This window comes from Virgifigura deserti (assembly GCA_003576685.1).
GTDB classification, from domain to species: domain Bacteria; phylum Pseudomonadota; class Alphaproteobacteria; order Dongiales; family Dongiaceae; genus Virgifigura; species Virgifigura deserti.
In genome coordinates this window covers 54605-168756 of the sequence record QOZR01000002.1, presented here as the reverse complement: position 1 = coordinate 168756, position 114152 = coordinate 54605, and the positions used below count along the sequence as shown (strand labels likewise).

Annotated in this window: 101 protein-coding genes, 1 pseudogene and 1 riboswitch (2 of these 103 running past the window's edge); of the genes and pseudogenes, 63 read left to right on the top strand and 39 right to left on the bottom strand. The window is 65.4% G+C overall.

The features are described from left to right. The 16 genes from tssE to DT069_RS04140 form a co-directional block, all read left to right on the top strand. A protein-coding gene (gene tssE, locus DT069_RS04215) for a type VI secretion system baseplate subunit TssE (protein ID WP_119459034.1) crosses the window boundary here: on the top strand, nt 1-359 show its 3' portion. Its footprint begins 139 nt before the window's first position; only the last 359 of its 498 coding nucleotides appear in the window; the start codon falls outside the window, past its left edge; the stop codon is at nt 357-359. After that, a complete protein-coding gene (gene tssF, locus DT069_RS04210) occupies nt 352-2184 on the top strand; it encodes a type VI secretion system baseplate subunit TssF (protein WP_119459033.1) in 1833 nt (610 codons plus the stop codon). Before tssE ends, tssF begins: the two co-directional genes overlap by 8 nt. Then, nucleotides 2148-3245, top strand: coding sequence for a type VI secretion system baseplate subunit TssG (gene tssG, locus DT069_RS04205; RefSeq protein ID WP_119459032.1), 1098 nt, complete (start codon nt 2148-2150; stop codon nt 3243-3245). The genes tssF and tssG overlap by 37 nt, the downstream gene beginning before the upstream one ends. Before the next feature lie 30 nt (nt 3246-3275). After that, the gene (locus tag DT069_RS04200) at nt 3276-4826 is read left to right on the top strand and encodes a class I SAM-dependent methyltransferase (protein ID WP_119459031.1); all 1551 of its coding nucleotides are present in this window, start codon (nt 3276-3278) and stop codon (nt 4824-4826) included. 131 nt (nt 4827-4957) lie between these two features. After that, nucleotides 4958-7678, top strand: a complete 2721-nt coding sequence (gene tssH, locus DT069_RS04195) for a type VI secretion system ATPase TssH (protein WP_119459030.1) — start codon at nt 4958-4960, stop codon at nt 7676-7678. Nucleotides 7679-7861: 183 nt separating this feature from the next. Next, nucleotides 7862-8335, top strand: coding sequence for an Hcp family type VI secretion system effector (locus tag DT069_RS04190; protein WP_119459029.1), 474 nt, complete (start codon nt 7862-7864; stop codon nt 8333-8335). 236 nt (nt 8336-8571) lie between these two features. Then, nucleotides 8572-10617 (top strand): type VI secretion system Vgr family protein, encoded by a 2046-nt coding sequence (locus DT069_RS04185; protein WP_119459028.1) that lies wholly within the window; start codon nt 8572-8574, stop codon nt 10615-10617. 19 nt (nt 10618-10636) lie between these two features. Continuing rightward, a complete protein-coding gene (locus DT069_RS04180) occupies nt 10637-11221 on the top strand; it encodes a DUF6931 family protein (RefSeq protein WP_119459027.1) in 585 nt (194 codons plus the stop codon). Between the two features lie 31 nt (nt 11222-11252). Further along, nucleotides 11253-11540, top strand: a complete 288-nt coding sequence (locus tag DT069_RS04175) for a PAAR domain-containing protein (RefSeq protein WP_119459026.1) — start codon at nt 11253-11255, stop codon at nt 11538-11540. Nucleotides 11541-11653: 113 nt separating this feature from the next. Next, nucleotides 11654-13165 (top strand): type VI secretion system-associated FHA domain protein TagH, encoded by a 1512-nt coding sequence (gene tagH / locus DT069_RS04170; RefSeq protein WP_119459025.1) that lies wholly within the window; start codon nt 11654-11656, stop codon nt 13163-13165. 94 nt (nt 13166-13259) lie between these two features. Continuing rightward, entirely contained in the window at nt 13260-13802 is a 543-nt protein-coding gene (gene tssJ / locus DT069_RS04165) for a type VI secretion system lipoprotein TssJ (RefSeq protein ID WP_162912975.1), read from the top strand. Nucleotides 13803-13868: 66 nt separating this feature from the next. After that, nucleotides 13869-15203 (top strand): type VI secretion system baseplate subunit TssK, encoded by a 1335-nt coding sequence (gene tssK, locus DT069_RS04160; protein ID WP_119459023.1) that lies wholly within the window; start codon nt 13869-13871, stop codon nt 15201-15203. A 20-nt stretch (nt 15204-15223) separates the two neighbouring features. After that, nucleotides 15224-16591 (top strand): type IVB secretion system protein IcmH/DotU, encoded by a 1368-nt coding sequence (gene icmH / locus DT069_RS04155; protein WP_119459022.1) that lies wholly within the window; start codon nt 15224-15226, stop codon nt 16589-16591. Between the two features lie 64 nt (nt 16592-16655). Continuing rightward, nucleotides 16656-20237, top strand: a complete 3582-nt coding sequence (gene tssM, locus DT069_RS04150) for a type VI secretion system membrane subunit TssM (protein WP_119459021.1) — start codon at nt 16656-16658, stop codon at nt 20235-20237. Next, on the top strand, nt 20219-20941 hold the full coding sequence (gene tagF / locus DT069_RS04145) for a type VI secretion system-associated protein TagF (RefSeq protein ID WP_119459020.1): 723 nt from the start codon (nt 20219-20221) through the stop codon (nt 20939-20941). The genes tssM and tagF overlap by 19 nt, the downstream gene beginning before the upstream one ends. Continuing rightward, nucleotides 20938-21687, top strand: a complete 750-nt coding sequence (locus tag DT069_RS04140) for a PP2C family protein-serine/threonine phosphatase (protein ID WP_119459019.1) — start codon at nt 20938-20940, stop codon at nt 21685-21687. The genes tagF and DT069_RS04140 overlap by 4 nt, the downstream gene beginning before the upstream one ends. A 9-nt stretch (nt 21688-21696) precedes the next feature. On the opposite strand, the gene DT069_RS04135 is transcribed toward DT069_RS04140, so the two are convergent. After that, the gene (locus DT069_RS04135; protein ID WP_119459018.1) at nt 21697-22476 is read right to left on the bottom strand and encodes an SDR family oxidoreductase; all 780 of its coding nucleotides are present in this window, start codon (nt 22474-22476) and stop codon (nt 21697-21699) included. A gap of 169 nt (nt 22477-22645) precedes the next feature. Here DT069_RS04135 and DT069_RS04130 point away from each other — a divergent pair, with 169 nt between their 5' ends. Both DT069_RS04130 and DT069_RS04125 read left to right on the top strand, forming a co-directional pair. Then, nucleotides 22646-22942 (top strand): DUF3572 domain-containing protein, encoded by a 297-nt coding sequence (locus DT069_RS04130; protein WP_162912974.1) that lies wholly within the window; start codon nt 22646-22648, stop codon nt 22940-22942. Nucleotides 22943-23023: 81 nt separating this feature from the next. Next, on the top strand, nt 23024-23635 hold the full coding sequence (locus tag DT069_RS04125) for an RT0821/Lpp0805 family surface protein (protein ID WP_425449994.1): 612 nt from the start codon (nt 23024-23026) through the stop codon (nt 23633-23635). A gap of 18 nt (nt 23636-23653) precedes the next feature. Here the strand turns inward: DT069_RS04125 and DT069_RS04120 are convergent, their stop codons facing one another. Together DT069_RS04120 and DT069_RS04115 are read right to left on the bottom strand one after the other, a co-directional pair. Continuing rightward, on the bottom strand, nt 23654-24709 hold the full coding sequence (locus DT069_RS04120) for a dienelactone hydrolase family protein (RefSeq protein ID WP_425449993.1): 1056 nt from the start codon (nt 24707-24709) through the stop codon (nt 23654-23656). A gap of 132 nt (nt 24710-24841) precedes the next feature. Beyond that, complete coding sequence (locus DT069_RS04115) at nt 24842-25387, bottom strand: DUF4142 domain-containing protein (protein ID WP_119459016.1); 546 nt, start codon at nt 25385-25387, stop codon at nt 24842-24844. A 163-nt stretch (nt 25388-25550) separates the two neighbouring features. Here DT069_RS04115 and DT069_RS04110 point away from each other — a divergent pair, with 163 nt between their 5' ends. After that, entirely contained in the window at nt 25551-26258 is a 708-nt protein-coding gene (locus tag DT069_RS04110; protein ID WP_425449992.1) for a GntR family transcriptional regulator, read from the top strand. Continuing rightward, complete coding sequence (locus DT069_RS04105) at nt 26255-27358, top strand: cis-3-hydroxy-L-proline dehydratase (protein ID WP_119459014.1); 1104 nt, start codon at nt 26255-26257, stop codon at nt 27356-27358. The genes DT069_RS04110 and DT069_RS04105 overlap by 4 nt, the downstream gene beginning before the upstream one ends. Nucleotides 27359-27443: 85 nt before the next feature. Here DT069_RS04105 and DT069_RS04100 read toward each other — a convergent pair whose 3' ends face one another. The 4 genes from DT069_RS04100 to DT069_RS04085 form a co-directional block, all read right to left on the bottom strand. Beyond that, entirely contained in the window at nt 27444-28388 is a 945-nt protein-coding gene (locus DT069_RS04100; protein ID WP_119459013.1) for a cyclase family protein, read from the bottom strand. A 71-nt stretch (nt 28389-28459) separates the two neighbouring features. Continuing rightward, entirely contained in the window at nt 28460-29557 is a 1098-nt protein-coding gene (locus tag DT069_RS04095; protein ID WP_119459012.1) for an NAD(P)H-dependent flavin oxidoreductase, read from the bottom strand. A 117-nt stretch (nt 29558-29674) separates the two neighbouring features. Continuing rightward, entirely contained in the window at nt 29675-30565 is an 891-nt protein-coding gene (locus DT069_RS04090) for a LysR family transcriptional regulator (protein WP_119459011.1), read from the bottom strand. 40 nt (nt 30566-30605) lie between these two features. Continuing rightward, nucleotides 30606-32867 carry a PAS domain-containing protein gene (locus DT069_RS04085; RefSeq protein ID WP_162912972.1) on the bottom strand — a complete coding sequence of 754 codons (2262 nt, stop codon included), beginning with the start codon at nt 32865-32867 and terminating at the stop codon, nt 30606-30608. Between the two features lie 330 nt (nt 32868-33197). Here DT069_RS04085 and DT069_RS04080 point away from each other — a divergent pair, with 330 nt between their 5' ends. From DT069_RS04080 to DT069_RS04070, 3 genes are all read left to right on the top strand, one after another. Then, nucleotides 33198-34103 (top strand): dihydrodipicolinate synthase family protein, encoded by a 906-nt coding sequence (locus DT069_RS04080; RefSeq protein ID WP_119459009.1) that lies wholly within the window; start codon nt 33198-33200, stop codon nt 34101-34103. A gap of 7 nt (nt 34104-34110) precedes the next feature. Further along, a complete protein-coding gene (locus DT069_RS04075) occupies nt 34111-34875 on the top strand; it encodes an SDR family NAD(P)-dependent oxidoreductase (RefSeq protein ID WP_119459008.1) in 765 nt (254 codons plus the stop codon). A gap of 93 nt (nt 34876-34968) precedes the next feature. After that, a complete protein-coding gene (locus tag DT069_RS04070; RefSeq protein ID WP_119459007.1) occupies nt 34969-36978 on the top strand; it encodes a CocE/NonD family hydrolase in 2010 nt (669 codons plus the stop codon). Nucleotides 36979-37064: 86 nt separating this feature from the next. On the opposite strand, the gene DT069_RS04065 is transcribed toward DT069_RS04070, so the two are convergent. Continuing rightward, complete coding sequence (locus tag DT069_RS04065; RefSeq protein ID WP_119459006.1) at nt 37065-38240, bottom strand: alpha-D-ribose 1-methylphosphonate 5-triphosphate diphosphatase; 1176 nt, start codon at nt 38238-38240, stop codon at nt 37065-37067. A 330-nt stretch (nt 38241-38570) separates the two neighbouring features. Here DT069_RS04065 and DT069_RS04060 point away from each other — a divergent pair, with 330 nt between their 5' ends. From DT069_RS04060 to DT069_RS04045, 4 genes are read left to right on the top strand one after another with little or no spacing between them, the layout of a single operon-like run. Beyond that, nucleotides 38571-39452, top strand: a complete 882-nt coding sequence (locus DT069_RS04060) for a PhnD/SsuA/transferrin family substrate-binding protein (RefSeq protein WP_119459005.1) — start codon at nt 38571-38573, stop codon at nt 39450-39452. Next, nucleotides 39452-40285, top strand: coding sequence for a phosphonate ABC transporter ATP-binding protein (locus DT069_RS04055; RefSeq protein ID WP_119459004.1), 834 nt, complete (start codon nt 39452-39454; stop codon nt 40283-40285). The genes DT069_RS04060 and DT069_RS04055 overlap by 1 nt, the downstream gene beginning before the upstream one ends. Next, complete coding sequence (phnE, locus tag DT069_RS04050) at nt 40278-41102, top strand: phosphonate ABC transporter, permease protein PhnE (RefSeq protein WP_119459003.1); 825 nt, start codon at nt 40278-40280, stop codon at nt 41100-41102. The genes DT069_RS04055 and phnE (DT069_RS04050) overlap by 8 nt, the downstream gene beginning before the upstream one ends. Nucleotides 41103-41111: 9 nt before the next feature. Continuing rightward, the gene (locus DT069_RS04045; RefSeq protein ID WP_119459002.1) at nt 41112-41792 is read left to right on the top strand and encodes a class I SAM-dependent methyltransferase; all 681 of its coding nucleotides are present in this window, start codon (nt 41112-41114) and stop codon (nt 41790-41792) included. On the opposite strand, the gene phnF is transcribed toward DT069_RS04045, so the two are convergent. Next, nucleotides 41789-42505 carry a phosphonate metabolism transcriptional regulator PhnF gene (gene phnF, locus DT069_RS04040; RefSeq protein ID WP_425449991.1) on the bottom strand — a complete coding sequence of 239 codons (717 nt, stop codon included), beginning with the start codon at nt 42503-42505 and terminating at the stop codon, nt 41789-41791. The two genes, DT069_RS04045 and phnF, sit on opposite strands and share 4 nt — an antisense overlap. Before the next feature lie 111 nt (nt 42506-42616). Here phnF and phnG point away from each other — a divergent pair, with 111 nt between their 5' ends. Genes phnG through phnN form a run of 9 tightly spaced genes read left to right on the top strand, consistent with a single transcriptional unit; the run spans nt 42617 to nt 49573 of the window. After that, nucleotides 42617-43102, top strand: coding sequence for a phosphonate C-P lyase system protein PhnG (gene phnG / locus DT069_RS04035; RefSeq protein ID WP_425449990.1), 486 nt, complete (start codon nt 42617-42619; stop codon nt 43100-43102). Nucleotides 43103-43106: 4 nt separating this feature from the next. After that, nucleotides 43107-43703: a phosphonate C-P lyase system protein PhnH gene (gene phnH / locus DT069_RS04030; RefSeq protein WP_119459000.1), complete on the top strand. Its 597-nt coding sequence runs from the start codon at nt 43107-43109 to the stop codon at nt 43701-43703. Between the two features lie 3 nt (nt 43704-43706). Further along, nucleotides 43707-44801 carry a carbon-phosphorus lyase complex subunit gene (locus DT069_RS04025; protein WP_119458999.1) on the top strand — a complete coding sequence of 365 codons (1095 nt, stop codon included), beginning with the start codon at nt 43707-43709 and terminating at the stop codon, nt 44799-44801. Next, nucleotides 44798-45688, top strand: coding sequence for an alpha-D-ribose 1-methylphosphonate 5-phosphate C-P-lyase PhnJ (locus DT069_RS04020; RefSeq protein WP_119458998.1), 891 nt, complete (start codon nt 44798-44800; stop codon nt 45686-45688). Before DT069_RS04025 ends, DT069_RS04020 begins: the two co-directional genes overlap by 4 nt. After that, on the top strand, nt 45685-46461 hold the full coding sequence (phnK, locus tag DT069_RS04015; RefSeq protein WP_119458997.1) for a phosphonate C-P lyase system protein PhnK: 777 nt from the start codon (nt 45685-45687) through the stop codon (nt 46459-46461). The genes DT069_RS04020 and phnK overlap by 4 nt, the downstream gene beginning before the upstream one ends. 2 nt (nt 46462-46463) lie before the next feature. Beyond that, a complete protein-coding gene (gene phnL, locus DT069_RS04010; RefSeq protein WP_119458996.1) occupies nt 46464-47165 on the top strand; it encodes a phosphonate C-P lyase system protein PhnL in 702 nt (233 codons plus the stop codon). Beyond that, entirely contained in the window at nt 47162-48304 is a 1143-nt protein-coding gene (locus DT069_RS04005; RefSeq protein WP_119458995.1) for an alpha-D-ribose 1-methylphosphonate 5-triphosphate diphosphatase, read from the top strand. The genes phnL and DT069_RS04005 overlap by 4 nt, the downstream gene beginning before the upstream one ends. Beyond that, nucleotides 48304-48969 carry a DUF1045 domain-containing protein gene (locus tag DT069_RS04000; protein ID WP_119458994.1) on the top strand — a complete coding sequence of 222 codons (666 nt, stop codon included), beginning with the start codon at nt 48304-48306 and terminating at the stop codon, nt 48967-48969. Before DT069_RS04005 ends, DT069_RS04000 begins: the two co-directional genes overlap by 1 nt. A 4-nt stretch (nt 48970-48973) precedes the next feature. Beyond that, complete coding sequence (gene phnN, locus DT069_RS03995) at nt 48974-49573, top strand: phosphonate metabolism protein/1,5-bisphosphokinase (PRPP-forming) PhnN (protein ID WP_425449989.1); 600 nt, start codon at nt 48974-48976, stop codon at nt 49571-49573. Nucleotides 49574-49577: 4 nt separating this feature from the next. On the opposite strand, the gene phnE (DT069_RS03990) is transcribed toward phnN, so the two are convergent. From phnE (DT069_RS03990) to phnC, 3 genes are all read right to left on the bottom strand, one after another. Beyond that, nucleotides 49578-50396, bottom strand: coding sequence for a phosphonate ABC transporter, permease protein PhnE (phnE, locus tag DT069_RS03990; protein WP_119458993.1), 819 nt, complete (start codon nt 50394-50396; stop codon nt 49578-49580). 78 nt (nt 50397-50474) lie between these two features. Continuing rightward, nucleotides 50475-51482 carry a phosphonate ABC transporter substrate-binding protein gene (gene phnD, locus DT069_RS03985; RefSeq protein WP_119458992.1) on the bottom strand — a complete coding sequence of 336 codons (1008 nt, stop codon included), beginning with the start codon at nt 51480-51482 and terminating at the stop codon, nt 50475-50477. 64 nt (nt 51483-51546) lie between these two features. After that, nucleotides 51547-52425 carry a phosphonate ABC transporter ATP-binding protein gene (gene phnC, locus DT069_RS03980; RefSeq protein ID WP_119458991.1) on the bottom strand — a complete coding sequence of 293 codons (879 nt, stop codon included), beginning with the start codon at nt 52423-52425 and terminating at the stop codon, nt 51547-51549. A gap of 497 nt (nt 52426-52922) precedes the next feature. On the opposite strand from phnC, the gene DT069_RS03975 reads away from it, so the two are divergent. Beyond that, a complete protein-coding gene (locus DT069_RS03975; RefSeq protein WP_119458990.1) occupies nt 52923-55343 on the top strand; it encodes an AsmA family protein in 2421 nt (806 codons plus the stop codon). A 154-nt stretch (nt 55344-55497) separates the two neighbouring features. Here DT069_RS03975 and DT069_RS03970 read toward each other — a convergent pair whose 3' ends face one another. Next, nucleotides 55498-55917, bottom strand: a complete 420-nt coding sequence (locus tag DT069_RS03970) for a CBS domain-containing protein (RefSeq protein WP_119458989.1) — start codon at nt 55915-55917, stop codon at nt 55498-55500. A 336-nt stretch (nt 55918-56253) separates the two neighbouring features. Between DT069_RS03970 and DT069_RS03965 the strand changes: the two genes are divergently transcribed. The 3 genes from DT069_RS03965 (at nt 56254) to DT069_RS03955 (ending at nt 59521) form a co-directional block, all read left to right on the top strand. After that, nucleotides 56254-57351 carry an OmpA family protein gene (locus DT069_RS03965; RefSeq protein ID WP_119458988.1) on the top strand — a complete coding sequence of 366 codons (1098 nt, stop codon included), beginning with the start codon at nt 56254-56256 and terminating at the stop codon, nt 57349-57351. A gap of 184 nt (nt 57352-57535) precedes the next feature. Further along, the gene (locus tag DT069_RS03960; RefSeq protein WP_119458987.1) at nt 57536-58132 is read left to right on the top strand and encodes a DUF2062 domain-containing protein; all 597 of its coding nucleotides are present in this window, start codon (nt 57536-57538) and stop codon (nt 58130-58132) included. Nucleotides 58133-58237: 105 nt separating this feature from the next. Continuing rightward, on the top strand, nt 58238-59521 hold the full coding sequence (locus tag DT069_RS03955; protein WP_162912970.1) for a DUF445 domain-containing protein: 1284 nt from the start codon (nt 58238-58240) through the stop codon (nt 59519-59521). 53 nt (nt 59522-59574) lie between these two features. On the opposite strand, the gene DT069_RS03950 is transcribed toward DT069_RS03955, so the two are convergent. From DT069_RS03950 to DT069_RS03910, 9 genes are all read right to left on the bottom strand, one after another. Then, nucleotides 59575-60552 (bottom strand): 2-dehydropantoate 2-reductase, encoded by a 978-nt coding sequence (locus tag DT069_RS03950; protein WP_119458985.1) that lies wholly within the window; start codon nt 60550-60552, stop codon nt 59575-59577. Nucleotides 60553-60710: 158 nt separating this feature from the next. Beyond that, a complete protein-coding gene (locus DT069_RS03945; protein ID WP_119458984.1) occupies nt 60711-61577 on the bottom strand; it encodes a universal stress protein in 867 nt (288 codons plus the stop codon). Nucleotides 61578-61647: 70 nt separating this feature from the next. Then, nucleotides 61648-63777, bottom strand: a complete 2130-nt coding sequence (locus DT069_RS03940) for an acetate--CoA ligase family protein (RefSeq protein ID WP_119458983.1) — start codon at nt 63775-63777, stop codon at nt 61648-61650. Between the two features lie 175 nt (nt 63778-63952). Continuing rightward, on the bottom strand, nt 63953-65182 hold the full coding sequence (frc, locus tag DT069_RS03935; protein WP_119458982.1) for a formyl-CoA transferase: 1230 nt from the start codon (nt 65180-65182) through the stop codon (nt 63953-63955). Between the two features lie 78 nt (nt 65183-65260). Further along, nucleotides 65261-66979 carry a thiamine pyrophosphate-binding protein gene (locus DT069_RS03930; RefSeq protein WP_119458981.1) on the bottom strand — a complete coding sequence of 573 codons (1719 nt, stop codon included), beginning with the start codon at nt 66977-66979 and terminating at the stop codon, nt 65261-65263. Nucleotides 66980-67014: 35 nt separating this feature from the next. Beyond that, nucleotides 67015-67707, bottom strand: coding sequence for a GntR family transcriptional regulator (locus tag DT069_RS03925; protein ID WP_119458980.1), 693 nt, complete (start codon nt 67705-67707; stop codon nt 67015-67017). Nucleotides 67708-67915: 208 nt separating this feature from the next. Further along, nucleotides 67916-69436, bottom strand: a complete 1521-nt coding sequence (locus DT069_RS03920) for a tripartite tricarboxylate transporter permease (protein ID WP_119458979.1) — start codon at nt 69434-69436, stop codon at nt 67916-67918. 186 nt (nt 69437-69622) lie between these two features. Further along, complete coding sequence (locus DT069_RS03915) at nt 69623-70123, bottom strand: tripartite tricarboxylate transporter TctB family protein (protein ID WP_119458978.1); 501 nt, start codon at nt 70121-70123, stop codon at nt 69623-69625. Nucleotides 70124-70177: 54 nt separating this feature from the next. Next, nucleotides 70178-71176 (bottom strand): Bug family tripartite tricarboxylate transporter substrate binding protein, encoded by a 999-nt coding sequence (locus tag DT069_RS03910; protein WP_119458977.1) that lies wholly within the window; start codon nt 71174-71176, stop codon nt 70178-70180. Nucleotides 71177-71761: 585 nt separating this feature from the next. Here DT069_RS03910 and sucC point away from each other — a divergent pair. From sucC to DT069_RS03880, 8 genes and pseudogenes are all read left to right on the top strand, one after another. Next, a complete protein-coding gene (gene sucC, locus DT069_RS03905) occupies nt 71762-72937 on the top strand; it encodes an ADP-forming succinate--CoA ligase subunit beta (RefSeq protein WP_119458976.1) in 1176 nt (391 codons plus the stop codon). Further along, the gene (gene sucD, locus DT069_RS03900) at nt 72937-73812 is read left to right on the top strand and encodes a succinate--CoA ligase subunit alpha (protein WP_119458975.1); all 876 of its coding nucleotides are present in this window, start codon (nt 72937-72939) and stop codon (nt 73810-73812) included. The genes sucC and sucD overlap by 1 nt, the downstream gene beginning before the upstream one ends. A 65-nt stretch (nt 73813-73877) precedes the next feature. Further along, complete coding sequence (locus DT069_RS03895; protein ID WP_119458974.1) at nt 73878-75605, top strand: NADH-ubiquinone oxidoreductase-F iron-sulfur binding region domain-containing protein; 1728 nt, start codon at nt 73878-73880, stop codon at nt 75603-75605. Further along, the gene (gene fdhF, locus DT069_RS03890; RefSeq protein WP_119458973.1) at nt 75602-78385 is read left to right on the top strand and encodes a formate dehydrogenase subunit alpha; all 2784 of its coding nucleotides are present in this window, start codon (nt 75602-75604) and stop codon (nt 78383-78385) included. The genes DT069_RS03895 and fdhF overlap by 4 nt, the downstream gene beginning before the upstream one ends. 251 nt (nt 78386-78636) lie before the next feature. Next, entirely contained in the window at nt 78637-78795 is a 159-nt protein-coding gene (locus DT069_RS24535) for a hypothetical protein (RefSeq protein WP_162912969.1), read from the top strand. A gap of 171 nt (nt 78796-78966) precedes the next feature. Continuing rightward, nucleotides 78967-79041: pseudogene (locus DT069_RS24880) on the top strand (hypothetical protein); the annotation flags it as partial. A gap of 162 nt (nt 79042-79203) precedes the next feature. Continuing rightward, the gene (locus DT069_RS24875; protein WP_425449988.1) at nt 79204-79446 is read left to right on the top strand and encodes a hypothetical protein; all 243 of its coding nucleotides are present in this window, start codon (nt 79204-79206) and stop codon (nt 79444-79446) included. Nucleotides 79447-79650: 204 nt separating this feature from the next. Continuing rightward, nucleotides 79651-80379: a hypothetical protein gene (locus tag DT069_RS03880; RefSeq protein WP_162912968.1), complete on the top strand. Its 729-nt coding sequence runs from the start codon at nt 79651-79653 to the stop codon at nt 80377-80379. Between the two features lie 102 nt (nt 80380-80481). On the opposite strand, the gene DT069_RS25150 is transcribed toward DT069_RS03880, so the two are convergent. After that, entirely contained in the window at nt 80482-80595 is a 114-nt protein-coding gene (locus DT069_RS25150) for a small membrane protein YohP (RefSeq protein ID WP_483887789.1), read from the bottom strand. A gap of 176 nt (nt 80596-80771) precedes the next feature. Between DT069_RS25150 and DT069_RS03875 the strand changes: the two genes are divergently transcribed. Further along, complete coding sequence (locus DT069_RS03875) at nt 80772-81755, top strand: ion channel (RefSeq protein ID WP_162912967.1); 984 nt, start codon at nt 80772-80774, stop codon at nt 81753-81755. Between the two features lie 9 nt (nt 81756-81764). Here DT069_RS03875 and DT069_RS03870 read toward each other — a convergent pair whose 3' ends face one another. The 5 genes from DT069_RS03870 to DT069_RS03850 all read right to left on the bottom strand — a co-directional run bounded on the left by DT069_RS03870 (nt 81765) and on the right by DT069_RS03850 (nt 84393). Next, nucleotides 81765-82067, bottom strand: coding sequence for a hypothetical protein (locus DT069_RS03870; protein ID WP_119458970.1), 303 nt, complete (start codon nt 82065-82067; stop codon nt 81765-81767). Nucleotides 82068-82099: 32 nt separating this feature from the next. Further along, entirely contained in the window at nt 82100-82534 is a 435-nt protein-coding gene (locus tag DT069_RS03865) for a CBS domain-containing protein (protein ID WP_119458969.1), read from the bottom strand. Between the two features lie 256 nt (nt 82535-82790). Next, the gene (locus DT069_RS03860; RefSeq protein WP_425449987.1) at nt 82791-83222 is read right to left on the bottom strand and encodes a cupin domain-containing protein; all 432 of its coding nucleotides are present in this window, start codon (nt 83220-83222) and stop codon (nt 82791-82793) included. Nucleotides 83223-83242: 20 nt separating this feature from the next. Next, nucleotides 83243-83701: a carboxymuconolactone decarboxylase family protein gene (locus tag DT069_RS03855; RefSeq protein WP_119458967.1), complete on the bottom strand. Its 459-nt coding sequence runs from the start codon at nt 83699-83701 to the stop codon at nt 83243-83245. A gap of 128 nt (nt 83702-83829) precedes the next feature. Beyond that, entirely contained in the window at nt 83830-84393 is a 564-nt protein-coding gene (locus DT069_RS03850; protein WP_425449986.1) for a TetR/AcrR family transcriptional regulator, read from the bottom strand. 136 nt (nt 84394-84529) lie between these two features. Between DT069_RS03850 and DT069_RS03845 the strand changes: the two genes are divergently transcribed. Next, nucleotides 84530-85330: a class I SAM-dependent methyltransferase gene (locus DT069_RS03845; RefSeq protein ID WP_119458965.1), complete on the top strand. Its 801-nt coding sequence runs from the start codon at nt 84530-84532 to the stop codon at nt 85328-85330. Nucleotides 85331-85336: 6 nt separating this feature from the next. Here the strand turns inward: DT069_RS03845 and DT069_RS03840 are convergent, their stop codons facing one another. Then, on the bottom strand, nt 85337-86248 hold the full coding sequence (locus DT069_RS03840) for an RNA polymerase sigma-70 factor (RefSeq protein WP_119458964.1): 912 nt from the start codon (nt 86246-86248) through the stop codon (nt 85337-85339). 79 nt (nt 86249-86327) lie between these two features. Next, nucleotides 86328-86612 carry a UBP-type zinc finger domain-containing protein gene (locus DT069_RS03835; protein ID WP_119458963.1) on the bottom strand — a complete coding sequence of 95 codons (285 nt, stop codon included), beginning with the start codon at nt 86610-86612 and terminating at the stop codon, nt 86328-86330. 49 nt (nt 86613-86661) lie between these two features. Between DT069_RS03835 and DT069_RS03830 the strand changes: the two genes are divergently transcribed. Then, the gene (locus DT069_RS03830) at nt 86662-87231 is read left to right on the top strand and encodes an NADPH-dependent FMN reductase (protein ID WP_119458962.1); all 570 of its coding nucleotides are present in this window, start codon (nt 86662-86664) and stop codon (nt 87229-87231) included. On the opposite strand, the gene DT069_RS03825 is transcribed toward DT069_RS03830, so the two are convergent. Then, nucleotides 87223-88665 (bottom strand): MFS transporter, encoded by a 1443-nt coding sequence (locus DT069_RS03825; RefSeq protein ID WP_119458961.1) that lies wholly within the window; start codon nt 88663-88665, stop codon nt 87223-87225. The two genes, DT069_RS03830 and DT069_RS03825, sit on opposite strands and share 9 nt — an antisense overlap. Further along, on the bottom strand, nt 88658-89938 hold the full coding sequence (locus tag DT069_RS03820; RefSeq protein WP_119458960.1) for a cation:proton antiporter: 1281 nt from the start codon (nt 89936-89938) through the stop codon (nt 88658-88660). The genes DT069_RS03825 and DT069_RS03820 overlap by 8 nt, the downstream gene beginning before the upstream one ends. Before the next feature lie 238 nt (nt 89939-90176). Here DT069_RS03820 and DT069_RS03815 point away from each other — a divergent pair, with 238 nt between their 5' ends. Together DT069_RS03815 and DT069_RS03810 are read left to right on the top strand one after the other, a co-directional pair. Then, entirely contained in the window at nt 90177-91634 is a 1458-nt protein-coding gene (locus DT069_RS03815) for a DegQ family serine endoprotease (RefSeq protein ID WP_425449985.1), read from the top strand. 385 nt (nt 91635-92019) lie between these two features. Then, nucleotides 92020-93363 carry an arylsulfotransferase family protein gene (locus DT069_RS03810; RefSeq protein WP_162912966.1) on the top strand — a complete coding sequence of 448 codons (1344 nt, stop codon included), beginning with the start codon at nt 92020-92022 and terminating at the stop codon, nt 93361-93363. A gap of 77 nt (nt 93364-93440) precedes the next feature. On the opposite strand, the gene DT069_RS03805 is transcribed toward DT069_RS03810, so the two are convergent. The 4 genes from DT069_RS03805 to DT069_RS03790 form a co-directional block, all read right to left on the bottom strand. Further along, nucleotides 93441-95237: an ABC transporter ATP-binding protein gene (locus DT069_RS03805; RefSeq protein ID WP_119458957.1), complete on the bottom strand. Its 1797-nt coding sequence runs from the start codon at nt 95235-95237 to the stop codon at nt 93441-93443. A 38-nt stretch (nt 95238-95275) separates the two neighbouring features. Beyond that, nucleotides 95276-96460 (bottom strand): beta-glucosidase, encoded by a 1185-nt coding sequence (locus tag DT069_RS03800; RefSeq protein WP_425449984.1) that lies wholly within the window; start codon nt 96458-96460, stop codon nt 95276-95278. 84 nt (nt 96461-96544) lie between these two features. Continuing rightward, a complete protein-coding gene (gene glf, locus DT069_RS03795; protein ID WP_425449983.1) occupies nt 96545-97819 on the bottom strand; it encodes a UDP-galactopyranose mutase in 1275 nt (424 codons plus the stop codon). Beyond that, on the bottom strand, nt 97816-99006 hold the full coding sequence (locus DT069_RS03790; protein WP_119458956.1) for a glycosyltransferase family 1 protein: 1191 nt from the start codon (nt 99004-99006) through the stop codon (nt 97816-97818). Before DT069_RS03790 ends, glf begins: the two co-directional genes overlap by 4 nt. Before the next feature lie 194 nt (nt 99007-99200). Here DT069_RS03790 and DT069_RS03785 point away from each other — a divergent pair, with 194 nt between their 5' ends. Both DT069_RS03785 and DT069_RS03780 read left to right on the top strand, forming a co-directional pair. Continuing rightward, complete coding sequence (locus DT069_RS03785; protein ID WP_119458955.1) at nt 99201-99878, top strand: winged helix-turn-helix domain-containing protein; 678 nt, start codon at nt 99201-99203, stop codon at nt 99876-99878. Next, a complete protein-coding gene (locus DT069_RS03780) occupies nt 99865-101253 on the top strand; it encodes a sensor histidine kinase (RefSeq protein ID WP_119458954.1) in 1389 nt (462 codons plus the stop codon). The genes DT069_RS03785 and DT069_RS03780 overlap by 14 nt, the downstream gene beginning before the upstream one ends. A gap of 24 nt (nt 101254-101277) precedes the next feature. Here DT069_RS03780 and DT069_RS03775 read toward each other — a convergent pair whose 3' ends face one another. Then, nucleotides 101278-101835, bottom strand: a complete 558-nt coding sequence (locus DT069_RS03775; protein ID WP_119458953.1) for a phosphatase PAP2 family protein — start codon at nt 101833-101835, stop codon at nt 101278-101280. 389 nt (nt 101836-102224) lie between these two features. Further along, nucleotides 102225-103280, bottom strand: a complete 1056-nt coding sequence (cobD, locus tag DT069_RS03770) for a threonine-phosphate decarboxylase CobD (RefSeq protein WP_119458952.1) — start codon at nt 103278-103280, stop codon at nt 102225-102227. A 113-nt stretch (nt 103281-103393) separates the two neighbouring features. Then, nucleotides 103394-103562: riboswitch (cobalamin riboswitch) on the top strand. Nucleotides 103563-103608: 46 nt separating this feature from the next. Between cobD and cobU the strand changes: the two genes are divergently transcribed. The 5 genes from cobU to DT069_RS03745 all read left to right on the top strand — a co-directional run bounded on the left by cobU (nt 103609) and on the right by DT069_RS03745 (nt 111162). Then, on the top strand, nt 103609-104205 hold the full coding sequence (cobU, locus tag DT069_RS03765) for a bifunctional adenosylcobinamide kinase/adenosylcobinamide-phosphate guanylyltransferase (protein WP_119458951.1): 597 nt from the start codon (nt 103609-103611) through the stop codon (nt 104203-104205). Further along, nucleotides 104202-105239, top strand: coding sequence for a cobalamin biosynthesis protein CobW (cobW, locus tag DT069_RS03760; RefSeq protein WP_119458950.1), 1038 nt, complete (start codon nt 104202-104204; stop codon nt 105237-105239). The genes cobU and cobW overlap by 4 nt, the downstream gene beginning before the upstream one ends. Nucleotides 105240-105315: 76 nt before the next feature. Continuing rightward, nucleotides 105316-109065: a cobaltochelatase subunit CobN gene (gene cobN, locus DT069_RS03755; RefSeq protein WP_119458949.1), complete on the top strand. Its 3750-nt coding sequence runs from the start codon at nt 105316-105318 to the stop codon at nt 109063-109065. Beyond that, nucleotides 109062-109685, top strand: a complete 624-nt coding sequence (cobO, locus tag DT069_RS03750; protein ID WP_119458948.1) for a cob(I)yrinic acid a,c-diamide adenosyltransferase — start codon at nt 109062-109064, stop codon at nt 109683-109685. Before cobN ends, cobO begins: the two co-directional genes overlap by 4 nt. A 7-nt stretch (nt 109686-109692) precedes the next feature. Next, complete coding sequence (locus DT069_RS03745) at nt 109693-111162, top strand: cobyric acid synthase (protein WP_119458947.1); 1470 nt, start codon at nt 109693-109695, stop codon at nt 111160-111162. Nucleotides 111163-111172: 10 nt separating this feature from the next. On the opposite strand, the gene cbiB is transcribed toward DT069_RS03745, so the two are convergent. Then, entirely contained in the window at nt 111173-112150 is a 978-nt protein-coding gene (gene cbiB, locus DT069_RS03740; RefSeq protein ID WP_119458946.1) for an adenosylcobinamide-phosphate synthase CbiB, read from the bottom strand. An 80-nt stretch (nt 112151-112230) separates the two neighbouring features. Here cbiB and DT069_RS03735 point away from each other — a divergent pair, with 80 nt between their 5' ends. The 3 genes in view from DT069_RS03735 to cbiE are tightly spaced (each overlapping or abutting the next) and all read left to right on the top strand, a layout consistent with a single transcriptional unit that may run on beyond the window. Then, entirely contained in the window at nt 112231-113256 is a 1026-nt protein-coding gene (locus DT069_RS03735; protein WP_119458945.1) for a sirohydrochlorin chelatase, read from the top strand. Further along, a complete protein-coding gene (locus DT069_RS03730) occupies nt 113159-113968 on the top strand; it encodes a precorrin-8X methylmutase (protein ID WP_425449982.1) in 810 nt (269 codons plus the stop codon). Before DT069_RS03735 ends, DT069_RS03730 begins: the two co-directional genes overlap by 98 nt. After that, nucleotides 113965-114152 carry the 5' portion of a precorrin-6y C5,15-methyltransferase (decarboxylating) subunit CbiE gene (gene cbiE, locus DT069_RS03725; RefSeq protein WP_119458944.1) on the top strand. It continues 1018 nt past the right edge of the window, so only the first 188 of its 1206 coding nucleotides appear in the window; it begins with the start codon at nt 113965-113967; its stop codon lies off the right edge, out of view. The genes DT069_RS03730 and cbiE overlap by 4 nt, the downstream gene beginning before the upstream one ends.

Below are 114152 nucleotides of genomic sequence, written 5' to 3'. Positions count from 1 at the left end.
ATCTGGAAGCGTTGCTGAACACGCGCGAACGGTGCCGGTCCTGGCCGGCCGAGCAGACCGAGCTTGACGACTCGTTGCTTGCCTACGGCATTTCCGACTTCACGGCGGCGAGCCTCGGCTCGGACGACCAACGTGAAGCGTTCCGGCGCGAAGTTGAAGAGGTGATCCGGCGCAGCGAGCCGCGCTTCGTCTCGGTCGAGGTTAGCATCCTCGACAATGCTGAGCCGCTCGACCGCACGCTCCGATTCCGGATCGAGGCCCTGATGCATGCCGACCCGGCGCCGGAGCCGGTGGTCTTCGATTCGTTTCTCGACCCGGCTTCGCGCAGTGTTTCGGTGGTCAGCAAGAGCGATGGTTGACGAGCTTCTTCCCTACTACAATCGCGAGCTCGCCTATATCCGCCGGCTCGCGGCGGAGTTCGCCGAAGCGCATCCGAAGATCGCCGGACGGCTGCGGCTGAGCGCCGATGCGATCGAGGACCCGCATGTCGGCCGCCTCGTCGAATCCTTCGCCTTTCTGAACGCCCGGATACGTCACAAGCTGGACGACGACTTTCCGGAGCTGACGGATGCCCTGCTGAACGTCCTCTATCCGCATTATCTGGCGCCGGTTCCCTCCATGGCGATCGTCCAGTTCGCCTGCCAGCCCGATCTGGCCGGCGCCTATACCGTCCCGGCCGGAGTGGAGATCGAGACGGAGCCCGTCGGCGGCGAGACCTGCCGATTCCGCACTTGCTATCCGACAACCCTGTGGCCGATCGCGCTGCAGGGGGCGAGCCTCACCGGGCGGCCGCTGGTGGCGCCGGCGGCGTCGCGCGCCGGCGGGGCCGTCGCGACGCTGAGGCTGAGGCTGCGCTGTCTCGCCGAGGATATGACCTTCACGCAGCTCGCACCGGACTCGCTTCGCTTCTTTCTCCGCGGACAGCCGCAGCAGGTGTTCCCACTCTATGAGCTGATCCTGAACAACACGCTGCTCGTCGCGCTTGCCGATTCGGCCAACGATCCCAACCCGGTCTTCCTCGACCCCGACTGTATCCGGGCCGTGGGCTTCGAGCGCGACGAGGGCATGCTGCCCTATCCGGCGCGGTCCTTCATCGGCTATCGCCTGCTGACGGAGTTCTTCGCTTTTCCCGAGAAGTTTCTGTTCTTCGATCTGACGCGCCTCTCAGGCAAGGTGCTTCTCGAGGCCGGCAATAAGCTCGAGATCTTTTTCTATCTAAATTCCACCTCGGCCGAGCTGGAGCGGAGTGTCTCCGCGGAGAGCTTCGCGCTGGGCTGCGCACCGATCGTCAATCTTTTCCGTCAGCGGGCGGAGCCCATCCAGCTGACCCAGGCAGACTCGTCCTACCGCGTCGTACCCGACGCCCGGCGGCCGGCGGCGACCGAGATCTATTCGATCGACCGCGTCAGTGCGAGTTCGCCGAGCGGCGAGGAGGTCACGTTCAGGCCCTTCTATTCGGTGAAGCATGCGGGCGATCCGGATGGCCCGAGCAGTTTCTGGCACCCGATGCGTTGCGCCGCGGGCGCGCGGGACCCGGGGACGGATATGTTTCTCTCCCTGGTCGATCTCGATTTCAACCCTGCGGCGCCGGCGGATTGGATCGTTTCAGTCGATACCACCTGCCTCAATCGGGACCTGCCGGCGAAGCTGCCTTATGGCGGCGGCCATCCCCATCTGCAGCTCGCCGAAGGCGCTTCCGCCGTCACGAGCGTCACCTGCATCACGCCGCCGACACCGACGCTCCGCCCGCCCATGCGGGAAGGCGGCCGCTGGCGGCTGATCTCGCATCTGACGCTCGGCCACCTCTCCCTCATCGATCACGAGGAGGGGGCGGACGCGCTGCGCGAGATTCTGAAGCTCTACGACTTCCGGGATTCACAGGATACCCGTGCCATCATCGACAGCGTTCTCGGCATCCGCAGCCGACGCGGGACGGCGCGGGCGCCGTCTCAGGCATTGTCCCAGGACGCGGGTGCGTTCTGCCGAGGCGTCGAGATCGATATCGAGTTCGACGATCGGCGCTTCTCGGAAAGCGGCCTGTTCCTGCTGGCGTCAGTGCTGGAACGCTTCCTCGCGCTCTATGCCTCCATCAACTCCTTCACGCGGCTGACGGCCAAGGTCCGTGGCCGGCCGGGGATTCTCCGCAAATGGCGACCAAGAGCAGGCGACCGAATCCTCCTCTGATCCAAGCCCTGTTCAAGGATGCCGACCGCTTCGAGTTCTTTCAGGCGGTGCGGGTCCTGGAGCAGGCGGCGCGCAAGGATTCCGAGGACCCGCGATTCGAAGGGCGGGCCGCCGTCGGCGAGGATGCGGATCCGCGGCGCGAGGCAGTCCGGTTTCGCGCGCTGCAGGCGCTCTCCTTTCCGGACGCGCCGATTGATCGCCTGACGCCGGGAAAGACCGATCCGGAGGGCCGGCGTCCGGCGGGGCCGCCGGAGATGATCGTGAGCTTCATGGGCCTGACCGGGCCGATGGGCGTCTTGCCGCAGCACTATACCGAGATGCTGATCCGCAGCATCCGCGACAAGAGTGTGGCGATCCGCGATTTCTTCGACCTCTTCAACCACCGTATCATTTCGCTGTTCGTCCGCGCCTGGGAGAAGTACCGGCTGCCCGCCGTCTATGAGCGCAGCGGCAGGGAGGGCGACGACCCGATCAGCGCCAGCCTCTATGCCCTGGTCGGATTCGGCACGGATCATCTGCGCGGCCGGCTCGCGGTCGATGACGAGATCTTGCTGCACTATGCCGGCCATCTGACGCAGTCGACGCGGTCCGCCGTCGCCCTGGAGGCGATGCTGTCGGATCACTTCGGCCGGCCGGTCTGGATCGAGCAGTTTCAGGGGCGGTGGGGCAATCTCGCGGCTGACGAGCGCACGACCTTGCCGAGTTGGGCGCATCCCGAAGGATCCTTCTGCCAGCTCGGCAGCAACGCGGTGATCGGTGACAGGGTATGGGACGTGCAAGGCAGCTTCCGCATTCGCGTCGGACCGCTTGGCTATAGGGAGTTCGTGCGCTTCATGCCGGACGGAAAGGATCTCGGGGCTCTCGCGCATCTCGTGCGCAGCTATGTCGGGCCCGATCTGAGCTTCGACCTGCAACTGACGCTGAGCAAGGCTGAGGTCCCGTTCTGCCGCCTGGCGACCGACGGTGACGACGCGCCGCGGCTCGGCTGGAACACGTGGCTAAAACAATGGGACCATCCGCGGGATGTGTCGGACACCGTCTTCGGTCTCGATGAAATCTGACCGGAACGCGCGGCGGGGAGAGGGGCGCAAGTGAGCGATTGGACGGCCGGGTATGTCGGCGACGTGGAGTACATGGCGGGCTTCTATCCGGAGCAGTCGCCGATCCACCTGAACCTCGCCTGCCTTCTCAACGGCATCGAGGGAGTGCCCCTCGAAAACGGCTTTTCCTATTGCGAGCTTGGCTGCGGCCAGGGCTTCACCTCGATGCTGCTCGCCGCCGCAAACCCCAAGGGCCGGTTCCACGCGATCGATTTCAACCCCGCCCATATCGCCCGCGCGCGCGCCCTCGCGGATGAGGCCGGTCTGTCAAACATCCAGTTTCTGGAACGCAGCTTCGCCGAGCTCGTCGAGGAAACGCCGTCGATACTGCCTGAGTTCGACTTCGTCACGCTGCACGGTGTCTATAGCTGGATCTCCGCCGAGAATCGCCAAGCGATCATCGCGTTCCTGAGGCGCCATCTGAAGCCCGGCGGAATCGTTTATGTCAGCTACAACTGCATGCCCGGCTGGACGGCGGCCCTGCCGATTCAGCGGCTGCTCTATGAGCATGCCGCGCTGACTTCGGATGGCAGTCACTCGCGGATTACCCGCGCCATCGCCTTCGCCGAGGCGTTGCAGGCACGCGAAGCGAATCATCTGCGGGACAATCCGTATCTGACCAGAATCGGCCAGATGCTGAAGACCGGGCAGATCGCCTATCTCGCGCATGAATATCTGAACGAGCACTGGTGCCCGCTGTACCATGTCGACGTCGCCCGCGACCTTGCCGCGGCGAAGCTCGGTTTCGTCGGATCGGCAAGCCTGCTGGAGAACTTCCCGGACCTTATGCTGACGCCGGATCAGCGGGATCTGCTGTCGCAGATCGGCGATCCCGACCTTTACGAGACGATGAAGGATTACTGCGTCAACCGCGCTTTTCGGTCGGATGTCTTCCTGCGCGGTGCGCGCCGCCTGCCGCCCGCCCGACGGGACGAGCGGCTGCGACGGACGCGGCTTGCCTTGACGATACCGAGGCGGGACGCCCGGCTGACGCTGGGAATGCCGCGCGGCGAAGCGACGCTGGAATCGCGGGTCTACGGACCCATTCTGGACGCGCTGGCGGAGCAGCCAATGACGGTCGGGGAGCTGCTCGATCTGCCCGAGCTCAAGGGAAGGACCAAGATCACGCCGCGCGAAGTCGTCGGCATCCTGGTGGGCTCGGCACAGGCCGCGCCGGTGGTCGAGACCGTCTCCGCCGATGCGGAGGATGCCGTGCGGCGCTTCAATCGCGTGGTGTCGCGCGATGCCCAGCATGCGGAGAGCAACAACAAGGTTGCGTTCGCGGTGGCGTCGCTGGGTTCCGGCCTCCTGGCGAGCGTCGCGGAGCTGGTGGCCTATTTCGGCCTCACCTCCGGCGTCGACACGACTGCCGAAGACCTCGCGCCGCTGTTGTGGGCACCGATCGCCGCGCGGGGCGAGACGCTCCTCAAGGACGGAGCCTCGGTCGAGAGCGAAGCGGAGAACCTCGCGCTGATCCGGGAGGCGATCCAATCAATCCTCGAACATAAGGTTCCGCTATGGCAGCAATTCCGCCTGATATAGCCAGCCGATACATGGGCCCCATGGGCTTGATCCCGGCATCCGCTAGGGGCGCCGCTACACCACATCCATTCGCAATCCGCGCTAACAACATCGCGACTCCACGTCCGGTACATATCGCTTAAGGAACCGTCATGGCCGCTGTCGATCTCAAATCTCTGGTTGGAAAGCTCAACGATCAATGTCGCCGCTCGCTCGAGGCGGCGGCCGGGCTGACGCTCTCGCGCAGCCATTACAATGTCGAGATCGAGCACTGGTTGCTCAAGCTGCTCGAAGCGCCCGACGGTGATCTGGCGGCGATCCTGCGCCATTACGAGATCGATTCGTCGCGGCTCAACACCGACCTGACGCGAATGCTCGATCGCTTAAAGACGGGCAACACGCGGGCGCCGGCGCTGTCGCCGCATCTCGTATCACTGGCGCGCGAGGCCTGGGTGCTCGCGTCGCTGGAGTTCGCGGCGCCGCGGATCCGGTCGGGTCATCTGCTTTGTGCCCTGCTTGCCGACGATTCTCTGGCGCCGCTCGGTCGCGATGCCTCGGCCCAGCTTGCTCGCATCACCCCGGATGCGCTGCGCCGGGACCTGGCGACGATCACATCGGCGACAGCAGAGGCTGTGGCGACGTCGGCGGCTGCGGCGCAGGGCGGCGACGCTGCCTCCGGTACAGCCCCCGGTGCGGCCATGGCCGGAAAGACCGGCACCCCGTCGCTGGATCAGTTCACGATCGATCTGACGCAGCAGGCGCGCGACGGCAAGATCGACCCCGTCCTCGGGCGCGACACGGAGATTCGCCAAGTCGTCGACATCCTGACCCGGCGGCGGCAGAACAACCCGATCCTGACGGGCGAGCCCGGCGTCGGCAAGACGGCGGTAGTCGAGGGGTTCGCGCTGCGCATTGCTGCGGGCGACGTGCCGCCCGCGCTGCAGCAGGTCTCGCTCCGCTCGCTCGACCTCGGCCTCCTGCAGGCCGGCGCAGGCGTCAAGGGCGAGTTCGAGAATCGTTTGAAGGCGGTGATCGAGGAAGTGAAGGCCTCGCCGCGGCCGATTATCATGTTCATCGACGAGGCCCACACGATGATCGGCGCCGGCGGTCAGGCGGGGCAGGGCGACGCGGCGAACCTGCTGAAGCCGGCGCTGGCGCGCGGCGAGCTGCGCACGATCGCCGCCACCACCTGGGCGGAATACAAGAAGTATTTCGAGCGTGACGCCGCCCTTGCCCGCCGCTTTCAGGTCGTCAAGGTCGAGGAGCCTGGAGAGGCCGCCGCCGTCGACATGATGCGCGGCCTGGTCGCTACCCTGGAAAAGCATCATAAGGTCCGGATCCTGGATGAAGCGGTCGTCGAAGCGGTCCGCCTGTCGCATCGCTACATCGCCGGCCGCCAGCTCCCCGACAAGGGCGTGAGCCTGATCGACACCGCCTGCGCTCGTGTCGCGATGAGCCAGACGGCGGTTCCCGCCGCCATCGAGGATCGCCGGCGCCGCGTCGAGCTGCTGGGAACCGAGATCGGCATCCTGGAGCGCGAAGCGTCGGCCGGGGCGAACCACGCCGCCCAGCTCGAGGCGCTTGCTCAGCAGCGTACGGAGGTCGAGGCCGAGCTTGCGGCGCTGGAGGAACGCTGGAAGACGGAGCGCGACCTCGTCGGCCGGATCCGCGCGCTGCGCGACAAGCTGGAGCAAGCGCACGGACAAGCCAAGAGTGAGACGGAATCCGGCAAAGCCGAGGACACCGGAGACTCCGCCGTGGCGATGCTCAGCCCGGAGGAAGTCGAGGCTTGGCGAGCGGAGCTGGCGGCGCTCGATGCGGAGCTGCAGGAGATCCAGGGCGAGGCGCCCCTGCTGCAAGCCTGCGTCGACGGCCAAGCGATCGCCGAGGTCGTCGCGAACTGGACCGGCATTCCGGTCGGGCGGATGGTGACGAACGAGATTCGGGCCGTTCTCACCCTGAAGGAGCGGATGGAGGAGCGGATCATCGGCCAGGGCCATGCGCTCGAGGCGATCGCCCAGTCGATCCGGACCGCCCGGGCCAAGCTGACCGACCCGCGGAAGCCGATCGGGGTGTTCCTGATGGTCGGCACGAGCGGCGTCGGCAAGACGGAAACCGCGCTGACGCTGGCCGAGCTGCTCTATGGCGGCGAGCAGAACCTGACAGTCATCAACATGTCGGAATTCAAGGAGGAGCATAAGGTCTCGATGCTGCTCGGCTCGCCGCCCGGCTATGTCGGCTATGGCGAGGGCGGCGTGCTGACGGAAGCCGTACGCCGCCGGCCCTATGGCGTGGTGCTTCTCGACGAGATGGAGAAGGCCCATCCGGGCGTGCAGGATGTGTTCTATCAGGTCTTCGATAAAGGCATGCTGCGCGACGGCGAGGGGCGCGACATCGACTTCAAGAACTCGGTCATCATCATGACCTCCAATGCCGGGACCGACGCTATCGCCAAGCTCTGCGCCGATCCGGAGACGATGCCGGACGCGGTCGGCCTGGCGGAGGCGTTGCGGCCGGAGCTGCTGAAGATCTTCAAGCCCGCCTTTCTGGGGCGGGTCACGCTGGTTCCCTATTTCCCGCTCGGCGATTCCGTCATCCGGCAGATCATTGAGCTGCAGCTCGGGCGAATTCGCCGCCGGGTCGCCGAAACCTACAAGGCGGAGTTCACCCACGACCCGAACCTGATCGAGGCGATCGCCGAACGCTGCCGCGAGGTCGAAAGCGGTGGGCGCAATGTCGAGCATATTCTGAGCCGCGGGCTGCTGCCGGAGATGTCGGCGAGGTTCCTTGCCCGGATGGCTGATGGCGAGGCCATCACCTCGGTCCATGTTTCGGTAGACGGTGAAGGAACCTTTAAGTATCTTATTACCTGATCCAAGTATCGCCGGAGATGATCCGGGCAGGGGGATTGAAAACCCTTAATAAATTCTTAACGAGTTGCGACCTGGACAGGCGAAAGCTTGCTGGGATCGGGTCGTTGAGGTCGAGACTTTTTGGCGGCGGATCCCGCAAGCTACGGGTTTCACACTTAGAATGAATAAGCAAAGGGGGTAAGGATGGCGATCTACGCGAAGATCGGGAAGATCGACGGCGATGCGACGCACGATAAGCACCAGAAATGGCTTACAATCGACAGTCTCCAGTGGGGGGTCGGGCGCGCAATCCACACGCCGGTCGGTTCAGCGAGCAATCGGGAGGCGTCGGAGCCCTCGGTCAGCGAGGTGACGATCAGCAAGCAGATGGACGAGGCGTCGCCCACGCTGTTCGCCGAGGCCTGCACCGGCAAGGCTACCGAGGTGAAGATCCATCTCGTCACCACCGGCAATCCGGGCGACACCTACATGGAGTATACGCTGACCGATGCGATGATCAGCGCATACAGCATGTCCTCGGGCGGCGACCGGCCGTCGGAGTCGCTCAGCCTCAATTTCACCAAGATCGAGACGAAATACACGCCCTATGACGCCAATCACAAGCCGGGCAATCCGATCACGACCAGCTACGATCTGAAGACCGCGAAGAAGGCGTAGGCGCGGATCAAGGGCCTCACGGCCGGTCGGCGGTGGGGCTCTTGGCCAAATTCGTGGCGGTAGACGTCTTGCGGAGCACGATCATCACCGCGACGCGTCGTTCGCGCGATTGGTCCTGGGTTTGAGCTCGCCGCCGAGGGTCGTTGCTACGTTGGCGCGTGGAACGATGCTCGGCGGTCGCTATCGCATTTGGTACAGAAGGCGATCGCGGCAGCCTTGCCAATGAAGGGGGTTCCATGGCCGGTTCGGCTCAGACGGTCACGCTGACGCAGGCGGGGCGGTGGCTCTCGGTGGAGACCGCCCTCGGCGAGGATGCCTTCGTGCTGACCGGCTTCGAGGGCGACGAGCAGATATCGGGACTTTTCAGCTACCGTCTGGAAATGGCCTCGTCCCGGGAGGCGATCGCCGCCGACGATCTGCTCGGCAAGCCGGTCACCTTCCATGTCGCTCTGCCGGGCGGTGAGACACGGTGCTTCAACGGCATCATCAACCGGTTCGCGGCCGGGCCGATGTGGGCGCGTGGCTATCGCCGCTATTACGCCGAGGTCGTGCCGTGGCTCTGGTTCCTGACGCGGACGACCGATTGTCGGATTTTCCAGGAGAAGACGGTTCCCGACATCGTCAAGCAGATCTTCGGCGATCTGGGGTTCACCGACTTCGAGGCTTCGGGAATCAAAGGCAAGCATCCGCCGCGGGACTATTGCGTCCAGTATCGCGAGAGCGATTTTGACTTCGTCTCGCGGCTGCTCGAGGAAGAAGGCATCTTCTACTTCTTCAAGCATGAAGTCGGGAAGCACACCCTTGTCCTCGCCGATCAGCGGTCGGCCTATGTCGATTGTGAGGACGGCGAGGTCGAGTTCCGCACGGGTACCGGCATGCTGGGCCGGATTTCGAGCTGGCGCCCGAGCTTCGAATTCCGGTCGGGCAAGGTCAGCCAGCAGGACTACAATTTCGAGACGCCGGGAACCAGCCTCGCCACGACCACCAACACGCTGCTCAAGACGCCGAAGCTCGACAAGTTCGAGATCTACGACTATCCCGGCCGCTATGCCGTGAAGGCGGACGGTCAGGCCTTGACCGAAGTTCGGATGGAGGAGCAGGAGGCGCCCTATGCCGTTACCAGTGGCGAGAGCGACTGCCGGTCGTTCTCCCCGGGCGCCAAGTTCACGCTGGTGAAGCATGAATGCCGCAGCGAAGAGGGCAAGACCTACGTCATTACCGGCGTGCGGCACGCCGCTTCGGATGAGACTCATTTCGCGGGGCAGGGCGGCACCCCGACATATGCGAACAGCTTCACCTGTATCCCGGAAGGCGTCACCTACCGCGCGCCTGGCACGACGCCCAGGCCCGTCGTTCGCGGGCCGCAGACGGCCGTCGTCGTCGGCCCGTCCGGCGAGGAGATCTATTGCGACAAGTACGGCCGCGTGAAGGTGCAGTTTCATTGGGACCGCGAGGGTAAGAAGAACGAGAAGAGCTCCTGCTGGATGCGGGTGGCGCAGTCCTGGGCGGGGCGCAAATGGGGCGTGCTGTTCACGCCGCGGATCGGCATGGAGGTGCTGGTCGATTTCCTCGAGGGCGATCCCGACCGCCCCATCATCGTCGGCTGCGTCTACAACGCGGACCAGATGCCACCCTATGTGCTGCCGGACAACAAGACCCAATCCGGCATCAAGACCAGAAGCTCCAAGCAGGGCGCCGACGCCAACTTCAACGAGTTGCGGTTCGAGGACAAGAAGGGGTCGGAGGAGGTCTATTTCCACGCGGAGAAGGACTTCAAGCGCATCGTCGAGAACGACGATTCCCTTGAGGTCGGCAACGATCAGACGATCACGGTCAAGAACAACCGGACCGAGATAATCGAAGAGGGCAACGAGAAGATCACGATCAAGAAGGGCAACCGCACCGAGACGATCGAGAAGGGGAACGAAGAACTTACGATCAAGACGGGAAACCGCACCGAAACGATCGATGGCAATGAAGAGCTCACGATCAAGAAGGGCAACCGCAAGGAAACGATCGAGATGGGCAACGACACGCTCACGATCAAGATGGGCAATCGTGCGGTCAAGCTGAATCTCGGTAAGGACAGTCTGGAGGCGATGCAGTCGATCGAGCTCAAGGTCGGCCAGAACAGCATCAAGATCGACCAAACCGGCATCACGCTGAAGGGGATGATGATCAAGATCGAGGGCCAGGCGATGGTCGAGGCGAAGGCTCCGATGACGCAGGTGAAGGGCGACGGCATGCTGACGCTGAAGGGCGGCGTCACGATGATCAACTAGCTGAATCCTGGGACGTCCCATGCAGGCATTGAGCAAGATCGCGGCGGGCAAGGCGGAAGAGATCTGCCGCCAGGTTCATCTCGGCGAAGAAGCGCAGGCGCTTCTGAGCGACGGCATGACGCCGGCGGATTTTCTCACTTTGTTAACCAAACAGGAACACTATGCCGACGCGGCGCGATTCCTGGCCCATGCCTTGCCGAAACGCGAGGCGGTGTGGTGGGCTTGCCTCTGCGCGCGCGCCAGCCTCACGGCGGACGCCAAGCCGGCCCTGCTGGAGGCGCTGAAGGCGGCCGAGGCCTGGGTCTACAAGCCGGTCGAGGAGAATCGGCGGGCGGCGATGGCTCGCGCCGAGGCGGTCGGGTTCGAGTCGCCGTCGAGCTGGGCCGCGGTGGCGGCGTTCTGGAGCGGCGGCAGCATGGCGCCGCCCGATGTCCCGCCGGTGCCTCCGGGCGAGGCTCTGACCGGGGTCGCCGTTGCCGGTGCCGTGATCCTGGCGGCGGTGCAGACGGAGCCGGAGCGAGCGGCGGAGCGGTACCGCCTGTTCCTGGAGCAGGGCATCGACATCGCGAATGGGGGCAATGGCCGAAAGAATGCGAGCGCCTGAAACCGGCAACATGGCCGCGTGAGGAGGAACGATGGGACAGCCTGCGGCACGACTCAGCGATATGCATACCTGCCCGATGGTGACCGGCGTGGTGCCGCATGTGGGCGGCCCGATCCTGGCCGGGTTGCCGACCGTTCTGATCGGATCGCTGCCCGCGGCGCGGGTCAGCGACGTGGTGACCTGCGTCGGCCCGCCGGATACCATCGTGAAGGGCAGCGCCACGGTTCTGATCGGTTCCTTGCCGGCGGCGCGAATGGGCGACAGCACGGCGCATGGCGGCGTCATCGTCCTGGGACTCCCGACCGTGCTGATCGGCTGAATGCCGGATCGAAGGAAACGGCCGGTCAGGCTAAGGACCCAGGCTGAGGACAAAGGGGCGATTCCCATCGCCAGGCGCGACGCTGTCTTAGCCTCCTGCCATTGAGTACAGCGATGACTTTAAGACTCACGATCGTCAATCAGCAGGTCTCCTCCCCGGGGTTGGAGATTGCCAAGACGCTCGACGGCCATGGCGCCACGATCGGGCGTGGGCCGGAGAATGATTGGGTGCTGCCCGATCCGAACCGGCACCTGTCGAAGCGGCATTGCGAGATCGCGTTCCAGGACGGCCAGTACGTCGTCACCGACACCAGCACGAACGGCCTGTATCTCAATCAATCCACCGAACCGCTGGGGCGCGGCCAGCAATGGCCGCTGCAGGACGGCGACAGCCTGACGCTCGGCGATTACCGGATCGAGGTTCGAATCGCGCCAAGATCGCAGCCGCTGGACGCGACCGCTGTGCCGGGCCGAGATCCGTTCTCCGAGACGTTAGCTGGCCTGGGAGCTGGCCCGGGAGCTGGCCCGGGAGCTGGCCCGGGAGCTGGCCCAGAGGCCGGGCCAGGGGCCGCACCGGGAGCGGGACCGTTCGACGATCTCGATCCATTCGGAATCGACCGCGATGACGGCCTGGGTCCGGTCGTGGACCCGGCCGCGCCAAGTGAGCCGCCGCGGCCTTCGGTCTCCGACGTGACGGACGACTCGTTGTTCGGATCCTGGCCGGGATCCGGCGCCGCGGAGTCACCGCCGCCGCCTATTCCCGATGATGACGCGCTGTTCAGCGATGGAGGGCGCGCGCTGGACACGCCGTTCTCGGAACCCGATCATGTGCCGTCGGAGCAGGCCTATTTCCGGCCGCCGGACGTCGTGGCCGGCCAGATCCCCGAGGACTGGGACGCGGAGGACGACCTCGCCGGGCCGATGCCGCCGGCGGCGGCCGGCGCATCGCCGTCCTCTCCCCCGGTGAGGGATGCGGCTGCTGTTCCGCCTGATCCGAAACCCCAGTCGGCGCCCCAGGCGGCGCCCGGAGCACCGCGCGCGGCAGATGCCGACGCGCTCCGCTCGTTCCTGACCGGCGCCGGTCTCGAGCATCTCGACCTGTCTGGGGAGAACGCGGCGGAGCTGATGCATGCCGCCGGCGAGGCGTTTCGCGAGATGGTGCAGGGGCTCCGGGAAGTCCTGATGGCGCGGTCGACGATCAAGAACGAGTTCCGCCTCGAGTCGACGATGATCCGGCCGGCAAACAACAATCCGCTGAAGTTCTCGGTCAGCGTCGAGGAAGCCCTGGTCGCCATGGTCCGGCGCGCGAAACCCGGATATCTGCCGCCGGTGGGCGCCGTCCAGGAAGGCTTCAAGGATATCCAGGCCCACCAGCTCGCTATGATGGCCGGCATGCAGGTCGCGCTGACCGCACTGCTCAAGAGCTTCGATCCGGAGGGGCTGAAGCAGCGGCTCGAGAAGGGCTCGGTTCTGGACAGCATTCTGCCCGGCGCGAGAAAGGCGAAATATTGGGAGCTTTACGAGACCTTCTATCAGCAGATCGCCAGCGAAGCCGAGCAGGACTTTCACGGCTTGTTCGGGCGGGCGTTCGCTCGGGCCTATGAGGAGCAGGTGAAAAAGCTTTGACGCGATCGGGGGAGCGGGAGGCCGCCTGCTGCGGCGAAGTCCGAACCTTTATGCAATCGCGGGCAGTTGGTCTAGAATGCCTTGGGGGATAGGGGTGAACCAGGAAATTACAGGAGCCGCGATCCGAGCGCCGGTTGTATCGGCCCGGGCCTTCGGCCGCCGACTCGCAGTGACGGGACGGCGGTTGGCGGGCCTGTTGGCCTGTCTCGCCCTGGTTGTCGTGGCGGGCTGCGCTTTGCCGGGGCAGCCGGCAGTGGTCGAGCTCTCGATGATGCCGTCCGCCGATCTGAATCCGGATGGGAACGGACGGCCGTCCCCCGTCGTCCTGCGTGTCTACCGGCTGGCCTCGGACTCCGCGTTCCGGGCGGCGGACTTCTTTCAGCTTTATGAGAAGGAGGCCTCGACGCTCGGCCCCGATCTGCTGGGCCGTGACGAGCTCATGCTTTTGCCCGGCGAAGGGCAGACCCTCCGGCGCGAGCTGGAGCCCGACACCCGATTCGTCGGCGTTGCGGTGTTTTATCGCGACTTCGAAACGGCCGGCTGGCGCGCCGTCGCGCCGGTGGCGCCAAATGGGACGACGGAAATCACCGCGTCGGTTGGGGCGCTGTCGGTTTCGCTGGATCCGAGCGAACCATGATGACGAGGCTCCTTCCAATGACGCTTGCGGCTCGTCTTGATGCCGCCAACAAGGATGGCCGGACCGATGTCTTGGGATAACAAAGTGGTCTGGTCGGAGGGCATGTTCCTCCGGGCACAGCACTTCCAGCAATATGATCGATATGTCGAGAAGCTCGTCCGCGGACGTGCAGCGGGGCTGCGGTCGCATAGCTGGGGACTCACCGAGCTGCAGATCAACCGCGAGCTGCTCGCTACGGGCAAGTTCGCCATCACCTCCTGCCGCGGCATTCTGGAGGACGGAACGCCGTTCAGCGTTCCCGAGGATTGCGACCATCCGCCGCCCCTGGAGCTTCCGGAGAACACGCGCAACTGCGTCGTCCATCTGGCGCTCCCGGTGCGCCAGCCCGGCGGCGTCGAGGTCGAGCGCGCCGGCAATGAGGAGACCGTCGCCCGCTACAGCACGCAGGAGTTCGAGGCGGTCGACGGCAATGCCGGGGCGGAAGGCGTCGCGCGCCTTCAGGTCGGCAAGCTGCGGCTGCGCTTCGTGCTGGAGAGCGAAGAGCGCGCGGGCTATGTCTGCCTGGGACTTGCCCGAGTCACTGAGGTCCGCGCCGACAAGAACGTGGTGCTCGACGACCGCTACATCCCGCCCAGCCTGGTCTGCGGCGCCTCTCCGACCCTGACCGGTTTCCTGGCGGAGCTCCAAGGTCTGTTCCATCACCGCGGCGAGGCGCTCGCCGGCCGCGTGTCGGAGTCGGGCGCCAAGGGCGTCGCCGAGATCGCCGACTTCCTGCTGCTTCAGGCCGTCAACCGTTATGAGCCGCTGCTGTCCCATTTCGCGACGGCGGGGGATATCCATCCGGAAGCCCTGTATCAGATCATGCTGCAGATGGCCGGAGAACTGGCGACCTTCACCTCCAAGAACAAGCGCCCGCCCGCCTTTCCGCCCTATCGGCACGAGGACCTGCAGAAGACCTTCGCGCCGGTGATGGCCGAGCTGCGGCAGTCCCTGAGCGCCGTTCTGGAGCAGACCGCGATTCCGATTCCGTTGCAGGAACGCCGTTACGGCATCCGCGTCGCGCCGATCGTGGATCGGACGCTGCTGAACTCGGCCGGCTTCGTTCTCGCCGTCAAGGCGGACATGCCGGCGGAGGTGCTGCGGCGGAATTTTCCGAACCAGGTGAAGATCGGTCCGGTGGAGCAGATCCGCGAGCTCGTCAATGTCGCGCTGCCGGGCATCACCGTGCGCCCGCTGCCGGTGGCGCCGCGGCAAATTCCCTATCACGCGGGCGTCACCTATTTCGAGCTGGAACGAAGCGGTCAGCACTGGAAGCAGCTCGCGACGTCGGGCGGATTCGCGATCCATGTGGCGGGCGAGTTCCCTCAGCTCGAAATGGAATTCTGGGCCATTAAAGGTTAGGCGGGCAAAGGACAGGTGCGATGAGCCAGGACGATCCCTTCGCCGAGCCGGACGACGCCGACCGGACGATCATTCGGCCTAATCCGGGCGGACGCGGTCCGGCGCGGCCGCCACAAGGGGGGGCTGCCGCACCTACCGCGTCACCTGGCCGGGCCGCCGATCCCGAGATCATGGCGGCGATCGCGCAGGCCGGGCTGAACCCGCTCGTCGCGGCCGCATCGTCGCTCCTGACGCTGGCGATCCGCCTGCGGAGCAGCCCGACGCAGAACGATGTCGACGGCCTGCGCGAGCGGGTCATTCGCGAGTTGAAGGCGTTCGAGAGCAGCGCGGTTGCGTCGGGCCTGCCGCCCGGAACCGTCCGCGCCGGGCATTACGTGCTGTGCGCCACCCTCGATGACATCGTGCTGAACACGCCCTGGGGCAGCCATAGCGTCTGGCCCAAGAGGGGCATGGTCAGCACCTTCCATAACGAAGTGACCGGCGGCGAGCGTTTCTTCGACATCCTGCAGCGGCTGCAGCAGGACCCGGGCCGCAATGCCGAAGTCCTCGAACTGATGTATCTGTGCCTGTCGCTCGGCTTCGAGGGACGGCTGCGCGTGCAGTCACGCGGATCGTCCGAGCTCAGCCGGGTCCGCGACGGGCTGTTCCGCACCCTGCGCCAGCGTCGCGGCGAGTTCGAGCGCGAGCTGTCGCCCCGCTGGCGCGGCATCGAGGCGGCGCATCGCCCGATGAGTTCGTATGTTCCCTTATGGGTTGTCAGCGTCGCGACGGCCGGGTTGCTGACGCTGATCTTCATGGGGTTCAGCTATGCGCTCAACCGCGCGTCCGACGCAACCTATGCGCAGCTCGCCGTTCTGCCGCCGACAGGTCCCGTCTCGCTTGCCAGGACCGTGGCGCCGCCGCCGCCGCCGGTTGTTGATAGCAGCCAGTTCGAGAGGATCCGCAAGTTCCTGGAGCCGGAGATTGCAGAGAATCTCGTCGTGGTCGAGGACGGGCCGCAGGCGATCACCGTGCGGATCCGAAACCGGGGCATGTTCCCCTCGGGCAGCGCCACGGTGGAGGAGAGCTATCGACCGTTGCTGGAGCGGGTCGCCGCGGCCCTGCGCGACGAGCCCGGCCGCGTGATCGTGGCGGGCCACACCGACAATGTTCCGATCCGCTCGCTGCGGTTTCCGTCGAACTGGCATCTGTCGGTCGCCCGCGCCGAGGCCGTGCGCGAGGTCGTGGCGGCGGCCGGCGTCGATCCGGCGAGGCTGACCGCCGAAGGTCGGGCCGATGGCGAGCCGATCGCGTCCAACGACACGGACGAGGGCCGCGAGGCGAATCGTCGGATCGAGCTGCTCCTGATGAAAACCGGCGGTGGCGACGCAATCGTGGCGACCCAATGACCCGGGCTCGCCGCGCACTCCGTTTCGCCGAAGACACCACAGCCTTGCAGATGCGGGAAGAAGTATGCTGAAGGGCATTCTCACCATAGTGACGGCCAAGTGGCTCATCAGCCTAATCGGCGCGATCGTCCTGTCGCTGCTGATCTGGTTCGCCGGGCCGCTGATCGCGATCGGCGAGGTTCGTCCGCTGGAGAGCGACATCGCGCGGTTCGGCACGTCGCTGGTCATCCTCATCGCCTGGGGCCTCTTCAACCTGCTGTCGCTGACGAAGGCCAAGCGTGCCAACGAACAGCTGGTCAACGACCTGGCGCAGGCGCCAGCCGCTGCGCCGGCTCCGGATGCGACCGCGTCGGCGGAGGAAGTGGACATCCTGAAGGAGCGTCTGCACGAGGCGTTGGCGACGCTCAAGAAGGCGAAGCTCGGCGGCGCGTCCGGCCGCCAATATCTCTATCAACTGCCCTGGTACATCTTGATTGGGCCGCCGGGCTCAGGCAAGACGACCGCGCTCGTCAATTCGGGCTTGAGCTTTCCGCTCGCCGACCGACTCGGCAAGGATGCGGTGCGCGGCGTCGGCGGGACGCGCAACTGCGACTGGTGGTTCACCAACGAGGCGGTGCTGATCGACACTGCCGGCCGCTACACGACGCAGGACAGCCATCAGGCCGTCGATAGCGCGGCCTGGGCCGGCTTCCTGGGCCTGCTGAAGAAGTCGCGCCCACGCCAGCCGATCAATGGCGCGCTGGTCGCGATCAGCCTTTCCGACCTGGCGACGCTGAGTCCGACCGAGCGTCAGGCCCATGCGCATGCGATCAAGAAGCGCATCCACGAGTTGCATGAGCAGCTCGGCGTGCAGTTCCCGATTTATGTGCTGTTCACCAAGGCGGACCTCATCGCCGGGTTCGTCGAGTTCTTCGACGACCTCGGGCGCGAGGAGCGCGAGCAGGTCTGGGGCATGACCCTCCCCCTCGACGACGGTAAGAGTGCCGAGGGCGTCATCGCCGCATTCGATGACGAGTTCGACGCGCTGGTCGGTCGGCTGAACGACCGGCTGCTCGAGCGCGTTCATGAGGAGCCGGACATTCAGCGGCGAAGCCTGATCTATGGCTTTCCGGCGCAGGTCGCCTCGTTGAAGCAGGCGGCCCAGGACTTCCTCGAAGAGATCTTCCGGCCGAGCCGTTTCGAGACGCGGCCACTGCTGCGCGGTATCTATTTCACCAGTGGCACCCAGGAAGGAACGCCGATCGACCGGCTGATGGGCGCGATGGCCTCGACCTTCGGCGTCGACCGGCAGAGGCTGTCGGCCTTCAGCGGTTCGGGCCGGAGCTATTTCCTCACGCGGCTGCTGCGCGCCGTCATGTTCGCCGAGGCGGGGGTGGTGGGCACCAACCCGCGCGTCGAGCGCCTGCGCCGCTGGGTGCAGCGCGGCGCCTTCGCCGTGGCCGGCATGCTGATCCTCGGCCTGGCGGGCCTCTGGTACAACAGCTACGCGTCGAACAGGCTGCTGATCGCGGCGGTCAACGGGACCATCGCCGACTATGACGAGCAGATCGCCGACCTCGATCTGACCCAGGTCGACGATACGCGGCTCGATCTCATCCTGCCGCCGCTGAACACGCTCCGCACGATACCCGCCGGCTATGCCGGGCGCGAGGCGGGGGCGCCCCTGGCTATGACCTTCGGCCTCTATCAGGGCGACAAGCTCGGCTCCCAGGCCGTCGTGGCCTACCGGCGCGCCCTCAACGCGCTTCTGCTGCCCCGTCTGATCCTGCGGCTCGAAGGCCAGCTTCGCGGCAACGCCGATCGGCCCGACTATCTGTATGAAGCGCTCAAGGTGTATCTGATGCTCGGTGGGCAGGGGCCCTTGGACGCGGCGCTGGTACGGCAGTGGATGGCGCTGGACTGGCAATCGATCTTCCCGGGCGACGCGGGCGCCGAGACCCGGCAGGCTCTCGCGGCGCATCTCGATGCCCTGCTCGCGGCGCCGTTGAGCGAGATTGGCCTCGATGGCGACTTGATCGATCAGTCGCGACGCACGCTGAGCGAATCCCCTCTTGCCGAGCGGGCCTATACGCTGATCGTGCAAAGCTCCGCGGCGCGGCGGCTGCCGGCGTGGCGGATCGTCGATCACGCTGGACCGGCGGCGGCGAGGGTTCTTGCGCGCGCGTCCGGCCGGCCGCTGTCTGAGGGTGTGCCCGGCCTCTATACCTATGACGGCTTTCACCAGCTGTTCCTGCCGGCGGTCGCCGACGTCGCCCGCGCGGTCGCGAGCGAGAGCTGGGTTCTCGGGCCGCAGTCGGAGATCGCCGTCGAGGATGCCGAGCTTGCCCGGCTCGAGCAGGACGTCCTGTCGCTCTATCTCGACGATTACGCGGCGCTCTGGGACGGGCTGCTGGCCGATGTGGTGATCGCGCCGTTCAGCAGCCTGCAGCACGCGGTCGAGATGCTCAACATCCTCTCCGGGCCGAACTCGCCGATCCGCAGCTTCCTTGCGGCGGCGGCCCGCGAGACGACTTTGACTGCCCCTCCGAAAAATGCGGCGCCAGCGGGCGAAGGGGCGGCCACTGATCCGGCGCAGACGGTGCAGACCGGCGTCGACCGGCTCGCCAGCGTCGTGGTCGGTGCCACGGGCAATGACGGCACGGAGGCACCGGGCAAGTTCGTCGACGACCGGTTCCGCTCCTTGCACGATCTGGTGAAGGGTGCCGACGGCGCTCCGCCGCCGCTCGATTCGGTGATCGCAGGACTCAATGATCTCTATCTCGAGCTCAATCGGATCTCTGCCGCGACGGCGCAGGGCGAAGCGTTGCTCGGTGCCGCTGGCGGAAGCGGTAACGCAGCGCAGCAGCTACAGACTGCCGCCGCGCGCTTGCCGGTGCCGCTGGGCGGGTGGCTCGAGTCGGTTGCCCAGGGCGCCGCGACCCTTACCGTCGGCGGCGCGCGTGCCCAGCTCAACGCGATCTGGACTGCTGACGTGCTGCCGCTGTGCCGCCGCGCACTGGATAACCGCTATCCGCTGGTCAAGGACAGCACGATCGGCGTCACGCTGGACGACTTCTCGCGCCTGTTCGGGCCGAATGGGCTGATCGACGATTTCTTCAAGACGCATCTCAGCAAATTCGTCGACACCTCCAGCCGTCCCTGGCGGTGGCGGCAGGTGGACAATGTCGATCTCGGCATCTCGTCCGCCGTGCTGGCGCAGTTCCAGCGGGCCGCCGCAATCCGTGACAGCTTCTTTCCGGCCGGCTCGAGCACGCCGTCCGTCCATTTCACGATCCTGCCGGTTTCGCTCGACGCCAGCGCGACCCAGGTGCTGATCGAGCTCGAAGGCCAGACAGTCAGCTACAATCACGGGCCGCCGCGGCCGGTGGAGATGCAGTGGCCGGGCACGGGCGCCGCCAAACAGGTTCGGGTCGCATTCAGCCCGCCGGTCGCCGGACAGATGTCGAACCTGACGAAGGACGGGCCGTGGTCCTGGTTCCGGCTTCTGGACGAGGCATCGGTCAGCGGCGGCGCGCGCGGTGACCAGTTCACCGTCACCTTCACCGTTGGCGGGCGGAGCGCCACCTTCGAGCTTCGCGCGAGCAGCGTCATGAATCCCTTCACGCTGAAGGAGTTGGAGGCGTTCCGGTGCCCGGGCTCGCTCTAAGGCAGGATAATCCGCAGGCCGGGCCCGGCTTCTACGGCAAGCTGCCGGCGCGCGGCGATTTTATGACGCGGCGTCTGCCGCGTCCTTTCATTGAGCCATGGGACGCTTGGCTGCAGGCAGCGATCAGCTGCAGCCGCGAGCAGCTCGGCGCGGATTGGCTTCCCGCCTATCTGACTTGTCCGGTCTGGCATTTCGTCCTTGGCCCCGGCCTTTGCGGCGACCATGTCGCCGCCGGCGTGCTGATGCCGAGCGTCGATCGGGTCGGCCGCTATTTTCCGCTGGTGCTGGCCGCGCCGCTTCCGGACTGTGGGAACCCCGCGGCGCTGGCCGCCGGCGCAAGCGGCTGGTTCGACGGGCTGGAAGCGCTCGCGTTGTCTGCGCTCGAAGATGATTTCGACATTGAGCGCTTCGATGCCGACTTACGGGCAATGGGTTTTCCCACCGCCGTCGGCAAAATGCCCTCATCGGGCGGGCCGATGGCCGGCGGCTGGCGGATTGCAATGCTGACGACGGATCCTGCAGGCAGCTATCCCGATCTTCTCGATCGTCTGCTCCGGTTGGACTCTCCGACCTACAGCCTGTGGTGGACAGCGCATGCGGAGGAGCGCCAACGATCGCTCCTGGTCTGCCGAGGCCTACCACATATCGGCAGTTACGCCGCGCTTCTGGACGGCTGCTGGGAGCGGAGCGACGGCGCGTCATGAACGGGGCGGGGCGGTCCTATCAGTATCTCTCCGCCTCCTGTACGCATGTCGGCATGATTCGAAAACTGAACGAGGATGCCTGTCTCGATCGGCCGGACCTCGGACTCTGGGCCGTGGCCGACGGCATGGGCGGGCATGACGCCGGCGATCTCGCGAGCCGCCTCGTCGTCGAATCCTTGAGCCGGATTCCGCCGCCGGTGAATGCGCCCTCCTTCCTGGCCCAGGCCAAGCTGCAGCTGGCCGAGGCGAACCGGAGCTTGCGCGCCGAAGCGACCGCCCAAGGTTCCGACCGAATCATCGCGAGCACCGTGGTCGTCCTGCTGACCTACAACCATCACTTTGCTTGCATCTGGGCCGGTGATAGCCGTCTCTATCTGTGGCGCGCGACGGAGCTTCGGCAGATCACCCGCGATCACAGCCATGTGCAGGAGCTGGTGGACATCGGCGTTCTGACGCCCGAAGAGGCCGGGCGCCACCCGCAGGCGAACGTCGTCACGCGGGCCGTCGGCGCGACCGACAGCTTGGAGTTCGAGATGCGGCACGAACGGATCCTGCCGGCCGACCTGTTCCTGCTGTGCAGCGACGGGCTGACCAAGATGTTGAGCGATCGAGAGATCGCGGAGGTGCTGGCGCGAACCTCGACCACTGAAGCGGCCGAGGCGCTGGTCGGCGTCGCCCTTGAGCGCGGTGCCTCCGATAACGTCACGACCGTCGTGATCCAGTGCCGCGGGAGCGGTGCGGCCTGATCTGCTTCTCTACAACGTCCCCGGATAGGCGCCGCCGTCGAGGAGCAGGTTCTGTCCGGTGATATAGCCGGCCCGGACGCCGCAAAGGAATGCGCAGGCCGCGCCGAACTCTTCCGGCTCGCCGAACCGGCCAGCGGGATTGTTGGTCATGCGCTCGGTCCAAAGCTCGTCGAAGCCGCGCCCGGTCTTCTCGGCGGCGTTCCGGGTGTTCGCCCGCAGCCGGTCTGTGGCGAACGGACCCGGCAGGAGGTTGTTGATCGTCACATTGGCCCGCACGGTCTGGCGGGCCAGGCCGGCGACGAAGCCGGTCAGACCGGCGCGCGCGCCGTTCGACAGGCCGAGGCTGGCGATCGGCGCCTTCACCGCGCCTGAGGTGATGTTGACGATGCGGCCGAAACGTCGGTCGATCATCCCGTCGACGGTCGCCTTGATCAGCGCAATCGGCGTCAGCATGTTGGCGTCGAGCGCGCCGATCCAGGTTTCCCGCGTCCAGTCGCGGAAGTCGCCGGGCGGCGGCCCGCCGGCATTGTTCACCAGGATATCGGGATTGGGGCAGGCGGCGAGCGCGGCCTCGCGCCCTTCCTCCGTCGTGATGTCGGCCGCGACCGCCGTCACGGCGACGCCCGTCTCCCTCCGGATCGCTTTGGCGGTGACCTCCAGCGGTCCGGGCGTGCGCGCGACGATGGTGATGGCGGCTCCCTCTCGGGCGAGCGCGAACGCGCAGGCGCGGCCCAGCCCTTTGCTAGCGGCGCACACCAGGGCGCTCCGGCCCGCGATGCCCAAATCCATCCCCTTGTCTCCCTTGTCCGATTTTTGCGACCGAGCTTGCCTCATCATCCACGCGATCCAGCGCCCGCTGTCAACCCGAGCCGTGTGTCCCGAGCAAGGTTGAGTGCCGGGCCCGTTCCATGCTTGAAATCCGGAGCGGATATCATGCTTGGAATCGGAGGTTCTCAGGATGCGAGAAAGACGTCGCCCCCCGACGCGGGAGGATGCGGAGACGATGGCGATTCAGGCCGTCGGATTTCTCGCCGCCGACGAAGATCTGTTCCTCCGGTTCGTCAATCTGACCGGCCTGTCGATCGAGGAGGTCAAGGGCCGGATGAACGATGCGGCGCTGCTCGGCGCGGTTCTCGACTTTATTCTTGCCGATGAGAGGCTGCTTCTCGCCTTCGCCGAGGCGATGGATCTGCCGCCCGAGGCGCCTCTTGTGGCTCGGCGGACGCTTCCGGGCGCACCGGTGGACTCCTGGTGAGTTGCCCCATGGACAGATCCCTTGCAATTCGTTAACCAAACGCCGCAACAGTTCCTGAGATCTTGCAGGGGGAAAGGGCGCATGAACCTCCAGAATGTCGCGGTTCGTTGGAGCGAACAGGTACGAAAGGCGTTTGCGGTCGTCATGATCGCTCTCTGCGCCATGCTCTGGAGCGTTCCGCCGGTTCAGGCGGACCCGCCGCCCTGGGCGCCGGCCCATGGCCATCGGGCCAAGAACAAGCACAAGAAGAAGCATGACCATGACGTGGTCTATGTCGCGCCGTTCGACATCGATCTCGGTCGCTGCAATCGCGAACTTCTCGGCAGCGTGCTTGGCGGCGTGGCCGGCGGGGCGATCGGCTCGACGATCGGCAGCGGCGACGGGCGCACCGTTGCGATCGTCGGCGGCACCATCATCGGCGTCATCGTCGGCGGCAGCATCGGGCGCGCCATGGACCAAGTGGATCAGAACTGCGTCGGCCAGATTCTCGAGCACGCCCCGGACGGGCGAACCGTCGCCTGGAACGAGCAGGGCGGCCCCGCCTACCAAGTGACGCCCGTCAAGACCTTCCAAACCCAGTCGGGCACCTATTGCCGTGACTACACCACGTCGGCCGTGATCGCCGGCGAACGGCAACAGCTCTACGGCACCGCCTGCCGTCAGCCGGACGGGTCCTGGCAACTCGTGAACTGACGGGTCGCCAACCGGATTCTACTCCGTCCGAGATGCGCCCGCCTTGTCGAAGATCCGGGCAAGAAAGTGTCCGAGATCGCGGTTCGACTGTGCGCGAATTCGGTCATCCCTGCCGATCAGGTATCCCTCGCTGCCGACGCAGAAAGCGAGAATCAGCCTTCGGGTGAAGGGGCCGCTCATCACCAAGCCGGTGCGGTTGTCGCGCACGGCGCCGTCCGTCTCGACCCGGAAGTCGCAGGCGGTCAGGAGCCGGCCGATGCGCCGCGGGCCTGTGAGGCTTCCGTCCCACTGGTGAAAAGCACCGGGATAAACGATCGTCTCCACCGCGGAGCCGCCCGAGCGGAGGTCATCGGCTACTTCCGCACAGCGCTCCCGATCCACGATCTCGTCCTCCGCCCCGGCGAGCATCAGCACCGGCGCGCCCGTGGTTCGCGAGTCGTCGAAGCGGACGATGCAGGGCGCGTAGAAGGCGACATGACCGACGAAGCGCCGACCCTCCGGCGCCAGCCGCTCGGCCACCTGAGCATACACGGCATAAGTCGCCGCCATCCCGCCATAGGAGAAGCCGACGAGCGCGATGCGCGTCTCGTCGATCTCGGAACGGCTCGCGAGAAACCGCAGGGCCGCATAGGCGTCGGCGAGAAGCATCGTTTCCGTAATCTTGAGCAGGCGCTCGGTAAATCCCCGCGCCCGGTCGCGGCGCGGCGCGAAGCTGTCGACGACGAGGACGGCGACTCCCATGGCCGCGAGTTCCCGGCCGTAGGTCAACTCGCGCGCCGCCTGCACGCCGCTGGAGCCATGCAGCAGCACGACGGCCGGTACGGGAGTCGCGGGTGAGGCGGAGGGCGGCATGAACAAGGTGCCTGTTGCATCCTGCGGCGGGTCGGACTCGGCGCCGCGCCCGACATCGGCCAAGGTGAAAGGGCTATGGCTCGGAAAGACGACCGTTTGGCCGGCCACCTCGATTGCGGGATTCCAGCTCCAATCTTTGAGTCGTCCCTGCGCGTGGGCCGGTGCGACCGCTGCCAGCATCAGAAGAACGGGGAAAAGCATCCGCAGAAACGAGCACGTCATCCGGCCGACTCGGAAAATTCATCCAGACTGCCCCATCAAGCTGGGGCAGCCATCGGCTAGGTCCAGTGTCTTCCGGATTTGCGTGCGGCCCGGAGCGGAATTCGTTGCTCCGGGCCAAATGATGCCTCGCCGTTACTGTTCCGCCGTCAGGCCGGCCCCGGCAAGCTGCTGAGCGCTCTCGAGATGTTCCTGAAGCGTCGGGAGCGTTTCGGAAGCAAAGCTCTTCAGTTCCGCGTCCTGACCTTGCTGGGCTTCTTTCTCGAAGAGGCTGACGGCCGCCTCATGGTCGAGTACCTGCTCCTGCATATAGGCCTGGTCGAATTGCTCGCCGGAAAGCTCCTGCAGATACTGCATCATCTGTTCATGCACCGCGCCGGCTTCCTGCGGCACCTCTATGTCCTTCTGCTCGGCCATCTCCATAAGTTTCTGGTTCGCCTGCGTGTGGTCGTCGATCATGCGCTGCGCGAACTGCTTGACTTCCTCACTCTGCGCTTTCTCGACAGCAACTTTGCCCATCGCGACCTCCGCAGCGCCATCCTGCGCGGCATGCAGCAGGAAGTAACGGTCTTGGACGCTCAAATCCCCGCCCATCTGTTGGGCGCTGGCCGTGGTCATTGGCGCCGCCAATACCATCGCGAAGAATGCCGTTGCGGTAACCGGTATCGTCCATCTGTTCATCGTCAGTCCCTCCTGGGAGTGCGTGATGCATGAATGCGGCGCTTCGCCGACAGGCACTCCAACACGCCATCCTCGACCGGGTTCCGGATCACCTCCGCTGTTGTTCAACGGAATCGTATATTGTATACAAAATGCCGGGGTTGATCGGGCATTGGAGCGTCTCTTGGTTTCGAAACCCACATCCTTCGAACCGTTCCGTCGCCAAACGGTGACCGGGGCGATCGTGGAGGCGCTGCGCGAACGGATTCTCGGCGGCCAAATCCCTGGCGGCGCACAGCTGCGCCAGGATGCGATCGCCGCCGACTACGGTGTCAGCCGCATTCCGGTCCGCGAGGCGCTCCGCCAGCTCGAGGCGGAAGGGATCGTGACCTTCTACCCGCATCGCGGCGCCACCGTATCCGAACTCTCGCTCGCCGAAATCGGCGAGCTGTTCGAGATCCGCGCCCGGCTGGAGACCGATATTCTGGCGCGCGCCGTGCCGCATCTGACCGACGCGATCTGCGACCGGGCGGGGCAGGTCCTCGACAGCTTCGATAAGGCGTTCGAGACCGAGGAAGTCACGGCCTGGGGGCAGCTGAACTGGCAGTTCCACGCAGCTCTTTACGAGCCGGCGGATCGGCCGCGCACCCTGACCATCATTCAGAATTTGCACAACAACACGGACCGATACTCGCGCCTACAACTACTCCTGACCCGCGGCAGCGCCCGCGCGCAAATGGAGCACCGACAGATCCTTGCACTCTGCCGGAAGCGCGAGGCCGATGCGGCATGTGCGCTGCTGGAGCGGCATATACTCGCTGCTGGCAACGCGCTCATCCAATTCCTCGCAGAACATCGCGCTTCGATCGAAGCGAAGGAGCCGACCTCATGAAGATCAGCAGAATCGCCGCATATCGGGTGGATCTGCCGCTGCATGAAGGCAGCTACAACTGGTCCGGCGGCAAGTCGGTCAGCGTCTTCGACAGCACAGTCGTGCGCGTCGAGACCGACGAGGGGCTCGTGGGCCATGGTGAGGTCTGTCCCCTCGGGCCGGCCTATCTGCCGTCCTATGCGGCCGGGGTCAGGACCGGCATCGCCGAGCTTGCGCCGCATCTGATCGGCCAAGACCCGACGGCGCTCGGGCCGTTGAACCGGTTGATGGAGGCCAGGCTCAAGGGCCATTCCTATGTCAAGTCGGGCATCGACATCGCCTGCTGGGATATTCTGGGACAGGCGGCGGGGCTGCCGGTCTGCACCCTGCTCGGCGGCCCGCATGGCGACAGCGTCGATCTCTACCGCGCGATCTCGCAGGAGGCGCCGGATCGCATGGCCGCCAAGGTCGCCGGCTATCGCGCCGAGGGCTATCACCGCTTCCAGCTGAAGGTCGGCGGCGATCCCGACACGGATATCGCGCGCATCCACGCCGTGGCGGCCGAGCTCAAACCCGGCGACGTGCTGATCGCCGACGCCAACACGGGCTGGCTGCCGCATCAGGCGATGCGTGTGGTGCGTGCCGTCAGGAATCTCGACGTCTATATCGAGCAGCCCTGTCTCAGCTATGAGGAGTGCCTGACGATCCGTCGCCACACCGACCACCCCTTCGTGCTCGACGAGTCGGTGGACAGCATCCACACGCTGCTGCGCGCCCAGGCCGATCAGGCGATGGACGTGGTCAACATCAAGATCAGCAAGCTGGGCGGCCTGACGGCGGCACGCCAGGTCCGCGACCTCTGCGTCGCGATGGGCGTGGCGATGACTATCGAGGATAGCTGGGGCGGCGATATCGCGACGGCGGCGATCGCCCATCTCGCCCACAGCACGCCGGCCCCGTTCCGCTTCACCGCGACCGACTTCAACAGCTATGTCACCGTCAGCATCGCCGAAGGTGCGCCGCGCCGCGAGAACGGACGGATGGCGGCCTCCACCGCGCCCGGCCTTGGCGTCCGGCCACGGTTCGAACTCTTGGGTGAGCCCGTCGTTGAAGTGCCATGAACGGGACGCACCGAATCCCGAAGCGGGGAAGCGGTGATCTTGATCAGCGCCTCAAGATCGCCGCCGAGCCGATCCGTGCATCGGGCTATGGTTGCGTCGGCCGCATGACGCCGTTCTCGTCGCGCTGCAGCGGATAAGGCTGCTTCGGCAGGGGCGCTCCGGGCATTTCGGTGATGGAAACGCCGTATTGCCAGTCCGACGGCGCGATCGCGACATAGCGGGCGTATCCGCCGGTTCCCCCTTCGGGCTTCGCAAAGCCAATCGTGATCAGCGCGCCAGCCTCCGGCACCTTATCCAGGTTGGCGACCCCTTCCGCCTGGGTGAAATGGTTGTGTAGCAGCCAGGCCTCGCCCTCGAGCGTGGGAGTCGTGTCGGTGTCGAGCGGCTCGTGGCCATGGAAGAGGATGCTGCGTTCCAGATGCAGGAACTTGAGCGCATCGAGCGTGATCCCCGGGAACGGCTTCTTGTTGAAGCGCTCGACGTCATCCCACCTCTTGTACCAGTCCGAGCGGATCATGACGACGGCGCCTTCGGGGATGCGGCCATGCTCCGCCTCCCAGGCCTGGATGTCCTCGACCGTGCAGTGATAGCCCGGGTCCTGCGCCACCTTCTCGTGGATGTCGATCACGACCAGCGGCCGAACGGCGTAAGTCGGCGGCAGATCGCTGATTGTCGCGCCGTACTCGTCCCAGTGTGCCGGCGGGTCGAGCTGCGTTCCGTACTGGTCGGTCGTCAGCTCGTAGGCTGTCGCAACGAAGCCGTGCTTCTCGTAAGTGAACTCCTGGCCCTCGGCGATGTAGCCCGGCATGTCCGCGCCAGCCAAGGCCGGCTTGAACTTTGCCGTCCCGAAGCCGGGCCAGACGGCGATGGTCGGGCTGAACGCATGCGTGAGATCGATATATTTCGCATCCTTGAGCACGGTCTCGTAAACGTCCCAGAGGCTTGCATCCTCGCTGTGTACGAGAGCCGGCGACAGAGTCATCGGCAATGCCGCCAGCGCGGCGATGAATGCGGGCGATCTGCGTCGCATGGATTTTCTCCCTGTCCGTATTTTCCGTGCCGATCGAGCGTAGGACTCGCGCCTCGACGGGGTCAATAACGTCAGCGTGGCTCGGCGGGAATGGTCGATCCCGTCAGTCGGCCGATCGCCGCCGCCGTTTCGTCCGCGAGCCGCGCAACTAGGCTTGCCGCCGATTGGCGGCGCGCCAAGCGGACGCCTTGCCCTGCCCAGAGCGACAGAAACTCCGCCCGGCCTTGCTTGGCCGCCGCGGTCCGGAGCGGCCGGGTCAGCGCGTTCTGAAGCGGAAAGGGGAGAATGGCCTCGTCGTTGCCGTCGAGGTCCGTCATGACACGATTGACGATCCCCCGCGCGGGGCGGCCGGAGAAGGCGCGCGTCGGGCGCGTATCGTGCTCGGCAGCGGTGAGGATCGCCTGCTTGTGAGCTTCCGGAATACCGGCTTCGTCGCAGGTCAGGAAGGCCGTGCCCATCTGCACGGCGCTCGCGCCCAGGGTCAGCGCCGCGGCAATTCCACGGCCGTCCATGATGCCGCCTGACGCGATCACAGGCACGGTGACGGCGTCGACGACCTGCGGCACCAGGGCCATGGTCCCGACCATCGCCGCGTCGAACCCGGTCGCAAACGTGCCCCGGTGCGCGCCCGCTTCGCTTCCCTGGGCAACCACGGCATCGACGCCCACCCGCTCCAAAGCGACAGCTTCCTCGACCGTCGTCGCCGTGCCGATCAGGACCACGCCGCGGGTCTTGACGGACTCGATCGCACCCACCGGCAGGACGCCGAAGGTGAAGCTGAATACCGACGCCCCGCTGTCGAGGGCCGCTGCCAGCTGTTCGTCGAACGGATCGGCGGGCAGGGCGGGGAGGGTGGGCGGTGGCAGGCCGAGCTCCATATGGTAGGGGGCCAGGCGATCCAATGCGGGGCCAACCTCTTTCGGCATGTCGGGTGCGGGAAGCGGGGTGAAGAGATTGATCCCGAAGGGGCGGGTTGTCCGCGCCCGCAGGGCCTGCGATATATCCGTGATCTGGCGCGGCGTCAGATAGGCCGCTCCGATGAATCCCAACGCGCCGGCCTCGCAGACGGCGGCGACGAGATCGACTGTCGTCGCACCGCCTGCCATGGGCGCCTGGATGATGGGGTGGCTCAACCCCAACCGCTGCGTCAGGGCGGTCCGAAGTGGCATGGAGAAACCTCCTGACTGTCGATATAGGAGAACAGGGGGGTGAGCTTAGGGCGCCACCGAAATCATGAAAAACGATTTTAAGTGATCAGTCCTATCTGAGGTAAAGATGGGTTGCGCTTATTCCGCGGCATTCGCATGGGCGGACCCCGCCGGTCGGACATAGTGCAGGAAAGCGGCGAGCGCACTGGAGACGAAGGCGTCGCGGCGGCGGATGAACATCGTCTCCACTTGGGCCTCGATTTCCGGCAGCGTATGGATAGCGACCCGGCCGTCGTCCCAGACCGGGCCGATCAAGCTCCTCGGCAGCAGGGTTATGCCGAGCCCCGCGGCGACACAGCCGAAAATGGCCTCGAGCGTGCCGAACTCGAGCCGACGGACGCCGATGACACCGCGCCTGGCCAGGATTTCCTCAAGCCGCTGGCGATAGGAGCAGCCGGCGCGCAGCACCACGACCTTGAGGTCGCTTGTCCCGATCAGCTCGTCCAGGCTTCCGACCGCCGGGGCCGTGAGGATCACGAGCTCCTCGCGGAAGACGATCTCTTCCTCAAGTTCCGGATGGTTCACCGGACCGCAGACGAACGCGCCTTCCAGCCGGTGCGCCAGCACGGCCTCGATCATTTCGCAGGAGGTGCCGGTTCGAAGCACCAGATCGACTGCGGGGTATGCCGCGACATAGGTTGAGAGAAGGGGCGAAAGCCGCAGCGCGGCCGTGGTCTCGAGCGAGCCGATCGTCAGCGGCCCCTTGGGTGTGCCGTCGTCCTCGACGGCCCGGCGCGCGTCCTCCAGCAGGTGCTGGACCCGGACGGCATAGGGCAGCAGACGGCGCCCGGCGGCAGTTAGTGCCACGCCGCGGCTGTGACGGTGGAAGAGCGGTGCCTTCAGCTCATCCTCGAGCAGGCGGATGCGGGCGGTTACGTTCGATTGCACGGTGTTCAGCTCGGCAGCCGCCCGGTTCATCCCGCCCAGCCGCGCCACCGCCTCGAAGACCCTGAGATCCGCTGCGTCCATTCCCGGCTCCCGCTCGTCACATCATCGGCTGCGGCCGATATCATCCCTTTTGCTGCCGCTCAAGCTCCGCCAGCTTACGAGCCGTAATGTCGACTATGACACCGCTCATCCGAACCGGAACGTCATTCACATCATAGAGGGCGCTGCCCTTGTCCAGGACCCAGTGCTGACTGCCATCCGGCCAAATCACCCGAAACTCGGCTTCGTAACCGCGGCGCTCGTCCAGCGCCGATCGGACTGCCTCGTGCACCCGGTCGCGGTCTTCGGGATGAACCGTGGACAGCAGCCGTTCGCAGCTACTCTCGGTTTCGGGCGGCAGGCCGAGGATTGCTTTGCAGCGGTCGGACCATCGGACGCGCCGACGGGCGATGTCCCAACTCCACGGCCCAAGCTCGGCTGCTTCCGCAGCCAAGCTCATCCGCTCGTCGCTCTCGCGCAATGCCTCTTCGGTTTCTTTCAGATCGGTGATATCGATCGCGACGCCGTCCCAGATCACCGTGCCGTCCTCACCTCGATAGGCGCGCGCGTCGCTCCGCAGCCAGTGAACATCGCCATGTGAATCGATGACGCGAAACTCAAGCCTGTAGGGCGAGAGCGTTCGGGCGGAAACCAGGACCGCCTCGCGCCAGCGCGACGCATCGTCCGGATGGATGTATTGGCGGGCGAATTCTTCGAGGGGCAGCGGCTCCTTGGCGCCGGAAGGCTGAAAGCGAAGAATGGTGTCGGCCGTATGGCCGAGATAGGGATGGCTGATGCGGTCATCGCGATGGAGAATGCGCCGATAAATATGTCCAGGGAAGTTCGCGGCGATATCGGCAAGGCGCTGCTCGGCTTCCCGTTCCGCTTCACGCCGCGCTTCCGCCGCTTCCGCCCGCCGCAACTCCTCCTCCAGGCGGCGCTGCTCCGTCCGGTCGCGAACGAAGCAGAGCCCGCCGATGATCTTGCCGTCCCAGTCGCGCAGTGGCCCGCTCCGGGTCTCGAGAGGGTTCCTTGCGTCGGCGTTCGCGGGCCAAAAGCGCTGTTCGGCCGCATCCCCGATCCCGGCTCCGTTCCCGGCCCCGGCGAGAGCGTTGCGGATCACAGGCTCGATCAGCGTTCCTCGGACGGATGGCAGGATGTGACGCAGGTCCTTCCCGCGCATGCGCTCGCCTGAGAGGCCAGAAATCGCCTCCATTGCAGGATTCCACAACGTGCAGCGCAAGTGGTGGTCATAGGCCAGGATCCCATCCGAACTGCTGTTGACGAGAAGCCCGCAAAGCTCTCGTTCCTGCTGCCATCTCTGCAAAGCGAGGCGGTGTGCCATGCTCTTTCGCAGTGCGAACCAGGTAAGCAGGAAAAGCCCGGCCGCAGCGGGGACGGCGATGATGCCGTAGGCCAGCAGGTCCTGATGCCATTCGCCGAGCACCGCGTTCTTGTCCAGGCCGAACACGACATAGACCGGATAGCCGGCCAGCTTGCTGTAGCCGCTGATCCGCGCGACGCCGTCGATCGCGGACGGGGCGGTGAACAACCCCTCGTCCGCAAGCTTTATGGCCTTCCTGAAGCCGCTGCTGTCCGGCAAGCGCTGGAACGCTGCGGGAGCCGGGTTGCGAACGAGGATGTCTCCGTCCATCCGGATCAGGCCCGCCACGTGATCGTGAAGGGGCGTGATATCGGTGTAGAAGCGACGGAAATAATCCAGAGACACGGCAACGGTGAGGGTACCGTCGAACGTCCCGTCCGCCGTCGTGCGCCGGCGCGTGACGTTCAGCGTGTCGGCGGCGGGTCGGTCGTGGCGGGATCTGCTCACATATGTGCCGGCATTCCTGGCGCGTTGCGCGGCGAAGTAATCCTCGTCCGCGACAAGGATGTCAGGCGCCGGAGAGAGATGACTTCTGCTGCGGACAAGGCCGTTCGGAGCGGCCAGCCAGATCGCATCCACTTGGGGCAGACCGGCCGCGACCATGCGAAGATATGTGTGCAGGCTCTCGGAATGGCCGATCGCTTCCCAGGACATATCGCGGATGTGGTCGTCGACACGCGCAATCAAGAGCTCGTGCGTCTCGAAAACCTTGCGTGCATGTTCATGGAGAATGGAGACGGTCTTGCGAACCTCCATTTCAGCTTCTTCGATCGTTTTCTGGTAGCTTTGCCACGCTGCCGCCGCAAACAGCAGCATCGGGACAAGGACGGACGCGACCAGCAGGAGCCGGAGCGGCTGGAGGGTGTCCGCCTTTCTGGTGCGCCGTATCAGCGCTTTGAACGACGACAGCCATCTGGACCGCCCGTCCAGGCCAACCTCGTCTGCAGCGGCGGCCGGCATGATGTGACCTCCCACGGTACGCAATGTGAGCGATAGACCGACTTGGCGCCAATCCGGTCTTCGCCCTGATGTCTTGTCCCGCAGCCTCGCCCCGCTTGCCGCGGCAAGCTTAGCTCCGTCGGAGGTGTAACAGAAGTGACAAACGCATCCGGGTTGCATTTGGGGGAGCGTGAATTACCGTAGATTGAAGCCTGGGGACTCGCTGCATCCGCCTATGGCGCAGCTTCGGTTGCTTCGCCTACGTGCAGATTGTATAAAATATCCGAAAAATGGTTCGAGGTCGGCCGGGAGCAATGGTGCGGCGGCCGCGATACAGAGGAGGAGAATCCGATGACCCAGGACTGGACGGGTGTCTTTCCGGCGGTCACGACCCAGTTCAAGGCCGACCAGTCACTCGATCTTGAAGCGTCGGCGCGGCATCTCGACACGCTGATCGCAGCCGGGGTGCATGGCCTCGTGATGCTCGGCACGCTCGGCGAGAATTCCGCCCTCGAGCCGGAGGAGAAGCGCAAGGTCGTGCGGATGGCGGTGGAAACCGCGGCGAAGCGCGTGCCGGTCGTGGTCGGCGTGGCTGAGTGCTCGACCGCGGCGGCCTGCAGGGTCGCGGCCGATTGCGAAGGGCTGGGCGCCGATGGGCTGATGGTGCTGCCGACGATGGTCTACAAGACCGATGCGCGTGAAACGGTTGCGCATTTCCGGGCGGTCGCGCGGGCCAGCGATCTGCCGATCATGGTCTACAACAATCCGGTTTCTTACGGCGTTGACATCACCCCCGAGATGTTCGTGGAACTGGCCGACGAGCCGACGCTGGTGGCGCTGAAGGAATCGTCCGACGATGTCCGTAGAATCACCGACCTGGTGAATCTCTGCGGCAATCGCTACACCCTCTTCTGTGGCGTCGACGACCTCATCCTGGAGAGCATGCTGCTCGGGGCGACGGGATGGGTCGCCGGTCTCGTCAACGCCTTCCCACGCGAATCGGTGCGGCTGTGGACCCTCGCGCGCGCCGGCAATTGGGAGGAGGCGCGGGCGCTCTATCGCTGGTTCATGCCGCTGCTCCATCTCGATACGCATGTGAAGCTTGTACAGTACATCAAGTTCGCCCAGGCGATGGCCGGGCTCGGCACCGAGACCCTGCGGGCGCCGCGCCTGCCGCTCGAGGGAGAGGAGCGCGCCCGCGTCGCCGCGATCGTCGAGCGTGGCCTGGAGTCCCGCCCAAGACTGGCGGCGGAGTAGGGGCGGAATGGCGGGTGCCGGCGCGCGCCTGCGCTCGATCCTGGTCACAGGATCGGCCAGCGGAATCGGCGCGGCGATTAGCCGCCGGCTCGCCAGGCCGGGCGTCGGTATCCTGATCCATGCGCGGTGCAACCGCGACGGTGCCGAGGCCGTTGCGGCCGAGGTCCGGACGGCCGGCGCCGAGGCGGCGGTCGAGCTGGGCGATCTTGTCGATCCGGCCGTCGGCCGCAGATTGGTGGATCGGGCAGCCGAGCGGTTCGGCGGCCTCGATGTGCTGGTCAGCAATGCCGGATTTGCCGATCGCCGGCCGTTCGGCACCCTGGATCGCGCGGGTGTGGACCATGTCCAGTCGGTGGTGACGGCCGCATTCTTCGATCTGGCGACGGTCGCCCTGCCGTATCTGAAGGCGGCGCGCGAGGGGCGGGTGGTGTCGATCTCCACCTACAACGCCCATGTCTTTCGCACCGACTATCCCGTCTTTCCCGCCTCCGCTGCGGCGAAGGCTGGGCTCGAGGCGATGACGCGGGCGCTCGCGCTGCAGCTTGCGCCGCATGGCGTGCTCGTCAATTGCGTCGCGCCGGGGCTGATCCGCAAGGAGGCGGGAACCGGGACGTCGCTTTCGGCCGACGAATGGCGCGAGGTCGCCGGGAAGGTGCCGCTCGGCCGCCTCGGCGAGCCGGATGAGGTCGCCGCCCTGGTCGCCTTTCTCTGCTCGCGCGAGGCCAGCTATATCACCGGCCAGGTGCTCCATGTGAATGGCGGGCTGGTCTAGAAAATTTTCTACTGAAAAACCACAGAGACACCGAGGCATGGAGAAGATATTCAGATCCTCTGTGTCTCTGTGATGAATTTCCTGGAGTGAGAATTGAAGATCGTCGAGACGTTCCCGCGCAAGGTGCGGGAGATCGAGAATGTGTTCATCGAGCTGTCCGACGGCTGCCGGCTGGCCGCGCGGATCTGGCTGCCGGAGGATGCCGAAGCGGATCCGGTTCCGGCGGTTCTCGAATATCTGCCTTATCGCAAGCGGGACGGCACAGTCGTTCGCGACCACCTGACCCATCCCTATCTGGCCGGCCACGGCTATGCCGGTGTGCGGGTCGACATGCGCGGCAATGGCGAGTCCGACGGGTTGATGTGGGACGAATATCTGAAGCAGGAGCAGGACGACTGCCTTGAGGTGATCGATTGGATCACGGCGCAGCCCTGGTGCAGCGGCACCGTGGGCATGATGGGAATCTCCTGGGGCGGCTTCAATGCGCTGCAAGTCGCCGCGCGCCGACCGAAGGCGCTGAAGGCGATCATCACCCTCTGCTCGACGGTCGATCGCTATGCCGACGACATTCATTACAAGGGCGGCTGCATGCTGCTCGAGAATGTCGGCTGGTCGCAGACCATGCTGGCCTATTCCTCGCGGCCGCCGGACCCGTCGCTGGTCGGCGAGCGCTGGCGGGAGATGTGGTTGAATCGCCTCGAGAACGAGCCGCTCCTCGTTGAGAACTGGCTCGGCCACCAGCGCCGGGACGAATTCTGGAAGCACGGCTCCGTCTGCGAAGACTATGGCACGATCGAGGCCGCCGTCCTCGCCGTCGGCGGCTGGGCGGATGCCTATTCCAATGCCGTGCCGCAGCTCGTCGCCAACATCAAGGCGCCCGTGCGCGGCCTCGTCGGTCCCTGGCTGCATAAATATCCGCATTTCGCCGTTCCCGGGCCGGCGATCGGCTTCCTTCAGGAGGCGTTGCGCTGGTGGGACCAGTGGCTCAAGGGCCGGGACACCGGCGTGATGCAAGATCCGCTCTATCGCGCCTACCTTCAGGACAGCGTGCCGCCGCGTGCCTACTACACCGAGCGGCCGGGCCGCTGGATCGCGGAGGACAGCTGGCCGTCGCCGAACATCGAGAATCGCCGTTACCGGCTGAACGCCGGCCGGCTCGCCATCGCCGCAGAGCCGGAGCAGGCGCTCACGCTGGCCTCGCCGCAGACGGTGGGACTCGCCGCCGGCGAATATTGTCCGATCTGGCTCGGGCCGGAATCGCCGGCCGACCAGCGACTCGACGACGGCGGCTCCCTGGTCTTCGACAGCGAGCCGCTGACCGAGGCTGTCGAGATTTTCGGCGCCCCGACAGTCGAGCTCGAACTGTCGGTCGATCGGCCGCAGGCCAACATCGCGGTCCGGCTGTGCGACGTCCTGCCGGGCGGCGAGTCGACGCGCGTCACCTACGGCGTTCTGAACCTCTGCCATCGCGATAGTCACGAGCAGCCCGCCGCGCTCGAGCCCGGCCGGCGCTATCGCGTGCGGGTGCAGATGGACGATGTCGCCTATGGATTCTCCGCCGGACACCGAATCCGCATCGCACTCTCCACCGCCTACTGGCCCCTGATCTGGCCGTCGCCGGAGCCGGTCACGTTGACGCTTCATACCGGCGCCAGCGAACTCGCGCTTCCCGTTCGTGCGCCGCGGCCCGAGACGCTGCGCTCCCTGCCGGAGCCCGAGTCCGCGCCGCCGGTCGACTTCGAGCCGATCCGCGAGCCGAGCCACCTGCGGCGCATCGAGCGTGACATGGAAACCGGCGAAACGGTCATCAGGATCATCGACGATTTCGGCGCGAACCGAAACCGGGCGCATGATCTCGTCACCGGCTCCGTCGGCCGCGAGACCTACCGGATCCTGCCCGACGATCCGACCTCGGCGCGGGTCGACACCCATTGGACGGAGGAACTGACGCGCGGCGACTGGTCGGTCCGCACCGAGACGCGCACGACGGTCACCTGCGATCGCGAGCATTTCCACGTCGAAGGATCGCTCGAAGCCTATGAGGCCGGCCGGATCGTGACGACGCGAAACTGGCGCAGCAAGCACCGACGGGATTTCATCTGAGGGGCGTTGTTGCGATTTCCCTCCCCTTATGGGAGGAGCGCCGGCCGGCGATAGCAGGGTAGGGGTTGGGGTTTTTAAACCCGCCCCTACGGTTCCAACATCCTCGCCACAGTCGAGTCCGCGATATGGACCGGCCGTCCGGCGGTGAAGGTCGCGGCGACGCGCGGCAGTTCCGGCCGGCTGACATCGACCAGCAGGAAGTCCGCGCGCTGCCCGACCGCGATCTCGCCGCGGTCGTCGAGGCCTGCGGCGCGGGCCGGGTTGATCGAGACGAGGCGCCAAGCCTCCCCGAGAGAGGCGCGACCGTCGCGGGTGAGGCGGAACGCGGCATGGAACGGCGCCGGGTAGTAGTAATCCGAGGCGAGGATCGTGCAGAGCCCCGCCTCGATCATGCTCGTCGCGCAGACCGCGCCGTTGTGGCTGCCGCCGCGCAGAACGTTCGGCGCGCCCATCACGATCGCGTCGCCCAGCGCTCGTGCGGCCTCGGCGGTCTCCGCGTTCTTCGGGAATTCGGCGATCCGGCAGCCGAGTCCGTGATAGTGGCGGCGCAGGGCGGGGCTGTCGTCGTCATGGGACATCAGGCCGATGGCATGCGTCCGCGCCGCCGCCGCAAGGCGCTCTACCGCCGCCGGGACTGCGTCGCGGCGCGCATAGACATGCTCGACCAGAAGCCGAAACTCCTCGCCCGGCAGGCCGGCGCGTTCGGCATATTTCCGGACCTTGCCAGGGTCGCTGCGCGCCCGATGGATCTCCGGCGTATGATCGTTGAAGGCGAGAATGCCGATCCGCCCCCCGGCGATCCACTGCTCCATCTCCTCGACGGCATCCAGGTTGAAGGTCTCGAAGCGGAGATGCAGACGGGTGTCGCAGGCCAGTGCGCCGTCGAGCCCGGCGAGCGCATCCGCCAGGCGCAGGAAGGCATCGCGGCTCCGCAGGCCCGGTTCCCAGGAATTCGTCACCCCGTGAAAGGCGGTGGTGATGCCGTTCGCGACAAGCTGCCGGTCGGTCTCGGTGAGGGCGAGGTCGAGTCGGACCGCAACGCCGGGCCGCGGCATGATCTGCCGCTCGAAGGCGTCGCCATGCAAATCGACGATGCCGGGGAGCAGAACGAAGCCGTCCGCCCGGATCGTGCGATCGCCGGAAGCGGCGGCTGCACCGGCCGCGGTGTCCGGCGCGAACACGCCGTCCTCGATCACGACCGATCCTTCCGCCAGCGATCCGTCCGGCCACAGCACGCGATCGCTTTGTAAGACGCGTCTCATTCAGCACTTCCAAAAGATCTGTATGTCGGCTTTCTCCTATCAGCATCGGATGACAGGAGTTTGACAGAGGGTAGTGTCGTCCCGCGCTTTCTTCTGGATGAATCACTGACATCGTCGGCGGGGCGTGACCATCGGGAGCGGCGGCAAGTAGCTGATCGGGCTCGCTGATTCCTCGACTCGAGTGACCAATGGCGGCGCGGCTCAATCCTCCAACTGTTCACCGGCGAGTCACGGCGGCGTCACAAAATTTGTTTAGACGTTTAGACGTCGACGACGCGCTGCCGATCGTCGCGCGATGAAAAAAAGCCAATTTTCGACGAGGGATTCGTCATGAAACTGAGACAAGTCACAGGCGTGCTTACGGCGTTGGCGCTCGGCCTTGCCGCAAGCGTGGCCAGCGCGGCGGATGCCGTCCGCTTTGCGATCACCGATATCTCCGGCCTGGAGATGCTTCAGGCGGAGTTCGGCGAATTCCGCCAGGTCCTATCGGACGCCACGGGGCTGGAGTTCGAGTTCTTCCCCGTCAACAGCCGCACTGCGGCGGTTGAGGCGCTGAATGCGCAGAGGGTCGATTTCGTGCTCACCGGACCTTCCGAATATGTCGTGATGGGCAAGAGGGCCAAGGCCTATCCTGTCGTCGGCTTTTCTCGGCCGGACTATTTCTCGGCGATCATCGTCATGGCCGAGAGCAGCTATACGCTGCCGTCCGATCTCAAGGGGCAGAAGATCGCGCTCGGCGATATCGGTTCGACCTCCAACCATCTCGCGCCGGCACAGGTGCTCGCGGACTATGGTGTCGACCCGGTTCACGACGTGCAGATGACGCATATCAGCCGCAACGTCGCCTGGGAGGCGCTGAAGCGGGGCGACATCGCCGCCGTCGGCATGAACTACGGCAAGTTTCTCGAGATCCGCGAGAAAGAGACAGCCTTCGAGCCCGGTGCTTTCCGCGTGATCGGCCGCGGGCCTGACCTCCCCAACGACGTGCTCGTTGCGGGTGCGCATGTCGACAAGAACGTTGTAGAGACGGTACGCGGCGCCTTTGTCTCGCATGCCGAGCCGCTGGTGAAGGCGATTCTCGTGGGCAAGGACAACCAGAAATATCTGGGAATGAAGTTCCTCCCCAACGTCAGTGACGCCGACTACAACTATGTCCGGTCGATGTACGAGACCATCGGCCATCCGGAATATGCCGAGTTCGTCGGCAACTAATGTTGGCCCTTCAACCGCGGCCGCTGGCCGCCGACCCAATCCGCGTCGAGGCCGCCGCTCCGACTCCGCTCGCCGGAGCGGCGGTCCCGGCGGCGGTCGACCTCGACATCCGAGGCATGGTCAAGTCGTTCGGCGAGGCGAAGCCGGTGCTGAACGGCGTCGATCTCGCCGTTCTCCGCGGGCAGTCCGTCGCCCTGATCGGTGCGAACGGTGCCGGTAAGTCGACCCTCCTGCGGTGCTGCCTGCGCCTGATCGAAGCCGAAGGCGGTTCCGTACGGCTGCTGGAGCGCGATGTGAGGCGGCTGGCGCCGCGCGACCTCAGGCGGCTGCGTGCCCGCGTCGGCTTCGTCTTCCAGCGGCATAATCTGGTGCCGCGGCTCTCCGCCCTGTCGAACGTCGTTCACGGCGCGCAGGCACGCCACGCCGGCGCGCGCTACTGGCTTCACGGCCTGGCGCCTAAGGCGGTCCGGGAGGAGGCGATGCATTGCCTCGACCTCGTCGGCTTGCCGCATATCGCGCGGCAGCGGGTCGACAGCTTGTCGGGCGGCCAGTCGCAGCGCGTCGCGATCGCCCGCGCTTTGATGCAGCGCCCGCAGTTCGTCATGGCCGACGAGCCGGTCGCGAGCCTCGATCCCAATGCCGGTGAGGAGGTGATGGGCCTGTTCAGCGACCTCATGCGTCGGGAGGGGCTGACGCTGCTCTTCTCGTCGCACGATCTGCGCCACGCCGTGGATTATGCCGATCGCATCGTCGGCTTGCGCGCCGGGCGGGTCGAGCTGGACGGCCCGGCGCGCGCGCAGGATTTCGCAGGCTTGAGAGAGATCTATGGCTGAGCCCTTCGTCGGTCCGTCGGCGGTAGCCGAGCGTGGGCCCGCCGTCCCCGGCCGGTTCGACCGGCCGGGTATCGGCACCTTTCTCGCCTATCTTCTGGCGATCGCCTTTTTCGTGGCGTCGATCGATGGCATCGGCATCTCGGTCGAGGATCTCGTCGCCGGAATTCCGGGCATCGGCCGCATGATCGGCCAGATGTTTCCGCCGGATCTGAGCCGTCTCGATTCGATCGCCCTCGCTCTTCTCGAGACCTTTCAGATGGCGCTGGTGGGCACCGTCTTCGGCATCGTCCTCAGCCTGCCTCTGGCAATTCTCGCCACGCGCAGCCAGACGCCGCACATCCTGCTTTACGGCTGCTCCCGCGCGCTGATCTCGCTGTTCCGGACGGTGCCCGATCTCGTCTGGGCGTTGCTCTTCGTGATTGCCGTCGGCCTCGGACCGTTCGCCGGGGCGCTGGCGATCATGATCGACACGATCGGCTTCTGCGGCCGCTTCTTCGCCGAGGCGATGGAAGAGGCCGATCACGGCCCGCAAGAGGCGTTGACGGCGCTAGGCGCATCCCGTCTCGGCCGGGTGTTCTGTGCTGTAATCCCGGCCGCGCTTCCGTCCTTCATCGGCGCCTCGCTGTTCAGTCTCGAGAAGGCGACGCGCGCCTCCGTCGTTCTCGGGCTCGTCGGGGCGGGCGGCATCGGCATCGAGCTGAAGGTCGCGATGGACCTGTTCAGCTATGCCCAGGCCGCAACGATCATTCTGAGCATTTTTCTTCTGGTGCTGGTGGTGGAGCGCGTCAGCACCTTCCTGCGGCAACGCGTCATCTGAGGGTTGTTCATGACCGCTAATGCGAACGGATTCGAAACCGCGACGGCCCACCATGCCTGGGACCGGCGGTGGAGCACGACGGAAGGTCGAGCCGAATGGCTAGAGCCGGAGGAGGATCTGCGCCTTCTCCTGCCGGAGCTGCGGGCGCGTGGCTGTCGCGATGCGCTGGACCTCGGCTGCGGGGTCGGCCGCCATGCCCTGTTCCTCGCCGAGGCGGGTTTCGCCGTCGAGGCGATCGACGGGAGTCCGAAGGGGCTGACCTTCGCCCAGGCCGCCGCGGCCGAGCGCGGACTTGCGGTCCCGTTCCGCGCGGGGCTGATGACGGACCTGCCTGTTCCGTCCTGCGCGTTCGATTTCGTCGTCGCCTGGAACGTGATCTATCATGGCGCCTCCGATGTCGTGGAGCGCACGATCGGCGAGATCTTCCGGGTGCTTAGGCCGGGCGGCCTCTATCTCGGCACCATGCTAACGAAGCGGAACGTGAATTTCGGCCGAGGGCGTGAAGTTGGCCGTGGTACCTTCGTGATCGACGGCGACAACGACAAGGGGCATCCGCACTTCTATTGCGATGCCGGAGAGCTCGCGGCGTTGTTCGCCGAGTTCGAGGTCCTGAGCCTGAAGCAGGTCGAGCACCGCCGGCCGGGTTCCTGGCACTGGCATCTCCTTGCCGAGAAGGTGTCGGTCGCTTAAGGCTCAAAGACGAGTTGAACCCGCTCGCTCGCCAAGCGCGAGACGCTGAACTCGATGGGCCGGCCTTCAGGATCGACGTTGACGTTCTCCGTCACCAGAATCGGCAGCGTCTTCGCCTGATGGAGATGGCGGGCCTCGTCGGGCGTGGGCATCCGCGACGTCACCCGAGTCACCTGCCGGAAGTAGTCGCCAATCCCATGCTGCGCCAAAGCCTTGGTGATCGAGCCGGTCGCGCGATAGCTGTCGATCAGGCCGTCGAAGCGGGGCTTCGGGAAATGGTGGGCGCCGATGCTGACCGGTCGTCCGTCAACGGCGCCGACGATCTCGAGCAGGGCCACCCGGCGCCCGGTGCGGATCTTGAGCCCGCGCGCGATCTCGGGTGGAGCCGGAATTTCGGCAGCGCGGAGGAGTTCACCGCTCGGATGGCGGTGCAGGCGCGTGATGTTCTCGGAGAAGCGGGTCCGCCGGGCGACCGGGTAATCGATCACGTCCTCCTGGACGAAGGTGCCGCGGCCTTGCTCGACTCGCAGCACGCCGGCGTCCTGCAGGGCACCGACGGCGCGCCGCAGGGTATGGCGATTGACGCCGAAACGGTGCGACATCTCGGCCTCGGTCGGCAGACGCTCTCCCGGCTTGAAAGCGCCGCCGACGATCTCCGCATGCAGGGCCTGCTGGATCTGGCGCCACAGCGCCACGCCGGTGCCACGGTCCATGTCAGATCCCATGTCGACCCCATTGTCAGAAAAGTTTCTCATTTCGCGCCTTTACAATCGAAAGCAACGGCTGCAGCATCCTTCCTAACATATAGATGTCTAGATGTATAGATGAATATGACAACTCATCCGCAATCGAACGAACCGGCCAAGTCCACTGCGACGGACACCCGCCGGGCCTGGATGGCCGTTCTGGCCAAGGCACCGACGGACGCACTTGTCCGCGCGTGGGGTGCAATGAGCGGGAAGCCCGCCTATCGGCATCTCCGGCGGCCTGAGACGGGGCTGGTTATGGTGCGCGGCCGGGCGGGCGGCACCGGTCAGCGGTTCAATCTCGGCGAGATGACCGTGTCGCGCTGCGCCGTCGCGCTGGAGAACGGCATTGTCGGCCACGGCTATGTCGCCGGTCGCGACCACCGCAAGGCGGAGCTGGCCGCCATCTTCGACGCGCTGCTGCAGGATTCAGACCGGCGCGCGGAGGTCGAGGCGCTGGTCACCCGGCCGCTTTCCGAGGCTCAGGCTGCGAGAAAGGCGGAGCGGCGCCGGAAGGCCGCGGCGACACGGGTGGAGTTCCTCACGATGGTTCGGGACAGGTGACGTTATGACGCTCGCAACAACCGGCGCCATCGGCAGCGCCTTCGCCGATCCGGTCCTCGATGCCCAGCGCACCTTCCGCGTCGCGCTCGAAGCGCTCGCGCGACCCGGTCGCCTCGTCGAAAGCCCGTCCTTGAATGAGGCGGGCTGGACGATCGGGCCGGCTGCGGCATCGCTTTGCCTCTCCCTGGTCGATCACGACACGCCGGTCTGGCTCGACGCAGCGGCTGCCGATGCTGCGGCGGCGCTGCGGTTTCACTGCGGCTGCCCGATCGTCACGGACGCCGGCGCCGCGCAGTTCGCGGTGATCGGCGATGGGACGGCGCTGGGGCCGCTCATCCGCTTCACCGTTGGTACCGACGCCTATCCCGATCGCTCAGCGACACTGATCGTCGAGGTCGGTGAGCTGCGCGAGGGCGGCCCGCTTCGACTCCGCGGTCCCGGGATCGAGACCGAGCATCGGCTGACCGTTGAGGGGCTGCCGGACGGATTCTGGCGGGCCTGGAGGGAGAACGTCGACCGCTTTCCGGAGGGCGTCGACATGTTCCTGACCTGCGGTGCGCGGCTTTGCGGGCTACCGCGAACGACAATCGTGGAGGGCTGACCGATGTATGTCGCGGTGAAGGGTGGCGAGCGGGCCATCGAGAACGCGCATCGCCTGCTGGCGGAGGAGCGCCGCGGCGACCCGGCGGTGCCTGAGCTGACCCTGGCGCAGATCGACCAGCAGCTTGCCCATGCCGTCGATCGGGTGATGACCGAGGGATCGCTCTATGACCGGGAGCTTGCGGCGCTGGCGGTCAAGCAGGCGCGCGGCGACTTGATCGAGGCGATCTTCCTGCTTCGCGCCTATCGCACGACGCTTCCAAGGTTCGGCGCGTCCGAGCCGGTCGATACCGGGGAGATGGTTGTGCGCCGACGGATCTCGGCGACCTTCAAGGATATCCCGGGCGGTCAGGTCCTTGGGCCGACCTTCGACTACACCCACCGGCTGCTCGACTTCACGCTGGCGGCGGAGGGCGCGCCGGTCGCGGCAGCTGAGGAGGCGGAACAGTCAGTGGCGGCAATGCCGCGCGTGACCGATATCCTGGGCCGCGACGGTCTGTTCGAAGCCGAGACGGCGGAGGACGACGCGCCGGTCGGCGATGTGACGCGGGACCCGCTCGAATTTCCCGCCGATCGCGATCTCCGCCTTCAGGTGCTGGCGCGCGGCGATGAAGGCTTCCTGCTCGCGCTCGGCTACTCGACGCAGCGCGGCTACGGCAACAATCATCCCTTCGCCGGAGAGATCCGGCTCGGCGAGGTCGATGTCGAGTTCGTGCCGGAGGAGCTGGGCTTTCCAGTCGAGCTCGGCGAGGTCACGGTCACGGAATGCCAGATGGTGAACCAGTTCAAAGGCTCGGCGACGATGCCGCCGCAGTTCACGCGCGGCTATGGCCTGACCTTCGGCCATTGCGAGCGGAAGGCGATGTCAATGGCGCTTGTCGATCGAGCGCTGCGGGCGCGCGAGCTGGGCGAGGAGGCGGCCGCCCCGGCGCAGGACGAGGAGTTCGTTCTCGCGCATGCCGACAATGTCCAGGCGACCGGCTTCGTCGAGCATCTGAAGCTGCCGCACTATGTCGATTTCCAGGCGGAACTCGTCATGGTCCGCGCGATGCGGGATGCGGCAGAGCAGGACAACAGCAGAAAGGTGGCCGCGGAATGACGAGCGACGAGACCACGGCGGCCTTCGGAGCGGAGCATGTCGCCGGTTACAACTTCGCCTATCTCGACGAGCAGACGAAACGGATGATCCGGCGGGCGATCCTGAAGGCCATCGCGATCCCCGGCTATCAGGTGCCGTTCGGCTCGCGCGAGATGCCGCTGCCCTATGGCTGGGGCACCGGCGGCATCCAGGTCACCGCCAGCGTCATCGGTCCGGACGACGTCCTCAAGGTCATCGACCAGGGGGCCGACGACACGACGAACGCGGTCAGCATCCGCGCCTTCTTCGCGAAGACGACCGGCGTCGCGACCACCGAACGGACGGCGGAGGCAACCTTGATCCAGACGCGGCACCGCATCCCCGAAACACCGCTGCGGGAGGGGCAGGTCCTCATCTATCAGGTGCCGATCCCGGAGCCGCTGCGCTGGCTTGAGCCGCGGGAGTCCGAGACACGAAAGATGCATGCGCTGGCGGAATACGGCGTGATGCAGGTGAGCCTCTATGAGGACATCGCCAGGTACGGACGGATTGCCAAGGCCTACAATTATCCGGTCCGGGTTCATGCCCGCTACATCACCTCGCCCAGCCCGATCCCGAAGTTCGATAACCCGAAGATGGACCGCAACCCGGCGATCCAGCTCTTCGGGGCGGGGCGCGAGCGGCGGATCTACGCCATCCCGCCCTATACCGCGGTAGAAAGCCTCGACTTCGACGACTATCCCTTCACCGTCGAGCAGTGGCCGGAATCCTGCGCCCTCTGCGGTGCGACCGACAGCTTCCTCGACGAGATCGTCACGAACGACAAAGGCGGCCGCATGTTCATCTGCTCCGACACGGATTATTGCGCCGGACGGCGCGCCGAGAACGGCGAGGAGACGGCGGCATGACGGAAAGACCGATTCTCCGGGTGCGCGGACTCACCCGCCTCTATGGTCGGACCGTCGCCTGCCGGAACGTCAGCTTCGATCTGTGGCCGGGCGAGGTGCTGGGCGTCGTAGGCGAATCCGGCGCCGGCAAGACGACGCTTCTGAAATGCCTCTCGGCGCAGGTCGAGCCGACCGACGGGACGATCGAGTACGACACCCGCGCCGACGGCTTGGTCGACGTCTTCGCGCTGTCGGAGCCCGCTCGCCGCATGCTGTTGCGGACCGACTGGGGCATCGTGCATCAGAACCCACGCGACGGTCTGCACATGGGTGTCTCCGCCGGGGGCAATGTCGGCGAGCGGCTGATGGCTGTCGGCGCGCGGCACTATGGCAACATCCGGAGCGAGGTTCTGGACTGGCTCGATCGGGTGGAGATCGACACAGGCCGGATCGACGATCGGCCGGATACCTTCTCCGGCGGCATGCAGCAGCGGGTGCAGATTGCACGGAACCTGATCAGCCGTCCGCGTCTTCTCTTCCTGGACGAGCCGACCGGCGGCCTCGACGTCTCCGTCCAGGCGCGTCTTCTCGATCTGCTGCGGCAGTTGGTCGCCTCGACCGGTGTCGCCGCGATCGTCGTCACCCATGACCTCGGCGTGGTGCGGCTCCTGGCCCATCGCTTGATGGTGATGAGGGGCGGCGAGGTGGTCGAGCACGGCCTGACCGATCAGGTGCTCGACGATCCGCAGCACGCCTATAGCCAGCTCCTGGTTTCCTCGATCCTGCAGGTCTGACGATGCGTAACCCTGTTCTTGAGATTCACGACCTTGCGAAGACGTTCCGTCTCCACGTCCAAGGCGGCATCGAGATTCCCGTCTTCGACGGTATCGATCTCGCCCTGCATCCGGGCGAGTGCCTGGCCCTCGTCGGTGCGTCCGGTGCCGGAAAATCGACGCTGATGCGGTCGATCTATGCGAACTACCACGCGAACGGCGGCCGGATCCTGGTGCAACATCGCGGTACCGTCGTCGACATGGTCGGTGCCGAGCCGCGCACGATCCTCGACATAAGGCGCCGCACCATGGGCTATGTCAGCCAGTTCCTGCGCGTCGTCCCGCGTGTTGCCACGGAGGAGATCGTGGCCGAGCCGCTTCGGATGACGGGCGTCGAGGCAGCGGCGGCCACCGACCGGGCCCGCGCCCTGCTCGCGCGGTTGGCGATCCCCGAGCGGCTCTGGTCGCTCGCTCCCGCGACCTTCTCCGGGGGCGAGCAGCAGCGCGTCAACATCGCCCGCGGCTTCATCGCCGGCTACCCCATCCTGCTGCTGGACGAGCCGACGGCGTCGCTCGACGCCGCGAACCGGCGGATCGTGATCGAGCTGATCCTGGAGGCCAAGGCGCGCGGGACGGCCGTGATCGGAATATTTCACGATCGGGAGGTGCGCGATGCGATCGCCGATCGTCTCTTCGACCTGAAACCCGGAGAACTGGCGGCATGACGGGCGAGCTCATCCTGACCAATGCGCGGGTGGTGACGCCCGCGGCGGTCGTCGTCGGAACGGTGTCGATGACCGGCGGCATGATCGAAGCGGTGGAGGAGGGGCGCAGCCATGCGCCTGGCGCCCTCGATCTCGAAGGCGATTTCCTGCTCCCGGGACTCGTCGAGCTGCATACCGACAATCTGGAGCGGCATCTCGAACCGCGGCCGGGTGTACGCTGGCCGTCGGCGCTGGGGGCGCTGCTGGCCCATGACAGCCAGATCGCCGCGGCCGGCATCACAACGGTGCTCGATGCGGTCTGCGTCGGGGACTATCGCGAGGGTGGGGAGCGCCGCCGCATTCTGGCGGAGTCCATCCGATCGATCGCACAGGCCTCCGAAAGCGGGACCCTCCGCGCCGACCATCACCTGCATCTCCGCTGCGAGGTCGCCGATGACGGCGTCGTCGAGATGTTCGATAGCTTCGCCGGAGAGGCGCTGCTGCGGCTCGTCTCGGTGATGGATCACACGCCCGGCCATCGCCAGTGGCGAGACCTGTCCGTCTACCGGGAATTCCATCGGGACAAGAAGTGGAGCGATGAGGAGTTCGCGCAGGTGATCGCCCGGCGCGAGACGCTGATGGAACGGAACTCCGGCAAGCATCGGCAGGCGATCGTCGCGCGCTGCAAGGAACGCGGCATTCCGCTCGCCAGCCATGACGACACGACCGAAGCGCATGTCGAGGAGGCCGCCGCCTTCGGCATCGCGATCTCCGAATTTCCGACGACGCTGAGCGCCGCCGCCCTGGCGCGACGGCACGGCATGAGTGTGATCATGGGCGCGCCCAATCTGGTGCGCGGCGGCTCGCATTCCGGCAATGTGTCGGCAGCGACGCTTGCCGAAGCCGGCCTCCTCGACATGATGTCCTCGGACTATGTCCCGAGCAGCCTTCTGCATGCCGCCTTCCTGCTGCATGAGCGGCTCGGGATCGCGCTGCCGTCTGCGATCGCGACCGTGTCGGCGAACCCGGCCGCCGCCGTCGGCCTGAGCGACCGCGGCGGGATCGAGCCGGGCAAGCGGGGTGATCTTGTCCGGGTGACGCTGCATGACGACTTCCCGGTCGTCCGCAGCGTCTGGCGCGCCGGCGACCGGGTCAGCTGATGGCGGCACGCTATGCCCTCTACTACGCGCCGGAGCCGGGCAGCGCGCTGGAGACGTTCGGCCGCCGCTGGCTCGGATGCGAATCTGCGACTAGAGAAGCGGCACCTCGGCTCGAGGAGATCACCCGTGCGCCGCGGCATTACGGATTTCACGGCACGCTGAAGGCACCGTTCCGGCTGGCTGACGGGCACAGCCTCGAGGCGCTGCAGCGGGCGATCACGGCCTTTGCCGCGACGCGCGCCGGGTTCGAGCTTCCGCCGCTCCGGCTGGCAACGCTCGGCCGCTTCCTGGCGCTGGTGTCGAGCGGACCTTGTGAGCCCCTGGCCTCGCTCGCCGCCGACTGCGTGACGGCGTTCGACAGCTTCCGGAAGCCGCCAAGTGCGGACGAGCTCGCGCGTCGACGGGCGAATGGGCTGACGGAGCGGCAGAATCAGTTGCTGATCCGCTGGGGCTATCCCTATGTGCTGGACGAGTTCCGCTTCCATCTGACACTGACGGGGTCGCTCGATGATGAGCGGGAGCGCGAGGCCGTACGGCGGACGCTCGCACCGCTAGTGACTCCCCTTTGCGAAGAGCCCGTTGCCGTCCAGTCGATCTGCCTCTTCGAACAGGCGGACGGAACGGCGCCGTTCCGCATCGCTCGCCGGTACGCATTTGGCGGCTGAAATCGTGGCCGACGCGATCCGCGGCTCCTCTGCAGAGATCTCCTCGGAGACACCCCCGGGCGCGGGCCGGCTGGTCTATGTGATGGGGCCGTCCGGCGCTGGGAAGGACAGCCTGATCGGCTATGCGCGGCAGCGGCTTGTCGGCTCTCCAAATCTGGTATTCGTCCATCGCTACATCACGCGCCCTGCCGACGCGGGCGGCGAGAACCATGTCGCGCTCAGCGAGCTGGAATTCGAGAGCCGCCTCCGCCAGCGCTGTTTCGGGCTCCACTGGTCCAGCCATGGCCATCGATATGGCATCGGCGCGGAGATTGATCTCTGGCTTGCCCGAGGCCTGCATATCGTCGTCAACGGCTCGCGAGCCCATCTCGACGAAGCGGCGCGGCGCTATCCCACGCTGCTGCCCCTCCTGATCACCATTAAGCCGGAGGCGCTGCGGGCGCGCCTTCAGCGACGCGGCCGGGAGACGGCGGCCGAGATCGAGCGGCGGGTTGCGCGGGCGACGGAGGTTGCCTGCACGCATCCGCGGCTCGTGGCCATCTCCAACGACGGAGACCTCGCCGTTGCCGGCGAGGCCCTGGTCGCTCTTCTGAAAGACCTGTGAGGAGTCAGATCACCAACTTGCGTAGCCGCTGCGAGATGATGTCGATGACTGTCACCGAGATCACGATGATGATCATGACCGCGGCCGTCTCGCTGTAGTAGAAGCCGCGGACATATTCCCACAAGAGCTGGCCGATCCCGCCGGCGCCGACGATGCCGAGCACCGTCGCGGACCGGACGTTCGATTCGAACCGGTAGAGGGAGTAGGAGATCCACAGCGGAATCACCTGCGGGATCACGCCGAAAACGACTTCCTGTATCCGGCCGGCGCCGGTGGCGCGGATGGCTTCCACCGGGCGCGGATCGATCGCTTCCACGGCTTCGGAGAACAGCTTGGCGATGATGCCGGTCGTGTGCACGAAGAGTGCCATGACGCCAGCGAAAGGGCCGAGCCCGACGGCCACGACGAACAGCATCGCGAAGACCAGTTCGTTGATCGCCCGAAGCGCGTCCATCAGGCGACGCACCGGCTGGACGATCCAGATCGGCGCCATATTCTCCGACGACAGAATGCCGAACGGCACGCCCACTACGACGGCGAGAACGGTCCCCCAGATCGCGATCTGGACGGTGACGATCATTTCCTGCAGATAGGTCGGCCAGTTGTGAAAGTCGGGCGCCAGGAAGCCGTGCGCATATTCGGCCATGTTGCCGGCGCCGGTGAAGAGCGAGACGACATTGTTCATCCCGGCCGGCGCCCATCCCCAGACGAGCAGGCCGATGAACACGGCCCACATCACAGTGTTGAAGGCGGTGCGGCCGAGATCGCGGCGCGGCAGTTCAGTCGGCGCCTGCGGCAAGGTGCGGAGTGCTGCGTCCGTCATGGTCGTCTCTCCGGAAGGGGGATGCCTGGATAAGGTGAACGGGTGGCGCGATAGTCGCGCCACCCGTTCGAAGCGGAATTACTTGCGCGGAAGTGCCGCTTCCTGCTGCTCGACCGCGGCGAGGTCGGCCTCGATCTCGGTCATCCGCTGCTTCTTCTCCTCGGCTGAGAGGCGTTCATCGGCTTCGACCTTCATCATCTCCTTGTTCAGCTCCATCTGCCGGATCGGATAGAGCTGCGCGTTGGAGGATGGGACGAAGGGGGCCCACTGCAGGGCGGCCAGAATCTTGCGCGCCTCGGCAATCTCCTCGGGCGAACCGTTGCGGCCATAGGTCATGATGAAATGGTAGATGTCCGCCTTGAGCTCCGCGTCGAGATCTTTCCGCCAGACGATCGGATCGCTCGGGATCAGCGGCGAGCGCCAGATCTCCTTGATCTTCGCGTAGGCTTCCGGATTGTTCTCCTTGATCTTTGCCATGTTCTCCGTGTTGTTGGTCGCCACATCCACCTGCTTGTTGGCGACCGCCATGGCGTTCGTCTCGTGGTTGGCGCTGCGTACGGTCTTGAAGCAGTCCTTCGGGTTGATGCCGTTGGCCGCGAAGATGAAGGTCGTGGGGACGAGGAACCCGGAGGTGGAGTTCGGATCGCCGATGCCGAAATCCAGCGACTTGTTGCAGGCGAGGACATCGTCCAGGCTGTCGATCGGGCTGTCCGCCGGCACGAGCAGCAGCGACCAGTAGCCGGGGTTGCCGGTGACGTCGACCGTCTGGGCGAAGATCTCGCCGTCCGCGCGATCGATGGCCTCCATCGCGGACTTGTTCCCGTACCAGGCCACATCCACCTTCTTGAAGCGCATCCCTTCGATGACGCCGGCGTAATCCGAAGCGAAGAACGGATTCACCTTGTGGCCGGTCTGCTCCTCCATGGCCGCGAGGAAGGGCTCCCACTGCTCCCTCAGATTCTGGGTCGACTCGGTCGAGATGATTCCGAAGTTGATCTCGTCGGCCGCAGCCGGTGCGGTGGTCACGAGTGCCCCGGCAAGCATCATCGCCGCGACGCTCGTAGCAGCAAGGTTCTTGAGCCTCATCGTCTCTTCTCCTGTCGTTGGCATTGTTTGGGGTTTTGTTTGGGCCGACGGGGTGACCGATCCGTCAGCCGCCCGCTACGGCGCGGATCTTTGGGATATCGTGCGGCGCCGTGGGTCCGCTGTCTCCGCGTGGGTCACTCTCCGTCATGCCCGTCAGCCCAGGCAGGAAGAGCTCCTCGCTCTCGGAGCCGTAGAGCTCGTTCAGGAACTCGGGCGTTAAGGCGTTCGACGGCCCGTCATAGACGAGCTTCCCATCGCGCAGGGCGAGCGTGCGCGGGCAATAGCGAATCGCGTATTCTACCTGATGCAGGGAAACCAGGACCGTCATCCCGTCCTGCCGGTTGAGCTGCGAGAGAATGTCCATTACCCGACGCGCGGCCTTCGGATCGAGCGAGGCGATCGGCTCGTCGGCGAGCATGATCCGCGCTCCTTGCACGAGGGTACGGGCGATCGCGCCGCGCTGTTGCTGACCGCCCGACAATGTGGAGGCACGCTGGGCCGCATGCTCGGCCATGCCGACCCGATCGAGGGCCCGCATGGCCCGCAGCTTCTCGGCGCGGGTGAACAGGCCAAGATTCCCGCGCCACCGGGGCGTCCGGCCGAGGGCGCCAGTCGCAACATTGGTCAGGAGAGACAAGCGCTCGACGAGATTGAACTGCTGGAAGATCACGCCGACATTGGCGCGGAGGCTTCGGATGCCGCGCCCCGGCCGTCCGCCGCGCTGCACGGTCTCGCGCAGGACGCGCACCTCGGAATCATCGCTTCGATCGGCCAGGACGAGGCCGGAGATGAGGCGGAGCAGCGTAGACTTTCCTGATCCGGATGCGCCGATCAGCGCAACCATTTCTCCTTCTGAAACGCTCACGGAAACGCCGTCGAGCGCGCGTTTGTTGTTGCGGAATGTCTTGCTCAGGTTCCGCACGTCGATGGTCGCTGTCGTCATCCCCACCTCCGCTGAAGCACGGGCGACTCTTACGGTTCCAAGCTGACGGGGGGATGACTGTTATGTTTAGAATTGTTTATGGATTTGCGTCAGATCGACATGGGCGTGCCGTAGATTGGCACAGCCGTCGCGGTTCCGATCGGGCTTTCTAGAAATCGCGGCCATTTGCTCAAGCAGGAGGGGGCTGGGCTGCTTCCGCTCCACTCCGGCTTGAGCATCGGAACTTTTCCTCCCCGACGGAACTAAACGGACCATTCGGTGCGTTTCTTCTTTGCTAGTGGCCGGCTGGTTGCGTCTGTGATGCTGCATACCTCCACGCGGCAGGCTCTAGCGTCATTGCATCCTCCTGGCCCTGCCTCGGCGGGGCCTTTTCTTTGCGGGAAAGCGGAACGGGCGGGATATCGGCGCGGAACTTCGTCCGTGGGACGGTGTTTCCGAATTCTTGTCGACAGTTGCGGCTTAGACCCGGCCACATCTTCATCGATCGGACGGAGGACATGCACACACGCCGCAGCCTGATCATCGCCGGACTGTGTCTCGCGGTGGCCTTAGTTATCGTGGGAACGGTGCTGTATCTGCGTTCGGTCGATTTCAGCGCCTATCGGTCGGTGGTCGTCAGCCGGCTCGAGCGCGTCACGGGACGCGATGTCGAAATCAAAGGCGACTTCGACGTTACGCTGTCCTTAACGCCGACGCTGGTCGCGGAGGTGGTAACCCTCGGCAATGCTCCTTGGGGATCGCGTGACGCGATGGTTCGGGTCGAGCGGATCGAGATGGATATCCAACTCATCCCGCTTCTGCTCGATGGCGACGTTCGGGTTGACCGGCTGGTCATCGCCCGGCCGGATATCGTTCTCGAAACCGATGCCGAGGGAAACGGAAACTGGGAATTCCACCAGGGTCGCGTGCCCGATCCGTCCGCGGAGGCGTCCGAGCAGGGCGAGTTCCTGCTCGAAGACGTGACGGTCGTCGATGGTACAGTGATCAGGCGCGGTCCTGATGCCGATGCTGTCGATCCGCTCCGGATCGACCGTTTTACCTGGCAGGCGGACGATGTGACGAGCCGCTTGTCCCTGAGCGGTGTCGGCGCCTACCGGTCCCTGCCTCTGGAACTTGAGGGGACCGTCGGCTCGATCGCGAACCTGTTGCGGGAGAGCAATCCCTATCCGCTGGATCTGCGGATCGAGACGGGGGACATCGCCGCGACCGTGCGGGGGCAACTCGGGGCGGACCCGGAGGGGGGCGATTTCGCGATCGAGGTGGATGCGACGGGCGGGAATATCGCGCCGCTGGGCACCCTGGCCGACATTGCTCTGCCGCCCTTCGGCCCTTTCGAGGCTCATGTCGAACTGATCAACAAGGACGAGCAGGTGTCCGCGCGCGAGATCCAGGTCACCGCCGGCGATCTGCAATCGACCTTGCTTCGGATCCAGGGCCGGATCGCGGCTGTGACCGCCGGCGAGGGCGTCGACCTGCGGCTGAGCGCCGAGGGGGCGGACCTCCAGGACCTCGCGGCTCTCGCCGAGATCGATCTCTCATCTTTCGGCCCTTATAGGATCGAGACGCGGCTCACAAACCAAGGCGGCGATCTCGCGCTGACCGACTTCATCGGCACGGCCGGAACCGAAGCGAGCCGGATCGAGGCGGCGGGCGCCATCCGGCAACCGCTCGAAGCCGAAGGGCTGGACCTGTCGGTGACGGCAGAAGGGACCACCCTGGCGGCGCTTTCGCCGCTTGTCGGGATGGACTTGCCGGACCTCGGCCCCTATCGCCTCGACGGCCGGCTGACCGATCCGGGCGATACGTACCAGGTCGAAGAAATGGACGCTCGGATCGGTCGAAGCCATCTCGGCGGGCACCTCCTCGTGGCCTTGCCGGCGGATGACGGAGTCCGGATCGAGGGAACGTTGTCGTCGGAGCGGCTCGATCTCGGGCCGTTCCTGGAAGCCGGATCGACGCCGACGGACGCGCAGGCGAACCCGGACCGTGTCTTCAGCGACGAGCCGTTCGATCCGGCGTTCCTGCGCGCCGCGGATGCGGACCTGACGCTTCGCGCCGCCCTGGTGACGTTCGCGGAAACCGAGTTACGGGATGTCGCACTTGATATGACGCTCGAGCAGGGGCGGCTCACCATCGAGCCGTTCGTGTTCCAGGTGGCGGACGGGCGGGCCGACGGGCGGCTGATGCTGGATGCGGGAACGGCGCCCTTGAGGATCGCTACCCGATTCGAGGCTGAACGCGTCGATGTAGCCAAGCTGCTGGACCGGTTCGTCGCGTCCGAGAACGTCTCCGGCCGGGCCGGTGTGACTCTCGATCTGACGAGCGTTGGCCAATCTCCGCATGCGCTGATGGCGGCGTTGGACGGCAGTGCTCTCCTGATCATGCGCAACGGCCGCGTGGTTGGAACCCAGCTCCATCGGCTCGTCACCGACCTCGACCTGCTGAACCTTCTTCCAGCGTTCTGGGATTGGAACTCGGACGACGCTGTCGAAATCGTCTGCATGGTCGGGCAAGCGGCGATCGATGCGGGGCGGGCCCGGACGAAGATTCTGCTCGACACGAAAAGGATGACCATGGTCGGTACCGGGGTCGTCGATTTCGGCGCCGAGACGCTTGACCTCGAACTCGTGCCGGAAGCCAAGAGCAGCAAACTGTCGACGGTGGCCGTCCCTGTCGATATCGAAGGGCGCTTCACCGACATCGAGGTGAAGCCGCAGACCGATGTCGCCGTAGGTCGGGGTGTAACCGGCCTTGTCGGCGGACTCCTCGTGCCGCTGAACCTGTTTGCGTCCCTTGTCGGCGACGACGCCGACAGCGCTTGCGTCGAGGCGATCCACGCGGGAGGGGAACTGCCCGAAGATGAACCGCCCGAGTCCGCGGAGGCGGATTCCGACAAGCCGACCCGTCGACAACGATGATCAGGGACAACGATGATCAGGCCGGAGTTCGAGATTGGCGACCTGTTCACGCCGATGCCTGACGCTCGGGCGTTAAGACACTAGCGCCAAGGCCGAAGCGCCGACTCTCGACTTTTCGTCGCGGGGTTTCGGAATAAGTCGCCTCGCGCGTCGCTCAGTGGACCGGCGTCGAGACCTCCTCGAGGGCTTCGCCGGCGGCCTCCTTCGAACCCTCGACCGAGACGTCGCCGAGCGATACGATGCCCACTAGGCGCTTGTCGCGATTGACGATCGGCAACCGGCGGATTTGATTGTTCGCCATCGCCTGTGCGGCGTCCTCGACCGATTGATCCTCGAAGCAGTACACCACATCCGGCGACATGGCTTGCTCGACCGTTGCGGCCGAGACGTCCCGGCCATCGGCGACGATCTTGATGACGATGTCGCGGTCGGTGACCATACCGACGAGCCGCTCGCCGTCGCAGACGGGGAGCGCACCGATTCCTTGATCCCGCATCTTCTGTGCGGCGTCTTGCAGCTTTGTTGCCGGATTGACGACGTCGACCTTGGCCGTCATCACCTCGTTCAACTGCATGGTTGACTCCTTCCGCTATGCCCGACCTTCGGCGCGTGACGCCGCAGTCTTGCGTTTCTGGATTGGATCTACCGGAGGAACAGCGTCCTCCGGCATTGGTTCCGGGCGTTCCGGCTGATTTTCCCAGGCCGTTCCGCAACCGGATCCCGCTATGCTAAGAGTGTCTAGGGGAACCGCCGCTGTGCGCGGGTCGTTAGTTCGACAGGGCCTAGCAGGTATGATGTGCTTGTTCGAGATCCCCGTCGTGCCGTGTCGGCGCTCTGCCCTCGCCGTCACCTAGGCCGCTGCCCCGTGAAGGGCGCGGGGCTTTGAGGGTAGGGCAGGAGATCACCGCGGATGCTTAGCTCACGCCGTCGTCTTTTCACCCATGCCGGTCACTGTCTCGCGATGGGCCAATGTGTGATTCGCCGGGCTGCCGTCTTCACGCTGCCGCTTGTGGTCGGTGCATGCACTCTCTTGACCGACGGGTCCTCGGAGCTGCCCGAGCGTCTCTCGGAGACGGCTGCCGAGATCGAGGCGGAGGATGCGGAATTTCCGAATCTCGCCAGCGTTCCGGGCGAGCCGCCTGTCGTCAGTGGGTCCGAGGAGCGGGAGGGGATCAGAGAAGGGCTCGTCGCTGATCGTGCCAATGCCGAATATACGACCGAGTCTCTGCTGCCGGGCGGAGCGACGGCAAATCTGGAAAACTCGCTCACGCCAGGCTCTCATTCGATCCCGGCGGAGTCGGGCGCCGAACCCTTGGCGTCGCTGGAGCAGGAAACCGCTTCGGCCGAGTCTGCTTCACTCGGCAATGACGTCCCGCCGCCGCCCGAACCCGCCTCCGACACCGTGGCCGGCGGTTCCGTCCCGCCGGAGGTCGAGCCGCCGCCCGAGGTTGCCGAGATACCGCCATCACCGGCTTCCGAGCTCTTGGAGCCTGTGGCTCCCCCTGCCGATTCCTCGGCGTCCGCGCCGGCGTCGAGTCTGGCCGACGAAACCTTGCCTCCCGAGCCGCCCGTCGCCGAGGCGCCGGTTGCCGAATTGGGCGCCGATAGCGCGCCATCTGCCGCAGAACCGGATCCGGCAACCGAATTGGTCGAGCCTGAGGCCAAAATCGCAGCCCTGCCGCCGGGCGAGGACCTGGACGCCGGAACGCAAATTCTGTTCGGCGAGGGATCGGCGGATCTGTCAATGACGGCGCAGTCGGAACTGTCGGCCGTCGCGGATCAACTCCTGCAGAACGAGGATGCACGGATCCAGCTTCTCGCCTACGCCAGCGGTGAGGAGAACGCCGCGAATCAAGCGCGGCGCCTATCTCTCGCGCGCGCGGTGGCGGTTCGTCGTTTCCTGATCGATCAAGGCGTGCCTTCCACCCGCATGGATGTGCGGGCGCTGGGGAATCAGGCCGAGGAGGAGCCTGCCGACCGCGTCGATATCGTCGTCGCGGATCGCTGATTGGAAACCCTGTGATTCGCCCGATGGATCTGCGTGTCGGTTGCGCCGCTCACTCTCGGGACCCGAAATAAGGGTCGCCAGGGTTTGCGCGGCGGCAGCGCCGCTCGCGATGGCGGCCGGTCACCATGGTGTTCGCATGTTGCCATAACGGACTCAGCCGTCAATCCGGACTTCGAAGACCAGCATGTTTCGACGCCGCGTTCCGCCAGGCGTGCTTCATCAACTGGCCGGGTGGGTCTGGCCCCGGCCCGGCTGGCGGCGTGCCGTTCTCTATCGAGCTCATCGAATCGGGCGCATGTCCGATACGCCGCACAAGGTGGCCGCCGGCCTCGCCAGCGGCATGGCGGTGGCGCTGACACCTCTGATCGGCATCCAGTTCGTCGTGGCCGCGCTCCTGGCCCTGGCGATCCGCGGCAATGTCCTTGCATCCGCGATCGGCAGTTTCGTCGCCAATCCCTGGACATTGCCGGCGATCTGGGAAATCACTTATCACATCGGCGCCTGGATTCTACCGGGAGGCTACGGCTTACCGAGCCCGGATACGCTGGATTACCTCAAGACCTTCGGCGCCGTCGCCGCGGCCGCCCTGACGTTTCAGTTCGATCTGCTTCCCGGTCGGGTCAGGCCGATATGGATGCCGATGATGGTCGGAAGCTTGCCGCTTGCCGTGATCTGCTGGATCTTCAGCTATTGGCTAACCCGGTGGTTTATCGAGCGCTACCAGGCGCGGCGGCGCCGTCGTCGGCAGAACCGCGCGAACGCGCGAACGGCTTCCGATTGATCCGGCTCGTTGACTGGGCTCATCAGCCACCCGTCGGTCCATCTCTTGCAATTCCGCATGGGAGTTTATCCTTGAATGCCGCCGCAAGCGCACAGGAGATCGGCCATGGAAGCGAGCGTTGAGGGGCGCCGCACGGGCGCGGACGGCGCGCCCGGATCGGAATCCGCCCAGAGGCGAGGATTGCGGCGCCATCGCCTGCTGGCGACCGGGCTTCTGTTTCTGATGGGTGCAGTGTTCGTCGCGACCAAGTTCGTCGCCGAACCCGGCATTTGGGTCCTGTTGGTGCAGGCCGGGGCGGAGGCCGCTCTGGTCGGCGGTCTCGCCGATTGGTTTGCGGTCACCGCGCTGTTTCGCCATCCTCTCGGCCTGCCGATCCCGCATACCGCGATCGTGCCGCGCAACAAGGACAGGATCGGCGAGGGCCTCGGCCGTTTCGTGGAGCGGAACTTCCTCGCTCCGGACCTGGTGGCGCAGAAGGTGCGGTCGATCGATATTGCCGCCCGATTGAGCGCTTGGCTCGCGGATCCGAAACATGCGGATGTGATCGCCGATCGCATGGTTTCGACCCTGCCTTATATGATCGAGTCGATCGAGGATCAGGACGTCCGCGAATTCATCCGCCGTGCGCTCGATGAGCAGCTTCGCACCGTCAATCTGGCGCCCGCGCTGGGTAACGCGCTGGAGGTACTCGCCGAGGCGGGGCACCATCAGGCGCTGTTCGACCGGGCCCTCGTGATCGCCCGAAAGCTCCTTTTCGAATATGAGGGAAAGATCTACGAGCTGGTCGGCAAGCGGAGCAGCTGGTGGATCCCGCGGAGCATCGACGGAAAGGTCGCCCGATCGATCATGGCCGGCATCCACGAACTGCTCGACGAGCTTGCAGAACCCAATCACGAGGCGCGCGGCAGGGTCGATCGTGCTGTCATCGAGCTTGTCGACAAGCTGCAGCACTCGCCCGAATATGCGACGAAGGTGCAGGCGATCAAGGACCAGGTCCTGGCGAATCCGGCAATCCAGGGTTATCTCGGCGTGGTCTGGGACGAGTTGCGCCGCATGATCGTCGAGGACGCGATCGCGCCGGACTCCACGGCGAAACAGGCGATTGCGGGCGGCTTGCGCTCCCTCGGCCGGGCGCTCGCGGAGGATCGGCGGATCCAGAACCGCGTGAACCGGACGGTCGAGCGGTTCCTGATGAAGGTGGTGGTGCCATGGCGGGTGGAGATCGGCCGCTTCATCGCCGAGGTCGTGCGCGGATGGGACGCGCGAACCGTCTCGGACCGCATGGAACTCGCCGTCGGCCGCGATCTCCAATATATCCGGATGAACGGCACTCTGGTCGGTGCACTCGTAGGCTGTGTGCTCTTCGTGCTGTCGGAATGGGTGTTCTGACTGGCGGCTGGGGCCCACCCCGGACCTCCCCCGCGTCTCGCGGGGGAGGGGGGTTAGTGGTACAGGCCCGCGACCGAGGCGCGCTGCCGCACCAGCGCAAGCACCACGTCGATCGTCGGCGTCTCGACGCCGACCAACTGGCCGAGTTCCTGGATGACGCTGACGAGCGCGTCGATCTCCATGGGCCTGCTGCGTTCGAGATCCTGAAGCATCGACGTCTTGTGGGCGCCGACCTTGCCGGCGCCGTCGATGCGCCGCTCGACATCGACCCGGAAATGCACGTCCAGCTTGTCGGCGATGGCTTTCGCTTCGAGCATCATGGCCTTGGCGACGGCGCGGGTGCCTGGGTCGCTGGTGATCACGTCGAGCGTCGCGTGGGTGAGGGCGCTGATCGGGTTGAAGCAGAGATTGCCCCACAGCTTCAGCCAGATCTCGTCCCGGATCCGGTCGAGGACCGGTGCCCGCAGCCCGGCCGCAGTGAGAATCTCGCTCAGGCGCTGGACCCGCTCGGTCACTTCGCCGCTCGGCTCGCCCAGCGGGAACTTGTCGCCATAGACATGCTTGATGACGCCCGGCTCGACCACTTCGGTCGCAGGATAGACGATGCAGCCGATGGCCCGATCGGGCCGCAGCACGTCCCACTGCTTGCTGCCGCGATCCACCGTTTGCAGCTGCTGGTTCTCCCAGGCGCCGCCGTGACGATAGAAATACCAGTAGGGAATGCCGTTGAAGGCGGTGACCACCGCGGTATCGTTGCCGAGCAGCGGCGCCATTGCGTCGACGGTTCCGGGCACCGAATGGGCCTTCAGGGTCACGAAGATATAGTCCTGGGGTCCAAGCTCGGCCGGATCATCGGTGCAGGTCGGATGGACGACATGCTCCTCGCCATCCTTGATCAGCTTTAGACCGTTTGACCGCATCGCCGTCAAATGCGCGCCGCGCGCCACCAGGCTCACCTCGGCTCCGGCCTGCGCCAGGGGAACGGCTAGATAGCCGCCCGTCGCCCCGGCGCCGAAAATGCATATTTTCAAAGCGTCGACCCCTTTTTGAATTTACCCCGGTTGCCGGGCGTCCTCCAGAAATCCGCATGTACTCAAACGCGAACCTAGAGAATTAGGGTCTTCTGCTGCAGATGCTATGCGACCGGATGCCGCACAGGGCTGCCGTTCGTTTTGCCGGTTTGGCTTGGTTAATGAGCCATCAGCACCGGAATCTTGCCGGTCGCCAGTACCTGTCGCGTCACGCCGCCCAGAATCAGCTCCCGGGTCCGGCTGTGGCCATAGCCCCCGAGGACCAGGAGGTCGGTCCGACATGTCTCGGCTTCGGCGAGGAGTGCCTTGCCGACCGATCGCGAGCCGGGATCGAATTTGTGCGTCGAAGCGGCGATCCCTTGCCAAGCGAGATAGTGGACGAGGTCGGCCGCGGTCGCCTGTGGCCTTGCGTCCTCGTCGGTCATGAAGACCCGGATCTTCTCGGCGAGCTGCAGAAACGGCATGGCGCCGGCCACGGCGCTTGCGGCTTCGGCGCTTCCATCCCATCCGATTCCGATCGTCTGCCCGAAGGAGTCCCGGGTGACGGGCGGCACCACCAGCACCGGCTTGCTGGTCCGCATCAGTGCCGCTTCGAGCACTGCGGGGGCGGGTGCCTCGGCGGCCGGCTGCGGGAGCACGATAAGATCCGCCAGCCGCCCCCGGCGGGCGACGATCCCGGCGCCCTCACGGCCGACTTCCTCGCGCCAGGCTGCCGAAACGGTGCCGGGGCCCGGCGGCTCAACGCCGACCGGGATCTGGTTGGCTGCACAATAGGCATCGAACTCCGACCGGACCTTCGCTGCGGCCGCATCGGCGGCTTGCGTCGCCGCCTGAACGACTTGGTCCTTCATCGCGGCAGTCACAGAAAGCCCCCGCGTCAGATAGCGGAGCGCGTCGGCTGGATTCCGGCGGACGAGCAGAACCTCGACATGCGCATCGAACCGGCGCCCCACGCTGAACGCCGGGCCGAAGACGGTCTCGCCGCCATCGGCGCCATCGAGTGGTACGAGAATGGTCTTGAGCATGACATTCCCTCCCAGCAAGACATGGCAGGCCTAACAGACCATGGTGAAGGTCTGTTAGGCCCTCTGGATGCTACAGCAGGCCGGCGGCCCGCGCCCATCGATATTTCGCGCCGAGTACGGCGACCGGCAGTTCGGTCGTGTAGGGGTAGGCGACGATGCCGCGCTCGTAGAGATAGTCGGAGGCCTGCTCGACCTCGACGTCGCCCACGAGGGAGGCGACGACCGGCTTGTCGATGCCCTTTGCCCGGTATTCCTCCACGACCTCGGCGACGAGCTTCGCGAACACCATGGGCGGCGTGACGATCGTGTGCCAGTAGCCCAGGATCAGGGAATGGATCCGCTCCTCCTCCAGGCCCAGCCGAATGGTGTTCTGGTAGGTCTTCGGCGGCTCGCCGCCGGTGATGTCGACTGGGTTCCCGGCCGCGCCGAAGGGCGGAATGAACTTGCGGAATGCCGCGTCCAGATCCTGCGGCATCGCCATGAGCTGCAGGCCGTTGTCGACGCAGGCGTCCGACAGCAGCACGCCGGACCCGCCGGCGCCCGTGATGATCACCACATTCTCGCCCTTCGGCGCCGGCAGCGCCGGAACGCCGCGCGCGAACTGCAGCATGTCGTTCAGGCTGCGCGCGCGGATCACGCCGCTCTGCCGCAGGACGTCCTCGTAGATCTTGTCGTTGCCGGCGAGTGCGCCGGTGTGCGACGCGGCGGCACGTGCGCCGAGCGAGGTGCGGCCGGCCTTCAGCACGATGACAGGCTTCTTCTTCGACACCCGCTTCGCAGCCTCGGCGAAGGCGCGCCCGTCCTTCAGATCCTCCAGATGCATGGCGACGGCCTGGGTGTTGTCGTCCTGCTCGAAGAAGATCAGCAGATCGTCCTCGTCGATGTCCGACTTGTTGCCGAGGCCGACGATCGCCGACACGCCCATCCGCGTCGAGCGGCTGAAGCCGATGATCGACATGCCGACGCCGCCGCTCTGGGAGGAGAGGGCGACCTTGCCCTTGACGTCATAGGCGGTGCAGAAGGTCGCGCACAGATTCTTGTGCGTATAGTAGAAGCCGTAGATGTTCGGCCCCATCACGCGGACATTGTGCTTCCGCGCGATCTCGACCATCTCCTGCTGCAGCTCTTCGTTGCCCGTCTCGGCGAAGCCGGAGGGGATCATCACAGCGCCCGCGACGCCCTTCTCGCCGACCTCGTTCAGTGCCGCCGGCACGAACTTGGCCGGAATTGCGAAGACCGCGATGTCGACCGCGCCGGGAATGTCCTTGATGCTCTTGTAGGCTTTGAGGCCGAGAATCTCGTCCGCCTTGGGGTTAATCGGATAGATCGTGCCCTGATAACCGCCGTTGATCAGATTCTTCATCACCGAGTTGCCGATTTTGCCTTCCTCGCCGGAGGCGCCGATGACGGCCACGGAATTCGGCTTCATGATCCGATTCATCGCCGTCAGGATCTCGTCCTGCGTCGGCCGGAAAATCGGCTTCGGCGGCGAGAAGTCGACGACGATGCGGACGTCGACGGCCGTTGCGCCGTCGGGCCTTGCGAAAACCGGATTGAGGTCCATCTCGCTGATCTCAGGGAAATCCTCGACCAAGCGCGAGACGTTCTCGATGATCGACGCCAGGGCCTCGCGATCGACGGGCTCCGCGCCGCGGACGCCGCGGAGGATCTCGGCGGCGGCGATGCCGTCGAGCATCGACAGGGCATCCTCGCGCGTGGCGGGCGCCAAGCGGAAGGTGATGTCCTTCAGCACCTCGACCAGAACACCGCCGAGGCCGAAGGCGACGAGCTTGCCGAAGCTGGGGTCGGTAACCGCCCCGACGATGACCTCCTGCGCTGATGACAGCATCTGCTGCACCTGGACGCCGGTGATATCGGCGTTCGGCTGATAGGCGCGCGCGTTCTTGAGGATGGTCTTGTAGCCCTGCTCGACCTCTTCGGCGCTCGACAGGCCGACAAGCACGCCGCCGGCATCCGTCTTGTGCAGAATGTCCTTCGAAACGATCTTCAGAACGACCGGGAAGCCGAGCTTTTCCGCCAGGCTCGCCGCTTCGTCGGCGGAGGTGGCCAACCCTTCCTGCGGCACCGGAATGCCGTAGGCGTCGCAGACTCTCTTGCTTTCCGGCGCGTTGAGGGCGGTACGGCCCGACTGCTTGACCTTATCCAACACCGCCCGAACCGTTGCCTTATCGTAGGTCATTGAATCCTCCCATAAGTTCGCTTCCGGTCAGCGGTGTGACCGAAGTTATTGATCTGTGAGCAGTGGGACGCACCCCTCACTCCGCCCCTCTCCCCGCAAGCGGGGAGAGGGAGGAAGAGAAGCCCTCGCCCCCTTCAGGGGAAGAGGGTTGGGTGAGAGGGTCTCGGCGACGACCTTAGATCGCACCCTCGGTGCGGGCGTTATGAATCTCGTCGTCGCCGTAGCCGAGTTCCTTCAGGATCGTGTCGGTATGCTCGCCGAGAAGGGGCGAACTCCTGACCTCGACCTGATTGTCGGACAGCTTGATCGGATTGCCGACCGTCTTGAAGACACCGCGCTCCGGGTGCTTCACGTCGACGACCGTACCGCGCTCGAGCAGGGACTTGTCCTCGATGAGATCCTTCATGTCGAGGATCGGGCCGCAGGGGACATCCACCTCGTTGAGGATCTTCATCACCTCGAACTTGGTGTGCTTCTGCGTCCACTGCTCGACCAGCGCGAAGCATTCGTCGAGGCGCGAGAGGCGCGCCTTCGGCGTCGCATAGTCGGGATGCTCGATCAGGTCCTCGCGCCCGATGATCTTCATCAGCGGCGCCCAGCCCTGAGGCTGGATGATCACATAGGCATAATCGTTCGGTCCGCCTGGCTTGCAACGGAGCGCGGCGCCCGGCTGACCACCGCCCGAGGCGTTGCCGGCCCGCGGCACCGCGGCCCCGAACTCCTTGTTCGGATACTCGCGCAAGGGGCCATGGGCGAGGCGCTGCTGATCCCGAAGCTTGACCCGGCAGAGGTTCAGCACGGCATCCTGCATCGCCACCTCGACCTTCTGCCCGCGGCCCGTCTTCTCTCGCTGAAGGAGCGCGGCGAGAATGCCGGCGACACAATGCATGCCGGTTCCGGAATCGCCGATCTGCGCGCCGGTGACGGTGGGCGGGCCGTCCTCGAACCCGGTGGTGCTGGATGAACCGCCCATGCACTGGGCGACGTTCTCATAGGCCTTGCAATCGACATAGGGGCCAGGGCCGAAGCCCTTGATCGAGGCATAGATCATCCGCGGGTTGAGTTCCTGAATGACCTCCCAGCCGAAGCCCTGGCGGGCTAGCGCGCCAGGGGCGAAGTTCTCGACGAGGACGTCGCAGGTCTTCACCAGCTTCCTGAAGATCTCCTTGCCCCGCTCGGTCTTCGTGTTGATGGTGATGCTGCGCTTGTTGCAGTTCAGCATCGTGAAATAGAGGCTGTCCACATCCGGCAGGTCACGAAGCTGCTCACGCGTGATATCGCCCCGGCCGGGCAGTTCCACCTTGATGACGTCGGCGCCGAACCAGGCGAGGATCTGCGTGGCAGAGGGGCCCGACTGGACGTGGGTCATATCCAGGATGCGGACTCCGTCGAGGGCTTTTCCCATGGTCTTCTACGTCCTCAAATAGAAACGAGATCGAAAACAAAGGGGAGAGCCGGGATGCGGCTCTCCCCTCGCAACAGCTTACTTGTACATCGTCTGGTTCATGGTGCCCGGCGCGTAGACGTCGGGGTCGACCCAGATATTGACGAGCGCCGGCTTGCCGGACTTCACCGCCTCGCGCGCCCGCTCCAGGGCCGGGCGGATCTGGCTGGCCTCATAGACCTCCTCGCCATGGCCGCCGAGCATCTGGGCGAACTTGCTGTAGGGAACGTCGCCGAGCTTGTTGCCGATGTCGCCCCGGTTCGCGCCGTACTTGGCGATCTGCCCATAGCGGATCTGATTCATCGACGAGTTGTTGCCGATGACGCCCAGGAAGGGCAGGTTGAACCGCACGCAGGTCTCGAAGTCGAAGCCGGTCATCGCGAAGGCGCCGTCGCCGAAGTAGGCGAGCACCTCCTTGTCCGGATGGGCGTACTTCGCCGCCATCGCGAAGGGCACGCCAACGCCCAGCGTGCCGAGCGGCCCCGGATCCATCCAGTGGCCCGGCTGGCGCGGCTGCACGGCCTGCGCGGTGATCGTCACCACGTCGCCGCCGTCGCCGATATAGATCGTGTCGTCGGTGAGGAACTCATTGATCTCCCAGGCGACGCGATAGGGGTTGATCGGCTTGGAGTCGGAGTGGAACATGGCGGCGAGCTTTTCGCCGCCAGCCTTCTCACCGGCGCGCAGCTCCTCGAGCCACGCCTCGCGCTTCTTCGCGCCGTTGTCGGTGCGGCCGGTCGCTGCGTCGGTTACCGCCTGCAGGATGCGACCGACATCGCCGACGATGCCGAGCGAGATGTCTCGGTTCTTGCCGACGGTGCGATAGTCGAGATCGATCTGCACCACCGTCGCGCTTGTGCTCAGGCGCTTACCATAGCCCATGCGGAAATCGAAGGGCGTGCCGACGATGACGATCACGTCCGCCTTATCGAAGGCATAGCGGCGCGTCCGGCTGAAGTGATGCGGATCGCCCGGCGGCAGGGTGCCGCGTCCCGCGCCGTTCATATAGGCGGGGATGTTGAGCTTGCGGGCGAATTCTTGCGCCGCGTCGCTCGCGCGGCAGGTCCAGACCTGGCTGCCGAGCAGCACGCAGGGCCGCTCCGACTTGACCAGGATGTCGGCCAGCTTCTGAACGTCGTCCGGATCACCGGCCGAGCGTGTGGAGGCCCGATATTGGCCGGCGGCTGGGATACGCGCCTTCTTGAGGTCAACCTCAGCATCGAGAATATCGCGCGGGATCTCGAGGAAGGAGGGCCCCGGCGCGCCGTTGTAGCATTCCCGGAAGGCCATACTGACCAGGTCGGCGATCCGCTCCGTGCTCGGGACGGTGGCGGCGAACTTGGTGACCGGCTGCATCATGTCGACATGCGGCAGGTCCTGCAGCGAGCCCATTTTGTGCTGGCTGAGCGAGCCCTGGCCGCCAATCAGCAGGAACGGGCTTTCCGCGCGGAACGCATTCGCGACGCCGGTCATGGCGTCGGTCGTGCCCGGGCCGGCCGTGACCACGGCGCAGCCGGGCTTCCCGGTCATCCGCGCATAGCCGTCGGCGGCGTGGGCGGCGACCTGCTCATGGCGCACGTCGATAATCTTGATGCCCTCGTCGATACAGCCGTCATAGATGTCGATGATATGGCCGCCGCAGAGCGTGAAGATCACCTCGACGCCCTCGTTCTTGAGGGCCTTCGCAACCAAGTGGCCGCCCGAAATCTTCTCGGCCGGAAGTTCTGTCGTCTCAATTTTCTTCGCTGCTTCCGCCATGATTCTCCTCCTTCGGGCAGACGGTGCCCCTAGCCTCAATCCAAATCGTGAATATGCGTCCTGACGTGCTCCGCCAGATCCAAGGTGTGCTGGCGCGCAAGCCGTTCGGCGAGCTCGGTATCCCGGGCCTCCAACGCCTCGATGATGTGCATGTGATCCTTGATCGAGCGCTTCGCCCGATTGTCTTCCGAAATCGTCTTCATCCGGATCGCACGCATATGAATGAACAGGTTCTGAGCCAGTTGATGCAGCAGGTTGCACCGGCTCATCTTCAAGATCGCTTGATGGAAGGAGACGTTCGTCTCCGAATACTCGTCCATCTTCGCCTGGACTTGCTCTTCTCCGTCGCCGAAGGTGGTGAACATCCGGCGCAGGGTGGCGATCTCCTCATCGCTGGCATTCAAGGTGATCAGCCGTGCCGCCATGCTCTCCAGCGCCGCCCAAACCGTGATCATCTCGATGATTTCGGCCTTCGTTTTGCGGACGACGAAAACGCCTTTGCGCGGCGCCGTCCGGACAAAGCCCTCCTGCTCCAACCGCGCGATCGCCTCGCGGATCGGCGTTCGGCTGACCCCCAGGATCGCCGAGAGCTGGCGCTCGTCCAGCCGCGGCTCCTCGCGGTCGGCATAGATGTTCATGGAGGTGATCGCCTCTTTCAGGCGGTCGTAGATCTTGTCTTTGAGAACGTAATTTACGTCCAAGGGCTCTACGACAAGTCGCGACGTCATGAAGCCTCCGTGGTCACTAGAACCCCCGCGGCCCAATGCGGCAGGGGCGGCAGACCGCGCTTCGATCTTTGGTATACAATATGCCAGATCTAGACGCAAGCCTCCCCGTTACAGTCATCCGCGGTCTTTTTTGGCGGGAGCCCCGAAACCCTTTAAGGGGTTTCGAGGCTCCCTAAGCTGACCCGCTAGATCGGTCTCCGGACCTGCTTCACTCGGCCGCCGCGTTCGCCTCGGCCCGCCGCTTGCGCTGCCAGTTCTGGACGAGCGGGAAGACGATCAGAAGCACCGCGCAAGCCATGAAGATCGCCGAGAGCGGCCGCGTGAAGAACGTCGTCCAATCGCCCTGCGAAGTGATCATGGCCTGCCGGAAGGTCTTCTCCGCCAGCGGGCCGAGAACGATCGCCAGCACGGCAGGCGCCATGGGATAGTCCAGCTTGCGCAGGAGATAGGCGCCGACACCGAACAGGAACATCAGCCAGACATCGTGCATCACGTTGGTGGGCGCGAAGCCGCCGACGACGCACAGCATGAAGATGATCGGTGCCAGAATGGTGAAGGGCATCTTCAGCACCCAGACGAAGAGCGGGATGCAGGATATCATCAGGACGGCGGTAACCAGGTTCGCCGTATAAAGGCTCGAGATCAGGCCCCAGACGAAGTCCCGCTCCTGGATGAACAGCATCGGGCCGGGCTGCAGGCCCCAGATGATCATGCCGCCGAGCAGGATCGCCGTGGTCGGCGAACCGGGAATGCCCAGCGTCATCATCGGCAGCAGGGCGCCGGTGCTGGCGGCATTGTTCGCGGTTTCCGGCGCGACGACGCCCGTGACCTCGCCCTTGCCGAACTTGTCGGGGTCGCGCGACATGCTCTTGGCGAAGCCATAGGCCATCAGCGAAGCCGGTGTCGCGCCGGCCGCCGGAAGCATACCGACGAAATAGCCCATGACCGAGCCCATCATCATCACGCCGGTGGAATGTCTCAGCCGCTTTATGTTTTCGAAGATGCGCGATGCGGTGATCGTGGCCTGCGACATCTCGACCTTGCCCTTGCTGGTCTCGATCGTCCACAGGATCTCGCCGATGCCGTAGATCCCGATTGCCAGCACGAGGAAGCCGATCCCGGCATAGAAGCCGGACATATCGAAGAAGATCAGGCGGGGCATGCCGCTGACATGGTCGAGGCCGACGGCGCTGAATACCAGCCCGATGCAGATCGAGAAGATCGTCTTCGGAATGTCATCGCCGCCCAGTCCGACGAAGGTCGCGAAGGCTAAAGCCATCAGGGCGAAGGATTCGGCGGGGCCGAACTTCAGCGCGAACAGGGCCAGCGGCGGCGCGAACAGCGTGAACAGGACGATGGAAACGCTGCCGCCGACGAACGAGCCGATCCCGGCAGCGACCAGCGCCTTGTCGGCCTGTCCCTTCTGGGCCAGCGGGCGGCCGTCAAAGGTGGTGGCAACCGCGGTCGAGGCGCCGGGAATGCCCAGCATGATGGAGCTGATGGAGCCGCCATACATCGCGCCGTAATAGATCGCGGCGAGGAACATCATCGCCTCGTTGGGCGGCACCAGGAAGGTAACCGGCAGCAGGATGGCGACGCCGTTCACCGATCCCAAGCCCGGCAGTGCGCCGATGACCAGGCCTCCCGCACAGCCGAGCACGATCATGGTCAATGCCAGCGGCTGGAGCGAAACGGAGAACCCATCGAGGAGAGAGGCGAGAATTTCCATGTGTCCCTGCGTTCGTTTGTCCGGACTCCGCGGCCGCTCAGACAAGACGTGCCGCAGAGACCTTATTGGTGCCCGTGTCTTCGGCTATGGTCGGCTGCGTTCGCCGAGCAGCCACTGGCCGAAGACTATGTGCTCGTTGGTCCGACTTCTCCCGTACTCTCCGGTGCCGGAGAAACCGGGAGGCTCTTAATAAAAGAGCGCGTATAAGGGGTAGAACAGCGGCTCCGTAATCCCCTTGGGAAGCGTGATCTTCAGCGCGATTTCAAAGAACAGGAAAAGGAAGATCGGAACGCTGATCGTGATAATCGCGGTGGTTATCCAGGAATGTCGGCCCATGAACCGCATGTAAAAAATGAAAAACAGCGGAATCGACACATACATGCCGACGAAATGAATTGCCAAAATCATCAAAAAGAGTGACCCCGCCGTGAGCGCAAACAGCTTCAGGGTCAAGGGGTCCATATAGGGCTCGCTCGAACGCGACTGCGGCGTGACGCCGCGCAGGCCGCGCACGAAGATCCAGATGCTCGACAGCAGCATCCCGCCCGACAGCCAGAACGGGAAGGTTCCGGCGGACGGGCCGCCCCTCGCTGAGTTCCAGCCGATGGGGACTTCCGCACTCTTGATCATAAGTAAGACGGAGAAGATCGCCAGAATGGCGGCGGTGATGATTTCTGCCCTTCGCATGCTAACGGTCTCCCCCGTCTTATCTTTTCGTCTAGCTTAATGTTGCGGGCGCGATTAGTCGGCCTTCGTCACCTTTTCGCCCATCGCCGTCAGCATTTCGGCGTGAACGTCGTACTGCTTGTCGATGAACTGTCCGAGCTCGTCGCCGGCCATGAAGACGCGGTCGAGGGCCTGCTCCTGGGTGTACTTCTTCCACTCCTCGGACTCGTGCACCTTCCGGAACGTGTCGATGTAGAACTGCTGGCACTCCGCCGGCATCTCCGGCGGGCCGACGACGAAGCGGAACTGGAAGTATTCGAGATCCTCGATGCCCTCGTCGGCCGCCGAAGGCGTGTCCGGATAGGCCGGAAGCCGCTCCGACGCGATCGCCATGATCGGCTTGGACATGCCGGCCTCATAGAAGCCTAGCTGCTCCGCCGGATTGTTCACGCTGGCGTTGATATGCCCGCCGATCAGGTTCTTCGCGACGTCGCCGCCGCCGTCGAAGGGAACATAGGTGAACTCGGGCAGGTCGAGCCTCGTCCGCAGCATCGTGAAGACCAGGGAATCCTCCTGGCCCGTGCCGGTGCCGCCGACCACATAGTCCGAACCGGCCTCCTTCACTTCGGCCACCCAGTCGTCGAGGGTCTCGACGTCCGAATCCGCCTGGACCCAGATGATAAAGGGATCCAGGGCGAGCTGCGCGATCGGCGTGAACGTCCTCGGGTCGACACCGAGGTCCGCTTGCCGCAGCGGCGTGGCGAAGAAGCTGTTCAGCGTCGCCATGATGGTATGACAATCGCCGGACTTGCTCTCCAGATAGCGCAGGCCTTCAGCTCCCGAACCGCCGCCCTTGTTGATGGGGATGAACGGGACGTTCGCGAAGTCGTTCTTTTGAATAATGTTTTGAATGAGGCGGGCGAGTTGGTCGGCACCGCCTCCTGCACCCGCCATGATGACGAATTCGACGGGCTTCTGTGGCTGCCAGTCCTGCGCGGCAACATTCGTCGATGCCGCGGACGCCATAGCCAGCCCGAGTCCTACGCCCAGGCCTAGTCTTCCGATATTAGCCATCGCTTCCTCCCTTAAAGTTTTGCGTGGCGTTTAAAGAAATGTCGGCAATCCGATCATCGCTTCGTTCATCGTTTGTTGGAAATGTTTTTGAACGAAGTTTGGAAAATCGCGCCGTGTGCTCCGATATGTCCTCCACCTGTTTGAAATCTGCGTGGTGGTATACTGGATACCAGGACCACTCCAAACGGTACCCGGAACGCGATCAAAATGTACAGATGTTTTTTCGGCGCGCCGTCCGGGCCGCTGCGCCGCGGAGGAGCGAGCGAGGCGGAGCGGACGGCCGTCCGTCATCCGGGTGGTGAGACGTCACTATACCATTGATCGCGCTGCCGATCGATTTGGGGGGTGGCAACCAATGCAGCCTGGTATATAGTATGCCAGCGTGCTTGCGATGATGGCGGAATTTGGATCGCAAGCTCGTTGCGCCCGGAAGTCCCTCTCCGGAGGCATTCGCCAGAATGCGTTTTTTCGAGGAGGCCGCCGAGGACGTCGCTTCCGGGATATCCTCGGACCCTGTTTTCGGATACCAGACGGCTTGCTTTACTGAATGCGGGACAGAAGCGCAGGTGCTCGGGAGACGTCGGAATGAACATTCACGAGTATCAGGCAAAGAGCCTCCTGAAGGAGTACGGCATCCCCGTTCCGCGCGGCGGCGTCGCCTATACGCCGCTGGAAGCGGAGGTTCTGGCGCGCGAGCTTGGCGGCCCGGTTTGGGTCGTGAAGGCACAGATCCATGCCGGCGGCCGCGGCAAGGCGGCCGGCGTCAAAGTTGTGCATTCGATCGATGCCGCCAAGGCGGCGGCCATGGAGATGCTCGGAACGAAGCTGGTGACCGACCAGACCGGCCCCGCGGGTAAGCGGGTGCGGCGCGTCTATATCGAGGAGGGCTTCGATGTCGCCCGCGAGTTATATCTGTCGGTCCTGGTCGATCGAAAGACCTGCCGTGTGACGATCTTGGCTGCCCCGGAAGGAGGCGTGCGGATCGAGGACATGGCGAGAGCGGCTTCGGGATCTGTTATTCGGACGGCGGTCGATTCCGATGTCGGATTGGCGCGTGACCAGGCGGAACGGCTGGCGGCGGATCTCGGCCTCGAAGGCAGCCAAGCGGAGGCGGCGGTGCATGTGATCACCGGAGTCTATGATGCGTTCGTCCGCCTCGATGCCAGCCTGATCGAGATCAATCCGCTCGCGGTCACCCGAAATGGCGACATCGTCGCACTCGACGCGCGGATGAGCTTCGACGACCACGCCCTGTTCCGGCATCGGGAGCTGGAGGAACTGCGCGACGCCGACGAGGCCGATCCGTCGGAGCTCGAGGCCGCACGCCACGAGATCAACTATGTCGGGCTCGACGGCAATATCGGCTGCCTCGTCAGCGGCGCCGGTCTTGCCCTGGCGACGCTCGATATCCTCCGGCTGCATGGCGGACGGCCCGCCAATTTCATGGATGTCCGGCCGGTGGCGACGCGCCAGCAGGTGGCCAACGGCTTCAAGATGATGCTTGCGAGCGGCGATTTGAAGGCGATCCTCGTCAATGTCTTCGGCGGCGGCATCATGCGCTGCGACCTGATCGCCGAGGCGCTGGTCGCCGGCGCCCGGGAGGTGAGCCTCCGGGTGCCGCTCGTTGTCCGCTTCGCCGGTACCAACGCGGATATCGGGCGCAAGCTGATCCAGAACTCCGGGCTTGCCGCCGTCTTCACCGACGACATGGGCGATGCGGCGGAGGCGGTGGTCCAGGCGGCGAAGAAGGAGGCGGCCTGATGGCGATCCTGGTCGATGCGGACACGAAGGTGATCGTCCAGGGCTTCACCGGCCGCCAGGCGACGTTCCACGCCGAGCAGGCGATCGCCTACGGTACGCGGATCGTCGGCGGCGTCACGCCCGGCAAGGGCGGAACGAAGCATCTTTACCTTCCGGTGTTCGATACCGTCGCCGCCGCGGTGCAGGAGACCGGCGCCACCGCCAGCGTGATCTTCGTGCCGCCGCCCTCGGCGGCCAGCGCCCTCCTGGAGGCGATCGACGCCGGCCTGCCGCTGGTGGTGTGCGTCACCGAGCGTATTCCGGTGCTCGACATGGTTCGCGTCAAGCGGCGGCTCGAAGACTCGCAGACGCGGCTGATCGGTCCGAACTCGCCCGGCATCATCACGCCGGACGCCTGCAAGATCGGCATCATGCCGGGGTCGATCCATCGCCGCGGCCGGGTCGGGATCGTCTCCCGATCGGCCACGCTGACCTATGAGGCGGTCGAGCAGACCACCGCCGCCAAGCTGGGCCAGTCGACGGTGATCGGGATCGGCGGGGATCCGGTGTCGGGCATGAGCTTCGTCGACTGCCTGGCGCTGTTCCTGGCCGATCCGGGCACGGATGCCGTCGTCCTCATCGGCGAGATCGGCGGGACCGGAGAGGAGGAGGCGGCGGCTTTCCTCGCGGCGGAGCAGCCGAAGAAGCCGGTCATCGCCTTGGTCGCCGGCCGCCACGCGCCGGCGGGCCGGCGCATGGGCCATGCCGGCACGCTGAATGCCGAGGGCAGGGGCGGCGCGGACGAGAAAATCGAGGCGCTGCGGAGCGCGGGCGTGCACATTGCAGACTCGGCCGCGACCATCGGAACGACGGTGCTGAAAGCCCTGGTGCATTAGTGGGCGCTGCTGTAGAGGTGCCCGGTTGTGGGAAAGAATGACTGCGCAGTTGGACGGAGTAGACAGTGTCGAGAGATAACGGTTCGGGGCATAACGGGGCGGCCGAAGAGGTTCGGAAGTTCATTCATCCCGGTGCAGGGCGACGCAAGACCCAGCTCCATCCGAAGGGGCGTCAGGTCGATCCCGATGCGCTGCGCGAGGTGCAGACGCTGCTGGGCGACCGCCCGCGCCGGCGCGATTTGCTGATCGAGCATCTGCACCTGATCCAGGACCGCTATAACGGCCTCTCGGCGGCGCATCTGGTCGCGCTCGCGCATGAGATGAAGCTGGCCCTGGCCGAGGTTTACGAGGTCGCCACTTTCTACGCGCATTTCGACGTGATGCGCGACGACGACACGGTGCCGCCCACCCTGACGATCCGGGTCTGCGACAGCCTGACCTGCGAGATGATGGGCGCGCAGCAGCTTCTCGCGGCCCTGAAGGGGAAGCTGGACGGCGGAGTCCGCGTCGTTCGGGCGCCCTGCGTCGGACGCTGCGAGCGCGCGCCGGTCGCCGAGGTCGGCCACAATTTCGTCGATCACGCGACGGTGGAGAGCGTCGCCCGCGCGGCCGCCGAGGGGCATACGCATCCCGAGATCCCGCCCTATGAAAGCCTGGCCGACTACAAGGCCGAGGGCGGCTACAAGCTTCTGAAGGACTGCCAAGCCGGGCGGCATACCGCCGACGAGCTGATCGGCGTCATGGAGAATTCCGGCCTTCGCGGCCTCGGCGGCGCGGGCTTCCCGTCGGGTCGCAAATGGCGCTTCGTGCGGCAGGAGGCAGGGCCGCGGCTGATGGCGGTTAACGCCGACGAGGGCGAGCCCGGAACGTTCAAGGACCGGGTCTATCTCGAATCCAACCCGCACCGGTTCCTGGAAGGCATGCTGGTTGCCGCTTGGGTCGTCGAGGCGACAGACATCTATATCTATCTGCGCGACGAGTATCCGGCCGTCCGAACCGTGCTTCTGGACGAGATCGCCAAGATCGAGGCCGAGGGACTCAACGGCGCGACGACGATTCATCTGCGGCGTGGCGCCGGCGCCTATATCTGCGGCGAAGAGTCGGCGATGATCGAGAGCATCGAGGGCAAGCGCGGCTTGCCGCGGCATCGCCCGCCTTACGTCGCCCAGGTCGGGGTGTTCGGACGGCCGACCCTGGTCCACAATGTCGAGACCCTCTATTGGGTCCGCGAGATCGTCGAGCGCGGCCCGGAATGGTTCCAGGGTCACGGCCGCAACGGGCGCAAGGGCCTGCGCAGCTTCTCCGTCTCCGGCCGGGTGAAGGAGCCGGGCGTCAAGCTCGCCCCGGCCGGCATCACCGTGCGCGAGCTGATCGATGAATATTGCGGCGGCATGGCCGAAGGCCACGCCTTCAAGGGCTATCTGCCCGGCGGCGCCTCGGGCGGGATCCTGCCGGCCTCGATGGGCGATATCCCGCTCGATTTCGGCACGCTTGAGGAGCATGGCTGCTTCATCGGCTCCGCGGCGGTTGTGATCCTGTCCGACAAGGACGATATGAAAGCGGCGGCCCTCAACCTGATGCGCTTCTTCGAGGACGAGAGCTGCGGTCAGTGCACGCCCTGCCGCGTCGGCACCGAGAAGGCGGTCAAGCTGATGGAGAAGCCGGTGTGGGACGAGGCGCTGCTCGACGAGCTGGCCCGGACGATGACCGACGCCTCGATCTGCGGTCTCGGCCAGGCGGCCCCCAACCCGCTGAAGATGGTCATGAAACACTTCCGAGAGGACCTGCGATGAGCGATCGGATTTCCTTCATCCTCGACGGCCGTGAGGTGACCGCCGGGCCGGATGAAACCATTTGGCAGGTCGCGAATCGGCTGGGCAACGAGATCCCCCATCTCTGCTGGCAGCCCTATCCGGACTACCGGGCCGACGGCAATTGCCGCGCCTGCATGGTCGAGGTGAAGGGCGAGCGGGTGCTGGCAGCGTCCTGCATCCGCAAGCCGACGGCCGGCATGGAGGTGACCACCGACAACGAGCGCTCGAAGACGGCGCGCCGCATGGTCATTGAGATGCTGCTCGCCGATCAGCCCGCCAAGGAAGTGGCGCGCGATCCCGAATCCGAGTTCTGGCGCTGGACCGACGCGGTCGACTTGACCGAGAGCCGGTTTCCGTCGCGCGGCCGTGCCGGCGACGGGCAGCCGGCGCCGGACCTCAGCCACGCGGCGATGGCCGTCAATCTCGACGCTTGCATCCACTGCAATCTCTGCGTGCGCGCCTGCCGCGAGGTCCAGGTCAACGACGTGATCGGCATGGCCGGGCGCGGCCATGGCGAGAAGATCGTCTTCGACTTCGACGACCCGATGGGCAACAGCACCTGCGTCGCCTGCGGCGAGTGCGTGCAGGCCTGCCCGACCGGCGCGCTGATGCCGGCCAACCTGCTCGATAAGCAGCAGGTGCGGACCGAATATGCCGACCGAAAGGTCGACAGCGTCTGCCCCTATTGCGGCGTCGGCTGCCAGCTCACCTTCAACATCAAGGACGAGAAGCTACTCTATGTTGATGGCCGCAACGGGCCGGCGAACCACAGCCGGATGTGCGTGAAGGGCCGGTTCGGCTTCGACTACATCCACCACTCGGACCGCCTCACCGTGCCGCTGATCCGCAAGGAGGGCGTGCCGAAGAACGCGAATGACCAGGTCGATCCCAAGAATCCCTGGACCCATTTCCGCGAGGCGAGCTGGGAGGAAGCGCTCGAGTTCGCCGCGTCGGGCTTGAGGCGCATCCGCGACCGCGACGGTGGCTCGGCCCTGGCCGGCTTCGGCTCGGCCAAGGGGTCGAACGAGGAGGCCTATCTCTTCCAGAAGCTCGTGCGGACGGGCTTCGGCACGAACAATGTCGACCACTGCACGCGGCTCTGCCACGCCTCCTCGGTTGCGGCGCTGATGGAGACGATCGGTTCCGGCGCGGTAACCGCGCCGTTCAGCGCGGCGCTCGACGCCGAGGTGATCATCGTGATCGGCGCCAATCCGACGGTCAATCATCCGGTCGCTGCCACCTTCATCAAGAACGCGGCCAAGAAGGGTGCGAAGCTGATCGTGATGGACCCGCGCGGTTCGGCGCTCAGCCGGCACGCCACCCACATGCTGCAGTTCAAGCCCGGCAACGACGTGCCGATGCTGAACGCGATGATCCACACGATCCTTGAGGAGGGGCTGCACGACCAGCAATATGTCGACGGCTTCACCGAAGGGTTCGCCGAGCTGAAGGCGAAGGTCGCGAAGTTCTCGCCCGAGGCGATGGCGCCGGTCTGCGGCATCGACGCCGGCACGCTGCGGACGGTGGCGCGGCTCTATGCCACGGCGAAAGCCTCGATCATCTTCTGGGGCATGGGCATCTCCCAGCATATCCACGGGACCGACAATGCCCGCTGCCTGATCAGCCTAGCGCTGCTGACCGGCCAGGTCGGGCGGCCGGGCACCGGCCTCCATCCGCTGCGCGGCCAGAACAACGTGCAGGGCGCCTCGGACGCCGGGCTGATCCCGATGGTCTATCCCGACTATCAGGCGGTCCAGAAGGACGCGATCCGCGAGCATTTCGAGCAGGCCTGGGGTACCAAGCTCGACCCCAAGAACGGCCTGACGGTGGTCGAGATCATGACCGCCGTCCACAATGACCGGATCAAGGGCATGTATATCGAGGGCGAGAACCCGGCCATGTCCGATCCCGACCTGCAGCATGCGCGCGGCGCGCTCGCCCATCTCGAGCATCTGGTAGTGCAGGACATCTTCCTGACGGAGACGGCCTGGCATGCCGACGTCGTGCTGCCGGCCTCGGCCTTCCCGGAGAAGGACGGTACCTTCACCAACACCGATCGCCGGGTCCAGATGGGTCGGCAGGCGCTGCAGCCGCCGGGAGACGCGCGCCAGGACTGGTGGATCATTCAGGAGATCGCCCGGCGCCTCGGCCTCGACTGGACCTATACCCATCCGCGCGATGTCTATGCCGAGATGGCGTCGCTCATGCCGTCGCTCGACAACATCACCTGGGAGCGGCTGGAGCGCGAAGGTGCGGTCACCTATCCCTGCGACGCCGAGGACAAGCCCGGCAACGAGATCATCTTCGCGGCCGGCTTCCCGACCGAGAGCGGGCGCGGCAAGCTGGTGCCGACCGATATCGTGCCGCCCGACGAGCTGCCGGACGATCGCTTCCCGATGGTCCTCTCGACCGGGCGGGTGCTGGAGCATTGGCATACCGGCGCGATGACCCGGCGGGCCAGCAATCTCGATGCGATCGAGCCCGAGGCGGTCGCGGCAATGTCGCCGTCGGACCTCAGCCGCCTCGACCTCCGGCCGGGCGAGCAGGTTCGCGTGGCGACCCGTCGCGGCGCGATCGAGCTCAAGGTGCGCAGCGACCGCGATGTGCCGTCGGGCATGGTCTTCATTCCCTTCTGCTATACCGAGGCCGCTGCCAACCTATTGACCAACCCGGCGCTCGATCCGTTCGGGAAGATTCCCGAATTCAAGTTCTGCGCTGCCAAGGTCGAGAAGGTCGCAGCCTCGGCCGCCGCCGAGTAGGCCAGGTCTCGCGGATCCGATCCCCTGCGGCGGTGAACCGCCGCAGGGCCACCGCCATAAAAACGGCCGTTTCGGCCGTTTTTTGTTGCTGAATGGCGTCTTGGCGTTCCCTTTCTGCGGAGGAGCCAGCCATGCAGGGCGCGAATGGCCGCGGCGCAAAAAATGCGCGTTTAACACCCTAAAATATAACGTATATCGATAGTGTGCAGTGCAGCATATGCTGCCGATGCAAGCATTATGGGAAGATAGCCATGACGATGTCGAAAACCTTTGAAGAGGTCTATCCGTCCTATCCGTTCTCGGAGATGGTCCGCCTCGCCGTCAGCTTCGGAGCGCTGCTCGGAGGAATGCGGCGGCCGGCGAATGACGCCATGCCGTCGGAGGGCCTGATTCCCGAGGGCGCGGACTGAGCGTGCTTAGTCAGCGGACTATCGGCGCGTTGTAACGCCCCGACGCCGACCGGCGCCGGGGCGTTTTTCATTTCGGCGGCCCGCGATCCGCATGGATCAAATCCGGTCCCCCGGAGTTCATGTCTTTGCGATCGCGGCATCGGCCGCGAGTGATCGGCGAGCGTTTCGGGGGCTCGAAATGAGGATATCGTCTGGGCCTATGACGATCCGATTCCGGAATGCCGGAAGATAGAGGGCTTCCCGTGTTTCTACAACGAATGGGTCGATCGCATCCTGGGGGACGGGAGGCCGGAGCGCGATGCCGAAGATCACGGGGTCGACCGCGGCTTCGGTGCGGATCGGATCGGATCGGTAGTCGTTGATATCGAGAGCGTCCGACGGTGGGCGCCGGCAACAAGGAGTGATGCGATGTTGAATAGCGAGTTCTTGCGCAAATTTTCGGTCATGGGCGTCTTTCTGTTGGCCATGACGGGGCTCGCCGCCTGCGAGGACGAGACTGATGTCGGCGAAGCGGTCGAAGAACCGGCCGGAGACGTTGGCGAGGTGATCGAGGAGCCGGCGAGCGATGTCGGCGAGGCGACCGAAGGCGCGGTCGAAGAGAGTGGCGAGGCTCTCGAGGAAACGGGCGAGGAGATACAAACCACCGAGTGATCGGCCCTCGTCGGCCTGTCAGGAGGCGGCCCGGCCCTGCGCCGGGCCGCCCCTTTGAGCGAAGCTTTCCCCCTTCTTTTCCGTTGACCCCGCTCCACGCTGCGCCGCCTCTCCGTCGGCGCGCGAATCGGTTGGCGCTTCCCGTCGATCTTTGGCATTAAGAGTGTCTTGGGGACCGTCGAGTAGCGGGAGAGGCCGGACGGAATGTCACTCGGGCTTTACGAAAGGAGAGCGCGCGCTCGTCGCCGCCTCTGGTTGGGCGTCTTCAAATGGACGGTGGGACTTGGTGCCGTTATCGCCGCTGGCGTCTATGCCTATCTGTCGGCCTCGGCTCTGGTCGAGCGCGAGGTCGCCGCGCTGAGGCAGGAGATCGTCGAGTTGAACGATACTATCGCCCGACTGCAGCAGGCCAATGCCGGGCAGCAGCAGGCAATGGCGGCGGCCAGGCAGGATTTGGCCGAGTGGCAAGAACGTTATGATCAGGATGTGCCGGCCGGCGAGATGAAGAAGCTGTTCGATCTCGCGCGCGAAAAGCTGCGCGCCGGGGTCGAGCCGAGCCGCCTCGCTTTCCTCATCAGCTCCGCGAAGAACGAGGATGCTTGCGACAACATGCCGATGACCAAGCGCTTCATCGTGCAGACACCGTTCTACAGCGGCGCCAACGACGCCGTCAGTTTCGCCGATGGGTCGATCATCGTCACGGCGACCGGTCAGTCCGCGACCGATGAGAACGGCAATATGGAGGTGCGCTTCGATCCGGCGCAGCCCGTGGATGTGCGGTTCACCGAACTCGGCGGTGAAACGTCCAATGCGACCGGCGTTCTGCCGGTGCATCACTCGATCGTCGTTGACGACACGGAATATCGCTTCAGCGTGCTTGCTGGCGAGTCGGGCTTCGTTCACGTGACGGCGGACAGCTGCCGCTATCCCTGATGGACCTGGGTCGGCCGTCGAAGCGTCCTGCGGATCAGTCTCCAATCATATGGGGAGAGGACGAGTCACCGATCGGGTTGCGTCAGCTGATCGGATCGTGCCCTAGAAGATCAACATCAGCAGACCGATGACGACGGCAAGCCCGATCAGAAAGATTACCAGGACGCTCTTGCCGATGAATTTGAACATGATCCTCTCCCTCTGATTCCCGTTCATCTTCCCAAAACTGTGAGTTGAACAACTCGTTACCGCCGATGTTCCGTTTCGGATGGGGCTGACGAACGTCTTCGGTGCTCACTATTTGATCGAGTAGTGGTCGGCGGCGCATTGTCGAGTAGGCGTATATGGATGCCATATGGCCGATCCTGGGCATTACCATCATCCTCGGGACGATGGTGGATTTCGTCTGGACCACGCTGACGGCGTCAGGGGCGGGCCCGATCACCCGGACGATTTCGCGCCGGCTCTGGCAAATGGCCTTGCGGCTCGCGCGTCGAAGCAACTCGAGTGCGTTCTTGACGCTGGTCGGTCCGGCGATATTGCTGGCAACTGTCTGCGGGTGGACTCTTCTTTTGTGGCTCGGATGGACGCTGGTTTTCCTTGCCGATCCAATGTCCGTCGTTAACAGCCAGACGGGCCAGCCGGCCGATTTCTGGGCGCGGGTCTACTTCACCGGCTTCACTCTCTCGACTCTGGGCGTGGGGGATTATCGACCCGGCGACGGTCTATCGCAGATCGCGACCGTGGGCGCGGCCATCAACGGCCTCGTTCAGGTCACGCTCTCGATAACCTATCTGCTCTCCGTGCTGTCGTCGGTCGTTCAACAGCGCTCGCTGGCGGCGCAGATCACCAGCTTGGGCGAGTCGGCCGAGGGTATCGCGATTTGCGGCTGGAATGACCAGGGGTTCGATCAGCTAACCCAGCGTCTCTCGACCTTTGCGCCCGAGTTGGTGACCTATTCTCAGCGGCAATTGGCGTATCCGGTCATCACTTACTTCTTCAGCAGTGATTGGCGCACGGCCAACGGTCCGGCAATCGCCATGCTCGACGACCTCCTTCTGCTCTTGGCTCGTGTCGTCCCTGAGAAGCGCCCGCCAGCGCTGTTGCTCAGGACGCTGCGTCGGGCTATCCACCTGATCCTGGACTCTCTGTATCTGGCGAAACCAGGATCGGAATCGCGACAACCACCGCTCCCCGACGTCGGTCCGCTCAGGCAGGCCGGAATCCCGGTCATCGACGATCTCGACGAGGGCGGTGTCGGTGAAAGTCGAGACCGACGCCGTCAGATCCTCGAACTGGTAGAAGCGCAGGGCTGGACCTGGAGCGACGTCACAGGAGCCGGGCGCGAGCGTCGCCGTTGGCGCCGAATTGAATGAACGCCCGCGTTAATCACAGCAGAAAAGGCGGTTCCCGGCGGAGAGCGCGTCCTGCATCTTCACCCGCTTGTGTTGGCGTGCTGGCGTATCCGGCGGTCCTGGCGGCATGAGGTCAAGCGGTCCGGCGGCGGCGCAGGGCGAGTTGCTGTAGATCCCGTCGCGCCGCCATCGGCAGGGCCCGAACATCCTGACCTCGCCATACAGTGTGCCGTCGGCCGCCGCGATGCGCGTGATAGTGGCCTCTCCACCGTCACGCGTGCACAGAACCATGCCTTCGCTGCAGATCGACAGGAAATCGACTGTCTCGCTCATCCTTTTCCCGCAGGATACCCTGCCGCGGACGGTTATCGGCCGGCCAGCACATATTGGCGCAGCGAATCCACCTCCAGCGCCGTCTCGTCTAGCCGTTGCTTGACGACATCGCCGATGCTGACGATGCCGACCAGCTGGTCATCTTCCAGGACGGGAAGGTGACGCACGCGTCGCGCCGTCATGATGGCCGTGATTTCCTCGATGGTGTCGGTTGGTCGGCAGAGTAGCACATCCCGTGTCATCAGGTCGGCAACGGTCATTGCGGCGACGCCGGCACCGTGCTTCGCCATCCCGGACACGATGTCGCGTTCCGAGATCACGCCGGCGACATGTCCGGAGCCATCCAGGACGAGGACGGCGCCGATCCGGTGCTCGCTGAGCAGGCGAGCCGTTGCTGCGATGGTCTCCTCGGGTCGGGTAGTCACAATCTCCGCACCCTTGCGATCGAGTATCGATTGGACATACATGGCGCCTCCTTTCTGGCACGGGCCGGAGGCCGTTCGAGCGACCCTGCGGCAGCGTCGGGTGGCGTAGTCCGGAAACCCGGGACCGGGATGCTCCGGAAGGGGCAGCAATGATCCAACAGAGCGCGGATTTAGGCAAGAGGCGGGCTCAGCAGCCCCGGAACCAGCGGCTTGCGGCCGGTTGATGGATTGCGCCGGCCTTCTACCGCTGCGGGAACAGAGTCCCGGCCGGCGCATCCATCATCGTCCGGACCCGGCGTCAGCGGGACAGGGTGGTGAGCTCCGCATCCTCGTCCCCGACGGAGATGGCGAGCAGGCGCGCGGGCTCGGTGCTGCTGGTATTCTCCGACACGAGATGCTCGCTGCCGGCTGGCTCGATGAAGTGCTCGCCGGCTTCGTAGACGGCGGTGGCGCCGCCGGTGAGCTGGGAACGGATTGCGCCCGACAGGACATAGGCGAAGATGAAGCCGCCATGCCGGTGGGGCTTCGATTTTGCGCCCGGGGCGAACTCGACGATGACAGCGGTCAGCTTCTTGCCGGGAATCTCGGATAGGCTCTCAGCGGCAAGCGGGCTCTGGGTGACGCCGCTTATGGCAGCCTCCGAATCCTGCGCCCGGGCAATTCCCGGGACGGTGGCAACGAGCGCCGTCAGGACAAAGGCCCGCGTGAGCGAACGCATAAAGCGAATCATGGTCTGATCTCCCTGCCCGATCATGCCGATTGCGCGGCGTCGACCGGGTGGACGGAGCGGAAGCTGACCGCGACCCGGTTCCAGCCATTGATCAGGCTTACCGCGACCGTCAGATTCACGATCTCCTCCTCCGTGAACTGGCGGCGGACCTGCTCGTAAACGGCGTCGGGGACATGCGTCTCCGCGATCAGCGTCAGCGCCTCGGTCCAGGCGAGAGCCGCGCGCTCGCGGTCGCTGTAGAGCGGCGATTCGCGCCAGGCGTCGAGCAGATAGAGCCGCTCCTCGCTCTCGCCCTGCGCCCGCGCGTCCCGAGTATGCATGTGGATGCAATAGGCGCAGCCGTTGATCTGAGAAGCGCGAATCTTGACCAATTCGAATAGCGACGGCTCCAACCCGCAGCCGGTCACATAGGCGTTGAGCGCCCGCATCGCCTTCATGGCTTCCGGGGCTGCATGGAAAGGGTCGAGTCTGGCCTGCATGATATGTCTCCTGAACTTTGAACACGCCCACTCCGGGGCTCCGGTCATAAGACGGACGGAGACAGGTATCCGTGACAGGAGGGTTCCAAAAATCGCGGGTCAGTCGTCCGCTGCCTGCGCGCTGCTGCCTATGTGACGCGCTGCTGCGGTAGTGCCGCCGCCACGGCCGCTTCCAGTTCGGCGGCTGTCGTCGTCAGGGACCTGCAATCCCGATAGGCGCGGGTGATCACCAACGCACCCTCGATCGAGGAAATGACGAGCAGGGCCAAGGCGTCCGCGCGCCGCTTCGGGATGCCGGCCTCGACAAAGGATTTCCGTAGCAGCTCGCTCCAATCCTCTAATGCCTGCCGGCACAGATCAGCGAGCTCGGTAAGGCCAGCCGTGGCGTCCAGGATCACGGGAGCCACCGGACAGCCGAAGGTATAGTCGGTCTCGCGCATGATGTCCGCGGCCGTCTCGGCATAGGCGCGCACTCCCTGCGCCGGGGTCTTCGCATTTACCAGCGCTTCACGCAGTGCCTCGGTGGCCTCGTCCACCGCCGCGCGCGTAGCCTCGATCACGAGCTGGTCCTTGCCGCCGGGAAAGTGGAAGTACAGCGAACCGCGCGGCGCGCCGCTTTCCTGGAGAATGTCGTTGAGCGAGGTGCCGTGATAGCCGCGGTGCTGCAGCAACCGGGCGGTAGTCTCGATCATGCGAAGGCGCGTGTCCTTGGCCATAGTCCTCATTAGCAGGCTTGACGAAAATATGCCAACCGGTCTATATAATATGATGATCGTCATATTTTTATGAATCGGCCGGGGCGCAGGGACCATCAGGGAGGACCTGCAGATGGACGATACCCTCAAGGGCCAAGTGACGCGCAGCGCAGCGGAAATCTACGACGAATTCTTCGTGCCGGCGCTGTTCCAGGAATGGGCGCCGCGCGTGGCGGATGCGGCGCAGATCTGGCCCGGTCAGACCGTGCTTGACGTCGCCTGCGGGACGGGCGTGCTTGCCCGCGAAGCGGCGAGGCGCGCGGAAACCGACGGATCCGTCACCGGCCTGGACCGCAACGAAGACATGCTCGTGGTGGCTCGCCGCGTTGCGCCCAGCATCGAATGGCGGCTGGGGCGGGCCGAATTGCTCCCCTTCGCGGATCACACGTTCGACACTGTCGTCAGCCAGTTCGGCCTGATGTTCTTCGAGGATCGGGTCGCGGCACTGCGGGAGATGTGGCGCGTGCTGCGGCCTGGGGGGCGGTTGGCGGTCGCGGTCTGGGGTCCACTCGACGACACGCCGGGCTATGCCGCGATGGTGGCGCTGCTGCAGCGGCTGTTCGGGGACCGCATTGCGAACGAACTGCGGGCACCATTCATTCTGGGGGATCCGGACGCCTTGCGTTCCCTTTTCATCCAAGCTGACATCCCGAACGGGGCGATCCAGACACCGGCCGGCACGGCCCGCTATCCCTCGATCGAGGCTTGGGTGCATGTGGACGTAAAAGGGTGGACCCTTGCCGACCTGATCGACGACGCACAGTACCGGACGTTGCTGCGCGAAGCGGAGAGGGAGCTAAGCCGCTACATCCAGCCCGACGGCACGGTGGCGTTCCACTCTCCCGCGCATATCGCGACGGCCACGAAGGCCTGAGCCGGATCAGTGCGCCGCTTCCTGCGGTTCGCACGTGGCAGGGGCTGTATCGGAAGCGGCGAGGCCGCGTAGCTTGGCGGGGTTGAGCACGCGAAAGACAGAGAGAATGCGTTGCCCGTCGGTCTCGATCGAACTGGCAGCGTAGAGACGGCCGTCAACATAGGTGACGAAGCCGAGCTGGCCGTTGATCATGGCGATCTCGTGGGTGAACTGGCCAGAAACCTTGCGCATGGCCCCCAGCGTGCCCCGAGTGACGCGGTCGGCACCGCGGATGACATTGAGGGCTGCCCGCATCTTGCCGCCGCCGTCGGTGATGAGGGTCGCATCCTCGGCGAATAGCGCCAGAAGCTTAGCTTCGTCACGGGTGCGGAGGGCGGCGACATATTGCTCCAGCAGGCGCCGGTGCGCGGCCTCGCTCACTTCAAAGCGTGGCTTTTCGCGGCGAACCCGCGCGCGGGCGCGATGCACGATTTGGCGGCAGGCGGCCTCGCTCTTGCCGAGGGCGCGAGCGATATCAGGATAGCCGCAATCGAACACATCATGCAGCAGGAACGCCGCGCGCTCCTCAGGCGCTAGCCGCTCCAGCATGATCAGGAACGCCATCGACAGATCGGAGGCGAGCTCAACGCGCCGGTCCGGCGCGTCCGTCTGGCCGCCGATCAGCGGCTCCGGCAGCCACGGACCTATATAGGCCTCGCGCTCGGCAGCTACCGCGCGCAGCCGGTCGAGGCAGAGGCGCGTGACCACGGTGACGAGCCACGCCTCGGGCGAGCGAATCTCGGACGCATCGGCCCGGTGCCAGCGCAGGAACGCCTCTTGCACCGCATCCTCCGCCTCGTCCCGCGCGCCGAGCATCCGGTAGGCGAGGCCATGCAGGCGCGGGCGGAGACGCTCGAAAACGACGGTCTGATCGGTCATAGCCAACCCTTCAACGCATTTGACTCCTCAGACGGCCGGGTGCCGCGATTGTGACAGAGGGGCCAAAACATTTTCCAGGCTACAGGAGAATCTCGTCGACATAGCACCAGGCCCAGTGCTCGTTCCTCTCATGCGACTTGACGATGGGATGGTCCGTCGCCCGGTAGTGCTGCGTCGCATGCTTGTGCTCCGACGAATCGCAGCAGCCGACATGGCCGCAGGTCATGCAGATCCGCAGATGCACCCAAGTCGCGCCGATTCTGAGACAGTCCTCGCAGCCTTCGGCGCTCGGCGTGACGTCGCGGGCTTGGCCGACATGCGCGCATTTCGGGGTTTGCCGTTGCGTCTCACGTAGCTGAACCATAGCGTTCCTCCCGAAGTTCATCACCATCCAGAGAGGGAGGAGTATCGTCATGGCCGATCGACAGCCAGTCAAGATTCTCGGCTTCTGCGGGAGCCTGCGCGTCAACTCCTACAATGCCGCGGCGCTGCGGGCGGCCGGGGAGCTGCTGCCCGACGGCATGACGCTCGAGACCTTCGATATCGCGCCGATCCCGCTCTATAACGAGGATATCCGGGCGAAAGGCCTGCCGCCCGCCGTGCTGGCGTTTCGCGAGCAGATCGCGGCGGCCGACGCCCTGTTGATCGTGACGCCTGAATACAACTACTCCGCCCCGGGCGTGCTGAAGAACGCCATCGACTGGGCCTCGCGCCCGCCCGAGCAGCCCTTCGACGGCAAGCCGGTCGCGATCATGGGTGCCAGCCCCGGCATGCTGGGCACCGCCCGCGCGCAATATCATCTGCGGCAGATGTTCGTGTTTCTGAACGCCCACCTCCTGAACAAACCGGAGGTGATGATCGCGGCCGCGCCGACGAAGTTCGACGACCAGGGGCGGCTGACTGACGAGAAGACGCGGGAGATGATCGGCAGGCTGTTGACGTCGCTCCGCGACTGGAGCTTGCGCCTGCGCCCGTCAGAGTGAAGAACCGTCGCCGGATGGCCGAGGCTCGACGGCGGGCAGCGGCGCCGCGGCCCTGTGGCGGCTAAGCCTGACGAGGCGCAGCGCCAGCAGGACCGCGGCGGCGGGCGCCAGCGCGGTCGTGGCGTTGACCCAGGTGATCGCGCTGGCGACTGTTTCGGGCGAGATGCCGCGCGCCAGACCGGCCGAGTTCGCGACCAGGCCGGCAATGGCAGAGCCGAAGGCGATTCCCAGCGCACGCATGGTCGGGATGGACGAGGCGGTAAGGCTCTCCTCGCCGGGCGCCGCCAGCGCCATGGTCGAGGCGGTGAGATGCAGGTTGCACATGCCGATGCCCAGCCCGAGCATCGCCACCAGCAGGGCAATGACCGTGAGCGACGCGTCGGTCACGCCGATGGCTAGCCCGACGAGGCCGCAGACGGCGAGGCAGGGGCCGCCGACGAGCGCCGCCGCCTCGCCACGGCCGCGCCAGCCGGATGTCAGGAATGCCGCCGCCGTCCAGCTCAGGGCCAGCACGCCGTTGAAATATCCCGCCACCAGCGGCGTCGCGCCATGCAGGACCTGAAGGACCAGGGGCAGGAAGATGCCGATCGCCGTGTGGGTGATCGACAGCAGAAAGAAGATCCAATAGCCGGTTCCGACCGGCGAGCGGACCGACAGCGGGTTCGACGGGAACAGCGGGTTGGCCGAGCCGGCGTCGAGCCGGAAGGTCTTGCCGACCATTGCCACGGCGGCGATCAGCAGGCCGATCTGCAGGGCCGGCTGCTCGATGGTGCTGGTGACTCCGACGCAGAGCACGCCGGCGCCCAGCAGAACGAGCCGGCGGATCGGGAATCGAGGGATCGATGCGGCCGGCGCCGATGCCGGCAGGGACCACCAGGCGAGGCCGACGAACATCAGGATGATGGGCGCGCCTGCCCAGAAGGCGCCGCGCCACCAGCCGAGCTCGGCGAAGCCGCCGCCGAACAGCGGCCCGATCAGCGCGGCGACGCCCCAGATGCCGGAGATCAGCGCGAGAACGCGGGTGCGCAACTCCTGCGGATAGAGTTCGCGGACCAGTGCCATCGACTGGGCGATCAGGAGGCCGCCGCCGAACCCCTGAACGACGCGCGCGATGAGCAGGATCGGCATGGTCGGGCTGATCGCGCAGCCGACGGTGCCGGCGAGGAAGAGCAGGCCGGCCAGGCTGTAGCCCTTCCGCGCGCCGAGCGCCGCCTTCAACGGTCCCCCGCTGGCTGCGCCGATGATCGACGCGATCATGTAGAGCATCGTCGACCAGGCATAGAACGCGTCGCCGCCGATGTCGGCAACCACGGCCGGCATCACCGTGGCGATGATGAACACGTCGATCGCATGCAGCCCGATGCCGAGCACCAGGATCACGGTATAGACGGCGCGCCCTTCGCGCAGAAGATCGATCCAGTTCGATTTACGCATTATCGTCCAGCTTGCCGCCACTCCGAAGCCTGGCGCCTTGTCTCCTGTTTCGGCAGTGATCGCAATAGGTCATGGCCGGCGTGACACTGATACCATGCACGAAGATCGATATCAGCACGACGAAGCCGATCGTCGCCCATAGGATCTGAGCGTCCGAGAACTCCGCCTGATTGACGGCGAACGCCAGATAATAGAAGGAGCCGATTCCGCGGATTCCGAAGAAGCTGATCGCCAACCGCTCTTCTATGGGCGCGCGGATGCCGATAAGGCCGATCATTCCGGTCAGAGGGCGAACGAGGATGAGGAAAAGAAGGCCCGCGATGGCGGCATTCCAGGTCAGCGGCGCCAAAAGTCCGCTGGCCAGTGCACCGCCGAACAGCACCAGGAGCACCATCATCAGCAGCCGCTCCGTCTGTTCCGCGAAATCGTGCAGCTTGTCGTGATAGGCGTGCTGTCGTTCCTGGTGTCGCAGCGCGAGCGCGGTGACGAACACGGCGAGGAAACCATAGCCGTGGACGATCTCCGTCAGCCCGTAGGACAGAAGCGTGATGCCCAGGGCCACGAATCCGTCGCCGGTCCGGGCAAGCCGGCTGTGCGTCGGGAGCCGGAATACGAGGAAGCCGAGAACATATCCGACCAGCAGCCCGACTCCGACTCCAACTCCGCATTTCCACAGCACGTCGTAAACAAGCCACTCCGCGGTCCATTTGCCGGGAAGGGCGCCGTGAATCGCTATCGCGATCGCGAGATTGGTAAAGGGAAATGCGAGGCCGTCATTGAGCCCGGCTTCCGATGTCAGGCTGAAGCGGATCTCGTCCTCTTCGCCGCTGTGCGGCGGCCCGACTTGAACGTCGGCTGCGAGCACTGGGTCGGTCGGCGCGAGAACGGCGCCGAGCAGCACCGCCGCTGCCACGCTCAGCCCGAGGATCCCCCAGCCGAGGACTGCGATACCGAGGATCGACAGCGGCATCGTGATCGCGAGCAGACGCCAAGTGATGCGCCAGCGCCGCCAGCCGATCGGTCTGTCAAGCTTCAAGCCGGCGCCCATCAGGGCGATGAGTACGACCAGTTCCGTCAGACGCTCCGTGACTTCCGGATAGCGGAATGGCAGCGGCTCGTCGATGTCCGGGAGGCTGAACATCAGGAAGCCGAACGCGACGCAGGCCATCGGCAGGGACAGCGGAAGGTCGCGCAGCAGAAGCGGCAACCACGCAACGGCCAGGATCGTCACCCCGAGGCAGGCGAGGAGAAGAATGTAAGGCTCGGTGAACAAGGGCGTGGCTTGATGATTGGTGGAATGGGGGCGTCGCCTTGCTCCCGCCGGAGCTTGATCGACGCCGCTTAGCTGGAGTTAAGACTCGTTGCTTACAAGGATTTAATGTGCCGGCAAGGGGGATTTTATGTCCGGCCCCCATCTATGGGCGGACTCGAAAGGCGAACGCCTTACGACCAACAGCTACGGAGAAAGGCAGATGCACTGCGTTAAACGCCTCTATTCCGAACGTTCGGCGATGTCCAGAACGTTCGTGGGCGCAATCGCCGGCGCGGCGTTGCTGGCCACGCCCATGTTGACTATGGCGGTGCCCGCCCAGGCCGAGACCGCGCCCGGCAGCTTCGCCGACTTGGCCGAGGAGGTGACCCCGGCCGTCGTCAATATCTCCTCGAAACATACCGCCGAGGTGGCCGGGCGGCAAATGCAGCCGGGCCTGCCGTTCGAATTCCCGGAGGGATCTCCCTTCGAAGAGTTCTTCCGCCAGTTCCAGGACCGATTCGGTCCCCGTGACGGCGCGCCGCGGCAAATGCCCGATCGCGTGGCGCTCGGGTCCGGATTCATCATCGACCCGGAGGGCTATGTCGTGACCAACAATCACGTCATTGCCGACGCATCCGAGATCAAGGTTACGCTCACCGGTGGCGAGGAATATCCGGCCGAACTGGTCGGCACGGATCCGAAGACCGATCTGGCGTTGCTGAAGATCGAGGCCGATGAGCCGCTGCCCTCTGTCGAGTTCGGCGATTCCGACGCCATCCGGGTCGGCGATTGGGTGCTCGCCGTCGGTAATCCCTTCGGTCTCGGCGGCAGCGTGACTACGGGCATCGTCTCCGCCCACGGCCGCTACATCAATGCTGGGCCCTATGACGATTTCCTGCAGATCGACGCCGCGATCAACCAGGGTAACTCCGGCGGGCCGACCTTCAACACCGAGGGCGAGGTGATCGGCATCAACACCGCGATCGCGTCGCCCAACGGCGGCAGCGTGGGTATCGGCTTCGCCATTCCCTCGAAGCTTGCCGAGCCGATCATTGCGCAGCTTCGCGAGGACGGCAGCGTCGATCGCGGCTGGCTCGGCGTGCAGATTCAGCCGGTGACGCCGGAGATCGCTGCGGCGCTCGGTCTCGACGAGCCGGTCGGCGCGCTGGTCGCCAGCGTTCAGCCCGACAGCCCCGCCGCGCGTGCCGAGCTTCGGCAGGGCGACGTGATCCTCGACTTCGCCGGTACCGAGGTCGAGAAGATGCGCGAGCTGCCGCTGCTGGTCGCCACCACGCCCGCCGGTAAGAAGGCGGAACTCACGATCTGGCGCGATGGCGTGAAGCAGACCGTCGAGGTCGAGATCGGCAAGCTGCAGCCGGAGCAGGTCGCCGCCGCGCAACCGGAGCCGACCGGCGAAAGCTCCGGCCAGTCGGAAGCGCTCGGCGCGACCCTGGCGACGCTGACGCCGGAGCTGAAGCGGCAGTTCGGGATCCCGAGCGAGGTCGAAGGCGTCGTGGTCGTCGATGTCGAAGCCGGCGGTCCGGCGGCGGAGAAGGGCCTGCGTCCAGGCGACGTGATCGAGAAGGTGTCCCAGAACGCCGTCTCGACGCCCGCCGAGGTCGAAGAGGCGGCGCAGGCGGCGGAGCATGCCGTGCTGCTGCTGATCAACCGGCAGGGCAACTCGCAGTTCGTCGCGCTCGATCTCGACGCGGCGTAACGCAAGCGGCTGATCGCCGATCTGGAGGGCCGGCCGCCCCGCAGGGCGTGCCGGCCCTCTGCCATTCGACGGTCGAGCACTCGCCGTCGGCAGTGCGGCAGAGTTCGAACCGGACCGGCAACGACGCCGGAACCACTAGGGGCGGCCCAGCATTACTCAAATGCTCGCTTACGGATGATGCCGCGATCAACGGATGAGTATGTCGTTGTGCTGAACCGGCCGACCTACTCGGAGTCGAACGTCTCATCGGCCAGGCGCCAGTGGCCGGCGCCGCCACTGCAGGCAAATCCGGTAGCTCAGTGCCGGCTACATGCCGGCCTGGAGTGCTGTACCAATCGGATGCCGGCAATTCAGGCGCGCGTATCCTGGCTGTTGGGGAAAACAGATGGAAGCCGTGCTGAACAGAATATTCTCGATCATCTTCATGATGGCGATCGGCTTCCTGGCGTTCTTGGGTGGGTCTTTCGTGATTCTCGCCCGGATCTTTCCCTATGAGCAGCTCAACAATGCCTACCATGCCGGCCGCGCTCTGTATGTGCAGAAAACCCAATTTGCGGAGGCACAAGCGACCGATCTCTATGCGCCCGCGCGCACGACCAAGCGTGGCAGCACGATCTATGAGAGGACGCGGGCGCAGAACGGGCTCACCCTATATGCCTCGAGTCACGACCAGCGGGCTTTCCTGATCTCGATGGAGGGCGAGGTCGTCCATGAGTGGCATCTGCCGTTCAGCGCCGTATGGGATGATACGGCGGCGGTAAAGGATCCGTGGCCGGATTCCTTCGTGATGTGGGACGATGTCTATCTCTACCCGAACGGCGATCTGCTGGCGATCTATGTCGGCATCGGCGATACGCCCTGGGGCTACGGTCTCGTGAAGATGGATAAGGATTCCCAGGTTGTCTGGAAATATCTGGCGCGGGCGCACCACGATCTCGATGTCGCCGAGGACGGCACGATCTATCTGCTCACGCACGAGACTCGCTTCGATGAAATCGAGACTGCAAAACACATGGCGCCGCCGCGGGTCGACGATTATGTCGTACTTCTCTCACCGGACGGCGAAGAGTTGAAGAAGGTGTCGGTGCTCGATGCCTTGGTCAAGTCGCCGTATGGAAGGTTGCTGATCAGGGTGCCCTGGTATGCGACGGGCGAGTCCCGAACCGGCGACTTCACCCATGCCAACGCGGTCGATCTGATCGGTGCGGAAGCGGCGGCGAACATGCCCTTCGCCACGCAGGGGCAGGTTCTCCTGTCGCTCCGCGAACTCGACATGATCGTCCTTCTCGACCTCGATCGAGAGGAGATCGTCTGGGCTCTGCGCGGGCCGTGGCTCGGGCAACATGATCCGGACGTGCTACCGAACGGCAATATCCTCCTGTTCGACAATGCCGGACATTATGACGACGGCGGAGAGTCGCGCGTCATCGAGTTTGACCCCGAGACGCTTCAGATCACGTGGAGTTATGCGGGTGACGCGCAGCACCCGTTCGAGAGCATCGTTCGCTCGGGTCAGGATCGACTGCCTAACGGCAACACGCTCATCACCGAGTCCGACGGCGGCCGCATCTTCGAGGTCACGCCCGACGGCACGATCGTCTGGGAGTATGTGAACCCCGTGAGGGGCGGAACCAGTGACGAGCTGATCCCCGTCCTCAGCAGGGCCACTCGCATCGATCCGGCATCGCTCGATCCGGGATTCCCACCAAGTCAGGTAAGCTCGAACTGAAGGGCGAGGAACGCACGGACAGCTAGGGGCAGCTTTGGCGGATATCATCGTTGCGGAGCGGCGCCGACAACGGACAGCTACACCCGGAGCGTTCCTGTTCCCGTCCTGCGGGCACTGTCGAGCGAGACGTCGTCCACTTGCATCCGCCAGAGCTTTTCGAAGACCCCGCTTCGCCGTCGTAGCTCCCAGGGGCTCCCGTCCTCGACAACGCGCCCGTCGACCAGAACGATCACGCGTTCGAAAGCCGTCAATGTGGAAAGCCGATGAGCGATTGCGATCACTGTGCGATCGCCCAACGCCTCGGCGCACGCGCGCTGGACCTCCATTTCCAGCTCGCTGTCGAGCGCGGACGTCGCCTCGTCCAGGATGATGATCGGGGCATCCTTCAAGAGCGCACGAGCGATGCCGACCCGTTGTCGCTGACCGCCCGAGAGTTCGAGTCCACGTTCGCCGACGAGCGTTTCATAGCCATCAGGCAGGTTTTGGATGAACTCTTCGCATTGAGCGGCCCGTGCGGCGGCGATCACCTCCCCGTCCGACGCTGTCGGCCGAGCATAGCGGATGTTCTCCTTTATCGACCGGTGAAAGAGCGAGACCTCCTGAGGCACGACGGCAATCATCGCCCTTAAGCTGTCTTGCGTGATGTTGGTGAGCGGTTGGCCGTCGATCAGGATCCGGCCGCTTTGAACGTCGTACAGTCGCTGAAGCAGGCCTGCCATGGTCGATTTCCCGGCCCCGGAGGAGCCCACGATCCCGATCTTCTGGCCGGCAGGAATATGCAATGTGAAATCGTCGAACACCGGCTGGTCGCGCCGGTAGCCGAAGCGCACATGCTCGAAGTCTATCGAGCCGCCCCGGTTCACGATCTGCCCAGCACCAGGATTGTCGGCTACTTCATGCGGCTGCCCGATAATTCGCAAGGTTTCGGCAATGAAGCCGAACTGCTGGGCGGTGCCGATCAAGGCGAGGGCAAGATCCCGTGAGCCGTGCAGGATCCGGAACGTCAGGGCGCTGACCACGACCACGTCACCGGGCGTGATATCCCCCGAACTCCAGAGACGAATAGCCCAGATGAGCATGGCGCTCGCCATGACCCACAAGGCGAGATCGTGGAGCACCCGTATCTTTTCCAGATACATCCAGCTCCGCCGCTGAGACAGCGCTTCAAAGCCGAACTTGTGCGCCAGCCTCTCGCGCTCCCTCACGCGAGCGGAGAACGCCTTCACCGCCCAGACGTTCGCAATCACATCGACCAGCTCGCCTCCGACGATATTGGCCCGCTCGGCGTAGGCTTGATGCAGTGGGCGACCCCGGATGCCGAGGAGAACAAGCCCTCCGGCCAGAAGCGCGACGAAGCCCGTGAGCGCAGCGGCCATGCGCCAGTCGACGGTGGTGAAGATGATGACCGCGCCGATGAAGTCCGTGCAGGGCGGAACGATGTTCCAGACGAAAGTGTTCGTCAGCGCGCCGATGTTGCCGGCCGTTGCCGTGATCCGGCTCCCCAGCGACCCTGCGAACTGGCCGGTGAAATAGCGCATTGGGTGGCCGGAAAGATATTCGAAGAGGTCGAGCCGCGTATCCACGCCGACACCGATGGTGGTCCGACAGGCGAGCCAGCCGCTGAAGCGCCACAGAATGTTCTCCGTGGCGATCAGCCCGATGAACAGGCCGAGCGCCCCCCAGACGGCGCTCATGTCCCTCTCCGGCGCCGCCATCGAATCGACCAGCAGCTTCATGCAATACTGAACGATGACGGCGCACGCCGATGCGCCGACGACGAGCGCCAGCAAGCCGCCAAAAGCCGCAGCCCTCCCGCGGACGTATCGCGCCAGGAAGCGGCTCGGGCTTTGCAGATATGCTTCTTTGTCGCGCATCGATGCGGGAAGCTGGGGGGCTGTGGTGGCGATTCGGCTTACATCGCGGTGCGACGCCCTAAGGGTCCTTCTCCGACAAGTGAATCCCGCTCCGGATCCTCCTGAAGCAGGGCTCCAAAGATTACTTGCTGCCGTTCCAGCTCATCAGCGAGAGCTTGGCATATCGGCCGGTCGCGCCGCGCGTCGACCGCACCGTAGAGGCCGACGTTGCACGGTCGATCATTGTCCCACCCTGGGTAGTCCAGGATCGGGTAAAGGCAGATACCTTCCATGGGGACCCCGATGGCGATGGCCGCGCGGACTTCGCTGGCGACATAATGAAGCCAAGCCGAACGGGCACTTCCCTCGGCCCCCGTCTCGGCCACGAAGATCGGACTGTCATAACGACGATATGTCTCTTCCAGGATCTCGGATAACGGGCGGTAAAGGTGATGCCCAAGCGGGATCGTGCCGCCTTTATAGAACCACTCATTGTCGCTGTAGAAATTGACGCCGAGAATGTCGAGGTAAGCGGGCCTGCCCCCAAGTTCCGGGAAAAGCCGGCCGGAAAGCATATCCCACGCTTCGAACTGCGCGCGCCGATAGTTCTCCGCCCTAATCCTGTCCTGCTTTCGAGACGAAAGGGTGGTGACGTGGATAATCGGGTCAACATGCACGATCCGCGCGCGTGGGTCGACCTCCCACACCGCCTCGATGGCGGCGATCGAGGCGCGGACGAGCTGTCGTTTCAGCTCCGGCCCTCGTCCTCTGCAATAAGGGTTCAGCTTTCTGGCATCGCCACCGGCCCAGGCCCAGAACGAGATCTCGTTCACCGGGCAGTAGACGGGAACGGCATCGGTTTCGTCGCGGATCAGTCGAGCCGCGGCCCCGGCAAAACGCGCAAAGCGGTCGATGAACGCAGAGTCCCAGATCTCGATGTCGTCGGGCCAGCCATAGTGGCACAAATCCCAGATCACCTGCACACCCGCAGCTCTCGCCGCGCGCAGCATCGGCAGAAAGCTCGACCAGTCGTAGTGGCCTGCAGATCGCTCGATCATGTGCCAGCGCAGGCCCTCGCGGACCGTCATGATACCATGTTTGCGCAGTCGCTCGTAATCCGCCGCTGCGTATAAATCGTGCTGAGTGGCCGCCAGGAGATCGAGCCGACGCCCGTCTCGGCGTCGGTGCGTCGCGCATTCGAAGCCGCCTAGAAAGTAGCTGTTGAACAAGCGCGGCGAAAACATGCCTCCCCTTGTACGTTCAGGCTCCGACAGAATCAGCCTTGCTGGGCCTTTGAGTTCATTCGGCGACATCGAGTGCTTCCCTGATCATGAACTTGCTGCCGTCATTGGACTGAGATTCGCGGTTTCGTGGAGAATGGCCGGTCGCGTGCGGCTTCCGCTCATCCTGCGATAGAGCGCCAAGGCCTGACCCACGACCTGATCCATATTGTAGTACCTGTAGGATCCAAGACGGCCCACGAACTGGACGTTTGGCGTCCTGTCCGCCAGGGCTTCATATTTCTTGAAGAGCTGCAGGTTCTCCGACTTCGGTACGGGATAGTATGGGTCTCCGCCGTCCGTCGGGAACTCGTAGGATATGCTCGTTTTTCGGTGCGCTTGCCCGGTCAGATGCTTGTATTCCGTGATCCGGGTATAGGGGACCTGCTCCGACGGGTAGTTCACGACTGCGACCGGCTGAACCATCTTCTGATCGAGCGTCTCATGTTGAAACCGCAGTGATCGGTACGGCAGCCTGCCGAAGCGATAGTCGAAGAATTCGTCGATCGGACCGGTGAAGATAGCAGCTTCGTACGTCACTGCTCGCCCGACATCCCGATAGTCCGTGTTCAGCATGATCCGGATATTCGGGTGGTCGAGCATGTTCTCGAACAGCCGCGTGAAGCCGTGCAGCGGCATGTTTTGGAAGCTATCTGAAAAGTATCGATCGTCCTCGGTAGTCCGCGTCGGAACGCGAGCCGTTACCGTCTTGTCGAGCTCGCGGGGGTCGATACCCCATTGCTTGCGCGTGTAGCCACGGAAGAACTTTTCGTAGAGTTCTCGCCCGACCCGGCTGATGACCACGTCTTCGGAGCTGCGCACATCGTCCACCGGTTCGGCGCGCGCCGCCAGGAATGCTTCCGCCTGTTCGGAGTTCAGCGTGAGGCCGTAAAGTCGGTTGATCGTCGTGAGATTGATCGGGATCGGAAGCAGCATCCCGTCGACATGTGCCTGCACCTTATGTTCATAGGGTCGCCATCTCGTGAAGCGCGAAAGATAATCCGCAACCTCTCGTGAATTCGTGTGGAAGATATGCGGCCCATAGCGATGAATGAGAATGCCGTTGTCGTTGTAGTGATCATAGGCATTGCCGCCGATATGGGGGCGACGGTCGATCAGCAATACGCGCTTGCCGAGGCCGGCCGCCAGCCGTTCCGAAATGACGCTGCCGGCGAATCCGGCGCCGACGACCAGATAGTCGAAATTCCGGCCGTTGCTCCGCCATTGGAGCGCCGATCGTACTGATCCGTCGCGGCCGTTGGAGCCGTGCCCGGGCGGCATCTCCTCGGACGGCTCCTTCCCATTACCATGCTCGCGCCTCATGCGATCAGAGCCTTCATCTCTGCCCAGGTGCGGTCCCAGGACATCTCCTGCAACACGCGATCGACCTTCTTGAGCCAGGTACGCTGCCGGCCTGCCTCGCTGAGTTGCTGGTCGATGGCGGCCATGAACTCGGCCGGATCACGCGCAATGCGTACGAGACCCGCATCGCCGTAGCTGCGCACGACATCGGTGATGGGCGTCGAAACGACGGGCTTTCCCGCAGCGAGATACTCCGGGGTCTTGGTCGGGCTGATGAAGCGCGTCGCCTCGTTCAATGCGAACGGCATCATCGCCATGTCCCACCCGGCCAGATAGGCGGGCAACTCGTCATAGCTCTTCGGACCGAGATAATGGATGTTCGCCCGCTTCGGCAGCTCGGCCGGATCGATCTTCACCACCGGCCCGATGAGGATGAATTCCCAGTTCGGCCGCACTTTAGCGACTTCATCGATCAACGCGGTGTCGAGGCGTTCATCGAGCACAGCGTAATGGCCGATTCGCGGGTGGGGAATCGGCGCTTGGTCCGCGGGCTCGGGCAGGCGGCTCCGAGCCTTGCGGAAGTGGTCGGCATCGATGCCGCTTGGAAACGCGTGGACATGCGGATGGCACGGACGCTTTGCCTCGTAGAGGCTGTAGCCGCCGGTGAAAACCACATCGGCACGGCGAAAGAGATCCTGCTCCTGTTGCAGAAGTTCCGGCGGCGCGGCGCGAAACCCCGACAGTTCATCCATGCAGTCATAGACGACGCGCGCCGAGCCGAGATGCGCTGAGAACGCACCGCTCATCGGCGTGTAGTACCAGAGGATCGGGTGGTGGATCTTGTATTCGTCGCAGAGCTGGTCCAGCAGCTTTCGCTGGCATGCGACTGCGCCGACGTTGTCGAGATGCGCTGGAAGGTGTGGAACGACGACGGTGACACCGCACGGGGTTGTGCCAATCTCGAGAAAAGGTGCCGCCTGCTCGGTGGATACCGGCTCTTCAAAGAAGAAGACACGCATAGTGTGGGCAAAGCGCGACATTAAATGCTGTGGCCTTTGATATACAAAGTGCCATCGAAGGTGGGAGAAACAGATGAGATCGGCGGAAGTCTCTTTGCCGGAGGGAGTTATGATGTTTTCTAAATGGTGCTTGACTTGTTGGACACTGTTCGGCGCTGTTTGTGGAAGGGTCGATGCGTCCTGCTCCATCGGCGTCGGCTCCTTAAGGGAGGGGACTATTGAGCAGGATCAACAATTCTGATCGAGCAACGGTTCCGATGCCGGTTTGTCGCGCCCATGCCCGTGGGACAGGAGGGGTGACAGGGGAGATCGCGGCGGTTGGACCCGCGTCGGCAATTTCAGTAGGCTCGCACTCGGAACGATGATGAAGGCGCGCCAGCTACATGCGCATCTTGGTGGTAGAGGACGACGAGAAGACGGCCGCCTTCATGGTCAAGGGGCTGAACGAGGCCGGCTATGTCGTCGATCATGCCGCGACCGGCCGCGACGGTCTCTTTCTCGCGACCAGTGGTGACTACGATGCCGCCATCGTTGATCGCATGTTGCCGGCACTCGACGGCTTGTCCTTGATCCAGGCGCTGCGCGCTGCGAACATCCAGACGCCCATCCTGATCCTCAGCGCTCTCGGTCAGGTCGACGACCGGGTCAGCGGTCTGCGGGCCGGCGGCGACGATTACCTGACCAAGCCCTTCGCCTTCTCCGAGCTGCTGGCGCGGGTCGAATCCCTGCTGCGCCGCCGCGGCGGGTCCGGCCCGGAGACCCGGCTGACCGTCGGCGATCTCGAGATGGACCTACTCGCCCGCACCGTCCGGCGCGGCGGCACGCTGATCGAGCTGCAGCCGCGGGAGTTCCGGCTGCTCGAATATCTGATGCGCCATGCCGGTCAGGTGGTGACCCGGACCATGCTGCTCGAAAACGTCTGGGACTATCACTTCGACCCGCAGACGAATGTGATAGACGTGCATATCAGCCGCCTGCGCCAGAAGATCGACAAGGGCTTCGAGGCGCCGCTGCTCCATACCGTGCGCGGCGCGGGATATTGCATCCGTGCGGCTCCATAGGTTCTTTCGGACCACGACCTTCCGGCTGGCGCTGCTCTATGCGGTGCTGTTCAGCGCGTCGAGCCTCGTGCTCTTCGCGTTCATCTATGGCACCACCAGCGTTCTGATCGCCCGCGAGCGGGAGCAGAGCATCGCCGCCAACATGGCGAGCCTGCAGGATCATTATGCCGCGACCGGGCTGCGCGGCTTGGCGGCGGCGATCCTCGCGCGGGCGCAGCCGAACCGGGTCGGCGACAACATCTATCTCCTGACCGATCCGCAGTTCCGGCCGATCGCGGGGAACGGCACCGGCTGGCCGCCCCTTGTCGAGCAGGACGGCCCCTGGCTGACCTTCCCGATCGAGCGGCAGCTGCTCGGCGAGCCGGAGGTCTATCTCGCGAAGGCGCTGCATGCCGTGCTTCCAGGCGGCTATCATCTTCTTGTCGGCCAGGACATGCGGACGCAAGAGCGGTTCCGGCGGGCGATCGTCGAGGCGCTGATCTGGTCGGTCGCGATCACCCTCTGCCTCGGCCTCGTCGTCGGCCTAGTGATGAGCCGTAACACGCTGCGCCGGATCGAATCGATCAACAGCGCGGCCGAACGCATCATGCGCGGCGAGCTCAAACACCGGATCCCGGGGCGGGCCGGGGGGCGTGCCGGGGGCGACGAGTTCGATCGCCTTACCGAGAACCTGAATGCGATGCTCGATGAGATCGATCGGCTGATGGGCAGCATGCGCACCGTCACCCACAATATTGCCCATGATCTGCGCAGCCCGCTGACGCGGGTGAGGAACCGCCTGGAATCGGCACTCGCCGGAATGGACGAATCCGATCCACGACGCGAAACCGTCGAGCAGGCAGTGACCGAAGCCGATCAGCTGCTTGCCACCTTCAACGCTCTGCTCTCCATCGCCGATGCGGAGGCGGGGGCCGGTCGCGGCGATATGGTGCCGGTCGACCTCGAAGCTGTCGCGCGTGACGTCGCCGAACTCTACGAGCCGCTGGTCGAGGAGCGCGGCCTCTTTCTCGAAACCAGGCTGCTGGGGCCGGCGCTCGTTTCGGGCAATCGCCAGCTTCTGTTCCAGGCGATCGCGAACCTCATCGACAATGCGGTGAAATATGCGGGGCCGGGGCGGCGGATCAGCCTGACGGTAGAACCGGGGAACGGCCGCCCGGAACTTGTCGTCGCCGATGACGGGCCGGGCATCCCGGCGAGCGACCGATCGCGTGTGCTCGAGCGCTTCGTCCGTCTCGATCCCAGCCGATCGACGCCGGGCAGTGGCCTCGGCCTCAGCCTCGTCGCTGCTATCGCCCGGCTGCACAATGCCACGCTCAGCCTGGAGGACAACCACCCCGGCCTGAAGGTCAGGATCCGGTTTCCGATGCCGGGCTGAGACCGGCCGCCCGGCCGGCCGCGACTACCAGCGGATCCGGATCATCGCCCCATAGACGCCGTCATTCACGGAGGGTGTGACGGAATAGCTGTTATAGGTCGTGGTGAAGAGTATGTTGGTGACGATCCCGAGCGTCGCGCCGGCCAAGACGTCGGTAAGGTCATGCTTGTCCGCGTGAATTCGGCTGTAGCCGACGAATGAGGCCCCAAGATAGGCGGGCAGCCCATACACCCATCCATATCGACGCTGTATGAACGCGGCCCCCTGGAACGCGGCCCCGGTGTGGCCGGATGGAAAAGCGTGATCGCCGCCGTCCGGGCGTTTCTTGTCGATGAGGTATTTGAGGCTGTGGGTTACGGCGAACGTCGTGAGGAATGATTTGTAGAATTGGCCGCGGCCCGGCAGATCATCCATGTAGTACGTCGCCCCGAATGCGGCTGTCGGAAGCAGGACCTGAATGACGTCGCCGGTTCTCTCGATGGTGTCGGCGGCCCACGAGGCATTCTGAACTCCGACGCCGATGACGATCAGGGCAATGGCAAGCAGTCGCCGCGGAAGGATTTGAATCCCTCTGGTTATCATGCGGGCGTATTCCGCTTTTCGGCTTCTGTGTTCTGGTTTCTTCCTAAGTGACAGTATCGACTAAGTGTAAAAAGAAATTCGCATTGTAGTCTCAAGAATCCGGGGAGTTTTTTTCGGTCCATCGGTTAAGCCAAAACGCTGAGAGCCATAATCTTGATGCGATAATGTGTTGTATTGCTGCATAACGGTAAATATCGGGTTACGAGAGCCGCTCGGAACGAGTATCAAATTTTAGGGTGTTTTAAGTAATATTGATTGCGCCTGTGACGGCTCAGTCCTCATAACCAACGGCGTAGGGTTGGGGCGAGGATGGCATGGTCGATCAGGGCGACCGCTATTGCGCCCCGAACCGGGCGCTGCTTTCTACCATTGCCCGAAGGCGGATCGTCCTAGGCGCGAACGTCCGAGGCGTTGCGATCCTTGTGGCTCGTCCAGCCATTCAGCGACTCCGACAGCCGGTCGAAACCGGATTCGGTCGGGATGCCGAAGCGCAGCCAGCGCGGCCGCTCGGGAAAGTCCCGGACCAGAATGCCGGCACGGCCGAGCCGCTCGAACAGTGTCGGCGCGGCCGGGTGCTCGACGAGGCGGAACAGGTCGGTCCCGCCGACGAGCGACAGGCCCGCGCCGGTGAGCAACGCATCGAGACGCTGTGTTGCGTTTGCCAGAGCCTGTCGCGTCATCGCGATCCATGCCGAATCGGTCAGGGCCGCCGCGCCGATTCGCGTTGCGGGGCCGCTGACGGGCCAGGGACCAAGAGCGTCGGCAAGGCGGTCGATCAGGGCCGCGGGTCCGAGCGCGAACCCGAGCCGCAGTCCGCCGAGGCCGAAGAACTTGCCGAAGGAACGCAGGATCACGAGCCCCGGCCGGCCGGCCGCACTAGCCAAGCTGAGACGCGGCGTCAGGTCGGCGAAGGCCTCGTCCACCACCAGCAGCCCCCCGCGCGCGGCCAGCCGGCCGGCGAGGGCGAGCAGCCGGTCCGGCGCGATCTGCCGGCCATCCGGATTGTTCGGGTTGGCGAGAACGACGATCGTATGCCGGTCCGTGACGGCCGAAAAATCCGCGACCGGATCGACGGCAAAGCCGGCACCCGCCCAGCTTCGGGCATGCTCGCCATAGGTCGGCGTGAGGACCGCCACCGTCGTATCGGTGGCGGGCGAATGCATCAAGCGCGGCAGCCATTGGATCAGCGCCTGCGAGCCCGGCGCCGCAACGATGCAGCCGCGATCGGGCACTCCGTAATGGTCTTGCGCCGCCGCGAGCAGCGCCGCGATCTGCGCGCCATCCGGCAGGCGCGCCCATGCCTCCGGCGGCAGCGCGGGCAGGGGATAGGCCGCCGGGTTGATCCCGGTCGACAGATCGAGCCAGCCCTGCCGCGGACGGCCGAACCGCTCCTCGGCGGCGGCGAGGTTGCCGCCATGATGCAAATCGTTCCCGGTCGCGTCCATCGCCGTCACATTCTCTCCTTCGTCGCGCCGCTCCCGTGCCACGGATTGCGGATGAGGTGCAAGCCTCTGGTCAAAGCCGCCCCCATGCTGTAGCGTCGCCGCTGGCTGAGATCAGGGAAGCCGGTGCCGTTACCTGCTCGTGTTTGAGTGGATGACCAGTCCGGCGCTGCCCCCGCAACTGTGAGCGGTTAGGCTGACGGCGGCTCGGGAAACCGGGCAACGCGCCACTGGCTGAAAGGCTGGGAAGGCGCCGTCGGTCGGAGACCCCGAGCCAGGAGACCTCCTCAGCCGATCCTGCAACCGCATCCTCGGTGGGAGGAGAGGCTTGATGACAGACCCATCGCTCGCTGTCCGCGGGCAAATCTCCGCTTCCGAGAGCTTGGCGCCCGTCACTCTGGTGCTGGGCGGCGCGCGCTCGGGCAAGAGCCGCTTCGCCGAGCGGCTTGTCGCGGCGCATCCCGGCCCCCGCGTCTATCTGGCGACGGCGGAGGCGGGCGATGCCGAGATGGCCGAACGGATTCGGCAGCACCTGGCCCGCCGCGGCGCCGATTGGGCGACGATCGAGGCGCCGTTGGATCTTGCTGATGCTCTTGTATCCGCGAACGGCCGGGCGGTGCTGGTCGATTGTCTCACCCTCTGGCTCAGCAATCTCATGGGCGCTGGACGCGATCCCGCGGCGGAGACGTCGCGTCTGGTCGCGGAATTGCCGCAACTTCGCGGGCCTGTCGTCTTCGTTTCGAATGAAGTCGGCCTCGGCATCGTGCCCGACAACGCGCTGGCGCGGGCGTTCCGCGACGCCGCCGGGCGCCTGCATCAGGCCATCGCCGAAGCGGCCGACCGCGTCTATTTCGTCGCCGCGGGGTTGCCTCTCGCGCTCAAGAACACCACCGCCGCACCCGCAACAACAACCGATTCGGACCGATGACCCAGAAAATTCCCGCCACCGTCGTCACCGGCTTTCTCGGCGCCGGCAAGACCAGCCTGATCCAGCATCTGCTGCGTACCGCCAACGGCAAGCGGCTGGCGCTGATCATTAATGAGTTCGGCGATATCGGCGTCGACGGCGAGATCCTGAAGAGCTGCGGGATCGAAGGCTGCCCGGAAGACGACATGATCGAGCTGGCGAACGGCTGCATCTGCTGCACGGTGGCCGACGATTTCCTGCCGACGATCGAGATGCTGATCAACCGGCCGAACCCGCCCGACCATATCGTGATCGAGACCTCCGGCCTCGCCCTGCCGAAGCCGCTGGTCAAGGCGTTCAACTGGCCGGAGATCCGGACCCGCGTCACCGTCGACGGCGTCATCGCGGTCGTCGACGGGCCTGCGGTCGCCGCCGGCCGCTTCGCCGGCGATCCGGAGGCCGTCGCCGCGCAGCGGGCGGCCGACGACGCCCTTGATCACGACAGCCCGCTCGAGGAGCTGTTCGAGGACCAGTTGAGCTGTGCCGACCTCGTCGTCCTGAACAAGCTCGACCAGCTCGACGACACCGCCCGCACGGCGGCGGAAGCGGCGATCGGTGCCGAGCTCACCCGCGCGGTCAAAGTCGTCTCGGCCTCCTACGGCGCGATCGATGCGGCGGTGCTGCTCGGCCTCGGCGCGGCGGTCGAGGACGATCTCGACGCGCGGCCGTCGCATCATGACGATCCCGACGCCGACCATGACCATGACGAGTTCGAGAGCTTCCCGATCGCACTACCGCCGATCGCCTCGCCCGAGGCGCTGATCGCGCGGCTGCTGCCGGTGATCGAGCATCATGACATCCTGCGGGTGAAGGGCTTCCTGCCGGTGATGGGCAAGGAGATGCGGCTGGTCCTGCAGGGCGTCGGCAGCCGCCTGCAGCATTATTACGACCGCCCCTGGGGCGCGGATGAAGCGCGCGACGGACGCCTCGTCGTGATCGGCCTTCAGGGTCTCGACCGTGACGCCATCACCGCCGCCATCGGCGGAGCATCATGAAGCAGGATCGGTGCCGCCATAGGGGCGGGTTTGAAACCCGCTCCTACCGTCGTCGCGCCATGCCGAGGCGTCGCTGATGCATCTGCTCGCCGCCAAACCGGGGGTGATCGCCGACGGCAGCGAGGCCGTCGATCTCGGCCAGACGCCGGGCGACATCGTCTTCCTGTCAGCGGCCGACACGGAACTCGCCTGCCTTTCCACGGCGCAGGCGCGCGTTGCGGAGGACGGACCGAGCCTGCGCCTCGCCAATCTGATGTTCCTCGCGCACAATCTGTCGGTCGACGGCTATGTCGAGACGGTGATCGCAGAGGCGCGGCTGGTGATCGTCCGCCTGCTCGGCGGCGTCCGCTACTGGTCCTACGGCATCGAGCAGGTGGCGGAGACCTGTCGGCGGTGCGGTATTCCGCTCGCGGTGCTGCCGGGCGACGATCAGCCCGATCCGGAGCTGGCCGCGCTGACGACGATGCCGCAGGAAGCCGCGCATCGCCTCTGGCAATATTGCGTCCAGGGCGGTGTTGAGAATGCCGCCAGTCTGCTCGCTTATGCCGGTACCCTGATCGGTCGCGAAAGACCATGGCGCGAGCCGGCCGCTCTCCTACGTGCCGGCCTCTACTGGCCGGGGATCGATCGGCCGAGCCTCGCCGATCTTCGGGCGCATTGGCGCGCCGACGCGCCGGTGGCGGCGCTCGTCTTCTATCGGGCGCTGCTGCAGGGCGCGAACCTTGCGGTGATCGATGCCCTGGTCGCGGCGCTTCAGCGGCAGGAACTCAATCCACTGCCGATCTACACCACCAGCCTGAAGGAGGCTGTTGCGGCCGATACCCTGCGCGCGCTGTTGGCCGAGGCTCCGCCGGCCGTGATCCTCAACGCCACTGCCTTCGCGGTGTCGCAGCCGGGTGCGAGCCGCGCCGAGACACCGTTCGACGCCGCCGACTGTCCGGTGCTTCAGGTCGTATTCTCTGGCGGGTCGGAAGCCGCATGGCGCGACGGGGCGCAGGGGCTCTCGGCCCGCGACATCGCAATGCATGTCGCCCTGCCGGAGGTCGATGGCCGGATCCTCGGCCGCGCCGTCTCCTTCAAGGCCGAGGCGCGGTTCGACGCCGCGACTGAATGCCCGATCGTCACCTACGAGCCGGTGCCCGACCGGGTCGACTACAGCGCCGCGCTCTCCGCCGCCTGGGCGCGGCTGCGGACGACGCCGGCAGCCGAGCGCCGTGTCGCGCTGATCCTCGCGAACTACCCGAACCGGGATGGCCGCATCGGCAACGGCGTCGGGCTCGACACACCGGCCGGCGCCGTGCGCGTCCTCGCCGCGATGCGGGCCGCCGGCTACGACGTCGCGGATCCACCGGCCGACGGCGCCGCGCTGATCGCCCGCCTCCTCGCCGGCCCGACCAACAGCGGTGCGCGGGCAGGCGGGGAGCCTTTTGCCTTGTCCGCCTACCGGGCGTTCTTCGACGATTTGCCGGAAGCCGTGCGTGCGGCGGTCACGGCGCGCTGGGGCCAGCCCGAGGACGATCCGTTCTTCGAGGATGACGGCTTCCGCCTGCCGGCGTTTCGTCTCGGCCGGGTCATCGTCGCAATCCAGCCGGCGCGCGGCTACAACATCGATCCGGCACGCAGCTATCACGACCCCGATCTCGTGCCGCCGCATGGCTATCTCGCCTTCTATGCCTGGCTGCGGCGCGCGGTCGACGTCCATGCTGTGGTCCATATGGGCAAGCACGGCAATCTCGAATGGTTGCCGGGCAAGGCGCTGGCGCTCTCGGCCGAGTGCTATCCCGAGGCGGCGCTGGGGCCCCTGCCGCATCTCTATCCCTTCATCGTCAACGACCCCGGCGAGGGCAGCCAGGCGAAGCGTCGGACCGCCGCGGTGATAATCGATCACCTGACCCCGCCGCTGACGCGGGCGGAGAGCTACGGTCCCCTGCGCGACCTCGAGCGGCTCGTCGATGAATATTACGAGGCGGCGGGCCTCGACCCGCGGCGCTGCCGTGTGCTGCGCGAGCAGATTCTGGAGCTAGCGGCGACCACCGGCCTCGACAAAGATTGCGGCATCGCCCGCGATGAGGACGCGCAGACCGCGCTCGGCAAGCTCGACAATCACCTCTGCGAGCTGAAGGAGCTGCAGATCCGCGACGGCCTGCACATCTTCGGCGAGTCGCCGGGCGGCGATCAGCTCACCGATCTGCTGGTCGCGCTGACCCGCCTGCCGCGCGGCAAGGGCGAGGGGGTGAACACATCCCTGATCCGCGCGCTGGCGCAGGATCTCGGCCTCTGTTCCGAGGGATTCGATCCGCTCGCCGCCGAGATGGCGCAGCCCTGGACCGAGCCGCGACCGACGGCGCTTGAACTCACTTCTCCGGGCGCTTGGCGCACCCACGGCGACACCGTCGAGCGTCTGGAACTCCTGGCGCAGCGTCTGGTCGCCGGTGAGACTCAACCCGAACCGACCTGGACCGCGACGCGGGCCGTGCTCGCCTTTATCGACACCGACCTGCGTCCCACCGTGCAGTCCTGCGGAGACTCCGAAATCGCTGGGCTGCTCGCCGGACTCGACGGCCGCTTCGTTGCGCCGGGCCCGTCCGGCGCGCCGACGCGGGGCCGTCTCGACGTGCTGCCGACGGGCCGCAACTTCTACTCCGTCGACACCCGCACCGTGCCGACCGCGACCGCGTGGCTGCTCGGCTGGAAATCGGCGAGCCTGCTGCTCGACCGCCATCGCCAGGAGCATGGCGCCTGGCCGAAGGCGCTGGCGCTCTCGGCCTGGGGGACGGCCAACATGCGCACCGGCGGCGACGACATCGCGCAGGCGCTGGCGCTAATGGGTGTGCGGCCGACTTGGGATGCGGGCTCCGGCCGGGTAAACGGATTCGAGATCCTGCCGCTCTCCGTGCTCGACCGGCCGCGGGTCGATGTGACGCTGCGCGTGTCCGGCTTCTTCCGCGACGCCTTCCCGGCGCAGATCGACTTGGTCGACAGCGCCGCCCGCGCCGTCGCCGCGCTCGACGAGCCGCCGGCGATGAACCCGCTTGCCGAGCGCGTTCGCCAGGACGCGGAGGCGCTGGTCGCGACTGGACTTTCGTCCGAAGCGGCAAAGCGCCGCGCCGGCTTCCGCGTCTTCGGCTCGAAGCCGGGCGCCTATGGCGCCGGCCTCCAGGCGCTGATCGACGAGCGCGGCTGGGAGAGCGCGGCCGACCTCGCCCGCGCCTACATCGCCTGGGGCGGCTATGCCTATGGCGACGGCGCGGCGGGGGCGGCGGAGCATCGGCTGTTCGAGACGCGACTCGCCAAGGTCGAGGGCGTGCTGCACAACCAGGACAACCGCGAGCATGATTTGCTCGACAGCGACGACTACTACCAGTTCGAGGGCGGGCTTGCGGCGGCGGTGCGCGAGCTGACCGGCCGGCGGCCGGCGATCTACCACAACGACCATTCACGACCGGAAAACCCGAAGATCCGCACGCTGGACGAGGAGATCGCCCGGGTCGTCCGCGCCCGCGTGGTCAATCCGAAATGGATTCGCGGCGTGATGCGCCACGGCTATAAGGGCGCTTTCGAGATGGCGGCGACGGTCGATTACCTGTTCGCCTTCGCCGCGACCGCCGATTGCGTCGCCGACCACCATTTCGACGCCGTGTTCGACGCTTATGTCGCCGACGACGCGGTGCGCGCCTTCATGCTCGATGCCAATCCGGATGCCGCCCGCGAGATGGCGGAGCGCTTGATCGAGGCGCAGGAGCGCGGATTGTGGCGGCCGCGCTCGAACGCGGCCTATGGCCGGCTCGCGGAGCTGGCCTATCGACGGCAGGGAGAATGCGCATGACCGACGAGATCCTGAGCGAGGATGAGATCAACCAGCGCGCCAACGAGAAGGCGCGTCGGCGCAAGGAAGCGCGCGACCGGATGATGGCGACGAAGACCATCGAAAAGGGCCTGCTGATCGTCCATACCGGCAAGGGCAAGGGCAAGTCCTCGGCCGCCTTCGGCCTGGTGATGCGCTGCCTTGGCCACGGCTTCCGGGTCGGCATCGTGCAGTTCGTCAAGGGCCGCTGGCAGACCGGCGAGCGTGCGGCGCTGGAGCGCTTTCCCGAGCTGGTGTCGATCCGCACGATGGGCGAGGGCTTCACCTGGGAGACGCAGGACCGCGCCCGCGATATCCAGGCGGCGCGCGCCGCCTGGGACGAGGCGAAGCGGATGATCGCCGATCCGACCTTCAAGCTGATCCTGCTGGACGAGCTGAACATTGTCCTGCGCTACGACTACTTGCCGCTTGACGAGGTGCTGGAGGTCTTCCGGAACAAGCCGAGGGACCTGCACATCGTCGTCACCGGTCGCAACGCCAAGCCGGAGCTGATCGACCTCGCCGACCTCGTCACCGAGATGACGATGGTCAAGCATCCCTTCCGGGAAGGCGTGAAGGCGCAGCCGGGGATCGAGTTTTAGGGCAACGATGACCGCCGCCGCGATCATGTTCCAGGGCACCGGGTCCGATGTCGGCAAGTCGCTGATCGTCGCCGGGCTGGCGCGCGCCTATAGCCGGCGCGGCCTCGCGGTGCGGCCGTTCAAGCCGCAGAACATGTCGAACAACGCGGCGGTCACGGCGGACGGCGGCGAGATCGGTCGCGCCCAGGCTTTGCAGGCGCGCGCCTGCGGCGTAGAGCCCAGCGTCCATATGAACCCGGTGTTGCTGAAGCCGCAGAGCGAGATCGGCGCTCAGGTGGTGCTGCAGGGCCGCGTCTGGGGCACGGCCAAGGCGCGCGACTATCAGACGCTCAAGGCGACGTTCCTGCCGGCGGTGCTGGACAGCTTCGCGCGGCAGCGCGGCGGCGCCGACCTCGTGCTGGTCGAGGGCGCCGGCAGCCCGGCCGAGGTGAACCTCCGGGACCGTGACATCGCGAATATGGGCTTTGCCGCCGCGGCGAAGGTTCCGGTTCTTCTGGTGGGCGACGTCGATCGCGGCGGCGTCATCGCCAGCATCGTCGGTACCTATGCGCTGCTCGACGCACCGGATCGGGCCTGGCTCAAGGGCTATGTGATCAACAAGTTCCGCGGCGACGTCCGGCTGTTCGACGACGGCATCGCCGCGATCGGCGCGCGCACCGCCCTGCCGAGCCTCGGCATCGTGCCGTTCTTCGCGGCGGCAGGGCGCCTCCCGGCGGAGGACGCCATGGCGCTTTCCGGCTATGCGAAGAACGATGCAGGCGCGTTGAAGATCGCGGTGCCGATGCTGGCCCGCATCGCCAATTTCGACGATCTCGATCCGCTGCGCGCCGAGCCGGACGTCTCGATTGAGATGGTACCGCCCGGGCAGCCATTGCCGGGCGACGCCGATCTCGTGGTCCTGCCCGGCTCCAAATCGACGATCGCTGATCTCGCGATGATTCGCGCCGAGGGTTGGGACATCGACATGCGCGCGCATCTGCGGCGCGGCGGCTGGGTGCTGGGTCTGTGCGGCGGCTATCAGATGCTGGGCCGCCGCCTCGCCGATCCGGATGGCGTCGAAGGCCCGGCCGGCGCGGTCGACGGCCTCGGCCTGCTCGCTCTCGAAACCGAACTCGCCGGCGACAAGACGCTGGTCGCGGTCAGCGGCCGCGACATCGCGACCGGCGAATCGGTGATCGGCTACGAAATGCATATCGGTCGCACCCACGGACCCGCCCTCGCTCGGCCGATGCTGCGTCTTGGCGAGGACCGCTCGGAGGGGGCGCAGTCGAAGGACGGCCGGGTGCTCGGCTGCTATGTCCATGGCCTATTCGCGGCCGACGGATTCCGACATGCCTTTCTGAACCGGATTCGCGCGCGCGCGGTCAGCGGCGTTGCTTATGAACAGGAGATCGAGACGATCCTTGACGCGCTCGCCGACCATCTCGCGGCGCATCTCGACCTCGACCGTATATTGGAGATCGCTCGTGCGGGCTGAGCAGAAGCCATCATGCGCCGGCAATCATGCCGATCAGCGCCGCCTGCAGCAGGCAGGCCATGAGGTAGAGGCGGAGCGCGCGCCGGATGTCCGCCGGGCCGGCGTCGGTCCGTCCGCTGGCGCCCATCCAGGCATCCTCGACCACCCGGCCGCCATAGCGGCGCGGACCGGCAAGGGCGAGGCCGAGCGCGCCGGCCATCGCCGCCTCCTGCCAGCCGGCATTGGGCGAGCGGTGCCTGGGCGCGTCGCGCCACATGGCACGAAACGCGTTGCCGGCCCGCGCCCGCGGGACCAGCAGCGCCGCGCCGGTGATCAGCAGGCCAGCCAAACGTGCTGGGATCAGATTGGCGACGTCATCGAGACGCGCCGCGGCCCAGCCGAAGGCGGCGTGACGCGGCGTCCGGTGGCCGATCATGCTGTCAGCGGTATTGATCGCCTTATAGGCGAGCAGACCGGGCAGGCCGAACAGCGCCGCCCAGAACACCGGCGCCACGACACCATCGGAGAAGTTCTCGGCCAGCGACTCGATCGCGGCGCGGGCAACGCCCGGCTGGTCCAGGCTCTCCGGGTCGCGCCCGACGATCTGTGCCACCGCTCCGCGACCGCCGGCGAGCCCGTCGCGCGCGAGCCCGCGGGCGACCATGGCGACATGTATGTACAAGCTGTGCTGAGCGATCAGGCTGCTCATGATCAGCGCTTGCAGCGCCCAGCCGAACGGCAGGCGCGCGAGCGCGGCTGCGACCGCCCAGCCGATAGTTACGGTGCCGCCGACTATGACGAGGACGGCGAGGATGCCGCGCGTCCGGCGGACCGAGTCGGCGGCGCCCGGACGATTCAGCCGCCCATCGAGACGGCCGATCGTCCGGCCGATGAGGACGACCGGATGGGGCAGGGCGCGATAAAGCCAGGGCGGGTCGCCGATGACCGCGTCGAGCGCGATCGCGACGAGCAGGATGAGGAGTGGGTCGGAAGCAGCGGAGGCAAGCATGCGGCGCAGCTTGTTCTGCAGCTGCGGCGCGCGTCAAAGGGATATTGCGGGACATCGGTCCCGCCTTCGGGAGAAATCGAATGAGCAAGATCGGCGTGATGGTCTGCGGCCATGGCAGTCGCGATGACGAGGCGGTGCGGGAGTTCGCGGCGGTGGCGACCGGTATCGCCCAGCGTCTGCCGCATTTTCCGGTGAGTAGCGGATTCCTGGAGTTCGCCCGGCCGATCATCCGTGACGGGCTCGACGAGCTGCGCGGGAAGGGGGTCACGCGGATTCTCGCCGTGCCCGGCATGCTACTCGCGGCCGGCCACGCCAAGAACGATATCCCCTCGGTGCTGAACACCTATCGGGCGCAGCATCCGGGATTGACGATCGACTATGGCCGCGAGCTGGCCGTCGACCTCAAGCTGCTGCGCGCGGCCGGGCAGCGGGTCGAGGAGGCGGAGAAGCTCTCGAACCGGAAGGTACCACGGGATGAGACCCTGCTGGTCGTGGTCGGTCGCGGCACCTCGGACCCCGATGCGAACTCCAACGTCTCGAAGATCGCCCGCATGCTGTGGGAGGGTATGGGCTTCGGCTGGGCCGAGGTCTGCTACAGCGGCGTGACCTTCCCGCTGGTGGCGCCGGGTCTCGAGCATGCGGTGAAGCTCGGTTATCACCGCATCATCGTCTTTCCGTACTTCCTGTTCACTGGCGTTCTCGTCAAGCGGATCTACCGCGTCACGGACGAGATCGCGGCGCGCCACCCGGAGATCGAGTTCCTCAAGGCCGGCTATTTGAACGACCATCCGCTGGTGCTCGACGCCTTTGCCGAGCGGGTACAGGAGATCCTCGCGGGCGAGAACAACATGAACTGTCAGCTCTGCAAATATCGCGAGCAGGTGCTGGGTTTCGAGGCCGAGGTGGGTCTGGCACAGGAAAGTCACCACCATCACGTCGAAGGGATCGGCACCGACTCCGACCATGCCGGGGACGGGCATCACCATCACGGGCATGATCACCACCACCATGACCACACTCACGGTCATCACTATCATCACCCGCCGCATCCTCATGCCGATCACCCGCATGGGCCGCAGCGGCGCAATCCCGATGCGGCGGAGTGAGATGACGGCAGGCAGACGCGCCGCCGCTCCCTCCCCCTCGACGGGGGAGGGGCGGGGAGAGAGCGAAAGCTCCGCCGCCTATCAATATCTCCGCGATCCCGACGCGATCTATCGGCAGTCCTTCGCGCTGATCCGCGCCGAGGCGAAGCTGGATCATCTGCCGCCGGCGGTCGCCGCTGTCGCAGTGCGGCTGATCCATGCCTGCGGCATGCCGGATATCGCCGCCGACCTCGCCTTCACGCCGGATCTGCCGGAGGCGGCCCAGGCGGCGCTTGCCGATGGTGCGCCGGTCTTCTGCGACGCGGCAATGGTGGCGTCGGGTATCATGCGGCGTCGTTTGCCGGCAGCGAATGACGTGCTTTGCACGCTCGACGATCCGCAGGTGCCGGCGCTCGCGCAGCGGCTCGGTACGACGCGGTCGGCTGCCGCGGTCGAGCTGTGGCGCGACCGCTTGGCCGACGCCGTCGTCGCGATCGGCAACGCGCCGACCGCGCTCTTTCATCTGATCGAGCTGATCGAAGGCGGCGGCTTGCGGCCGGCAGCAATTCTCGCCTTTCCCGTCGGTTTCGTCGGCGCCGCGGAGTCCAAGGAGGCGTTGATCGCCGCCGAGCTCGGCGTGCCCTATCTGACCTTGCGTGGCCGGCGCGGCGGCAGCGCGCTCGCCGCAGCAGCCGTCAACGCGCTGCTCCTGCCGGAGGCGACGTCATCATGACCCGCTGGCTTTCGATCGTTGGTTTGGACGAGGGCGGGTTGGCGACGCTCCCGGCTCTCGCTCGCGAGCTTATCGACCAGGCGGAGCTGCTGGTCGGTGGCGCGCGGCATCTGGCGATGGTGCCGGAGGGCGGCGCCGAGCGCATGAGCTGGGCCTCGCCGCTGAAGCTGACGGTGGAAGAGAT

Coding starts and splice junctions, on each gene's coding strand:
- DT069_RS04090 (WP_119459011.1), bottom strand. CDS start 30,565: ATGGACGCAGCGGATCTCAGGGTCTTCGAGGCGGTGGCGCGGCTGGGC.
- DT069_RS03915 (WP_119458978.1), bottom strand. CDS start 70,123: ATGCGAAGGGCAGAAATCATCACCGCCGCCATTCTGGCGATCTTCTCC.
- DT069_RS04080 (WP_119459009.1), top strand. CDS start 33,198: ATGACCCAGGACTGGACGGGTGTCTTTCCGGCGGTCACGACCCAGTTC.
- DT069_RS04140 (WP_119459019.1), top strand. CDS start 20,938: ATGAACGGGGCGGGGCGGTCCTATCAGTATCTCTCCGCCTCCTGTACG.
- DT069_RS03875 (WP_162912967.1), top strand. CDS start 80,772: ATGGTGGATTTCGTCTGGACCACGCTGACGGCGTCAGGGGCGGGCCCG.
- DT069_RS04135 (WP_119459018.1), bottom strand. CDS start 22,476: ATGGATTTGGGCATCGCGGGCCGGAGCGCCCTGGTGTGCGCCGCTAGC.
- DT069_RS24875 (WP_425449988.1), top strand. CDS start 79,204: ATGTTGAATAGCGAGTTCTTGCGCAAATTTTCGGTCATGGGCGTCTTT.
- DT069_RS25150 (WP_483887789.1), bottom strand. CDS start 80,595: ATGAACGGGAATCAGAGGGAGAGGATCATGTTCAAATTCATCGGCAAG.
- DT069_RS03930 (WP_119458981.1), bottom strand. CDS start 66,979: ATGGCGGAAGCAGCGAAGAAAATTGAGACGACAGAACTTCCGGCCGAG.
- DT069_RS03955 (WP_162912970.1), top strand. CDS start 58,238: ATGGAAGCGAGCGTTGAGGGGCGCCGCACGGGCGCGGACGGCGCGCCC.
- tssK (WP_119459023.1), top strand. CDS start 13,869: ATGTCTTGGGATAACAAAGTGGTCTGGTCGGAGGGCATGTTCCTCCGG.
- DT069_RS03855 (WP_119458967.1), bottom strand. CDS start 83,701: ATGCAGGCCAGACTCGACCCTTTCCATGCAGCCCCGGAAGCCATGAAG.
- DT069_RS04100 (WP_119459013.1), bottom strand. CDS start 28,388: ATGCGACGCAGATCGCCCGCATTCATCGCCGCGCTGGCGGCATTGCCG.
- DT069_RS03925 (WP_119458980.1), bottom strand. CDS start 67,707: ATGACGTCGCGACTTGTCGTAGAGCCCTTGGACGTAAATTACGTTCTC.
- sucC (WP_119458976.1), top strand. CDS start 71,762: ATGAACATTCACGAGTATCAGGCAAAGAGCCTCCTGAAGGAGTACGGC.
- frc (WP_119458982.1), bottom strand. CDS start 65,182: ATGGGAAAAGCCCTCGACGGAGTCCGCATCCTGGATATGACCCACGTC.
- DT069_RS03860 (WP_425449987.1), bottom strand. CDS start 83,222: ATGATTCGCTTTATGCGTTCGCTCACGCGGGCCTTTGTCCTGACGGCG.
- tssF (WP_119459033.1), top strand. CDS start 352: ATGGTTGACGAGCTTCTTCCCTACTACAATCGCGAGCTCGCCTATATC.
- phnL (WP_119458996.1), top strand. CDS start 46,464: ATGCGTAACCCTGTTCTTGAGATTCACGACCTTGCGAAGACGTTCCGT.
- cobU (WP_119458951.1), top strand. CDS start 103,609: ATGACAGACCCATCGCTCGCTGTCCGCGGGCAAATCTCCGCTTCCGAG.
- DT069_RS04180 (WP_119459027.1), top strand. CDS start 10,637: ATGCAGGCATTGAGCAAGATCGCGGCGGGCAAGGCGGAAGAGATCTGC.
- phnE (WP_119459003.1), top strand. CDS start 40,278: ATGGCTGAGCCCTTCGTCGGTCCGTCGGCGGTAGCCGAGCGTGGGCCC.
- DT069_RS04120 (WP_425449993.1), bottom strand. CDS start 24,709: ATGACGTGCTCGTTTCTGCGGATGCTTTTCCCCGTTCTTCTGATGCTG.
- DT069_RS03785 (WP_119458955.1), top strand. CDS start 99,201: ATGCGCATCTTGGTGGTAGAGGACGACGAGAAGACGGCCGCCTTCATG.
- DT069_RS04025 (WP_119458999.1), top strand. CDS start 43,707: ATGTATGTCGCGGTGAAGGGTGGCGAGCGGGCCATCGAGAACGCGCAT.
- icmH (WP_119459022.1), top strand. CDS start 15,224: ATGAGCCAGGACGATCCCTTCGCCGAGCCGGACGACGCCGACCGGACG.
- DT069_RS04115 (WP_119459016.1), bottom strand. CDS start 25,387: ATGAACAGATGGACGATACCGGTTACCGCAACGGCATTCTTCGCGATG.
- DT069_RS03810 (WP_162912966.1), top strand. CDS start 92,020: ATGGAAGCCGTGCTGAACAGAATATTCTCGATCATCTTCATGATGGCG.
- DT069_RS03970 (WP_119458989.1), bottom strand. CDS start 55,917: ATGCAGTTGAACGAGGTGATGACGGCCAAGGTCGACGTCGTCAATCCG.
- DT069_RS04075 (WP_119459008.1), top strand. CDS start 34,111: ATGGCGGGTGCCGGCGCGCGCCTGCGCTCGATCCTGGTCACAGGATCG.
- DT069_RS03865 (WP_119458969.1), bottom strand. CDS start 82,534: ATGTATGTCCAATCGATACTCGATCGCAAGGGTGCGGAGATTGTGACT.
- DT069_RS04065 (WP_119459006.1), bottom strand. CDS start 38,240: ATGAGACGCGTCTTACAAAGCGATCGCGTGCTGTGGCCGGACGGATCG.
- DT069_RS04095 (WP_119459012.1), bottom strand. CDS start 29,557: ATGCCACTTCGGACCGCCCTGACGCAGCGGTTGGGGTTGAGCCACCCC.
- phnF (WP_425449991.1), bottom strand. CDS start 42,505: ATGGACCGTGGCACCGGCGTGGCGCTGTGGCGCCAGATCCAGCAGGCC.
- glf (WP_425449983.1), bottom strand. CDS start 97,819: ATGAGGCGCGAGCATGGTAATGGGAAGGAGCCGTCCGAGGAGATGCCG.
- DT069_RS03880 (WP_162912968.1), top strand. CDS start 79,651: ATGTCACTCGGGCTTTACGAAAGGAGAGCGCGCGCTCGTCGCCGCCTC.
- DT069_RS03940 (WP_119458983.1), bottom strand. CDS start 63,777: ATGACCTACGATAAGGCAACGGTTCGGGCGGTGTTGGATAAGGTCAAG.
- tssG (WP_119459032.1), top strand. CDS start 2,148: ATGGCGACCAAGAGCAGGCGACCGAATCCTCCTCTGATCCAAGCCCTG.
- phnC (WP_119458991.1), bottom strand. CDS start 52,425: ATGACGACAGCGACCATCGACGTGCGGAACCTGAGCAAGACATTCCGC.
- DT069_RS04045 (WP_119459002.1), top strand. CDS start 41,112: ATGACCGCTAATGCGAACGGATTCGAAACCGCGACGGCCCACCATGCC.
- cbiB (WP_119458946.1), bottom strand. CDS start 112,150: ATGCTTGCCTCCGCTGCTTCCGACCCACTCCTCATCCTGCTCGTCGCG.
- phnK (WP_119458997.1), top strand. CDS start 45,685: ATGACGGAAAGACCGATTCTCCGGGTGCGCGGACTCACCCGCCTCTAT.
- phnG (WP_425449990.1), top strand. CDS start 42,617: ATGAATATGACAACTCATCCGCAATCGAACGAACCGGCCAAGTCCACT.
- DT069_RS04055 (WP_119459004.1), top strand. CDS start 39,452: ATGTTGGCCCTTCAACCGCGGCCGCTGGCCGCCGACCCAATCCGCGTC.
- DT069_RS03945 (WP_119458984.1), bottom strand. CDS start 61,577: ATGCTCAAGACCATTCTCGTACCACTCGATGGCGCCGATGGCGGCGAG.
- DT069_RS04005 (WP_119458995.1), top strand. CDS start 47,162: ATGACGGGCGAGCTCATCCTGACCAATGCGCGGGTGGTGACGCCCGCG.
- DT069_RS03975 (WP_119458990.1), top strand. CDS start 52,923: ATGCACACACGCCGCAGCCTGATCATCGCCGGACTGTGTCTCGCGGTG.
- tagH (WP_119459025.1), top strand. CDS start 11,654: ATGACTTTAAGACTCACGATCGTCAATCAGCAGGTCTCCTCCCCGGGG.
- tssM (WP_119459021.1), top strand. CDS start 16,656: ATGCTGAAGGGCATTCTCACCATAGTGACGGCCAAGTGGCTCATCAGC.
- DT069_RS03735 (WP_119458945.1), top strand. CDS start 112,231: ATGAGCAAGATCGGCGTGATGGTCTGCGGCCATGGCAGTCGCGATGAC.
- DT069_RS03825 (WP_119458961.1), bottom strand. CDS start 88,665: ATGCGTAAATCGAACTGGATCGATCTTCTGCGCGAAGGGCGCGCCGTC.
- fdhF (WP_119458973.1), top strand. CDS start 75,602: ATGAGCGATCGGATTTCCTTCATCCTCGACGGCCGTGAGGTGACCGCC.
- DT069_RS03745 (WP_119458947.1), top strand. CDS start 109,693: ATGACCGCCGCCGCGATCATGTTCCAGGGCACCGGGTCCGATGTCGGC.
- phnE (WP_119458993.1), bottom strand. CDS start 50,396: ATGACGGACGCAGCACTCCGCACCTTGCCGCAGGCGCCGACTGAACTG.
- DT069_RS03845 (WP_119458965.1), top strand. CDS start 84,530: ATGGACGATACCCTCAAGGGCCAAGTGACGCGCAGCGCAGCGGAAATC.
- DT069_RS04085 (WP_162912972.1), bottom strand. CDS start 32,867: ATGCCGGCCGCCGCTGCAGACGAGGTTGGCCTGGACGGGCGGTCCAGA.
- DT069_RS04105 (WP_119459014.1), top strand. CDS start 26,255: ATGAAGATCAGCAGAATCGCCGCATATCGGGTGGATCTGCCGCTGCAT.
- DT069_RS03960 (WP_119458987.1), top strand. CDS start 57,536: ATGTTTCGACGCCGCGTTCCGCCAGGCGTGCTTCATCAACTGGCCGGG.
- DT069_RS04125 (WP_425449994.1), top strand. CDS start 23,024: ATGAACCTCCAGAATGTCGCGGTTCGTTGGAGCGAACAGGTACGAAAG.
- DT069_RS03870 (WP_119458970.1), bottom strand. CDS start 82,067: ATGAGCGAGACAGTCGATTTCCTGTCGATCTGCAGCGAAGGCATGGTT.
- DT069_RS04175 (WP_119459026.1), top strand. CDS start 11,253: ATGGGACAGCCTGCGGCACGACTCAGCGATATGCATACCTGCCCGATG.
- DT069_RS04190 (WP_119459029.1), top strand. CDS start 7,862: ATGGCGATCTACGCGAAGATCGGGAAGATCGACGGCGATGCGACGCAC.
- DT069_RS04020 (WP_119458998.1), top strand. CDS start 44,798: ATGACGAGCGACGAGACCACGGCGGCCTTCGGAGCGGAGCATGTCGCC.
- sucD (WP_119458975.1), top strand. CDS start 72,937: ATGGCGATCCTGGTCGATGCGGACACGAAGGTGATCGTCCAGGGCTTC.
- cobW (WP_119458950.1), top strand. CDS start 104,202: ATGACCCAGAAAATTCCCGCCACCGTCGTCACCGGCTTTCTCGGCGCC.
- DT069_RS03840 (WP_119458964.1), bottom strand. CDS start 86,248: ATGACCGATCAGACCGTCGTTTTCGAGCGTCTCCGCCCGCGCCTGCAT.
- DT069_RS04185 (WP_119459028.1), top strand. CDS start 8,572: ATGGCCGGTTCGGCTCAGACGGTCACGCTGACGCAGGCGGGGCGGTGG.
- DT069_RS03850 (WP_425449986.1), bottom strand. CDS start 84,393: ATGATCGAGACTACCGCCCGGTTGCTGCAGCACCGCGGCTATCACGGC.
- tssH (WP_119459030.1), top strand. CDS start 4,958: ATGGCCGCTGTCGATCTCAAATCTCTGGTTGGAAAGCTCAACGATCAA.
- DT069_RS24535 (WP_162912969.1), top strand. CDS start 78,637: ATGACGATGTCGAAAACCTTTGAAGAGGTCTATCCGTCCTATCCGTTC.
- DT069_RS04060 (WP_119459005.1), top strand. CDS start 38,571: ATGAAACTGAGACAAGTCACAGGCGTGCTTACGGCGTTGGCGCTCGGC.
- DT069_RS04000 (WP_119458994.1), top strand. CDS start 48,304: ATGGCGGCACGCTATGCCCTCTACTACGCGCCGGAGCCGGGCAGCGCG.
- DT069_RS03830 (WP_119458962.1), top strand. CDS start 86,662: ATGGCCGATCGACAGCCAGTCAAGATTCTCGGCTTCTGCGGGAGCCTG.
- DT069_RS04130 (WP_162912974.1), top strand. CDS start 22,646: ATGCGAGAAAGACGTCGCCCCCCGACGCGGGAGGATGCGGAGACGATG.
- DT069_RS03815 (WP_425449985.1), top strand. CDS start 90,177: ATGTCCAGAACGTTCGTGGGCGCAATCGCCGGCGCGGCGTTGCTGGCC.
- DT069_RS03920 (WP_119458979.1), bottom strand. CDS start 69,436: ATGGAAATTCTCGCCTCTCTCCTCGATGGGTTCTCCGTTTCGCTCCAG.
- DT069_RS03800 (WP_425449984.1), bottom strand. CDS start 96,460: ATGTTTTCGCCGCGCTTGTTCAACAGCTACTTTCTAGGCGGCTTCGAA.
- DT069_RS03775 (WP_119458953.1), bottom strand. CDS start 101,835: ATGATAACCAGAGGGATTCAAATCCTTCCGCGGCGACTGCTTGCCATT.
- DT069_RS03835 (WP_119458963.1), bottom strand. CDS start 86,612: ATGGTTCAGCTACGTGAGACGCAACGGCAAACCCCGAAATGCGCGCAT.
- phnH (WP_119459000.1), top strand. CDS start 43,107: ATGACGCTCGCAACAACCGGCGCCATCGGCAGCGCCTTCGCCGATCCG.
- cobO (WP_119458948.1), top strand. CDS start 109,062: ATGACCGACGAGATCCTGAGCGAGGATGAGATCAACCAGCGCGCCAAC.
- DT069_RS03790 (WP_119458956.1), bottom strand. CDS start 99,006: ATGGAGCAGGACGCATCGACCCTTCCACAAACAGCGCCGAACAGTGTC.
- DT069_RS03805 (WP_119458957.1), bottom strand. CDS start 95,237: ATGCGCGACAAAGAAGCATATCTGCAAAGCCCGAGCCGCTTCCTGGCG.
- DT069_RS03910 (WP_119458977.1), bottom strand. CDS start 71,176: ATGGCTAATATCGGAAGACTAGGCCTGGGCGTAGGACTCGGGCTGGCT.
- DT069_RS03730 (WP_425449982.1), top strand. CDS start 113,159: ATGACCACACTCACGGTCATCACTATCATCACCCGCCGCATCCTCATG.
- cobD (WP_119458952.1), bottom strand. CDS start 103,280: ATGGACGCGACCGGGAACGATTTGCATCATGGCGGCAACCTCGCCGCC.
- phnD (WP_119458992.1), bottom strand. CDS start 51,482: ATGAGGCTCAAGAACCTTGCTGCTACGAGCGTCGCGGCGATGATGCTT.
- cobN (WP_119458949.1), top strand. CDS start 105,316: ATGCATCTGCTCGCCGCCAAACCGGGGGTGATCGCCGACGGCAGCGAG.
- DT069_RS03965 (WP_119458988.1), top strand. CDS start 56,254: ATGCTTAGCTCACGCCGTCGTCTTTTCACCCATGCCGGTCACTGTCTC.